The 115,343-nt window shown below is 49.9% G+C and carries 79 protein-coding genes and 2 pseudogenes (2 of these 81 cut by a window edge); 24 read left to right on the forward strand and 57 right to left on the reverse strand.

From position 1 onward, the window contains the following. From MHH78_RS28765 to MHH78_RS28815, 11 genes and pseudogenes are all read right to left on the reverse strand, one after another. A protein-coding gene (locus MHH78_RS28765) for an ABC transporter substrate-binding protein (RefSeq protein ID WP_076076497.1) crosses the window boundary here: on the reverse strand, positions 1–1,107 show its 5' portion. 243 nt of this gene lie to the left of the window's left edge; only the first 1,107 of its 1,350 coding nucleotides appear in the window; it begins with the start codon at positions 1,105–1,107; its stop codon lies off the left edge, out of view. 201 nt (positions 1,108–1,308) lie between these two features. Continuing rightward, a complete protein-coding gene (locus MHH78_RS28770; protein WP_341169662.1) occupies positions 1,309–2,493 on the reverse strand; it encodes a DUF4367 domain-containing protein in 1,185 nt (394 codons plus the stop codon). Further along, positions 2,475–3,032: an RNA polymerase sigma factor gene (locus MHH78_RS28775; RefSeq protein WP_341169663.1), complete on the reverse strand. Its 558-nt coding sequence runs from the start codon at positions 3,030–3,032 to the stop codon at positions 2,475–2,477. The genes MHH78_RS28770 and MHH78_RS28775 overlap by 19 nt, the downstream gene beginning before the upstream one ends. Positions 3,033–3,205: 173 nt before the next feature. Next, positions 3,206–3,697: a pyridoxamine 5'-phosphate oxidase family protein gene (locus MHH78_RS28780; RefSeq protein ID WP_341169664.1), complete on the reverse strand. Its 492-nt coding sequence runs from the start codon at positions 3,695–3,697 to the stop codon at positions 3,206–3,208. Between the two features lie 107 nt (positions 3,698–3,804). After that, positions 3,805–4,512, reverse strand: a complete 708-nt coding sequence (locus MHH78_RS28785) for a DNA alkylation repair protein (protein ID WP_341169665.1) — start codon at positions 4,510–4,512, stop codon at positions 3,805–3,807. Positions 4,513–4,531: 19 nt separating this feature from the next. Further along, on the reverse strand, positions 4,532–5,017 hold the full coding sequence (locus MHH78_RS28790; protein ID WP_076076524.1) for a molybdenum cofactor biosynthesis protein MoaE: 486 nt from the start codon (positions 5,015–5,017) through the stop codon (positions 4,532–4,534). A gap of 111 nt (positions 5,018–5,128) precedes the next feature. After that, positions 5,129–5,782 (reverse strand): annotated as a pseudogene (locus MHH78_RS28795) (Rpn family recombination-promoting nuclease/putative transposase); the annotation flags it as partial. 218 nt (positions 5,783–6,000) lie between these two features. Further along, positions 6,001–7,284, reverse strand: a complete 1,284-nt coding sequence (locus tag MHH78_RS28800; RefSeq protein WP_341169666.1) for a cellulase-like family protein — start codon at positions 7,282–7,284, stop codon at positions 6,001–6,003. A gap of 40 nt (positions 7,285–7,324) precedes the next feature. Next, on the reverse strand, positions 7,325–7,498 hold the full coding sequence (locus tag MHH78_RS28805; RefSeq protein ID WP_341169667.1) for a hypothetical protein: 174 nt from the start codon (positions 7,496–7,498) through the stop codon (positions 7,325–7,327). A gap of 50 nt (positions 7,499–7,548) precedes the next feature. Beyond that, positions 7,549–9,285, reverse strand: coding sequence for a glycoside hydrolase family 2 protein (locus MHH78_RS28810; protein ID WP_341169668.1), 1,737 nt, complete (start codon positions 9,283–9,285; stop codon positions 7,549–7,551). Next, positions 9,258–12,836, reverse strand: a complete 3,579-nt coding sequence (locus MHH78_RS28815) for a DUF5107 domain-containing protein (RefSeq protein WP_341169669.1) — start codon at positions 12,834–12,836, stop codon at positions 9,258–9,260. Before MHH78_RS28815 ends, MHH78_RS28810 begins: the two co-directional genes overlap by 28 nt. A gap of 142 nt (positions 12,837–12,978) precedes the next feature. Between MHH78_RS28815 and MHH78_RS28820 the strand changes: the two genes are divergently transcribed. Continuing rightward, the gene (locus MHH78_RS28820; RefSeq protein ID WP_341169670.1) at positions 12,979–13,875 is read left to right on the forward strand and encodes a helix-turn-helix domain-containing protein; all 897 of its coding nucleotides are present in this window, start codon (positions 12,979–12,981) and stop codon (positions 13,873–13,875) included. 105 nt (positions 13,876–13,980) lie between these two features. Here the strand turns inward: MHH78_RS28820 and MHH78_RS28825 are convergent, their stop codons facing one another. Beyond that, positions 13,981–15,696, reverse strand: a complete 1,716-nt coding sequence (locus MHH78_RS28825; protein ID WP_341169671.1) for an ABC transporter substrate-binding protein — start codon at positions 15,694–15,696, stop codon at positions 13,981–13,983. Between the two features lie 129 nt (positions 15,697–15,825). Here MHH78_RS28825 and MHH78_RS28830 point away from each other — a divergent pair, with 129 nt between their 5' ends. Continuing rightward, positions 15,826–16,686, forward strand: a complete 861-nt coding sequence (locus MHH78_RS28830; protein WP_341169672.1) for a helix-turn-helix domain-containing protein — start codon at positions 15,826–15,828, stop codon at positions 16,684–16,686. Between the two features lie 75 nt (positions 16,687–16,761). Here MHH78_RS28830 and MHH78_RS28835 read toward each other — a convergent pair whose 3' ends face one another. From MHH78_RS28835 to MHH78_RS28850, 4 genes are all read right to left on the reverse strand, one after another. Next, complete coding sequence (locus tag MHH78_RS28835; protein WP_341169673.1) at positions 16,762–18,285, reverse strand: glycoside hydrolase family 43 protein; 1,524 nt, start codon at positions 18,283–18,285, stop codon at positions 16,762–16,764. Between the two features lie 147 nt (positions 18,286–18,432). Then, a complete protein-coding gene (locus tag MHH78_RS28840) occupies positions 18,433–19,098 on the reverse strand; it encodes a serine/threonine protein kinase (RefSeq protein ID WP_341169674.1) in 666 nt (221 codons plus the stop codon). Positions 19,099–19,277: 179 nt separating this feature from the next. After that, positions 19,278–20,315 (reverse strand): Gfo/Idh/MocA family protein, encoded by a 1,038-nt coding sequence (locus tag MHH78_RS28845; protein ID WP_341169675.1) that lies wholly within the window; start codon positions 20,313–20,315, stop codon positions 19,278–19,280. Position 20,316: 1 nt separating this feature from the next. Beyond that, positions 20,317–21,849 (reverse strand): DUF5605 domain-containing protein, encoded by a 1,533-nt coding sequence (locus MHH78_RS28850; protein WP_341169676.1) that lies wholly within the window; start codon positions 21,847–21,849, stop codon positions 20,317–20,319. A 320-nt stretch (positions 21,850–22,169) separates the two neighbouring features. On the opposite strand from MHH78_RS28850, the gene MHH78_RS28855 reads away from it, so the two are divergent. Beyond that, positions 22,170–23,207 (forward strand): LacI family DNA-binding transcriptional regulator, encoded by a 1,038-nt coding sequence (locus MHH78_RS28855; protein ID WP_341170401.1) that lies wholly within the window; start codon positions 22,170–22,172, stop codon positions 23,205–23,207. 117 nt (positions 23,208–23,324) lie between these two features. On the opposite strand, the gene MHH78_RS28860 is transcribed toward MHH78_RS28855, so the two are convergent. The 4 genes from MHH78_RS28860 to MHH78_RS28875 all read right to left on the reverse strand — a co-directional run bounded on the left by MHH78_RS28860 (position 23,325) and on the right by MHH78_RS28875 (position 33,249). Further along, positions 23,325–29,033 carry a HAMP domain-containing protein gene (locus tag MHH78_RS28860; protein WP_341169677.1) on the reverse strand — a complete coding sequence of 1,903 codons (5,709 nt, stop codon included), beginning with the start codon at positions 29,031–29,033 and terminating at the stop codon, positions 23,325–23,327. A gap of 4 nt (positions 29,034–29,037) precedes the next feature. Beyond that, complete coding sequence (locus MHH78_RS28865; RefSeq protein WP_341169678.1) at positions 29,038–30,267, reverse strand: ATP-binding protein; 1,230 nt, start codon at positions 30,265–30,267, stop codon at positions 29,038–29,040. A gap of 180 nt (positions 30,268–30,447) precedes the next feature. After that, entirely contained in the window at positions 30,448–31,881 is a 1,434-nt protein-coding gene (locus tag MHH78_RS28870; RefSeq protein WP_341169679.1) for a PAS domain S-box protein, read from the reverse strand. A gap of 78 nt (positions 31,882–31,959) precedes the next feature. After that, on the reverse strand, positions 31,960–33,249 hold the full coding sequence (locus tag MHH78_RS28875) for a DUF1963 domain-containing protein (protein ID WP_341169680.1): 1,290 nt from the start codon (positions 33,247–33,249) through the stop codon (positions 31,960–31,962). 170 nt (positions 33,250–33,419) lie between these two features. On the opposite strand from MHH78_RS28875, the gene MHH78_RS28880 reads away from it, so the two are divergent. After that, a complete protein-coding gene (locus MHH78_RS28880; RefSeq protein ID WP_341169681.1) occupies positions 33,420–35,453 on the forward strand; it encodes an ATP-dependent DNA helicase in 2,034 nt (677 codons plus the stop codon). 302 nt (positions 35,454–35,755) lie between these two features. Here MHH78_RS28880 and MHH78_RS28885 read toward each other — a convergent pair whose 3' ends face one another. Continuing rightward, positions 35,756–36,823 (reverse strand): SGNH/GDSL hydrolase family protein, encoded by a 1,068-nt coding sequence (locus tag MHH78_RS28885; RefSeq protein ID WP_341169682.1) that lies wholly within the window; start codon positions 36,821–36,823, stop codon positions 35,756–35,758. A 109-nt stretch (positions 36,824–36,932) separates the two neighbouring features. Between MHH78_RS28885 and MHH78_RS28890 the strand changes: the two genes are divergently transcribed. Beyond that, a complete protein-coding gene (locus tag MHH78_RS28890; protein ID WP_341169683.1) occupies positions 36,933–37,814 on the forward strand; it encodes an AraC family transcriptional regulator in 882 nt (293 codons plus the stop codon). Between the two features lie 109 nt (positions 37,815–37,923). After that, the gene (locus tag MHH78_RS28895) at positions 37,924–39,204 is read left to right on the forward strand and encodes a glycoside hydrolase family 27 protein (protein ID WP_341169684.1); all 1,281 of its coding nucleotides are present in this window, start codon (positions 37,924–37,926) and stop codon (positions 39,202–39,204) included. Between the two features lie 106 nt (positions 39,205–39,310). Here the strand turns inward: MHH78_RS28895 and MHH78_RS28900 are convergent, their stop codons facing one another. Then, entirely contained in the window at positions 39,311–40,360 is a 1,050-nt protein-coding gene (locus tag MHH78_RS28900; RefSeq protein WP_036723869.1) for an NAD(P)-dependent alcohol dehydrogenase, read from the reverse strand. Between the two features lie 118 nt (positions 40,361–40,478). On the opposite strand from MHH78_RS28900, the gene MHH78_RS28905 reads away from it, so the two are divergent. Both MHH78_RS28905 and MHH78_RS28910 read left to right on the forward strand, forming a co-directional pair. Further along, entirely contained in the window at positions 40,479–40,868 is a 390-nt protein-coding gene (locus MHH78_RS28905; protein ID WP_341170402.1) for a MerR family transcriptional regulator, read from the forward strand. A gap of 104 nt (positions 40,869–40,972) precedes the next feature. Beyond that, positions 40,973–41,179, forward strand: coding sequence for a hypothetical protein (locus MHH78_RS28910; RefSeq protein WP_076076609.1), 207 nt, complete (start codon positions 40,973–40,975; stop codon positions 41,177–41,179). 83 nt (positions 41,180–41,262) lie between these two features. Here MHH78_RS28910 and MHH78_RS28915 read toward each other — a convergent pair whose 3' ends face one another. The 11 genes from MHH78_RS28915 to sbnA are packed head-to-tail and all read right to left on the reverse strand — an operon-like array spanning position 41,263 to position 51,680. Continuing rightward, positions 41,263–42,237: a 2,3-diaminopropionate biosynthesis protein SbnB gene (locus tag MHH78_RS28915; protein WP_341169685.1), complete on the reverse strand. Its 975-nt coding sequence runs from the start codon at positions 42,235–42,237 to the stop codon at positions 41,263–41,265. A gap of 13 nt (positions 42,238–42,250) precedes the next feature. After that, positions 42,251–43,492 (reverse strand): ATP-grasp domain-containing protein, encoded by a 1,242-nt coding sequence (locus MHH78_RS28920; RefSeq protein WP_341169686.1) that lies wholly within the window; start codon positions 43,490–43,492, stop codon positions 42,251–42,253. Beyond that, positions 43,470–44,696, reverse strand: a complete 1,227-nt coding sequence (locus MHH78_RS28925; protein ID WP_341169687.1) for a hypothetical protein — start codon at positions 44,694–44,696, stop codon at positions 43,470–43,472. The genes MHH78_RS28920 and MHH78_RS28925 overlap by 23 nt, the downstream gene beginning before the upstream one ends. Then, the gene (locus tag MHH78_RS28930; protein ID WP_341169688.1) at positions 44,684–45,922 is read right to left on the reverse strand and encodes an MFS transporter; all 1,239 of its coding nucleotides are present in this window, start codon (positions 45,920–45,922) and stop codon (positions 44,684–44,686) included. The genes MHH78_RS28925 and MHH78_RS28930 overlap by 13 nt, the downstream gene beginning before the upstream one ends. Beyond that, positions 45,919–46,437: a citrate lyase holo-[acyl-carrier protein] synthase gene (gene citX, locus MHH78_RS28935; RefSeq protein WP_341169689.1), complete on the reverse strand. Its 519-nt coding sequence runs from the start codon at positions 46,435–46,437 to the stop codon at positions 45,919–45,921. Before citX ends, MHH78_RS28930 begins: the two co-directional genes overlap by 4 nt. Then, positions 46,377–47,333, reverse strand: coding sequence for a triphosphoribosyl-dephospho-CoA synthase (locus tag MHH78_RS28940; protein ID WP_341169690.1), 957 nt, complete (start codon positions 47,331–47,333; stop codon positions 46,377–46,379). The genes citX and MHH78_RS28940 overlap by 61 nt, the downstream gene beginning before the upstream one ends. After that, positions 47,330–48,571: a hypothetical protein gene (locus tag MHH78_RS28945; RefSeq protein ID WP_341169691.1), complete on the reverse strand. Its 1,242-nt coding sequence runs from the start codon at positions 48,569–48,571 to the stop codon at positions 47,330–47,332. Before MHH78_RS28945 ends, MHH78_RS28940 begins: the two co-directional genes overlap by 4 nt. 9 nt (positions 48,572–48,580) lie before the next feature. Beyond that, on the reverse strand, positions 48,581–49,309 hold the full coding sequence (locus MHH78_RS28950) for an HpcH/HpaI aldolase/citrate lyase family protein (protein WP_341169692.1): 729 nt from the start codon (positions 49,307–49,309) through the stop codon (positions 48,581–48,583). Further along, positions 49,306–49,578, reverse strand: coding sequence for a hypothetical protein (locus tag MHH78_RS28955; RefSeq protein WP_076076633.1), 273 nt, complete (start codon positions 49,576–49,578; stop codon positions 49,306–49,308). The genes MHH78_RS28950 and MHH78_RS28955 overlap by 4 nt, the downstream gene beginning before the upstream one ends. After that, complete coding sequence (locus tag MHH78_RS28960; RefSeq protein WP_341169693.1) at positions 49,578–50,702, reverse strand: glycoside hydrolase family 88 protein; 1,125 nt, start codon at positions 50,700–50,702, stop codon at positions 49,578–49,580. Before MHH78_RS28960 ends, MHH78_RS28955 begins: the two co-directional genes overlap by 1 nt. Positions 50,703–50,708: 6 nt before the next feature. After that, positions 50,709–51,680 (reverse strand): 2,3-diaminopropionate biosynthesis protein SbnA, encoded by a 972-nt coding sequence (sbnA, locus tag MHH78_RS28965; RefSeq protein ID WP_341169694.1) that lies wholly within the window; start codon positions 51,678–51,680, stop codon positions 50,709–50,711. A gap of 257 nt (positions 51,681–51,937) precedes the next feature. On the opposite strand from sbnA, the gene MHH78_RS28970 reads away from it, so the two are divergent. From MHH78_RS28970 to MHH78_RS28990, 5 genes are all read left to right on the forward strand, one after another. Beyond that, the gene (locus MHH78_RS28970; protein WP_445668071.1) at positions 51,938–54,676 is read left to right on the forward strand and encodes a cation-transporting P-type ATPase; all 2,739 of its coding nucleotides are present in this window, start codon (positions 51,938–51,940) and stop codon (positions 54,674–54,676) included. A gap of 308 nt (positions 54,677–54,984) precedes the next feature. Beyond that, positions 54,985–55,680 (forward strand): response regulator transcription factor, encoded by a 696-nt coding sequence (locus MHH78_RS28975; protein WP_076076644.1) that lies wholly within the window; start codon positions 54,985–54,987, stop codon positions 55,678–55,680. A gap of 1 nt (position 55,681) precedes the next feature. Further along, positions 55,682–56,725 carry a HAMP domain-containing sensor histidine kinase gene (locus MHH78_RS28980; RefSeq protein WP_341169695.1) on the forward strand — a complete coding sequence of 348 codons (1,044 nt, stop codon included), beginning with the start codon at positions 55,682–55,684 and terminating at the stop codon, positions 56,723–56,725. A 121-nt stretch (positions 56,726–56,846) separates the two neighbouring features. Continuing rightward, positions 56,847–57,797 carry an ABC transporter ATP-binding protein gene (locus tag MHH78_RS28985; protein WP_341169696.1) on the forward strand — a complete coding sequence of 317 codons (951 nt, stop codon included), beginning with the start codon at positions 56,847–56,849 and terminating at the stop codon, positions 57,795–57,797. After that, a complete protein-coding gene (locus MHH78_RS28990) occupies positions 57,797–58,513 on the forward strand; it encodes an ABC transporter permease (RefSeq protein ID WP_341169697.1) in 717 nt (238 codons plus the stop codon). The genes MHH78_RS28985 and MHH78_RS28990 overlap by 1 nt, the downstream gene beginning before the upstream one ends. Before the next feature lie 261 nt (positions 58,514–58,774). On the opposite strand, the gene MHH78_RS28995 is transcribed toward MHH78_RS28990, so the two are convergent. Then, on the reverse strand, positions 58,775–61,099 hold the full coding sequence (locus tag MHH78_RS28995) for a helix-turn-helix domain-containing protein (protein WP_341169698.1): 2,325 nt from the start codon (positions 61,097–61,099) through the stop codon (positions 58,775–58,777). A gap of 227 nt (positions 61,100–61,326) precedes the next feature. Here MHH78_RS28995 and MHH78_RS29000 point away from each other — a divergent pair, with 227 nt between their 5' ends. The 5 genes from MHH78_RS29000 (at position 61,327) to MHH78_RS29020 (ending at position 66,837) form a co-directional block, all read left to right on the forward strand. Continuing rightward, entirely contained in the window at positions 61,327–62,262 is a 936-nt protein-coding gene (locus MHH78_RS29000; protein ID WP_341169699.1) for an ABC transporter permease, read from the forward strand. Between the two features lie 21 nt (positions 62,263–62,283). Beyond that, positions 62,284–63,156, forward strand: coding sequence for a carbohydrate ABC transporter permease (locus tag MHH78_RS29005; protein WP_341169700.1), 873 nt, complete (start codon positions 62,284–62,286; stop codon positions 63,154–63,156). Between the two features lie 58 nt (positions 63,157–63,214). After that, complete coding sequence (locus MHH78_RS29010) at positions 63,215–64,777, forward strand: extracellular solute-binding protein (protein ID WP_341169701.1); 1,563 nt, start codon at positions 63,215–63,217, stop codon at positions 64,775–64,777. 33 nt (positions 64,778–64,810) lie between these two features. Further along, positions 64,811–65,761, forward strand: a complete 951-nt coding sequence (locus tag MHH78_RS29015) for an MTP-1 family protein (protein WP_341169702.1) — start codon at positions 64,811–64,813, stop codon at positions 65,759–65,761. A 65-nt stretch (positions 65,762–65,826) separates the two neighbouring features. Continuing rightward, positions 65,827–66,837, forward strand: coding sequence for a glycoside hydrolase family 130 protein (locus MHH78_RS29020; protein WP_341169703.1), 1,011 nt, complete (start codon positions 65,827–65,829; stop codon positions 66,835–66,837). 66 nt (positions 66,838–66,903) lie between these two features. Here the strand turns inward: MHH78_RS29020 and MHH78_RS29025 are convergent, their stop codons facing one another. Next, positions 66,904–67,551, reverse strand: a complete 648-nt coding sequence (locus MHH78_RS29025) for a hypothetical protein (RefSeq protein WP_341169704.1) — start codon at positions 67,549–67,551, stop codon at positions 66,904–66,906. A 315-nt stretch (positions 67,552–67,866) separates the two neighbouring features. Between MHH78_RS29025 and MHH78_RS29030 the strand changes: the two genes are divergently transcribed. After that, positions 67,867–70,986: an amidase family protein gene (locus MHH78_RS29030; RefSeq protein ID WP_341169705.1), complete on the forward strand. Its 3,120-nt coding sequence runs from the start codon at positions 67,867–67,869 to the stop codon at positions 70,984–70,986. Positions 70,987–71,626: 640 nt separating this feature from the next. On the opposite strand, the gene MHH78_RS29035 is transcribed toward MHH78_RS29030, so the two are convergent. From MHH78_RS29035 to MHH78_RS29100, 14 genes are all read right to left on the reverse strand, one after another. Beyond that, positions 71,627–74,593 (reverse strand): chromosome segregation protein SMC, encoded by a 2,967-nt coding sequence (locus MHH78_RS29035; RefSeq protein WP_341169706.1) that lies wholly within the window; start codon positions 74,591–74,593, stop codon positions 71,627–71,629. A gap of 254 nt (positions 74,594–74,847) precedes the next feature. Then, positions 74,848–75,522, reverse strand: coding sequence for a hypothetical protein (locus tag MHH78_RS29040; protein WP_076076691.1), 675 nt, complete (start codon positions 75,520–75,522; stop codon positions 74,848–74,850). Further along, positions 75,506–76,960, reverse strand: coding sequence for a hypothetical protein (locus MHH78_RS29045; RefSeq protein WP_341169707.1), 1,455 nt, complete (start codon positions 76,958–76,960; stop codon positions 75,506–75,508). Before MHH78_RS29045 ends, MHH78_RS29040 begins: the two co-directional genes overlap by 17 nt. Beyond that, positions 76,936–78,243: a DUF2399 domain-containing protein gene (locus MHH78_RS29050; RefSeq protein ID WP_341169708.1), complete on the reverse strand. Its 1,308-nt coding sequence runs from the start codon at positions 78,241–78,243 to the stop codon at positions 76,936–76,938. The genes MHH78_RS29045 and MHH78_RS29050 overlap by 25 nt, the downstream gene beginning before the upstream one ends. A 218-nt stretch (positions 78,244–78,461) precedes the next feature. Next, positions 78,462–79,766, reverse strand: coding sequence for a glycoside hydrolase family 1 protein (locus MHH78_RS29055; RefSeq protein WP_341169709.1), 1,305 nt, complete (start codon positions 79,764–79,766; stop codon positions 78,462–78,464). 107 nt (positions 79,767–79,873) lie between these two features. Beyond that, a complete protein-coding gene (locus MHH78_RS29060; RefSeq protein WP_341169710.1) occupies positions 79,874–82,291 on the reverse strand; it encodes a glycoside hydrolase family 2 TIM barrel-domain containing protein in 2,418 nt (805 codons plus the stop codon). Between the two features lie 165 nt (positions 82,292–82,456). Continuing rightward, positions 82,457–84,745, reverse strand: a complete 2,289-nt coding sequence (locus MHH78_RS29065; RefSeq protein ID WP_341169711.1) for a glycoside hydrolase family 3 C-terminal domain-containing protein — start codon at positions 84,743–84,745, stop codon at positions 82,457–82,459. 63 nt (positions 84,746–84,808) lie between these two features. Then, positions 84,809–87,319: a beta-glucosidase BglX gene (bglX, locus tag MHH78_RS29070; protein ID WP_083684643.1), complete on the reverse strand. Its 2,511-nt coding sequence runs from the start codon at positions 87,317–87,319 to the stop codon at positions 84,809–84,811. Positions 87,320–87,357: 38 nt separating this feature from the next. Then, complete coding sequence (locus tag MHH78_RS29075) at positions 87,358–89,613, reverse strand: glycoside hydrolase family 3 C-terminal domain-containing protein (protein ID WP_341169712.1); 2,256 nt, start codon at positions 89,611–89,613, stop codon at positions 87,358–87,360. Positions 89,614–89,642: 29 nt separating this feature from the next. Beyond that, positions 89,643–91,466, reverse strand: a complete 1,824-nt coding sequence (locus tag MHH78_RS29080; protein WP_341169713.1) for a family 43 glycosylhydrolase — start codon at positions 91,464–91,466, stop codon at positions 89,643–89,645. After that, positions 91,447–92,334, reverse strand: a complete 888-nt coding sequence (locus MHH78_RS29085) for a carbohydrate ABC transporter permease (protein WP_340955234.1) — start codon at positions 92,332–92,334, stop codon at positions 91,447–91,449. Before MHH78_RS29085 ends, MHH78_RS29080 begins: the two co-directional genes overlap by 20 nt. Before the next feature lie 17 nt (positions 92,335–92,351). After that, positions 92,352–93,302 carry an ABC transporter permease gene (locus MHH78_RS29090; protein ID WP_340826585.1) on the reverse strand — a complete coding sequence of 317 codons (951 nt, stop codon included), beginning with the start codon at positions 93,300–93,302 and terminating at the stop codon, positions 92,352–92,354. A gap of 206 nt (positions 93,303–93,508) precedes the next feature. Next, a complete protein-coding gene (locus MHH78_RS29095; RefSeq protein ID WP_341169714.1) occupies positions 93,509–95,044 on the reverse strand; it encodes an ABC transporter substrate-binding protein in 1,536 nt (511 codons plus the stop codon). A gap of 126 nt (positions 95,045–95,170) precedes the next feature. Then, positions 95,171–96,763, reverse strand: coding sequence for a response regulator transcription factor (locus tag MHH78_RS29100; RefSeq protein WP_341169715.1), 1,593 nt, complete (start codon positions 96,761–96,763; stop codon positions 95,171–95,173). Positions 96,764–96,861: 98 nt separating this feature from the next. Between MHH78_RS29100 and MHH78_RS29105 the strand changes: the two genes are divergently transcribed. Then, on the forward strand, positions 96,862–98,517 hold the full coding sequence (locus MHH78_RS29105) for a sensor histidine kinase (RefSeq protein WP_341169716.1): 1,656 nt from the start codon (positions 96,862–96,864) through the stop codon (positions 98,515–98,517). A gap of 191 nt (positions 98,518–98,708) precedes the next feature. On the opposite strand, the gene MHH78_RS29110 is transcribed toward MHH78_RS29105, so the two are convergent. From MHH78_RS29110 to MHH78_RS29125, 4 genes are all read right to left on the reverse strand, one after another. Continuing rightward, on the reverse strand, positions 98,709–100,205 hold the full coding sequence (locus tag MHH78_RS29110) for an alpha-L-fucosidase (protein WP_341169717.1): 1,497 nt from the start codon (positions 100,203–100,205) through the stop codon (positions 98,709–98,711). A 53-nt stretch (positions 100,206–100,258) separates the two neighbouring features. Then, positions 100,259–101,167 (reverse strand): carbohydrate ABC transporter permease, encoded by a 909-nt coding sequence (locus tag MHH78_RS29115; protein ID WP_341169718.1) that lies wholly within the window; start codon positions 101,165–101,167, stop codon positions 100,259–100,261. A 16-nt stretch (positions 101,168–101,183) separates the two neighbouring features. Beyond that, positions 101,184–102,101 (reverse strand): ABC transporter permease, encoded by a 918-nt coding sequence (locus tag MHH78_RS29120; protein WP_076076734.1) that lies wholly within the window; start codon positions 102,099–102,101, stop codon positions 101,184–101,186. 75 nt (positions 102,102–102,176) lie between these two features. Next, complete coding sequence (locus MHH78_RS29125; RefSeq protein ID WP_341169719.1) at positions 102,177–103,874, reverse strand: hypothetical protein; 1,698 nt, start codon at positions 103,872–103,874, stop codon at positions 102,177–102,179. Positions 103,875–104,210: 336 nt separating this feature from the next. Here MHH78_RS29125 and MHH78_RS29130 point away from each other — a divergent pair, with 336 nt between their 5' ends. Beyond that, complete coding sequence (locus MHH78_RS29130) at positions 104,211–105,038, forward strand: AraC family transcriptional regulator (protein ID WP_341169720.1); 828 nt, start codon at positions 104,211–104,213, stop codon at positions 105,036–105,038. Between the two features lie 118 nt (positions 105,039–105,156). Here MHH78_RS29130 and MHH78_RS29135 read toward each other — a convergent pair. Beyond that, positions 105,157–105,264, reverse strand: a pseudogene (locus MHH78_RS29135) (sigma factor-like helix-turn-helix DNA-binding protein); the annotation flags it as partial. A gap of 998 nt (positions 105,265–106,262) precedes the next feature. Here MHH78_RS29135 and MHH78_RS29140 point away from each other — a divergent pair. Continuing rightward, on the forward strand, positions 106,263–107,576 hold the full coding sequence (locus MHH78_RS29140; RefSeq protein ID WP_341169721.1) for a beta strand repeat-containing protein: 1,314 nt from the start codon (positions 106,263–106,265) through the stop codon (positions 107,574–107,576). Positions 107,577–107,643: 67 nt separating this feature from the next. Beyond that, positions 107,644–109,212 (forward strand): hypothetical protein, encoded by a 1,569-nt coding sequence (locus tag MHH78_RS29145; RefSeq protein WP_341169722.1) that lies wholly within the window; start codon positions 107,644–107,646, stop codon positions 109,210–109,212. A gap of 252 nt (positions 109,213–109,464) precedes the next feature. Here the strand turns inward: MHH78_RS29145 and MHH78_RS29150 are convergent, their stop codons facing one another. Then, positions 109,465–112,548 (reverse strand): glycoside hydrolase family 2 TIM barrel-domain containing protein, encoded by a 3,084-nt coding sequence (locus MHH78_RS29150; RefSeq protein ID WP_341169723.1) that lies wholly within the window; start codon positions 112,546–112,548, stop codon positions 109,465–109,467. 139 nt (positions 112,549–112,687) lie between these two features. Here MHH78_RS29150 and MHH78_RS29155 point away from each other — a divergent pair, with 139 nt between their 5' ends. Continuing rightward, on the forward strand, positions 112,688–113,551 hold the full coding sequence (locus MHH78_RS29155; protein ID WP_341169724.1) for a helix-turn-helix domain-containing protein: 864 nt from the start codon (positions 112,688–112,690) through the stop codon (positions 113,549–113,551). 15 nt (positions 113,552–113,566) lie between these two features. Here the strand turns inward: MHH78_RS29155 and sigK are convergent, their stop codons facing one another. Next, a complete protein-coding gene (sigK, locus tag MHH78_RS29160; protein WP_036691086.1) occupies positions 113,567–114,268 on the reverse strand; it encodes an RNA polymerase sporulation sigma factor SigK in 702 nt (233 codons plus the stop codon). 128 nt (positions 114,269–114,396) lie between these two features. After that, positions 114,397–115,343: the final stretch of a DEAD/DEAH box helicase gene (locus tag MHH78_RS29165; RefSeq protein WP_341169725.1), read on the reverse strand. 2,326 nt of this gene lie beyond the right edge of the window; the window shows 947 of its 3,273 coding nt (coding positions 2,327–3,273); its start codon lies off the right edge, out of view — the gene reads right to left on this strand; the stop codon is at positions 114,397–114,399.

Genomic DNA, 115,343 nt, shown 5'->3' on the forward strand with positions numbered 1-115,343 from the left:
CAGACCGCGGAAGGTTTGGGTAATATTGGCCGCTTCAGCATCATTCACGAACCAGTTGATGAATTTCTTGGCTTCTTCAGCATGCTTGGAGTTCTTGGAGACCGCCATGTACATCGACGGCTTCAGCCAGCCTCCGGCCTCTTCGGCACGCGGCATGGTTACAAGTGCGTAGGCTCCTGGCTTAATGCTGTCCCAGGTTCCCAGATTGTTGGAGAAGCTGTAACGGAACAGCACCTTGCCTGCTGCGAGCAGATCCATTTGCGGATCATTTTCCTTATCGGAGGCATTCACATCCGCCGGAGGAACCAGGCCTTCCTTACGCAGCTCTTCGAATTTACGGGTCCAGTCCAGATACGTGGCTTCATCCACGTTGAAATGACCCTCATTCGTGATAACCTGCCCTTTTCCTTTGGCATACTGATACGCCGAGTACATGAAATAGTTACCTGCATAGTCGAGGGTGAAATACTGTCCCTTCGGCAGCTTGGACTTGGATTCCTTCGCTAAAGCGAAGAACTCATCCCAGGTCCAGCCGTTGGCCGGGTTCGCGATGCCCAACTTATCCATAGCCGCTTTATCATATACCATACCGAAGGCTACCGAACCGAGCGGAACAGCGTACTGCTTGCCGTCAAGCTGTCCGCCGGACAGCAGCTTCGTATCGAATTTGCTTACATCCACCTCAGGAGCGAGGTCGGCCAATTGCTGGCGGGCCATCCAGTCCGGCATCCAGCCCGGGTCAAGCTGAACCACATCAGGTGCATTGTTGGCCGCAGCCTGCGTGGATAATTTGTCCAGATAACCATCCATACCGGAATACTCCGGCTCGAAGGTTACGTTCGGATTGTTCTTCGTGTACAATTCCAGGGCCGCCAAAGTGGCTTCGTGACGCGGCTGGGAGCCCCACCACATAATCCGCAGCTTGACCGGCTCATTGGTGCTTGGCGCATCAGTTGCAGCAGCCGTCGCAGCAGCATTCGTGCTGGCAGGTGCTTCTGTAGCCCCTCCTGCATTGTTTACCTTATTCCCTCCGCCGCCGCAGGCAGCCAGTGTACCTAATATCGCTGTCATCGCCAGGACCGAAAGAGAACGCTTCCATTTCAACATCTTTAACCCTCCTGTATACATCTGTATTCTCTTGCTACATTGCTATAGTAACAATATGGAATTGAAGTTCATAGGAGAGCAATGCACGAATTCTTATAAAATCTTACGAATATGCCATCCTGCAGCTAGGCAATAAACGTTCAAAGGCTGCTCCGCTATCCTAAGATAGCGAAACAGCCCTGAGTGTCAACGCAGCATTACTTATTTCATCATACTGGCGGCAATGGCGATAAGCTCATCCTTCGTTAGCTCTGTGTTCTCCTGGCCGGCGATCACAGAATAGATAACCTTTGCACCGGGGTCAGACCAAACCAACTTATACTTATACCCCAAGTCAAGTTCCTTGTTGCCGGAGTCATCCGAAAAAATGGCCTGTCTGCCTTTGATCTCTATATTTTCCATCTTTGTATGTTCACTCCACGAGAGCGGATCAGCCGGGTTTTGGTTGTCATCCACACGCGACACACCTATTCTCACCCGAACCTCTCCCTTCTTGTATACCAGTGAGGAATACGGGTAGTCAATATTCTCCGCCTTCTCCACTCTCCAGGACAACTGGAAGTTATCTCCCAGGTCTCTCTCGTCTCCGCCTTCCAGCTCCTGCACATCCGGAACTTTTAAGAAAGAAGGCTTGATGATTGCCTCGTCCAGGGCATACCCTTCCGGCAGATACGCCGGCTGCTCCAGGACAGGAGCGTTGTGCTCCTCTACACTAGTCTTATACGCGGTATAGTCATTGAACGTGAGGGGCGGGCGATACATGTTCATACTCCCCTCTCCCTCCTCGTCTTCACGCGTAATTACATAGGTGGCATACTCTCCAGGGAGCAACAGTTCCTTCATAAGCTCTGCCCCTTTTGAATACTTCTGGTTATAGAGAATACTTAGCTTCTGGTTGGCTTCATACTCTATACCCGGCTGTGCTTCTGGAATATAAGGCTTCAAGGGTTCTTTCGCCTTCTCAATCAGCGTTCCGCCGGAAGCCGTCGCCGGAAGCGGCTGATAAGGAAGCACCTTATACTGGGCTCCGGCCCCTTGCCGGACTTCACCCGAACTCTGGGCTTCAGCTCCTTGCTGGAGTTTGCCGGAGAACTGGGTATAGCCGCCGCCCAGCAAAACCAGTGCCAGGACCGCAGCCGCCCAGCCCTTCACCGGAATCCGTTTCTGTCTCCGCCCGGTTCTGGTTTCCATTCTGCGCATTACTTTAGGTGCCTCTCCGATTGGCGGAAGGGTCTGAAGCAGGTTCTCGTCTTCTTCAGCAGACAAGGCCCCCTCAAGCCCGAGCGCCTTCATGACTGGTTCATGAACATCAACGGTGTTCCAATGTGCTGAACGGTCTCCATCCTTCAGAAACTGCTCCTCTGGAGTTAATTCACGCTTGCCCATAATTGTTTCTCCTTTCTCTCAATCGCTTTTTTAAGTTTTTCCCTGGTCCGTTCATATCTTTTGCGTACGGTAGCCGTACTCACACCCAGAATTTCACTGATTTCCGCAAATGATTTATCTTCAAAAATCCGCAGGATCAACAAGTTCCGGTCCTCCACATCCAGCTTCCTCAGAGCAGCCGAGACCGGCTCGCTGAACAGGCGGTTCTGGGCCATTTCTTCGGCGCTCTTCTCCGTAATCTTCTGCCCGAGCAGCTTCCGCAACTGCTGCTGGTATTTCTGCCGCCGCAGCTGATTCAGGCAATGATGATAAGCAATCTTGTAGAGCCATGAGGTAAAATCTGCCTGAGGCTTGTACTGCCCGATATTCTGGTAGGCCTTGATCAGGATGTCCTGTACCGCGTCTTCCGCCTCTTCCTTGTTATTCAGCAAGCGATAGCAATAGAGGTAAATCCGCTGCTGGTATAGCCTGATCACGTCCGAGTACAAGCCTCCTTCCCCGCCCTGAATCCTTCTAATCTTCTCTTCGATAGGGTCCACGATAATCTCCTTTCTGCAAATCATATAGATATAACACATGAGCCGTATGTAATGTGACAATTATCTTTTTCCGGCTCCACACCAAAAAAAGAGACCCCCAGATGAATTCTGTTGATCTCTCCGTTGCAGAACCTATGAACCTGTAAGCTTCCAAAACCGTCTGTCTGTCTACTTTATTCCAGCTCGACAGTCTGATTCAGATTCAGCCCGTCAGTGTCCTGTCCCGTCATCCGTTTGAACATGTATACTGCCTTCTCGGCCAGGTTGCCGCTCTTCCAGTATTCGGCGGCTTCGGCATGGACCTTGATCAGAATCACATCCGGGTCATCATAGCTTGTCTTCAGGAACGTATCGTACCCTGCACTCCAGAGCTCTTTCTTCTTGTTCACATCGGTTACAATCTCGGCCGTTCCACGGATGGAGACATAGGACTTATCTGCATAGACCACGTTCACCCGCGGATCATACAGAATCTCTCCGAACTTGCTCGTATCCTTCTTCGTCAGGAACCACAAGTCTCCGTCGAATTCGACCTCCTGGGTCTTCATAGGCCGGGAGACCAGCCCTTCCTCCGAGATCGTGGTAAGCATAGCCATATCAATACCTTTGATCAACTTGCGGACCGTCTCAACGGCTTCCTCGTGACTATGGTGTGTAGTTGACATCTTTACCGCCTCTTTTCTTCCAGGATAGGGAATAGGTTGTCCAAATGCATAGCATTTATTAACCAGAAGCAGCAAAGCATTACCGGATGCCGGTGAAATCCGCGAGATCAGCAGCGTACATGCTTGCGCTTGAACCCGGTCCGACCTTTGTCGACAGCCTTCATAATATTATCGTATGCGCTAATACGCTTGCTCTTCGGCTTGTCCTTGTCCACCTCGACCGGACCCACCCGCTCCGCCGTCTCGCGTGCCAGATCATGCAGCGGTGAATAGGACACGGCTACGGTATACATAAAATTGTTCATAGAGTACCGGGTACGCTCCGGGGAGTCGTGAATGATCTTACCCACAAGCTCCAGCATCCCGGCCAGCTTGTCCCGCTGGAACTCCTGATCCGGGCGGCTTCCCAGCAGCCAGCAGTAACAGCTCCAGCCTGCCGACATTCTAAGATCCTCTCCGCTCCTGATCCATTCATCGGCCACCTGCTGGGCAATATCTGCTTCAGCCAAGGTGACAGCCACCACGAAATCGGACAGCATATAGAAATAAGCCCCGTCCATCCAGCGGTTATAGTCCGCCTCTGTCATCCCGTTCGGGTCGGCAATGATCCCGGCAAAATACATCGCATCATAATTACCTGTGGCATACAGCTCCTCAGCCAGCGCCTGATTGATTCCGGTTTGCTTGAAGATCGGTTTCATGGCACCGGTAGCCACACCAAATAGCGGTTCCCGTGCGCCGTTTGCGGTATATATCTTCTTGGTCCGTTCCTTGCCAAGCGCTTCAAGCTCCTGCATGACCTGTTCTGCATTCATTGAACGTTCCTCCTTTTAGCTACCTCTCGTCCTCCGCCGGAATATCCGGCAGCAGCGGACGGCCCGCGGGGTAGGCGTTCTGATTCAGCTGGTCGCCAATCCACGCTTTGCCGTCCTCGCCGGTTTCTTTTTTCCAGATCGGGACGATTTGCTTGATCCGCTCAATCACGTATTCATTCGCTTCATAGGCAGCCTTACGGTGGGGCGAGGAGACTGCGATGACCACGGCAATATCGGTAATCTCCAGCCTGCCGATCCGGTGGGTGACTGCAACCTTCGTATCCGGCCAGCGCTCCAGCACTTCCTGCCCGATGCGCTTCAGCTGCGTTACAGCCATGGACGGGTATGCTTCATATTCAAGATACAAGGTTTTCTTCCCCTGTGTGAACTCACGCACCGTCCCAATGAATAGGGTAATCGCCCCGGCTTCTCTGCGCAGAACTTTATCGGATACCTCAGCGGGTATAATCGCGGACTCTGTGATTTCAAATAACGAATGGCCCATTCGCTCACTTCCTTTCGAGTGAAACATATAAATTTCATATTTCAAAAAAACTGCCCCAAATTGGAGCAGTCTTTTGAAAAATATAAGTTTCACCGGTTTATCCAGGGAATGTTAATTCTTCCGCAGGTTCTGAACTTCCTGTTCTGAAAGCTCGGTGAGTTTAACTATAAAATCAAAATCATGTCCCATCGCCAAGAGCCTTCGAGCAGTTTCTCTTTTTTCTCGAATTGCACCCTGAGCAATCCCCTCCGCAATCCCTTCAGCCTTAGCACCATTCATTCGTGACGCCTCATCACGCAAATACTTCATCCGGGCATCATATTCCATACGTGTAGCGGCATCTTGACTCAGGAACTCCAGCGTATCCATTGCTTTTTTCAACATCGGTTCATTCATGGTCAGCACCTCCCAGTTTGGTTGTTCAACACCCTTCAGGAATAATAACCAGTTGATCAGACCACCAGTTAATGGAACGGCCTGCTCCTCGAGCTTCGTTAATTCCATCACATGAATCTCAAGATCGTTATTAAGAGAAATTCCAGTGTGATCTTCCCGAAGATGAAACACATTATGATGACGGTCATTCGGCAGACAGGAGTAGTTCAGTATATTGATCGTCACACACTTCTTCAATTGACTGTAATCGTCGCCTTTTTGAATTTGGTGGTAATACATCTCGCTCCAGTAGAACAGCGTCCGCTTCTCCATATTGTATGGATTGAACAGCTGCATTTCGATGTTGATCCGTTTGCCCTCAGCCGTTCTTATACATTTATTATATCATGGCAGAACTACTCATTGTAGACAAAGCCAGCCCTTTTGGGCCCCATATACTGCTATTCTGTCCCCAAAGCTCTATAAAACATACAGTCAAGACAATACGCTCTCTCGTGTTACTTCGGAACGGCTGTCCGCCCCGGAGGGACGCGGCATGACAAGCTGCCGGTCTGCCGCGCTGACTACGCCGCTTCACTGCTCCGCTACTATGCTTCAAGAATGTACCGGTTCCACCGCTGCTGCCAGGCCACATCCTGCCAGAACGGATGATGCGGCGCACAGTTGGAGCATAGCGTCATGCCCCAGAAGCCCAGTGCCATCCCCTTACGCAGCGCATACTCGGCAATGAATTTCCCGACCGGGCCTTCCTCGAAGCCTGCAAGCAGCGGGGTATAGCCGACATAGCCTTCGCCGATCACCACCGGCAGGCCCGAATGTACCGCCCATTCCTGCGCTTCTTCCAGGCGCATGTCCGCTTTTTGCAGCATCGCCAGCTTGTGGGCTCCATAGCGGTCATACAGGTAGAGATCCCATAGATCAGGGTCGGCCCAATCATGCAGATAGATCAGCTTCATCCCGACCGGATTACCCTCCATCCGCCACTCCTGCCCTGCGGGCAGGGTCCATTCCCCGAAGGGCGGGGCATCTTCCCTCAGCATAGACCGGACAAAGGTATTCGGAAAAGGCACCCCCTCATCATTCAACCCCGCTGCGTCCATAAGCTCATTCAGCACGCCTTTGATATAGAGATGATAGTGAGCCACCTGTAAATTACGGGCTACATATGCCTTCGGATAAGCTTCGTTCAGCGTATAGCTGGCCGTGATCAGAACATCGGGATGCTGCCCCCGGAGATAGCCCACCGCTTCCTCGATATAAGGCTGCATGGCCGCCACCAGCCTTGGCGTATCCGCTGCGCCGATTCCCTGCACGGTACCCACGGCGGTAAGCTGCCCGAATTCTACTTCATTATGCAGCTCGGCATAAACAATTCGATCAGCGAAGCCTTCCGCCTTGATATACCGGATGAGCTGGTCCATCGACCGGGCCAGGGTCATGAACCGCTCTGCGGGAGCAATTGCAGCCAGCTCATCACGCAGTGCGGGATAGGCCAGGAAGCTGGGGCTCTGCTGATATTCCCAGGAAGACAGCATAATATAGAGTCCGTGCGCCTTGGCCTGCCTGAACAGCTCCAGCAGATGCGCATGCCCGTCCAGCTCGGCACCGCCGCGGCAGTTGTACCAGCGGGTACGCTGGCCCACTTCCCCCAGACTGCCGAAGTGCAGCGGTCCGGGGCGTTTGCCTTCCGCTGTGAATAACAGGAACGGCATGGCGCAGATCCGGATGGTGTTGTATCCTCTGTCGGCTGCCTCCCTGCATCTTGCCGCCAGATCATGATAAGGCTCGCCCGGCAAGGTCATTGTGTACCAGGAGAAATCCCACATGGTGAGAGTAAGCTTGCGGGGCAATCTGCTCAGCACTGCATCCATTCTTTTCACTCCTTAGGATTAGGTTGTATTACCGGGTCAACTACTGGCCCATTTCCAGCTCCAGCACGCTGAAGCCGTTCGGACGGCAGACGGTTAGGGTCAGCTCCGATCCAGGAGCAGCAGGCAACTTGAGGCTCAGCGTACGAACCTCTCCGGGCTGCATATCAGGAATCACCTGTACCTGTGCTGCTTCCTCTGCGCCATCTATTGACACCCTTACATAATAGCCCCGGACGGCATAGCCGGGAATATCCTTCTGGCATTTCAGGGTGACTCAAGCTCCCGTCCGTTCCGCCGCACAGGGGCATCTGCAAGCAGGAGCGGTGAAGCCACCTCACGCAAGGCTGCAAACGAAGGCTTCACCCGGTTATGTACATCCACCGAACCGTGCACCCGCTGCTTCCATCTCCCCTGCCCGTCTTCTCCCATTTGCGTGCGGTAATCATTCAGACTGAAAAAGATCAGCGCAGCAAACTGGGGATACTTGCGGTAGAGCTCTGTTTTGTGCAGAAAAATCGCTGTTCTTCTGGGATCTCCACCTTCGTACACCGGCTCGCAGAGGCCATATTCAGCCACCACCACCGGCTTATCCGGGTAATCGGCCAGCATCTGCCGGATGACCTCATCCTCATCCAGCTCGCCATGCCAGGTTCCGATATAGTCATTCCACATCAGCAGGTCCCCGGCTCCCGTAGCATCACTACGCGGATTAAGGTGGACCGTGTTGCTCACATAGTTAATCAATCGCTGTGAATCCAGCGCGTGGATTTCCTGCTTCAGCTGCTTCATGTACCGGAGGGTGGTCTCCGACTGCCCGTTCAGCTCATTCCCCATCCCCCAAGCGAAGATACACGGATGATGGGAATGATCGCGGATCATCTCCTTCGCCTGGGACAAGGCTACCGCGAAGGTGTGCTGATCCGGCTCCGCCGGCTGCTGCCAATGCGGAATTTCCTCCTGGACAAGAATGCCGTTGCGGTCACACCAGTCCAGCAGCTCATTCCCCTGTTGCCAGTGAAAACGGGTGATCACAGCGTTCGCCTCCTTGAGCCGTTCCAGCATCGCGCCAAGATCCTCCCGCTTCTCGGCCATGCCAACCGCCGGATTCGAACCCGGCATCCATTCGACACCCATCAGGCGGACCGGCTCACGGTTCAGCCATAGCTCCTGCCCTCTGACCACAATCTCACGGAACCCGAAATTGACGGTTACCTCATCATGAAGCTGTCCGCCCTCACGGATGGTGATCTGAAGCTGATAGAGATGCGGATGATCGAAATGCCATAAGTCCACCGGGAGCCACTCCATCCCTGCAAGCTGCCAGGTCCCGGATTGCGGGGGCAGGGGGCGGTGATCCTCCCATATTTGTGTACCATTCTTGAAAATAGAGGCCCCTATCGTTGCTGAAGCAGAGGGTCCGCATAGCTGTACGTCTGCCAGTAACCGGCCGGACGCCTGCTGGCCCGCTGGTCCGAACCGGACCTCCGGGGAGACGCAGATATGCTTGACGGCCGTTTGCCCGGTTACTATAAGCTGTACGGGCCGGATGATCCCCCCATCGTCCGCCCAGTCGAAGCTGCGGCCTTGCGGGAGCGCCTGAGCAGCCGGGGAATTATCCGCTTTTACCGTAATCCGGTTCTCCTTGCCATGCAGAATATGCGCGGTCACCTCCAGCTCAAAGGCAGTATACCCTGAGTTGACATGCGAACCGGCCTCGCGGCCGTTGACCCAGACCACCGCATCACGATAGACGGCTTCAAAATGCAGACGGAACCGGCTGCCGCTCCACTCCTCAGGAATGCTGAGATTATACTCATACCACCCGGCCCCCCGGTGTTCCTCCAGACCTTCCTCCACATTCCAGGTATGCAAAACCGCAACCTCCCTTGGAGCAGGCAAGCCTGTAATCTGCCATTCCTCTCGCTCTCCTATGCCTGCTGTATCTGCCTGAAAACACCAGCCTTCGTCCAGGCTTATATCATGCCGTCCTGTTGTATGCATACTCTGTTGTCCTCCCTCTGCTTAGAGATGTCCCGGTTCAAGGCATGATCGGCCATCCGTCTGTGAACTCCGGCTCCCTGATGATTGGGGTCCAGGGCAAGAGCGGAATCAAGCTCCGCTACCGCTGCTTCATGCCGGCCCAGCCCGAGAAGCCCGAGCCCCCGCATGTAGCGGCAATGTATGACATTTCGCCGGTTGAGGTCATCCTCAAACACCAGGAAATCCGGCAGCGATACGGCGAAATAGTCCAGCTTGATATCATCGAAAAGATGACGCTCGGCATAATCGATCAATATATTGAAGCGGCGCTTGGCCTCCTTCCCGTTACGGAGCTTCAACCAGGCCAGCCCCTGGTAGTAGATCATCTCCGGCGGCTGGTCATTGTAGAACATCGCACTTGCCGGCTCGGCCAGTCCTTGTGAAGCTATGGTGTAGCTGGCGACGGCTTCTTGTTCCCGCTGAAGACCTTCATAGGCTACGCCCAAATAATAATAGATATTATTCTCCTGGGCGCCTTCCAGCCTGCCTTCGCCCAGATTCAGCGGATAGACCAGCGCTTGCTCCAAGTGCTCAGCTGCTGACTTATAGTTGCCCTCTTGCAGTGCCTGCTTGCCGAGCTCGGTATGAGCGAATTTATATTGTCCGGTCACCTTACCCTCTCCTCCTTCCCAAGGATGGAAATTACGCTGAGACAGTGAAGCAATAGCATCCTGATAGCGTCCAAGATTGTTAAGAAGGGTCACATATTCCACATACAGATCATCCCGCTTCCCGACCAGCTCCCGCCGCTCTTGCAGAATCTGAAGGCGTTCCTCCGTGGACCAGGCCAGCTTCTTGCGCAGCTGATCCAGCTCATACAGAATCCGCGCATCCTGCGGCGCACAGGCAAATGCCTGCTCCAGCGAAGCTAATGCTGCCTGCGGATTACTCTGCTTATTGTAATAGGTCAGAGCCAGATTGCGGTGAACGATGGCGAAATCCCCTCTCAGATCACGTGAACGTTCCCAGCTTGCCGCCGCTTCCTCCGGCCGCTTCTTGTCATAATAGAGATTGCCGAGATAGTAATAGGCCTTATCATCCAGGGGATTCGCCCGGATAGCGCTTAACAGCCATTCAAGCTCGGACAGGGTGTTCGGAAAGCAGTGCAGCGGGGAGGCTGCTTGCCCCTGGCGGCGGGCCTCCCGTGCCTGCTCATCTTGTCCCGTACGCTCATAACATTCGCCAAGGGCATAATGCAGCATCGGGTAGACGGAGTCGGAGTCGGTGTCGGTGTCGATTTCAGATTCGGGTGTTCCGCATTTGACTGCCCTCCGCCCTACAGCAAGAGCTTCCGCATACAGCCCGCAGTCCATATAATCCGCCATAAGATTAAGGTAGTTGTGTGCGTCACCACGCATAAGACGTTCTAATTCTGTCAGCGCCTCTTCTGCCGCAGCAGGGTCCTCCAGTGCTGCAAGGGCCAGGGCCAGTTCGTTGTATGCGCCAAAATCAGCAGGATCAAGCTGCACAGTCTCACTGGCGAATCTCCTCCCCTGCTGCAGCCGGCCAAGCCTGCGCAGCAGAGCAGACTGGAGATTCCTTGCCTTATAATTACGCGTATTGCGGGTCAGCGAACGCTCCGCCAGCTCCAGCGCTTCGGCATAACGGCCTTGCTGGCAGGCTATCTGAGCGAGCGAGAAATACCCCGCAGCCTGCCAGGCTGCCGACCATACCGCTTTGTAATAAGCGGCAAAAGCCTCATCCAAGCGGTTCTGGCCGCGCAGAGCAACCCCCAGCTGATAATAGGCTTCGCTGTCATACGGGTTAGGATTACGCGAGGTTAGACGTTCAATGGCGCGGCGGAACAACGGCTCACTCTGCGCGTATTGCCCGCGGCGGAGCAGCAGCGTTCCATATGCTACATTCAGCCGGATATCCCCGCTGTCCCGCTTAAGCCCTTCCATATAATAGGCCTCCGGCTCAAAGGTGGCATGCCGGTACTGCTCCAGATGCAGGCCTGCCAGGTACAGCTCCTCTGCTGAGCGCAGCTCTTCCGGCACTGCCAGCGGCTTCGCCGCTCCAGGGATGCGCTCAATCTCCGGCCGCTTCGGCTGATAGGCGACCAGCAGCCTGCCCTCCCCGCTATGAACCGTCAGCTTGAGGTCATGCTCCTGCTCTCCATGGTTCAGCATAACCGTACGCTCTATAGCCTCTGCGGGAGACAGATCTGCAGTCTCCCGCAGATATTCGCCTGCGGCTCCGCTTAAGCTGATCACGGCCTGCTCCTGCCGTGAGGTCACGTATACCTTCACCACCGCCTGAGCCGATACTGCATCCGCCTCCAGATTGACCGCAGCGTCTACCGAGGCATTTTTCACCAGACCGATGCCCTTATACGGCATGAAATACTGGGTGAAGCTCTTCTCCTCATACGGCTGCAGCCAGGTGAAGTCAGGCTGATTATCGGTGTACACGCCTGTCATGAGTTCAATATAAGGTCCGTCTTCATCGGTCAGCTGGCGGTCCCAGGCCTGCCCGAACTCCCCGTTCCCCCAGGTCCATTGCTTCTTCCCTGGTGAGATATGATGATCAGCCACATGCAGCAGTCCCGCCTGGACGCCGTGATCATATCCGCCGACGAAATTATAATCCGACTTATAGGCCATATAGGAGGTCGGAACCGGAATATTCTTATAGCGGGAGATGTCCACGCCTTCCGAATAATCCTGTTTGTAGTAGGTACCGGTAGCAATAGGGAACCGCGATACATCCCTTTTGCCATGATCGAAGACGGCTGTGACATCAGGGGGAAAAACAGACTGCGTCTGATCATTCACCGCAACCGCCGGGTTGGCCCACCAGAGGAAGGTCTGCGCCTGCGGCGTCCGGTTATAACACTGCGCATGGACCTCCAGATAGGCTCTCCCGGGATAGAGTCTGAACGCAGCCGTAACCTTCGTCCCGTACATCCGGTCAATCTCGCTCACCCATACGGCAGCGCTTCCATCCGCAGCAGCCTCAAGCTTATAGTCAACAGGGCCGAACGTATTCGGGCGGTGATGCTGCGGCCAGTTGAACTCAATGCCCCCGGAGATCCAGGGACCTGCAAGACCGACCAGCGCAGGCTTGATGACGCGGTTATAATAGACAAAATCATAATGATTCGTCTTGTCGAGCGCCCGGTAGATCCGTCCTCCAAGCTCCGGCAGGATCTCTATCCGCAGATATTCGTTCTCCAGAGTAATCAGCTTGTACGGTCTATCCTGCTTCACATCCGAGATGCTCTCAATCACGGGATGCGGGTATACACGCCCTGAGCTTCCCTGATAGACTCTTTTCTCCAGAAACATGGGGTTCGGATCAGCGGCGCCCGCCTCATAGGTTGGTATGATCACACTGGTCTCCCGTACCTGTACCCGGTCCGCGCTGTCCGGATTGTCCCTGTTGTCTGCGTTGCCCGCATTGTACGTATTGTCCACATTGTCCACATTATCCGCATTGTCCCCATTGCCACCGTAGTCAGCGTTACCCCCGGCTGCCTCCGGCATCTTACTGCTACCTGCCTGCTTCATGCCTTCACTGCCTCCCTTAACTTGATAGTTCTACTCTAGCCGCTGGCCGGGGAGTTTCCAATTGACGAAATGCGGGAAGTGATGGATTATATTCTTATTCTGTGTAAGCTTGTTAACCTACTATCTGTTAGGGGGAAGCGGCATGAATGATGGCAATATCCGCAAGCCGGAAGGGTTTGTGGAGGAGAAGCTGTATGTGCTGCCGGAGTACTGGATGAAGGAATTGGAGCAGGAGGAGCTGACCGCCTCCTTGTTCATCACGGACATTGGTTATTTCCCGAATGCCCGTTATCATTTCAGGGAACGCCTGGAAGGCAGCCCGTCCCATATCTTGATCTTGTGTGAAGCGGGGGAGGGCTGGGTGGAGATGAATCATGGAGAGCAGATGACCATGCAGCCGGGGGACATGGTGATTATTCCTCCACACACCCCGCACCGGTACGGGGCCATGCAGGAAGAGCCATGGAGCATATACTGGTTCCATTTCAAAGGAAATCATGCGGACCGGCTGGTGAAGCTGTTCGGATTGTCGGGTGCTCCCCTCGCACTGGCCCCGAGCGGCAAGGCCCGGCTCATCGAATGGTTCGTTCCTGCCTATGAGCTGCTGGCTGAGCGGACCTACGCCCTGGCTACCCATGTGCACATCGCCCAGACGGCCAGACAGCTGCTCTCCGGCATCGGCATTACGGCAGGCCCGTCCGCGCAGGAGAAGAAACGCGGGACGTATCTGGAACAGGCGATCCAGTATATGAACGGACGGCTGGGCAGCAACCTCACCCTGCCTGAGCTGGCTAAGCAGGTCGGCGTGTCGAAGCAGCATCTGATCTATATCTTCAACGCCGAGACCGGAGTCTCCCCGATCGGGTATTTCCTGCGGCTCAAAATCCAGCGGGCAGGCCATCTGCTCGATCTTACCGAACTCAGCATTAAGGAGATCGGCTCCGCTATAGGGATCAACGACCCTTATTACTTCTCCAGGCTGTTCAAGAAGATTTCGGGGTTCTCTCCTTCAAGCTACCGGAAGATCCCGAAGGGCTGAATCTGTACTGGAACGAAAAGGGCCTTCCGGGCTAATTTCTCAGCTGCAGGAAGGCCCTTTTTGAATATCTCTGAATATCTCTGCCGCGTAAGCTAAGCGGCTCTGCTACTCAATCTCCTTCCCGGTAAACAGCGAGACTCTCGCTTTAACCAGCTCTGTATATTCCTTCTCCATTTTCTCTGCACCCGCTTTATTCAGCTCCGCAATGAATTCGTCGTAGATTTTATCGAAATCGGCTGTGCTGGAGAGGATGGCTTCGGGAATCCGTTTGTGGACGATATCCTGCGTCTTTTGATAGATTACCTGATAATCCCCATCTGTCGGCACCGGCATATTGTACAGCGCGCCCCATTCCTTGACCGGGAATTCATCCTCCGCCGGGAACAGGTCTTTCCAGGTTGTTGCGTTATACGCAGCCAGGCTCGCTTTCTCCGCACCCGAATATTCGGCCAGAATCTGTTCCGGGAAGTTCGTTGTATAGTAATTGCCTGTAGAATCCTTCACACCATCCCCGTAGCGGACTCCCAGCGTGGAATACAACCCCACCCCTGTCGCTTTGGTGAAACTTGCTGCATCGTTGACCTTCTGATCCAGAATGTCGGCAGGGATGACGCGCTTCCCGTTCTCCACATTATAATGCTTGCCTTCGATCCCCCAGTTTCTCAGCACCTGGCCTTCTTCCGAGGAGAGCCAGTCCAGGAATTTAATCGCTCGGACCGGATCTTTACAAGCCGTGGTGATACTGATCCCGTAGCCGTCCACTCCGACAGACTGCATGGCGTGATCCTTGTACTCCTCACTCAGCGTAACCGGGAAGTGGGCGTACGTATATTCGTCTTTGCCCGCAGCCTTCAGGGCGTTCTCCGCATCCTGATACTCCCATTCCACTGAGGTAAGCCCCAGCACCCGGCCGCTGGAGATTTTGGATTTGTACTGGTCATCCTTTTGGACAAAGGATTCCTTGTCGAGCAGCCCTTCATTGTACATATGGTTCAGCCAGCGGAAGTACTCCTTCTCTTCAGGCTTCTTATAATGCAGCATCGTCTCGTACGTCTCAGGGTTCACATAATATTCGCCGTCATTGGTTCCTCCGGTGGTGATATCGCCCTGGTTGGTCACCGTAATCATGATCTTCCAGCCGTCAGCATTGACGGTCAGCGGTATGGTCGGCTGCCCGTCCGTCGTTGGATGCTTAGCCACATACGCCTTGAGGACATTCTCGAAATCCTTCACCGTCCGGACTTCGGGATATCCAAGCTCTTTCAATACGCGGTGCTGAATCTGAAATCCGTTCGTCGCATCGAAGCTCTGTTGATCAATGCCGACATTCGTCGGGATCGAATAGATCGCCTGATTATCCTTGCTGTATTTCATCCGGTTCATGTTCCCATCCATGACTTTCTTTATATTCGGAGCATATTTATCAATCAGCTCGGTCAGGTCGATAATGGCTTCGGCATCCACCAGCTTGCCCAGCTCTCCCTTGGCATAGATCATATCAGGATACTCTCCGCTGGCTGCCATCATTGAGATTTTGTCCTGTCCCCCTCCGCTGCCCACATCATATTCCGCGTTCAGGGTAACACCTGTTTTGGCAACAATCTCCTTGCCGATATCATCCTCCATCCTGTTCCAATTCGGACTGGCATCGGCGCCAAAGAAGGTAAACGTTACGGGAGCTGTATCATTTGCGCTGTTATTTCCGTTCGTTGTATTCTTTGTGTTATTTCCGGCACTGCCGCTGTTGCTGCAGCCTGCCGAAATGAGCAGCATACTTGCCAGCAGACCCATCCCTAATCTTCTTGGCATTTGTTTTTCCATCCGTCTCATCCCCTTTGGTTGAATGCGTTTACAGTTATATTTTAGCGTCACCTTTGGCGGATAACCTTGATTTTCAAGTCGCAGACTAGCATTATATAGACAAATACGTATTTCTGAGGTGGGAGCTTTGTGAGCAATGTATATTTGAACTGGTTCACGACTGACGAGCATTTTCCTTTCTTTATCCAATATGGCGGGCACGAAGAAGACACCTCCCTCCATCAGCATGCAGACTTCTCCGAGCTTGTCATTGTGCTGAACGGACATGCTGCGCATATCGTCAACGACGAAGAGGCTTTTATCAAGAAAGGCAATGTATTCGTGATTAACGGCGGCACTCCCCATGCCTATAAGGACCCTTATGATTTCAGAATTTGCAACATTATGTACAAATCAGGCATGCTTAAGCTGGCCGGACCGGACTTAAGAACGCTGAACGGCTATCAGGCGCTGTTTGTCTTAGAACCCTTTTACCGCAGCATTAACGCCTATAAAAGCAAAATGAACCTCCCCATCGTCAGCCTGGAGGCTGTCTCATCGCTTGTGGCCGGCATGATTACCGAATATGAACAGAAGCAGCACGGCTATCAGACCATGCTCGCCTCCAAATTCATGGAGCTGGTCGTGTATTTGTCCAGACATTATGACATTCAGGAGAAGGGCGTGGACAACAGCCTGATGCACCTCGCCAGTGCGATCTCCTATATTGAGGATCACTATCATGAACCGGTTACTCTTGATGCCATTGCCGCCAAATCGGATATTTCCGCCCGTCATTTGAACAGGATATTCCAGGCGTATTATCTGACTACACCGATTGCTTATATTCAGCGTCTCCGGCTGGAACATGCATGCTCACTGCTCAAGCAAACCAGACACCCTATTACAGACATCTCCTATAGGTGCGGATTTAATGACAGTAATTACTTCGCCCGTCTCTTCAAAAAAACGTACGGCAAGTCCCCGAAGGCCTACCGCAATCAGCAGTAGTTGTGCAGCAGCCAGGTCCATACGCCTCTTAACGCAAAAAAGAGCAGCATGTCCCAAGGAACTGCTGCTCACACCTTATACCGCCGGCTGATCCAGCGGCTCATAATCGAACCAGTCATACGCTGCCGGAGCGCCCTGTCCCGTCACGGACGTTGCATACATAGCAACGAATACCCCGGTGAACCCTCCTGAGATTTCGGTGCTGAGATAATGTGTCTCTCCAGCCCCCAGCTCGATCACCCCGGAATCCGGTGCCTCAACCGAGGCTTCTATGCTGCCGGGCAGCGCCTTGATTCTCAGGATGACCGGCCCGTCAGGACACTCCTCCACCTGCTCCACCCGGAGTGAACCGACCGTCCGCCGGAACACGGCGGCTCTCCGCCCGCTGACAGAGCGGATCACCAGCTCATAATGATGCTTCTCGTTCTTGTACACTGCAATTCCGGCTTCTTCCCCTTCATGCTGCGGCTCATAATCCAGCTCTGCTGCTATATTGGCCGTGAAGTGGCTGAGGCGGCGGCCCGCAAAGGCAGGTGCGGCGGTTTCATTCAGCGTAGCCTCGTGGCCATGCAGAACGAGATGGCCCGGCCGTTCTTCAAGCGACCAGCTTCCTTCTGCCGGATTACGCAGAAAAGTCCAGTCCAGCCCCAGCCGGGTATCATCGAAATGGTCTCTTACGGGCTTCGCCGGCCAGCGGACTTCCGGCAGCAGCGGCGAGTCCATAACCGGCTCGATGTGGCCGCCGTTCCCGATAACCGGCCAACCCTCGGATGTCCAGGTTACGGGAGCCAGGAAGCTCTCTCTGCCCAGATGATGGCCCATCGGATAGGAGACCGGACGGATGCCTAAGCACACCGCCCACCAGCTCCCGTCCTGCGCCTCAACCAGATCGGCATGGCCTGTAGCTTGTATGCTGATTGCCGTACTGCGGTTGGACAGAATCGGATTATGGGGACAAGCAGCATACGGACCATAAGGCTGACGGCTTCTGGCGATGGTCTCCATGTGTCCATACTCCGTTCCGCCTTCGGCGATCATCAGATAATACCAGCCGTTCTTCCGGTACAGATGCGGAGCCTCGGGATGAGCGCCGCCCGTTCCTGTCCAGATCAGCACGCTCCCGGTCAGCATTTCCCCGGTCCCGATATCAATCTCGCACTGGTAGATTCCGTTCCCTTGCCCGCCGTCCATGGCGGACTGGAAATATACGCGCCCGTCCTCATCGAAGTACAGGGAAGGATCAATGCCGCCCTGTGCAATCAGGTAAGGCTCCGACCAGGTGCCTTCAGGATGCTGTGTTTTGACGAAGAAATTGCCCATCCCGCTTACATTCGTGGTCACCATATAGAACCAGCCGTTATGGTAACGGAGGGTCGGCGCGAATATTCCGCCTGAGCTCCACGAATTCTCCAGCGGCAACTGGCTGGGTGTGGTAAGGCAATGGCCGATCTGACGCCAGTGGACAAGATCCCTGCTGTGAAAGACAGGGACGCCCGGATAATATTCAAATGTGCTGGTCACCAGATAATAATCATCCCCTACCCTGCAGATGCTGGGATCGGGATGGAAACCGGATATGATGGGATTGGTATAGTGCATGAAGCCGCGCTCCTGTCCATTTTCAATTGAATTCTAGGTTCTATATCGATTATAAATGGAATCGCTCTGCCAAACCTTCACTTTCAAGTCACGGGAATAGCAAAATCCAGACATGGCCGCGCTTAGTTCCGTGCAGATGTTATATAGTTACCTTTTCAAATGATTGAAGCCGCTCCGCCTCTGCTTCCGCCGACGCCATAACCGGTACCCTCTGCGGACCGTCTCCAGAATCAGGCGGGGAACCGGAAATAAACGGCGGGAAGCCACGGGCCGGTACAACCTGTAATACAGCCGCTTGTAATCCTCCCACATGCTGCAGTCGTCATCCTTCAGGAAATCCGAGACATCTACAATCAGTCCCCGCCCGTCCCGGAGCATCACATTCTTGGCATGGATATCATGCGGGCGCAGCCCGCGGGACCTTGCATACTGAAGCGCGTTGTCAACGTCTTCAATAGCCTGTCCGGTAATGAGAATGCCGCGTTGCATGGAATCGTAGAAGGTGACTCCGCCCAGCCTTTTGAGAACCAGGAAATCCGCTCCGGCATAATAGCACTCCGAGAAGGCCGGATGCTGCCCGAGGCGGCGGTATACCTCTGCTTCTTCCTCAATGCCCGGCCTGCCCGGCGCGTAGATCTTCACTGCGAATTCCTCAGCTCCCTGCCGGCAGAAGACAGCTGCATAATTTCCGGTTCCGAGCACACTCCAGGGCTTTGGTACACCGCTGACCTTCACCGGCTCCAGCGGATTCACGCTCTCAATACTAACCTGTCCCAGCAGCTCGCCCATGATCTGCTCCAGCAGCTTGTCCATCCTTCTCACCCCGCAGCTTAAGTTCAGTAATGACTCTATCCACCCAGTGTACGCTATTCCCCGGCGATCAGCCAATCTTGCCGGCAAGCATGGCGAAGAACCGGACAACAGCTCTCCGGCTCTTCGTATATTTGAACGTACCTGTACACTCGCCCGTCATCCACGCCGCCCCCTGGGAGCTATGCCAAATGAATGACCTCATGCTCCTCCGCACTTCGGTAGGTCCCGAATACAAGCTCCAGCGTCTTCAGATTATCTTCGCCGCTCGTCTGGAATTGCCTTCCAGTGTCCAGGCATTCAATGAAATGCGACTGCAGCCGGTAATGACTCTCTTCAAAATCAAGGCCGTTATCCTCTGAAATCGCCGTCTCCAGCCCGTTATTATCAATCAGGCTGAGCCTGCCGCTGCTGTACAGCTTGATCGTTGCCTGATCACCTTCGATAATCAACTGCTCCTTATGGTCCGGCAGCACCGGCAGGGTTAGCGGGCCGGGCAGATTCTGCCGGGTGGCCCAGCTCATATCCATAAGGCCCATATAATCCTCATAGCCAAGGGTGATCAGCCCGGCGTCCTCTCCGGCAATATACGGACTGACCTTCCGGGTCTCTGCATACAGCCGTTTCGGCTCCCCGAACAGAAAGCGCCACGTATCGTACCAGTGAACCCCCATCTCATAGAACAGCAGCTTCGGCATCTCCCGGAAGAACGGCTGCGGAAGCTCATGCTCCGGGGCAAACCGCGGTGAATAATAATCCGTGTGGATATAACGGATCGTCTGGAGCCGTCCTGCCGTTCCCTGATCCAGCAGCTTGCGGATGGCCTGAATCGGCTGCAGCCAGCGCCAGTTCTCTGTAACCATCAGCCGGACGCCCGCAGCACGGGCCGTTTCCACCATCTCACAGGCTTCCTCCATGGAGCGGGCAAACGGCTTCTGGCACAGGATATGCTTCCCTGCCCGGGCGGCCAGTCCGACCAGCTCAGGGTGAGTATCCGGCGCGGTAATGATATCGACGATATCGATGTCTGCGGATGTCAGCATGTCTTCCAGCGTGGAGTACAGCATGTCCCCGGGAATCCCGTATGCTTCCGCTTTCCTGCGCAGCTTGTCCGAATCCAGGTCACACAGGCCATGAAGCTGAACGCCGGGGATACGCTGCCATGCCTGCAAATGCTTATCCGACCAATACCCGGCACCTACTATACCAACCTTCCACATCCTACTTCGCCTCCAGGTCATGCTCATCGCGCAGGCGCGTCATTCTCAACGCCATATAGGTCCGTCCCGGCAGAGCGACCCTGAAGGTTCCCTGATAGCTGCCCGCAAGCTCCTCCACCGTCATGTTCCAGGTATCCAGCAGCTCCACCTTATAGCGGATCTCCGGGTTCATCGTGAACTGGCGGAACATCGGCCGGTTAAAACCGAAATAATAGAGAACATATTCATCCTCTACCCCGGCTCTGGGCAGATCCCACTCCGAAGGGAGCGGGTTCAATCCCTCTGAAGGCCCTTCCTCCAGCACACGGCGCAGAAAAGCAATCCGCTCAGGACTCGTGCCATACAGCCGGCCGCCCTTGGCCCACCAGAGCTTATCTTCCGGGTGCAGATAGGTTTCCCCATGTCCGACATACCCTCCACGGACCGCGCCTTCCCAGAAACGGCGGACCATCTCTTCCCCGGTAATATTTCCCCAGCCATGCTCGACATTGCCCTCGTAGGCACATTCATCGATCACGACAGGCTTATTCCAGCGCCGTCTCCATTCATCCGTATGCTCAGAGGTCTTGTAAGCATCCACACGCTGAATGCTACAATGCGTAACCCAGGGCTGGTTGAAATCATAGAAGGCAATGCCATTATGATTAGAGATCAGGTGCCCGTAAGGATCATACGACGTTACAATGTGGGCATACCGCTCCCAATCAGCCGGCATCTTGTTTCTCATGAAGTCATATTCATTGGCCAGCGACCACCAGACATGACGGTACGCGGAGAGCCTGGCTACAAGGTACCGGAGATAGCGGTCATCTGCCTCCTTGCCCATATCCGCGAAGCCCCAACGGTCATACGGGTGGAACAGAATCAGGTCTGCCTCGATGCCCAGCTCCCCAAGGTCTGCAATCCGCTCCTCCAAATGCCGGAAGAATGCCGGGTTGAACCGGCTGTAATCCCAGCCTGCTTGGGCCGAGCCTTCATAGGGATAATACTCCGGTTCATTCTCGTTATAGGAGTAGGATTTCGGGAACACGCACATTCTTATTTTGTTAAAAGAAGACGCTTTCAGCGTATCCAGTGTCTGGCGCTCCATCCCGTCCCCCTGATGGGTCCAGGCGTAGCAGGTCGTGCCGACAGGAAGATAGGGCGTTCCGTCCGCATAGGCAAAATGAAAGGTATTCCGCACCCGGACCGGACCGTGATTCCCGCCCGCCGCAGCCGTGCATTCCAGTTCCCCTTCAAGCTCATGCAGCACAGGCTCATTACTGCTGGTCCGGAACGCCCATTTCCCCTGATGTTCCGGCATGAAGCGGATGCGGTATACCCCTTCCCCATCATAGAAGCCCAGAACAAGAACCGAACGTTCTCCCATCGAAAATTCCGCCTGCAGCGCTACCTCCGTAAACGGATTGCCCCCGGCAGGACCTCCTTGCAGTACAATTTCACATACGCCCCACTGTGAAGTCTGGTCAGGCACCGATACGGAGACCTTCCCCTGAAATGCAGCAGCCTGCCCTGCTTCCTCCCGATTAGCCATTAGTCCTGCTCCCTTCTGTATGAATCCTGAGATATACCCTTAGCAAATCCGAACTAAACAATAACTAAACAAAACTAATATCATTAACTATAAATTCATTATTATAAAGCAATCCTACAACACCTTCATGCCATCGTCAATGTTCTTATCCAAGCTAAAAACCAGCTTATTCAACTATTATATTAACCTCGATTATATGCCAAATTCACTAAACATAAGTAAACAAAAATACAAATTACGCTTCATTGCTAAAATTAGCGCCTTCCCTTACACTAAACATACTTAAGCTACGATGCTGAATGGAGGTCTTGTCATTGAATATGGAGGAGCTTGCCCGGCTGGCCGGGGTCTCCAAAGGGGCCGTCTCGCTGGCGCTGAACGGGAAGCCGGGGGTCGGACCGGAGACACGCGGGCGAATCCTGCGCCTGGCGGAGACCTACGGATATACCGGCAGGGGAAAAGCGGCGGCCGCTGAGGCGAACCCCACCACCCTGCGGTTCCTGGTGTTCACCAATGCCGGACTGGTCCATCAGGAGTACTATCAGCAGCCCTTCTTCCGGGAGCTGATTCATCATATCGAGGAGCGCTGCCGGATGGGGGGCTACAGTCTGATGTTCTCCGCGATTGAAGAAAAGCACTATGAGCAGGGCATTCAATCCGTGATGGAGGAGCCCACCAGCGGCGTGATTCTGCTCGGGACCAGCCTGGATGCGGCCAGAATAGCCGATATTGCGGACAAGCTGCCCGGCTTGATCGTGCTGGACACCTGCTTCGATGCGCTGCCTGTCCATTTTGTCGAGATCAATAATTATATGGGGGCTTATCAGGCAGGCACCTATCTGACCGGCCACGGGCACCGGAGAATCGGTTATATCGCATCCGAGGAGCGGATTCATAACTTCGGGGAACGGCAGCGCGGGTTCATGGACGCCATGGCGGAGGCGCGGGTGGAGATTCCCCGGAGCAGCCTGCTGGCGGTGCCGCCGACTTTATTTTCCTCCCAGGGACCGTTACGGGACAAGCTGCAGCAGCTCAGGGACAGCGGCCAGCCTTTTCCCACCGCCTTCTTCTGTGAATGTGACTACATCGCCATCAGCGCGATTAAGGCGCTTGGCGAGCTGGGCTTCTCCGTCCCGGAGGATGTATCCGTCATCGGCTTCGATAATATCAATGAATCGCAGATTGTAGCCCCGGAGCTGACCACGGTTCATGTAGAGAAAGAACGGATGGCCGCATGGGCAGTGGATCTGTTCACCGCTTCTCTTCACCGGCAGCCCGCAGTCAGCACCAAGGTCAAAGTCGACACCCTCTTGATCGAGAGAGCTTCCTGCCGGCGGCTCGAACCCTCTGCGGATTAATAAGCTACACTCACAGCCTATTTGTAAAAAAACAGGAGCCAGCCCTAACCGCATCATCGCGGCTAAGGGGTTGGCTCCTGTTCCTGTCTGTATAGCATGGGTCCTAATCTTCTTGCTCTATTCGTCCAGCCAGGTACGCATCATCGATAACAGCTGTCCGCTGTTCACCGGCTTGGTAATATAATCCGAGCAGCCTGCTTCCAGGCACAGCTCCCGGTCTCCCTTCATCGCCTTGGCTGTAAGCGCAAGTATCGGGAGGTCCCTCCATTTCGGCTTCTCCCGGATCGCCCGGGTTGTCTCATAGCCGTCCATTCCCGGCATCATGATGTCCATCAGGACAATTCCGATATCCGGCGTCTGCTCCAGCAGCGTGATCGCATCCTGGCCGTTCTCCGCAGGGATCACCTTCATCTGATGGCGCTCCAGAATGGAGGTAAGCGCAAAGATGTTGCGGATATCATCATCCACGACAAGCACCTTTTTATACTCGATCATCTCATCCGATTGATACAGCTTCACCAGCTTGTCTCTGGAGAGCGGCGGCAGATCCTCTGCCTTGCGGTGCAGGGCGAGGGTGGATTCATCAATCAGCTGGGCATCCGATTTCACCTCTTTGAGCACCGCCATCTTGGCCAGCTCATCCCATTCGGTTTCTTCCTCCGGCGTCAGCTTCCGGTTCATCTGCACCAGCACGGGGATTCTTTTGTTCCTGGCGTTCTTGTACATCTCCCGGAGGAAGCGGATCAGATTCATGTCTGCCAGGCTGCTGTCCAGCACGATCGCATCGAACGTCTTGCTGTTCAACTGGTTCAAGGCTTTGCGCCCGGTCTCTACGGCGGTGAGTGTAAGATCAGGATTGTCCAGCAGCTCGGCTATATGCTTGCGCTCCTGTTCATCCTGGACGGCGACCAGCAGATTAGCCGTGGTGTGATCCGCGAACCGGTTCAGCCGGTCCAGCGCATTCTCCAGCTCCTCATTGGTCACGGGCTTGCGGAAGTAGTCGTAAGCCCCCTTCTGCAGCAGCTGCACCTCGTCTTCATCCACGGTCATTACGCAGACCGGAATATGCCGCACTCCGATATCGTTCTTGAGCTGCTGAAGCACCAGCCAGCCGTCCGTATCTCCGCCAAGATGCAGATCCAGCGTGATGGCCGACGGCTGGTACTTCTGAACCAGCTCCAGCACATCCCAGCCGCTGGTGGCGATAACCGCTTTGATTCCTTTTTTGTGGAGCATCCCCAGAATGATCTCGTTGAACTTCTGGTCATCCTCAACGATCAGGAACACCCGGTCTCCCGGTTCAATCCCATCGCGGTCATCCGCGAAGGGCTCCTCTTCCGGCTTGACAAGGCTGCTTCTGCGTTTGGCCGGGGTAATGTCTATGACCTCCGGAACATGAGCCTTCGGAGGCTCCGGTTCAGTGAATTCCGCATCTGTCGGCAGGTACAGGTTAAATACGCTTCCCTTGCCCACTTCGCTGTACAGGCTAATCTCTCCGCCGAGCATCTCGGCGATCTCGCGGGAGATGGCCAGCCCGAGACCCGTTCCGCCGTATTCCCGGTTCGTACTGCCGTCCGCCTGCTGGAACGCTTCAAAGATAATCTGCTGCTTCTCCGCCGGAATGCCGATTCCCGTATCACTTACCGAGAAGCAGATGACCGTTGCCGCCCGCTCAAGCGATTCCTTATCCGGGTGCCACCCGTCAGCCGCTTTGCGGATCTGCAGCATAATCTGCCCCTGCTCGGTGAATTTGAAGGCGTTCGACAGCAGGTTCTTCAGGATTTGCAGCAGACGCTTGGAATCCGTAGCGATGCTGGCCGGTACACCGGGATCAATCTTGATCCGGTAGTCGAGCTTCTTGGCATCCACCATATGGCGGAAAGAACGGTCCAGCCCGTCCGTCAGCTCCGCCAGCGAGACTTCGCTGAAATCCGGCGTGATCGTACCGGATTCGATTTTGGACAGATCGAGGATATCATTAATCAGGTTCAGCAGTTCAAGCCCGGAATCCTGAATGGTCTTCGCGAACTTCACCTGCAGCTCATGCAGATTCTCATCCGGATTCTCGGCCAGCTGTTCTGCCAGGAGCAGCAAGGAATTCAGCGGCGTGCGCAGCTCATGGGACATGTTGGCCAGGAATTCGGATTTGTACTTGGAGGTCAGGGCAAGCTGCTCCGCCTTCTCCTCCAGGTAACGCTTGGCCACCTCCACCTCATGGTTCTTGCTCTCCACCTCCGCCTTCTGGAGTACGAGCAGCTTCGCCTTATCCTCCAGCTCGTCATTCGTGCTCCGCAGCTCCAGCTGCTGCTTCTGCAGCTCCTCGGTGAGCGACTGGGACTGGATCAGCAGCTCCTCCGTACGCTGGTTCGCCTGCATCGTGTTAATTACACTGCCGATGGATTCCGTAAGCTGATCCAGGAAGGCGATGTCGATATCGCTATAAGGCCGGAAGGTCGCCAGCTCCAGAATCGCCAGCACCTGATCCTCGAAGATGATCGGCAGCAGAATGATATTAAGCGGCGTCGCTTCTCCCAGTGCCGAGGAGATCATCACATAGTCACCCGGTACGTTGGTCAGCAGAATCCGCTGCTTCTCAATCAGGCACTGGCCGACCAGCCCCTGCCCCGCCCGGAATTCATTCGCCAGATGCTTGCGGTTCTGATAGGCATAGCTGGCGAACAGCTTCAGCACCGCTTCCCCGCCGGAGGGTTCATTAATGTAGAAGACGCCATGCTGCATCGATACCAGCGGAGCCAGCTCGGACAGGATCATCCGGCTGACTGCATACAGATCGCGCTGCCCCTGGAGCATCCGCGAGAACTTGGCCAGATTGGTCTTCAGCCAGTCCTGCTCGGTGTTGATGCGGGTCGTCTCCTTCAGATTACGGATCATCTCGTTGATGTTATCCTTGAGCGTGGCAACCTCTCCGGAGGCGGACACATCAATCGCCCGTGACAGATCGCCGTTAGTCACTGCGGTAGCCACATTGGTGATGGCCCGCACCTGTGTGGTCAGCGTACTCGCCATGTAATTGACGTTGTCCGTCAGATCACGCCAGGTACCCGCGGCCCCCGGCACACTGGCCTGACCGCCCAGCTTCCCTTCGGCTCCAACCTCGCGGGCCACGGTAGTGACCTGATCAGCGAAGGTGGCCAGCGTCTCGATCATGTTATTGATCGTATCCGTCAGCTCGGCAATTTCGCCCTTGGCCTCCACCGTCAGCTTCTGCTTCAGGTTCCCGTTCGCCACCGCCGTCACGACCTTGGCGATGCCGCGCACCTGATCGGTCAGATTGGTGGCCATAATATTCACGTTGTCGGTCAGATCCTTCCAGATGCCCCCGACACCGCGCACCTGGGCCTGTCCGCCCAGCTTCCCGTCCGTGCCGACCTCGCTCGCTACACGCGTTACCTCGGAGGCGAACGAATTCAGCTGATCCACCATCGTATTGATCGTGTTCTTCAGCTCAAGCAATTCGCCTTTGACATCCACCGTAATCTTCTTGGACAGATCCCCGTTCGCTACCGCCGTGGTTACACCGGCAATGTTGCGCATCTGAATCGTCAGGTTGCTCGCCATGAAGTTCACCGTATCGGTCAGATCCTTCCAGGTGCCGGACACATCCTTCACCTCGGCCTGCGCGCCCAGCTTGCCGTCCGTGCCCACCTCGCGCGCTACACGCGTCACCTCGGAGGCGAAGATGGAGAGCTGGTCCACCATCGTGTTAATCGTATTTTTCAGCTCCAGAATCTCGCCCTTGACGTCTACGGTGATCTTCTTGGACAGGTCGCCCTTGGCTACCGCCGTGGTCACATCTGCAATATTGCGCACCTGGTCCGTCAGATTGCGGGCCATGTTATTTACGCCTTCGGTCAAGTCCTTCCAGGTGCCGCCGACTCCCTTCACCTGCGCCTGGCCGCCGAGCTTGCCGTCTGTACCGACCTCGCGCGCTACACGCGTTACCTCGGAGGAGAACATGGAGAGCTGGTCCACCATCGTATTGATCGTGTTCTTCAGCTCCAGAATTTCGCCTTGCACATCCGCAGTGATTTTCTTGGACAGGTCCCCGTTCGCCACCGCTGTCGTTACGACCGCGATGTTGCGCACCTGATTCGTCAGGTTGGACGCCATATAGTTCACGCTCTCGGTCAAATCGCGCCAGGTCCCGGCTACGCCCTTCACCTGCGCCTGTCCGCCCAGCATCCCTTCAGTGCCGACCTCGCGCGCCACGCGCGTCACCTCAGAGGCGAAGATCGACAGCTGCTCCACCATGGTGTTAATGGTGTTCTTCAGCTCCAGAATCTCGCCGGTCGCATTCACCGTAATCTGCTTCGACAGATCCCCCTTCGCCACAGCAGTCGTCACTTCAGCGATATTTCGCACCTGATCCGTCAGCGTCCCCGCCATGAAGTTCACGCTGTCGGTCAGATCCTTCCAGGTCCCGGAGACTCCCTTCACATCGGCCTGTCCGCCGAGAATTCCTTCCGTAGATACCTCGCGCGCCACACGCGTGACCTCGGAGGCGAAGTTGCTGAGCTGATCCACCATGATGTTAATGGTGCTTTTCAGCTCCAGAATCTCACCCTTCGCGTCGACGGTAATCGTCTTCGACAAGTCGCCCTTGGCTACCGCCGTGGTCACTTCCGCGATATTGCGCACCTGGTTCGTTAAGTTGGACGCCATATAGTTGACACTTTCGGTCAAATCCCGCCAGGTCCCGGACACGCCCTTAACATCGGCCTGCCCGCCAAGAATGCCTTCCGTACCGACCTCGCGCGCCATCCGGGTCACCTCGGAAGCAAAGGTCGATAACTGATCCACCATGATATTGATCGTGTTCTTCAGCTCCAGAATTTCACCCTGCACATCAGCGGTAATCTTCTTCGACAGATCGCCGTTGGCAACCGCCGTGGTCACCACCGCGATGTTCCGCACCTGGTTCGTCAGGTTGGACGCCATATAGTTGACGCTCTCGGTCAAATCCCGCCAGGTGCCGGAGACATCCTTCACATCGGCCTGTCCGCCGAGCTTGCCTTCGGTCCCGACCTCACGCGCCACCCGGGTCACCTCAGAGGCGAACATGGAGAGCTGGTCCACCATCGTGTTGATCGTATTCTTCAGCTCCATGATTTCGCCCCGTGCATTGACTGTAATCTGCTTCGACAGATCGCCGTTCGCTACGGCCGTGGTCACCGCCGCGATATTGCGCACCTGATCCGTAAGATTCGTCGCCATATAATTGACGCTGTCGGTCAGATCCTTCCAGGTCCCGGAGACCCCCTTCACATCAGCCTGTCCGCCCAAAATACCTTCGGTACCCACCTCACGCGCTACGCGTGTAACTTCGGAGGCGAACGTGCTGAGCTGATTCACCATCCTATTGATATTGCTTGCCGTTCGCTGGAACTCGCCGGTAAGCGGCCGTCCTTCAATCGCCAGCTCCACCTGCTGGGACAGATCGCCCTTGGCTACGGCGTTAATGACCCGGACCATCTCGCTGGTCGGCTGAATCAGGTCAATCACCAGTCCGTTCAAGGAATCGGTCACCGTCTCCCAGGACCCGCCCAGATTCTTCTGCACGAACCGTCTGGACAGGTTCCCTTCCTTGCCGACCACTCTGGCCACCGTCTGAACCTCGTTCACCAGGCTCTCCTGAATATCCATAATCTCGTTGAACGTATCCGCTACCTTACCGGCGATTCCCGTCCGGTCATACGGCATCCGGTGGGAGAAATTGCCCTTCTTCATCGCCATCAAGGCGCTCAGCAGTTCACCCGCGTCTATTCCATCGCCCTGGTTTTCTTTGATTTGGTTGTCATCGCTCATAGTATCAACCCTGCCCCTTATTCAGCACGTATTTTTGCTCCAATCCAAGATGCTCACGAACGACAATTGTAAAAACAAACGTAGCCCCGGGCTCCTCCGATGGCTCGACCCGGATGCTTCCGCCCATCAGCTCAACCAGTGCTTTGCTGATCGATAAGCCAAGCCCCGTGCCTTCGAACCTGCGTGTGGTAGAGGCATCGAGCTGGGAGAAGGGCTGGAACAGCTCGCCGATTTTATCCGGGGGAATCCCGATTCCTGTGTCTCTGATTGTGAATTCAAGTGTAAGCTTCTCCGCCGGTCCCTCCAGCTTGTTAACCATTATGTATACACTGCCTGCATGGGTGAACTTCACGGCATTGCCTACGAGATTATTCAGCACCTGGCGGAGGCGGTTCACATCTCCCACCAGATCAGGCGGCACAGCAGGATCAATCTCCACTACCATGTCAAGCTTCCGCTCACGGATCTTAGCAGTGAACAGAGCAACCGTCTCGCTCAGGCAGTCTTGCAGGGAGAACGGCGCCTCTTCCACCACCAGCTTCCCGGATTCCAGCTTGGAATAATCGAGAATGGGATTAATCACCGACAATAGGGCATTGCTGCTCGTGTGGATAATCCCCGCCATCTCACTATATTCCTCCGGCAGATCAGAGGCCAGCAGCAGATCAGACATCCCGATGATCCCGTTCAGCGGCGTGCGGATTTCATGACTCATCATCGCCAGGAATTCCGATTTCACCTTGGAGGCAACTTCTGCCGCTTCCTTCGCTTCCCGAAGCTCCTGATTCGTCTTCTCCAGCTGCCGCGCCTGCTGCTTCAGCATTTCGCTCTGGAGCTGCAGCGTCTTATTCGCTTCATACATGCTGACATAGCCCTCAATCTTGGACTTGAACAGCTGCGGGACGAAGGGCTTCGTCATGTAATCCATCGCACCCACAGAGTAACCTGCGAAGATATCCTCCATCGTCGTACTGTTAGCGGACATGAAAATAATCGGCACCACATGATTCTTCTCCCGGGTACGGATTAGGCGCGCCGTCTCCAGCCCGTCCATATCCGGCATTTGCACATCCATCACAATGACGGCGAATTCCTCCTCCAGCAGACAGCGTAAAGCTTCAATCCCGGAATAGGCCCGAAACAACCGGTAAGGCTCTCCGCGGAGAACGGCCTCAAGGGCAAGCAGATTCTCGGGATGATCGTCTACGAGCAGGATGTTGACCGGAAAATCCATGAGAACCCTCACTTTCCAGCTTGTAGCATGCCTTGCGTTTATATTTCGAAAATATAGCTTATATACCCAAAATTTCAAATAACGAAACCCCATTATTCTTAGTGTGAACTTTCCCTGAGCGCAGATAATCAAAAGAGCAGCGGGGTCTGGTCTGACCTCACTGCTCCGTTTGGATACCGCTTATGTATGTTGTAATTCATGAAGCAAAGGCAGCGTAATCTCAACTATTGTTCCCGTCGGCTGGTTGGTTTTGAACTGTAGAGTCCCCTTATGATTATGGATAATTTTCTTACTGATCATAACACCTAATCCATTCCCTCCGGATTTGGTCGTGAAGAACGGAGCACCGATCTGCTGCAGAAGCTCTGCCGGTATGCCCGGCCCGGTGTCGATGATGCGAATAATGGCTGTATGCTCCTCTTGTTTCAGCTCCAGCGTAATTTCTGCTCCGTGCGGGCTTGCTTCTATCGCATTTTTCAGCACATTGATGAACACCTGCTTCAGCTTGTTAACCGCGCACCGGACAGGCAGGCTGTCGAGATCCGTGTGCATGACAATTTCGTTATCTGTCATATGCGCCTGCGCATTCAGCAGGACAATCACCTGTCCGAGCAGCCGGACCAGGTTACAGTCTGCCAGCTCGGACGGCATTTCCTTGCCCAGCAGCAGCAGCTCGCTGATGATTGAATTAATCCGGTCCACCTCTGACAGGATGATCTCGTGCAGCTCCCTGTTCATCTTGGAGCGGGAATACAGCAGCTGGACGAACCCGCGGATGCTGGTCAATGGATTGCGGATTTCATGGGCAATGCCTGCGGACAGCTCACCGATCATGGACAGGCTCTCGCTATACCTCAGGAACTCTTCCGTTTTTTTTCGTTCGGTCATATCGCGGGTAATCGAGATTACCAGTTGGCGGCCATTCAGCCTGAACGGCTTCGCACTGATCTCCACCGGAATTTCCCTTCCATCCTTCGTAACCTCAACCCATTCGACGAACATTCCTTCTCCGCTAAGAATGGACCCGAACATCTTATTCACCTCCGGCACCAGAGCTTCTGCGGCAATAGAGCGCGGGGTCTTGTCCAGCAGCTCATGGCGTGTGTAGCCCAGCATCCGGCAGCCCGCTTCGTTCACATCCAGGAACTTCGAAGGCTTGCCCTCCTCATCCTGCTCATAAATGAAAATGGGATCGTTCGCTTCATTAAACAGCTTGTAATATTTCAGCTCTGAGAACTTGATCTCCGTTACATCCCGTAGTACACATACATATGCTGTAATGCGTCCTTCCGGATCTTTTACAGGGGATATGGTTATCTTGACACTGATCAGCTCTCCGTTCCGCTTAATCCGGAAGGTATCGAGGGCAAACAGAGGCATCCCCCGATCGATGAAATTATACATCTGGTTAAGCTCGCCCCTGAGCTCCGGGGGAACATGGGGGAAATCATGGAGGTTCAATTCCTCTGTTGACCAGCCGTACAGCTCCACGAATTTGGAATTGGCGTAACTCACTTTTTTGTCCATACCCAGAATGTAAATCGGGTCCGGGCTGTGCTCGGCAAAAGAATACAGTGAATAATGCATCATCTGATGAACTGAGAAACGACTCATATATCAGCTCCCGCAGCCAGTTTATTTTTCATTCCATGGTAGCACTTTACCCGTAACTTATCTGTGACAAAAGCAGGCTCATGTCTGCTGGTAATTCACCGCTGTAATCAGGCACTCCCGGCACAGAAAAGCATAATAAATTCCCTCGTCCTCCGCCACCTGGCCCATATCCGCCTGCGCCGCAAAAGTCATCGTCTGTGCGCAGCAGGGACAGGCCGGATAGTCCGCATCCTGAATCCAGGCCGGATGACCTCCGATCTGCGAGGCCGGTGCCTCCAGAACCCAGTATGCACTCTCATAAGTACCTGCCGGCTGTTCCGACAGCTGCATGACATGCCACGTGTTGAACGCCAATGCTCCTCCAGTATTGTCAGGCAGATATCCAGGAACAACATTATATTCACTCCATGCATACCCGCCCTCAAGATCAGCCTTCATATATACAGTGCCATAACAGTTGCAGTGCATACAGGCTGCAATTCTTAGTCGCTTGCCGGGAAGCTCCATGAACCTAACCTGCGGATGCTGCAAATCGTAATCAAATAAAACGGTTAGCGCACCTCCGCACCAAGGACAGGCGTGCGTTCCTGTCTGGAGCATTTGAACAGCCGCCGGAGCACCGGGCGCTTCCAGAGTGTCTTCCCTGCTTACCAGGAAGGGGTAACATTCAGGATGATACAGCTGCCTTTTGCCGCCTCCGGCATCCAGCTCCCAGCCCGCTTCACGGGCATACATCTCGGGAGCTATATATAACGCTGACGCCCACTCCGGCAGGGACTGCCGCCATGCCGCGAACAGCCTGACCACCTCTTCATCGCCAATCCAGGCCAGCGCCAGCAGCAGCAGATTACGTTTAGCCGGATCGGACTCCACCTGAGCTATGAGCCGGTTCCTGACCTGCGCGTCAGCACCCTTGAAGAGGATCGCGGGCGCATAATTCCCTGTGCCGAGCAGCATTTCCAGACCCGGCCCAAGCCGTGTATCCGTGAAGCAGAGGAGGGACACCAGAACCATCTCCGCCTGGTCTATATCCTCTTCTTCCAATAAATGAACGGCATAGCTCTCCATCCGTTCTCTCTCTTCCTCTGTCAGATCATGATACAGCTCCTGTGCAGTCCGGGGGTAAGGAACTTCCTTGATCAGCGGGTCAGGCTTCCGAGGGCTGTGCATAATGGTGAGAATTTCAACCGGATCATGGATACCCGCATACCTGTTCACCTCTTTGCGGTTCTGTTCAATGTAAGCCTGTCTCTCCTCTACAAGCTTCCGCTGGTAGCAGGGCATACAGATTCCTCCGGTCTTCAGTGCGGTTGCAGGAAGAATGCTTCCCGTGCAGCCCGGGGTCTGACAAGGCAGACGTTCGCTCATATGTTCTCTCTCCCTTCGTGATCAGTACGCAGACTATGATTTTATTAACATTATAAGATAGCGGACTTCCGGGATGCCAGCAGACGGATTCCGCCCTGGCCCTTGACTGTTCGCCCGCCATCTAAGATAATAACAACCTCTGCCGTATATCATGCAGGACAAGACTAACATTGACAGGAAAAGGGGCGGTCGTTATCAACTGGTTAAATGATCTCTACAAATTACAGAAGCAGGAGCCGGCCAAAAACGCCGAGCCTGCCCTGGTCAATGCCATCTTCCGCATGTATGACCGGTTCAAACGGCTCGGTCTCACCGAACGGCTCGGCCAGCAGGATATGTCGCTGGATATTGCCGACGCTTATATCCATGGCCGAAATGCCATGATTGAAGCCGGAGTCGGTATCGGCAAATCCTTCGCCTACCTGATTCCCGGCCTGCTCATCAACCAGCTCTCCCGGCAGCCGGTCATTATCGCCACCTCGTCCATCCAGCTCTCCGAACAGATCCATAAGGATCTGCGGTTCATCGGCAGCAGGCTCGGCTTCTCCATGGTCCGCTCTGTAGTCGGCAAGGGCATGGGGCAATATGCCTGCCGGTACCGGGCAGCGGACCTGTTCCCATCCGGGGAGTCCGGCTCCCCGCTCACTGTACTCGCAGAGGGTATCCTGAATGCAGAAATCAACGAGCGGGCAGATCTGAAGGGCGGGGTCAGTGACGCCTTGTGGTCTAACGTGTGTGTGACGGATTGCAAGTTCGAGCACTGCCACTACAAGCATACCTGCACCTTCTACGACATGCGGGCCAAGATCAACGCCGGCCCGGGCGAGATGGATATCATCATCGTGAACCAGGACCTGCTGATCCGAGACCTGATCAAGAAAAAGGAAGGGACCAAAGGCCTGATCACCGAGCGGCCTGCGCTGATCATTATAGATGAAGCGCATAATCTGGAAGCCAAGGTCAGGGATGCCCAGACGCTCGAATTCACCTTCCGGCAGATCTCCCGGGTGCTGGAGGATGCCATGCAGCTTCTGTTCAAGCAGTCGGCGGAAAGCAGCCTGATGAAGTCCTGCCAATTCGTCCGTCGCTGTGCCAAAGAGCTGTTCAGACAGATAGAAGCAGACCTGCTGCACACGGCCAAGCAGGACACTGACCGGATTAAAGTATCGGCGATTACCGGAGTCCCGCTGCAGCAGGCAGTGCAGATTCTGCAGGAGTTCCGCCTCAGTCTCTCGGTCCTGACCTCCCGGCATGAGCGGGAGATCGACAATACCTTCGAAGCGGTTAACGGAATGATCGGCCTCTTCCAGGCGCTTGCCGGGACGGAGGACAACTATCTGCTCTGGGCCAGCCAGCCCCGGGGAGAAGCTACCGTCAGCATCTGCCCCAAGGGGATCAGCCAATTCCTGAAATACAGTCTATTTAGCGGCAAGACCTCTGTCATCCTGACCTCCGCAACCCTCAGCCAGTCCGGCGGTACGCTGGAGGAACAATACGCTTATCTCTCCCGTTCGCTGGGCTACAGAGGGGAGTATATGGAGCGTCAGGCTTCACCGTTCGATTACGACAACCATACGATGATGTATATTGCCAAAGACGTTCCTTACTATAACCACCATAACCGGGAAGCTTATCTGGAAGCGGCGTATAAGGAGCTGCTGCGGCTGTGCAATGTAACGGACGGGCGGACGCTGGTGCTTTTTTCGGCCAAAGAGGATATGAAGTACATTCACAAGAAGCTGAGTGCGGAGAAGCTGAACTGGGCGCTGCATATGCAACGGGAAGGTTCGTCGCAGGACGGGGTGATCGCTGAGTTCCGGGCGAGTAAGGGCGTGCTGCTGAGTACCGGTGTATTCTGGGAAGGGGTGAATATCGAGGGTGCAGATCTTTCGCATCTGATCGTCTTCCGGCTGCCGTTCCCGGTTCCGGCTGATCCTGTCTACGAATACAAGGCCGCGCAGGCGAAGAATCCGCTCATGGAGGTCTACGTGCCGGACATGCTGCTGCGCTTAAGACAAGGTACCGGGCGCCTGATCCGCAGCGAGACAGACCTCGGTGTACTCAGCATCCTGGATTCCCGCCTGGCGGCCGGAGCCCGCAACCCTTACCGGGAACAGGTCCTTGCCGCCCTGCCGTTCACCAAGGTGACGGAGGAGTTCGGGGTGCTGGAGAAGTTTGTGCGTGAGAAGGGAATTCATCGGTGATGAGGGACGGAATGGCAGGTTGGAGTGCTGAGACGTATGTGCCTATTGCACTTTGTACATTAGATCGAGCTATAAAACTACCCTTCTAGCCTTTCTACTGTATTATGTACAGCAGAATTTAGAGATTTTGCCCATATTGGGCCTCTCTCCAGTATTCTACTGTACTAAATACAATAGGGACTATTTTTAGAGGTGTTTTATGAATTTCTATTGCACATAGTGCAATCACCACTGGACTACCCGCTCCATTTTCTTCACCAGCCAGCCCGCTTCCCCAACTCGCCAGCCTTAATCCGCTCAGATCACCACTTCATCAGCTTCCTGATCTCTAACGCCAATCTATCCGCCGCTTTGCGATGTGTCACCTGCGAAGGATGATAATCGACAGCGTGGCCGTCCGCCTCTAGCTGCACCTCGAATTTCATCACCGAGATTCTGCTGTCGCCGGTTTCCCGGGCATAGCGGTCCACCGCCTGCTCCAGGACAGGATACAGCCTGTCCCCCATGATCCCGAGCGTACACAGAATGGTCGAATCGGGATTATTCCGTCTGACCATTTGTAGAAAAGCGACATAGTTCTCTGCATAATCCGCCTGCTTGGCAGGGTCATCCTTCGTGTACGAATCGTCGTTGGTCCCCAGATTAATGACGATCAGCTCCGGCGTGAATCTGCTGAAATCCCAAGCTATCTCCTGAGGCAGCAGACTGCCGCCGAACCTCCCTTCAGACTTGCCTACCTTCTCGTAGTAATCGGGCAGAAGATGCGTGGTGAGCTTCTGATCATTTTCTGTATAGCCGGTAATAATGCCATATCCGCTGTAACACACCATACTGTAATCCGCACCAAGCTGCTCTGCGCTCAGGTAGGCATAAGCCTTCGTTACATTTTCTGTAGCCGTAGAAAAGGTATGCAGCGCTTCTTCATCATCCACACCATACCCGCAGGTAATGGAATCGCCGATGAATTCGATCGTATGCTGCGGAGATGGAGTCGGCTTAATCCCTTCCTCAGCCTGCACCGCGATCTCCGCAATGCCAACCGTTGACATGGCTGCTTCAGACAGCTTCGTAATTCTTACAGTAACCTCTTGCTCGGTTTCGCTTTCGAACACTGTATACGTTTTGCGTAGCTGATCCACCTGATCGTCTATCACCTGCTGGCCGTTAACACTGATTCCAATCCGGGCCAGATTGTTGCCGGTTGCAGCGATATCATCGCCTTGCAGAGTGATCCGGGCCGCCCGGCCGTAGAATGAGAATTCCACCCCGCTCCCCGAAAGAGCCAGCCACAGCACCTCCCCTATCCAGTGGGTACGTCCGATGAGTCTGACATGATTAGCTGCCGGTTGGTACGTTTGCATCTGGGACATTCCATAACCTTCCTTCTCTCGTTTCTATTCGTAACAGTAGCAAAGGCACTTTATATTAGCAATGATATGTTAAGATATTAAGTACTTGTCAAGAAAAAGGAGGCTATCCATGGACATCCCCAGAGGGACCTATGGCTTTCGCTTTGCCGAAGATAAGGAGCTGCAGCTGTGCGTATTGTTCGCAGCCGGTTATGATTCCGTCTCCGATCCCACATACCGCTGGGACGGGATGGAGCGTAGCGACGGCCCGCTGCTGCTGTTCCAGTACACGCTCTCCGGTGAGGGCGTGTTCGAGTCAGAGAACCGGACTTACCGGGTCCGGGCCGGACAGGCTCTGCTGGCGGAAATCCCGGGACCTCACCGGTATTACTATCCGCCGGATGCGGCAGAGCCCTGGGAGTTCCTGTTCCTCCTGCTGCGCCCAAGCCTGGTCCTGCCCCACTGGCGCAGATTCCTGCGCGAAGCGGGCGAGGTGCCCCGGCTGCCCGCAGATTGTGCCCCTGCCCGGCTCGCGCGGATGATTGTAATGGATGCCGGAGCGGGCAGAATCTCCGATCCGCTGATCGCCTCATCCAGTGTCTATCAATTCATGACCGAATTGACCCGAATGCAGACAGCTACGCTGCGCGACAGGGACAAATGGTCAGAGAATATTAAGCGCGCCGTTGCATTCATCGAGCAGCATTACCCGCAGATGATCAGCATCGACCAATTGTCGGAGCATGTCTCCCTGTCCAAATATCATCTCATCCGCCGTTTCTCGGCCAGCACCGGCCTGACACCCGGCGCTTATCTGACCCGGGTCCGAACGGAGAAGGCGATGGAGCTGCTCCGGGGGACGAGCCTAAGCATTGAAGCTATTGCGCAGCAGATCGGCTACTCCAGCGGAAGCTACTTTATCAAGGCGTTCCGCAGCCTGACCGGACTGACACCAGGCGATTTCCGCAGCGGGGGCGAGAGCCTGATCTACCGCCAGCTCTTTTTCGATTAAGCGCAATATAGTGCTATTCCACTTGCAACATTACTATAGATATTGGGTTTCTTCTTGATTATGATGGATTTATGAGGAGCAATAATCCATCTGATAAGGAGATTACACAATGAATCATAAGCTTGCAGCACCTGTCCCCCCGCTGGGCTGGAATAGCTGGGACTGCTACGGCGCAGCCGTAACCGAAGCGGAAATCCGCGGTAATGCGGAATATATGGCCGAGCATCTCAAAGACTACGGCTGGAGCTATATCACCGTTGATATCCAGTGGTATGAGCCTGGTGCCGTGTCCTCCCTGTACCGCCCCTTCGTCTCTCTAATCATGGATGAATACTCCCGGCTGATGCCTGCCGAGAACCGCTTCCCTTCCGCAGCAGGCGGTCAGGGCTTCAAACCGCTGGCTGACTATGTCCATAGCCTGGGACTGAAATTCGGCATTCATATTATGCGCGGTATCCCGCGCCAGGCCGCTCATGCAGGCACCGCTATTCTGGGTACGGAAGCAACTGCCCGCGAGATCGCGCACACGAACTCCATCTGTCCGTGGAATACAGATATGTACGGTGTCGATGCTTCCAAGGAAGGCGCTCAGGTCTACTATAATTCACTCTTTGAACTGTACGCCCAGTGGGGCGTCGATCTGGTCAAGGTGGATGACATCGCCGCCTCCAGACTGTACGATACCCATCAGCCGGAGATTACCCTGATCTCCCGGGCAATCGTGAACTGCGGCCGCCCCATGGTCCTGAGTCTCTCCCCCGGCCCTGCTCCGGTAGAATATGCACAACATTTCACCGAACACGCCAACATGTGGCGCATCACGGATGATTTCTGGGACCGCTGGGAGCTGCTGCTGGACATGTTCAGCCGCTGCCGCAGCTGGCAGGGCGTCCCGCAGGCCGGCTCCTGGCCGGATTGCGACATGCTGCCGCTCGGCCACATCGGCGTCCGCTCCGTTGACGGCGGCGGGGATGACCGCTGGACCCGCTTCACCCGGGACGAGCAGCTGACGATGATGTCGCTGTGGAGCATCTTCCGTTCGCCGCTGATCTTCGGCGGCGAGCTGCGGGACAATGACGACTGGACCCTGTCACTGCTTACCAACCGCGAGGTGCTGCGCATGCAGCGCGAGAGCCATGGCGCCAGGGAAGCCCTTCACCACGATGAGCTGATCGTCTGGACCGCAGCTCATGACGACGGCACCCGGTATGCGGCCGTCTTCAACACCAGCAACAGTCCGCTGCCGGTTGAGCTAAGCCTCGAAGAGATCGGTCTCGGCGGCGTGGCCGCAGGTACTGAGCTGTGGAGCCAGACGCCTGCTGAGCTTAGCGGCGGCGTGCTGCAGACCACTGTGGCTCCGCACGGGGTACGGTTGTATAGCTTCTCGTAGGAGAAGCTAGGCAGAAATACCAACAGCCTGCGGGAATGGAGTAGTTCCATTCCTGCAGGCTGTTTTTCTTAACAATATAGATTAAGAATCTTGCTCCTCTAAAAACTTAGGCCTTCCCCATCGTGCTGATATCAATCACAAACCGGTAACGCACATCCGAGGCCAGCACACGCTCCCAGGCTTCGTCAATCTGGTCAGCCGAAATCACTTCGATCTCGGAAGCAATCTGATGTTCAGCGCAGAAATCAAGCATCTCCTGTGTCTCGCGGATTCCCCCGATCATCGAACCGGCAAAGGAACGGCGGTGTCCGATCAGCGAGAAGGCATTAACAGCCAAAGGATCAGCAGGCGCACCGACATTCACCAACGTCCCGTCCAGCGCCAGGAGTGACAGGAAAGCATTGATATTCACCTGCGCACTGACCGTATTAATGATCAGGTCGAAGGAACCGGCCAGCTGCTTGAATGTCTCCGGATCAGTGGTGGCATAATAATGATCTGCGCCCAATTGCAGGCCGTCTTCCTTCTTCTTCAGGGATTGGGATAACACCGTAACCTCAGCCCCCATGGCATGAGCAATTTTTACTGCCATATGCCCCAGCCCGCCGAGACCCACTACAGCCACCTTTTTGCCGGGAGCAGCTCCCCAGTGGCGCAGTGGTGAGTAAGTAGTGATTCCGGCACACAACAGCGGTGCAGCAGCGTCAAGCGGAAGGCTGTCGGGAATCCGCACCACGAAGTCTTCAGTGACAACGATATGCGTGGAATATCCGCCTTGCGTATAGTGCCCGTGGCGGTCAGTCGCTCCATAGGTTCCCGTGTTCCCCTCCAGGCAATATTGCTCCTCGCCTTGCCGGCAGCTGCTGCACTCTCCGCAGGAATCGACCATACAGCCTACCCCGACACGGTCGCCAACTGCATATTTCGTCACTCCAGAACCGATCTGGCTGACAATACCTGCTATTTCATGCCCCGGAACCAGCGGATATTTCACCGGTCCCCACTCCCCGCGGACGGTATGAATATCGGAATGGCAAATACCGGCGTATTTAATCTCGATCAGAACATCCTGCGGCAGCAGCTCCCGGCGTTCGATCGTAGTCAGCTTGAACGGGCCTTCCTGGCTGAATGCAGCGCGTGCGTTAACTTGTATCATAGTGAGACCTCTTTTCAATAGAATAGTAGACATCATTCCTTAAGCTTTACAAAGCCTATGATATTCCTTAAAGTTAACTCTAAGTCAAGCCCGAAATATCCAGGACAGGAGAACGATGATGAAGACCTATTCCATAAGCGAAGCGGCAGCGCATTTCAACATGACCCCGCATACCCTGCGTTATTATGACAAAGAGGGCCTGCTCCCTTCTATAGAGAGAACTCCCAGCGGCAAACGCGTATTCAAGCCCTCCGATATGGAGGCCCTGCGGATCATTGAATGCCTGAAGGCCTCCGGGATGCCCATCAAAGAGATTAAGCATTTCATTGAATGGTGCTCCGAAGGAGATTCCACCCTGCAGCGCCGATACGACATGTTCCTGGAGCGGAAGGCTTCCGTAGAAGCGCAGATGGAGGAGTTACGAAGAACAATGGAAGTCATAGACCATAAATGCCACTATTATAAGACCGCCCTGGAAAAGAGTACGGAAATGGTCCACCATTCCTAACCAGCCATATGGTTCATCAGCCTCCGCTGCGGTTATCGATACATAGAACGGTTATCGCAGACACATCCTAAGACAGAACCTGCACTTAGAAGGGAGACTGACAGATGAAGGATGATACAAAAGCTCCGCTTGACGGACGCACCGCAGGTGTCCATCCGATTCCGGAGGGCGAATCCAGTCCGGCGGACGGTCAATCGGAAACAGACAAGCTGGATGAGATCGTAGGCGCCGTGCTGGGGAATGACCCGGAAGTAGCAGCTCCCGGCCTTGCACCAGATCCGGAAGAGAAGAAGAACCGCAAGAATCCGTAGCCTTGTGACGAGGCAGTACACAGCCGGGCCGGATAAGAGTATCTCTTATCCGGCCCGGCTATTTTATATGCTGATTTTGCCCCCTACTCCTCTAACTCCTTACCATACCCGCGATTCAGCGCTTCACGATAATATAGTGATCCAATGGCAATATCAAAGGCAGCCATTCCCATCGGATTGAACATGACCGCTTCCTCCTTCGGGAATTTCGCCAGCGCGTTGCCGCAGACCACCTCGACGATGGACGCCGTGTCTTCCTTCCGCAGCCCTCTTTGATTATGCATATGTTCAATATCCGTATTCGCACGGCACACTTCATCCCAGTCATCGACAATAATGGCCGAGGTGTAGCTTAAGATAGCCGGGGTGAAATCGCGCAGAGACACGTTCAGCAGCAGACTCTGTTCTTTGGGCTTGCGGTCAATATAACCGGAGCTGGAAATTGTACAGGTGATGAACAGATCAGCCCCTTCGTAGGCTTCCTCCCAGGAATCCACAGGCCGCACCCTTGTCCCAAGGTCCTCCGGGATATGATCCAGAGCACCCGGATTCTGATCAAAGATCCGAACCTCCTCCAGCCGGTCCCCGAGCAGCTGATTCAGCATCGACAGATGGAGCTGACCGATCGGTCCGAACCCGACAATACCGGCAATCATTTTATCGGCAAAAGGGTGTACCTTCTCGTATTCCTGGATCATCAGCCCACTGACTGAAGCTGTACGAATCCCGGAGATAAGCGGACTGTTGATGATAGCCACAGGCTTCCCGCTGCCGGAATCATTCAGTATCGTAACCGAGTGGGCACGGGGAAGCTGCCTGCCATGGTTACCGGGAAAACTGGCGATCCACTTGATGCCTGCCATCCCGATCTCTCCGCCCACATAAGCGGGCATGGCAATAATCCGGCTGCTTGGATCTTTATCAAAGAGCAGATAGGGTTTAATCGGCTGGGAGAATTCGTGCGCTGCCATCACTTGGACAGCACTCCGTATCGTATCCATGCACAGTGCCCAGGGAAGATTCATCTGCTCCAGGTTTGCGGTATTCAGATATAACATGCTCAAGGCCTCCTCAGCTTATAGGTCTGGCTGCAATGTGCAAGCCGATCGTATTCTGGATTTCACTGCACTTCTGCTCAGCCTGCTCTGCATCGTCCGCGCCGACCATCACTCTGCCAATCCAGTCAAAATTAGATCTCGGAAACGACACCTCGCGCCCGGCAGCAATGAAATGCGATCGCAGAATGTCCGCACGCCCCTCTAATTCCTTAAGCCCCGTAACCTCGATCAGCCTGCCGTCAACCGGCGAACAGAATTCCCGTGAAGCAGCACCACGCGTGACGCTCGGCGTCAACTCCGGGGCCTCCCCCATATGCATACGAAGCACTTCACGCGGCAAGTCAATGCCGGTTGCGTATTTAATCATCTCCGGAACAGGCCCGCCTACCATCCGCGGATTGAATTCAATAATCTTGGGACCTTCAGGAGTGAGAGCAACCTCTGTATGGGTGGGACCAAAGTCAACCCCAAGCGCACGCAGTCCCCGGCGGACCACCTCCACGATCTCCGCCTCATGGCTTAACCGAACCGGAAAGCTCGCGCCAGTCTCTACAAAATAGGGAAATCCAACCAGACGGCGGTCCGTAATCCCGATCAGGTGATCCTGTCCTTGATAAGTGACCATCTCCACACTGACCAGAGGTCCGGCTGCATATTCCTCAATAAGCACATCCGTACTTCCATAGAGATTACGCCCAAAATTCCGGTTGTTCACATAGCTGTCGTAAGCCTGGCGCAGCTCTCGCTCATTGTTGACAAAGACCACCCCAATACTCATAGCCCCGTCACACGGCTTAACGATACAGGGATAACCCATGGAATGGGCGTGCCGGCAAGCTTCCTCCACACTGCCTGCGAGCAGTGAACGGGGAACCGGAACGCCGCTCTGAACGCAGATTTCTCTGGATTTATATTTATTCCGGGCATTCTTGGCCGCCAGCGGCTGCATGGTCGGCACACCAATCGCATGCGCAGCAGCCGTTGCCTGAACCACGTAGAATTCCGCAAAAGACATCACTCCGGTCAAAGGGTTCGCTTGATGGTACGCTTTGACAAAGTCAACCACTGCTTCTTCATTAAAGGTGTCCGCTTCATGAATGTAATCTACCAACCGGAGCGGGTGGGACTCCAGCGGCTGGCCCTTCAGGTAATGCTGAATATTCTGGGTCAGCAACGTTACGGTGTACCCCATCTCCTTGCAGGCCTGGATACCTGCGATAGACTCATTGCTTTCAACTAGTAACAGGTGCTTCATTGGTTGTATCCTCCTTATAGGCGGGCAGAATTTGCACTTCTTGCTCCAGATACCGCAGCAGCTGTGACAGCCTGGCTTGCAGCGATGCCGAATTCTCGCCTGTGATGATTACGGTCATCACGGCATCCACGCTGGAATGAGCCGCTTCCAGCTGTTCGCCTTCTCTGACGCGGGGAACATATTCCTCCACCCATTCAAAGGGCAGCGTCTGCGGAATGGTCTCTACCGTTCCCGGACGTTTGGGCATTAGATATACCCCCGCTACCTGTGACGGCCTTGGCACCGGCAGCTTCAGCGGCAGTCCGCATTGTCCCCGGACCCACTCCCGGTTCAGATCAACGTCATACATGGCGCTGATCGACTCACTGATTCGCCCGCCTGCGGTCCGGCTGGCAATTTCACAGAATACCCATTCATCCTCCGGGGTATGGAACATTTCACAATGAAAGGTCGAGACTCCCGGTGAGGGCAAGGCTTCAATGACCTGCTGAACTTCATGAACCAGCCGCTCATACACCGCGCAGCCGGGGCTGAGCAATTCCACGAAGCAATCCTGCCGGAGAATCTCCAGCGGCTTGCAGGAATATTTGCCCACAGAAGCGAAACGGATCTCCTGGCCCATCATGAGCCCATCGATCTCATACATTTCTCCCTCTACGTAGGCTTCAACCATTAAGCCGCTGCCGAGGCCGCGTTCCCATACATCGTTCAATTGCTCCCGGGTCCGTATAATGTCCGTATTCATGGAGCCCATGCCGTCCACCGGTTTAACTACAACCGGCAAGCCGTGCTCCAGCACAAAATCATACAAGTGAAGCGGTGAAGCCAGTCTGCGGAATGCCGGGCAGGATACCTGCGGGCTGACTAAGCTTTTCATCACGGCCTTATCCCTGTAAGCCACTGCACTCTCCAGCTGTTGACCAGGCAGGTGCAGCCGTTCACGCAGCCGGGCTGCACGAATCAGATCACTCTCATCGAGAGCTATGATCAGACGGTAAGGATGTTCCTCATACAATCGTAACGCATCGATCTCTACCCGGTCATTGCTCACCCAGTTGTCGAACACCTGCACAAGGGCAAAGGGTTCCGTTATCTCACCATATGCCGGCGAAGTATACAGGTATACTTCTTCATCCAGATCCTCCAGCCAGGTCAGATAAGGAGCGAAGGCCCGCCTCCTCTGATTCAGAATTAATACCGCCATAGCTTCTCCTCCTCCTTGTGATGAACAGGTGAACGGTTTAGCATTACGTATAGTACAAGAGACAGTCCAGACAGAAGAGCCAGGGACAACCAGAAATAGGACAGCTTTCCGTAGATGCTCCACATATGTATGAATTGCAGCCCGGTATATACACCGATTCCTTCTCCAAGGGCTGTGGACAATCCGATGACACTGAAATATGTGATACGCAGATCCGGGCGGGCAGCGTTAGAGACATACGCATCTATCGTGGGGATGAATAACATTTCTGCAAGGGTGAACAGCGCGACGAATACGTAGTAGCCCCAGATCGAACCGATGATCGCATTCATTGAGAAAGAAATGCCGAATAACAGAAACGCCAGCATCAGCCGGTATCCCTCACGCTGGCCTGACAACGCGGTATTCATCCAGCGCCCGACCGGAATCTGCAGGAGCACCACAAGGATTCCGTTCAGCATCAGCAGACTCCCCAGCCTTTCCGGTGCGTTATAATAAGTGCCGATTAAATAAGGAAAGGAATTGAACAATTGGGTGAAGAAAAAGCAGCCGATCATATTGAACAGCAGCACCTTACGGAAGCTTTTATCGAGCAGAACGGTCTGATATCCTTTCCAGAAGCTTACCGGCTTCCGTTCCCGGTCCTGCAGATTGCACCCAGGCGGGAAGATACTGAGCAGGATGGCACCCACAATATAAAACCCTCCAACGAAGGACAACGTGAAGCTCTTCAAGGAGCTTGTCAGCAGAAAGGAGCCGATTAAGGGCCCGGCAATGGCTGCACCGTTCGTATACATATTGGAATTCGCAAAATAAAACAGGGCATTGCCATCCTTACTCCCCACGAACGATAAAGAGGCCTTAGAGGATAAACCTCTGACAGAGTAGCCGATCCCTGCAATGATAAGCTGGATAGTGATCAACACCGGAGACTGCCAGAAATCTACCAATGCGATGGAGACCCCTGTTAGCAGGCAGCCGAACCACATGCATTTGAACGGGTCCATGTTGTCCAGCAGGGGTCCGGTAAGGAATCTCGCACTGCGGTAAGACACCGTGAAGATCATGGTAACTACAGCGGTAACCGACAGCGGCAATCCTTTGACCTGAGACAGATAGACCGTTAATATCGCCGTCATGGCGTAGAACCCAAGATGGGTAATCAGTGTGTTCAGACAAATGGCAAACACCGGCCGGGGCACCTTTAAGTTTCGGAAAAGATTCATGTGACTGCCTTCCTTGCCGCCAGATCAGCAGCCATACGTCCGATTAATTCCTCTGGCGAATGACGCTGCAGGAATCCGCACACTTTAGCAGGCTGCCCGCACAGATAACAGCGGCGTGAAGGAGCCCCCAGCTCATGCCTGCCCACTGCTTTTCCCGAAGAATCATAAATATCCATGTCCCAATAGGCGCTAAGCGGATGCTCCCCTTCAAAGGACAGACAGAATAGCTTCAATGCCGCCGCATCCGCAGATACCTGAAGATAAGCAACCGGACCAAGCGCCAGCCCGATCCGCTCCAGCGCAAGAATCTTATAAGCTGCAACCGCCAGAGCTTCCTGTAAAGCCTCCATACAGAGCTCGAATAGTTCATAGGCAACAGCCAGCTTCTTATCCGGCCCCGGAATATTCATCATAATCTGGATCAGCGAGCCTGCTGCCGGATACCTGGCCTCTCTTAGCTCATGGAGGCGCTCCCGGTCGCGAAGGATGGCTGATACAGCGGAATCGTTCGCCACACTCTTTCCTCCCCCTGATTCTCAGTCCACAAATGCAAAGCAAGCGTCATGGCCAGCAGATCGGCTGATCCGCCGGGAGATAAGGAACGGAGACGAAAATCCTCCTCCATGGTGCGGATATAGGCTCTGCCTTCAGAGGTGAACAGACTCCCCCGGTCCAACGCCGCTAATGCACTCGCCTGAGTATAGTCAATCCTTGTCCTGTCGAACTTGCGGTTCAGCAGCGTGGTATCCTGTACCACAGCCATCAATGATAGCAAGCAGTGGATCAGCGCCGTCCGCAAATCTGCTCCTTGTTGAAGCGCCTCCCGCAAAGCAGGCAAGCCCTGCTGAAGAATGGACGGAAATCCGTCTATAACCTCGCCCCGTATGCCTCTAATCCCCCACTCCCTGTAGGCGCGTCCGCCCGTGCTTGCACTGTGCGTCTCCTCCAGAATGTCCGCCAATTGTGCCCGCAGCGGATACTCAGCCAGCCTTCCAGCCAAGCGGCATATCTCCTGCGGTTCTACTGCACTGGATGGACTTTGACTCGTCATTCCGGCAGCCGCGCATAGAATCAGTCCCAGGAAGATCGTTCCTTTATGGGTATTCACTCCCCCGGTAGCTCCTAGCATGTCAGCCTCGGCCCGCCGCCCGGTCTTCTGGAGCCTCCTGAACAAATCCTCCCTGCCGGTTCGGCCCCCGGATTGTTCTATGCCCAGGCGCGCAGCTTCCTGGTAATACGGCTGAATGCGGAGTGCGCTTCTCAGAAAAGTGTAAATATCCATATCCCCGTGACATCCGTTGCTGACCGCCGACACCAATCCGGGGGAAGGCCAGCTCACAGCCTCGGCCAGAACACTATAGACCATCGTTTCGGCAATCCAGGCCGCTGTATCTTGGCCGGAAGCAGTCACTTTACGCTCTCCGGGATAGCCGCAGGCCAGTGTTCACTCTGTAGACCGTACTGCTGAAGGAAGCTCCATACTACCCGTTCCAGGCCAAGTCCGATGCAGCCCGACCATGTCTCATCGTTGTCCCTCAGTCTAAAGTTAAAGGTCTTTGCAAAAAAATCGCCGTGCGTGTCATAGGAAGCAATCGAAATCGTGTCGTTCTTATACGGGATATCCGCACGAACCTCGTATTTGACATGTTTGGGCACTTTGAAATTCTGCTTCACCTTACCCGGCAGGAAGAATGGATCATTGGCTAAGGCACACCCGCCTTTCAGCCCTACCGCTTCCATCCACTCCACGGTCCACTCTAATGTCAAGTCACGCATCCGGGTGACGTATTCGGGAGTACCCAGAAATACGAATTCCCGCATGGTGAAATTCAACAACCGTTCCAGCAGATATACACGTTTGCCCTCATTGCGGAAAGACTGGCCTTTGAGTACAAAAGCGGTATTGTCCTCAAACACCTGATCCTCCATTTCCATATAGACTTTATAGCAGGGTGCAGATTGCAGGATATAGGGAGGCGTCTCCAGATAAGGACCACAGTCCTGCGGCAGCTTCCCGTTATTCGCGGATACATCTGCAGCGAAGGATTTCATTGTCTCCTGATCATGGCTTAAATGCGTAGCCAGCAGCAAATGCATCGGGGCACTATGGAAGTAATTCATCTTCTCGGCGAACGAAGCAGGCAACAAGACCGAATACTGCCGCTGCTGACAATCCCCGATTCTCCGGCCGACATAATCCACATAACTCTGGTCAAAATACTCCAGCAGAGTGATGATCGGACGATGGTACGCCAGCTCCTGATTCTTCAATAAAGTCAGCCATCTCTGCTCCAGCAGGTCATCCGAGATATTCCGCTGATTGCCCGGCGTGCAGCAGGAGCACAGCTTCTCCAGCGGCGGCTCATGCAGTTCCACCATATTCAGCTCAGGCTCCAGTATTTCAGCGGATGATGCGGATGCCTCATCATGCTCCGGGGTGAAACGCTCCAGGAAAATAGCAACCTCCCGCTCGATCTGCTCCCTGGGATAAGACGATAGATAGGTGACGCTGATGCGCTTCCCTTGAATCGGATCGACCTGCACCTTATGAGCGGATACATGTTGCAGGAACATATGGGTGAACACAGGGATTTGCAGCTTATTCAGAGTCACAGGCTCAGGCAATTCCAATCGGTATGTTGTGAACATAACAGCCTCCTACGCTATTGAAATTCCGTATATGTCTTGGACGACGGCCACCTGGTCCGGATGGATTACGGAACGCCCCGTGAAGCCGTATTCCCTGGAGAGCAGACAATCCTCGCGGAACCCCTCCAGATCACGATAAGCCATGTAAGTGGTGTCAAAGCATTGAAGGCCCACACTGCGGCAGTATTCCCCCAGCTTCTGCTTGGCCTTCCGGACCTCCAGGGCCGGGTCCACAAGCCCCTTAGCCACACAGTCATTGAAATAATCTGTTCCTCCAAAGGTAAACGCATAAATATTCCGGCTGGCCTGATGAATCTCTCCGAGATTGAATATAGCCTCACAGCATTCAATCATGACTTCATAGCTGGGAGAATAGTTCAAGCTGCGCTTGTGTATAATATCCTGCACCTTGCGTTCCACTTGCCGTAAATCCTCCGCCGTCCGGACCATGGGCAGCCGGATTCGGGCAGGGCGCTCTGGCACAAGCTCCTCCAGATCTTGCTCCCAGTGAGAGGTATGAACACTATTCACGCGGACAATAAGTGTATGCTCCGAGTCACTGAATTCCTGAAGGGCATTCTTGACTACGTATCTTGCTTCCAGCTTCTTATCCTCCGGTGTACCGTCTTCGAGGCAGAAGATAATATTCATAGGATAGAAGGTCATAGCGTACTCTATGTAATTCGGTTTGTATCCCGGAACATAGAAATAGACTAAGGGTTCGGCAGCCTGATTCATCCTGTAACCTCCTCCCGCTCTAAGGCAGCGTTCAGCATGCATGTCAAGGCTTCGCAGCGGCTGCGGATGACCCACTCGTTGGCCCCATTGAACCAGATCTGCGGAGACAGGTCCGCCAAGCCATACTGCTTCAGAATGGGAACAACATATTCATAGACTTGGCGGTCCGTAAGCTCCGGCACCATATTCATGCATTGCATTGCAGCATGACCTTCTTCGATGACAATTTTAATATCGCTAGATTCTATCGATCCGACACTGACATTCATTAAGAACCGACCTCCAATGAGTAATATAGAGCCTCCAGCAGAAAATAATCGCCCCAGATCTGGGATTCGCCTGCGGCTTGAACGACATGCAGCGGCGTGCTGGCGTGCACCAGCAGTCCTTCATGCTCCGGACCCGGGGGCGCATACTCCGCAGAGATCAGAATATCGAGCACCCTTTCTGCTTCTTGCCGGAACTGCTGATGTAAGGGATCATTAGGACTTAAGGCTGCGGCAAACTGGTAGAATGCAGAGCAAGCGATCGCCGCAGCGGAAGCATCCCTCATAGCCGTCTCCTGATGGGACAGCATCAGATCCCAGGCCGGAACACCATCCGAACAGACATGGGCTAAGTAGAAGGCAGAGAGTTGCCCAACCTTTGTCCTCCACTCCTCTTCATGGCCCAGCACATACATTTGAACTGCTCCATAGAGTGCCCAGGTGTGGCCTCTGGCCCATACCGATGCTGAGCTGAACTTGGCATTCTTGTTGTAGGGCTGCTCCGGGGCTCCCGTAAGTGTGTCCATTCTCATATATTCGTAAGTGAAGCCGTCTTCCCTCATCAGCGCAGCACTTGTAATCCGCGCTGATTCGATGGCAGCGGCGCGGTAGCGCTCCTCACCGGTTATCCGATAGGCCCATAGCCACAACCGTATGTTCATCATACTGTCGACGCCTGCATAGCGCTTCCCCTCGGGCAGCCAATTGCATTCCAGATAACCGCCCGGGAGACGCGAATCAAAGAGGCTGTCAGCAGCTTCAAGCGCAATCGTTCTGTATGCTTCCTTACCGGTCAGATCGTACCCGAGCGCATAAGAATAATAGAACAGGAAGCCAATATCCTGATAATCCCCCTGATTCTTATAAGACTCAATCCCGCCCATCCAGCGGTCAGCTTCCTCAATATAAAGAGTATCGCCGGTCAACTGATAGAGCTGGTAGAGGAGTCCAATGAAGAATCCGGAGGACCACTTATCCTCCAGCATATATCTTCCGTTGTTCGTAACATAAGGAAGCCTAATCTCACCGGAGGATGGCATAGAAGCAAGCTTGTCAAGCTGCCTGCGCGTCTGTCTGACTGCACGGTCAATCACCTCATTACGTAAGGAAACGGTAATCTCCAGCACCCCCGATCATATTTTCACAGCGCTTTTACCCAGTTCAATTCCAATCTGCTCCAGCCATTCATCCGAAAAAATAGTATTGTAGTACCGGTCTCCGCGATCTGGAAGAATCGCAAGCACTTTGTCCCCGCCAGGCAGGCGGCGGGCAAGCTTCAGGGCCGCAAACACCGCTGCACCTGCGGAGCCGCCGACCAGCAGCCCTTCTTCCTTAACCAGCCTGCGGGTGGTGGAGAAGGCCTCTGCATCCGAGACATGCGTAATCTCGTCATACAGCTCTCTTCGCAAATTGCCCGGTACTATAGCTGAACCAATGCCAATCTGATGTCTGACACCCGGCGGCTTCCCGAAGGTAACCGAGCCGGCAGCATCAACAGCCATAATTTTTATGTGCGGGATATGTTCTTTCAGGCCCAGGCTACACCCGGTAATGAGACCGCAGGTGCCTGCCGGTATCACTGCCCACTGAAGCTCATTACCGAACGCCTCATAGATTTCAAGCGCGGTCGTTTGTCTGTGTGCCTCAGGATTACTCGGGTTATTATACTGATTAGGCCAGAATGCTCCCAGTTGCTTGACGAGATCCTGTACCTTGTCCAGGCGGGCTCTAAGATAGTTGCCATACTCATCAGCCTGATCAACCATTACCGTCTCCGCACCATAGGCCTGGATAATACTGAGATTGACCAGACTGATCTTGGGATCGACCACACAGATCAGCTTGTACCCCTTTTGCCGTGCCACAAGCGCCAGCCCGATGGCCAGATTCCCGGAGGAGGATTCAACAATCGTGCCGCCGGGCTTCAGTTGTCCCGCTGCCTCCGCTTGGCTGATAATGTAGAGCGCCGTGCGGTCCTTCATGCTGCCGCCGGGATTAAGCCCCTCCAGCTTGATGAATACCTGCGCCCCATACGGGTCCGGAAGATAATTCAGTTTAACAATAGGCGTGTTCCCAATTAATTGCAGCACATTGTCGTAGATCAAACCTATCACCTCCCAAGGCATATTCTCATAGATTTTTCTATAAAAAGTAAAATAAATACATTTGCATCATACACTTCTATCCTAATAAATGTAAATATATTAAAAATTTTTATCACTTTGATTCAATTTTTCTATAAAAATCCATCACCTTGAATTTCTATTAGTGAACATTTCGCAACGACTTCCCTCTAAAGCGTTTGCCCGGACGGGTTCCCGTGTAATGAATGGGAAGATTTGAACCAGAGGAGGCGACTGACTTGGCGAAGAAGCAGGACAAGCTGTGGCATGCCATGGACAGCCAGCGTACGCTGGAAGCATTGGAGACAAGCAGGGAACAGGGATTGAGCGGCAGCGAGGCAACCGCGCGGCTGAACCGCCATGGAAGGAATGAGCTGCCGGAAGGTAAGAAATCGCCGGCGGCCCTTAAATTTGTGAAGCATTTCAATGATGTGCTGATCTACATTCTGCTGGTTGCCGCCGTTATTATGGCCCTGCTCGGCCATTGGACCGATACCATCGTCATCATTATTGTAGCCATCGTCAACGCGGCCATCGGTTTCGTGCAGGAGCACCGGGCCGAGCAAGCGCTGGAGGGCATCAAGAATATGCTGTCCCCGGAAGCTCAGGTGCTACGGGACAGCAGGCCGGCGGCCATCGAAGCGGCAGAGCTGTTGCCGGGCGATATCGTGCTGCTCAATACGGGCGACCGAATCCCGGCAGATCTCAGGCTGCTCAGCAGCAGTAATCTGAAGGTTGAGGAATCGGCGCTGACCGGCGAATCCACCTCGGTGGAGAAGCAGACGGAAGCGCTGGAGGAGGACGCCCCGCTTGGTGACCGGACCAACATGGTTTTTTCAGGCACAACCGTTGCTTCCGGGACAGGAATTGGAGTAGCGGTGGCAACCGGCGGCAAGACAGAGCTCGGGAAAATTAACCAGTCCATCGCCTCCGTAGAGGAGATCCGCACCCCGCTTTTGCAACAGACCGCCCGTTTCGGCAAAATGGTGTCGGTTGTTATCGTAGCCGTGGCCGCCTTGATGTTCGGATTCGGCTACTGGCTGCGCGACTATGAGACCGGAGAGCTGCTGCTGTCGGTCATCGGACTGGCTGTAGCTGCCATCCCCGAAGGCTTACCGGCCATTCTGTCCATTATATTAGCGATCGGTGTGCAGAATATGGCACGGAGAAAGGCCATCGTCCGCAATCTCCCCTCGGTAGAGACGCTGGGCGCGGTCTCCGTCATCTGCTCCGATAAAACGGGAACGCTGACCAAAAACGAAATGACCGTCACCTCTGTAGTAACGTCCATGCATGAATACGGGGTTACGGGAACCGGATACGCGCCTGAAGGTGAAATTTTACGGGATGAAGACCAGGAGGCCGATCCAGAGCAGGACCGGACGCTGAAGCATCTGCTGATATGCGGGGTGACCTGCAACGATTCTGTGCTGACGGAAGAACAGGGGGAGTGGAAGCTTCAAGGCGATCCTACAGAAGGCTGCCTGCTGACGCTTGCGGGCAAGGCCCAATCTGAAGTTACTGAACTGAAGACGCGCTCCAAGCTCCCGTTCGACTCCGAATACAAATACATGGCGGTCCTGAGCGAATACGAAGGACGTTCAATCATTTATGTCAAAGGTGCGCCGGACCGTCTGTTTGAAATGGCGGACCGGCAGGCGGACGACGAAGCCGAGGCTCCGTTCGATGCTGATTTCTGGAACGGCCAGATGCAAGCCCATGCCCGCAAGGGACAAAGGGTCATCGGACTGGCGATGAAGGAGCTGCCGGAAGGCTCCTCCCCGGAGCAGATAGACCATGATGATCTGAAGGAAGGACTGGTGCTGCTGGGGCTGGCAGGGATCGTCGATCCGCCGCGTGATGAAGTCATGGATGCGATCCGCGAGTGCCAGAACGCCGGGATCGAGGTCAAGATGATTACAGGCGACCACAAAGAGACAGCGATGGCCATCGGTGAACAGCTCGGCATCGGCGATGGCAAGCATTCGATTGAAGGCCGGGAGCTGGACAACCTGTCTGCGGAAGAGCTGAAGGAAGCTGCACAGAAGTATTCCATCTTCGCCCGCACCAGTCCGCAGAACAAGCTCCAGCTGGTCGAAGCGCTTCAGAGCAGCGGCAATATCTGTGCCATGACCGGTGACGGAGTGAATGATGCCCCGGCGCTCAAGCGGGCGGATGTAGGCGTAGCCATGGGCATCAAGGGCACCAAAGTGTCCAAGGACGCCTCGGAAATGGTTCTGGCCGACGATAATTTCAGCACCATTGTTAAGGCCATCAAGGAAGGCCGGCGTGTGTACGACAATCTGAAGAAAACCATTCTGTTCATTCTGCCGACAAACGGTGCAGAAAGCTTCCTGATCATGGCGAGCATCCTGCTGGGCACAATAATTCCGCTGACGCCGATCCAGATTCTATGGGTCAATATGGTCAGCTCGGTCACCGTCTCCCTGGCACTGGCGTTTGAACGGATCGAGCCCGGAGCGATGAAGCGGCCTCCGCGCAATCCGGCGGCCCCCCTGCTCAGCGGCTATTATATCTTCCGCATTCTGTTCGTATCCGTATTGCTCGGCGGGGGAACCCTGGCCATGAACATGTCCATGCTCAGCAATGAATATGAACAGGCTGTCGTCAATACAGTGACCATGCAGACCATCGTCCTGGCGCAAATGTTCCATCTCTTCAACTGCCGCACCGAGCTGGGACCGGCAATCCGCAAGGGATTTTTCGACAATAAAGCGGTCTTCGTCGTATCCGGCCTGCTGGTCGTACTCCAGCTGTCAATCACCTATCTGCCGTTCATGAACCGGGTGTTCGGCACAGTGCCGATCGGCCTGTCCTACTGGTCCTTCCCGCTCCTCATGGGAGCTGCGCTGTTCGTAATTATTGAGCTTGAAAAGGCGGTTACGCGCGGAATTATCCGCCGCCGTCATGAGAGTGTAGCCGCCAGCGGGAATGGTGACCGTTCGGCTGCTGCTTGAGTGGAATAGATAAGAGCTTATCCAGTAAAAACAAACCAATTCCGAGCGATCACAACTCGAATTGGTTTGTTTTAATGTGTAATATTTAATAACGTCTAGTATTTAATATTGATCAGCGTCCCAGAGCTTCTTCATCAGTTCATAGCGTGAGACGACCTTTCATGATTCGCAGCCCTTTCTGTCAGTATACTTAGCAGGCAATCCATTACGCCCGTCAGCTATTGGTACCATTTCGCCAAGGATTGCAACAACACCATCAAGCATTTATGATTAACCTCAGAATGGTTAGTGCCCCGGGAGGTAGTAATATGTCCAAAACAATACTAGTGGTAGACGATGATGAAGAAATCGTGAAGCTCATCAGCAAGACGCTAAGGTATGAGCAATTCGCTGTAATTACGGCAAGCTCCGGGAGAGAAGCCCTATCTGCGGTGGAGGATCACCCTATTGATTTCATTGTACTGGATATCGTCATGCCTGACATGAACGGACTGGATGTCTGCAGAACGATCCGGTCGTCTTATAATGTCCCGATTATGCTGTTAAGCGCACGGGATCAGGACATTGATAAAATTGTCGGTCTGGAAATCGGCGCAGATGATTACATGACCAAGCCGTTCAGTATTCAGGAGCTAGCCTCCAGGATCAAGGCTCATTTCCGCAAAGTGGACAGGCTGCACAAAGAGTGGGGCGAGCTTAGTCCTGCCAAAGACAAGGCCGATGCTCCACTCATTTTGAATGACAAAACGTATGAAGCCTTCCTCTACAGCCGGAAGCTCGACTTATCCGCGAAGGAATTTCAAATTCTGTCTGTCCTGATGCGTCACCCTAACCAGGTACTGAGCCGGGAGCAGATCTATGAGAACGTCTGGGGAGACGAATACGGCGAGATCAACACCGTAACGGTTCATATCAAGAATATCCGCAAGAAGCTGGGTCCTGAGCAACACTTCATCAAAACCATCTGGGGCATAGGCTATAAATACACAGAAAGAGAGCACTAGGATGAAACTAAAAATCAAGCTTCCCCTGTTATTCCTGCTAATGCTGCTGATTCTGATGTTCTCGATTGGTTTGTATTTAAAGTTTATCTTTGCCGTATATTCCCCAATACGTACCACTTTGCTGGACTCACCATATGTAGTATTACTGCTGCCCATCTTCGTCATCGCCGGCTGCATATTTTCCATTCTGATCATCTATATTCACTTCCGCATTGAGCAGCCCATCCGGCGTCTGAATGCCCGGCTGGAGGAAGTCAATGTGGTCCGTCCCCTGCCTCCGCTGGCTTTGAAGCGTAAGGACGAGATTGGAGAGCTATATAACCATTTCAATAAAATGGAGCACAGGCTTCAGCTCGCCCACAGAGAACAGACCGATATGCTTGCCGCCATCGCCCACGATTTGAAGACACCCCTGACCTCGATTAACGGCTTCACTGAACTGCTGGCTACACACCAGAACTTACCCGAAGCTGAAAAGCAGGAATATTATGAATTAATTCAGCGGAAGTCCGCCTATATGGTGGAGCTCCTCAATGATTTCTCCAGCTTCACCAAAGAAAAAATGGAGCTCGAGTCCATGACCGCTACACCAGTAAAAGCGACAGAGTTGTTTGCAGACATTGCTTTTGAATATGAGTATGAGCTGGCGGGACTTGATATTGAACTGGTTTGCCGCCATTCCTTCACGGACAGCATATGGCTGACGGTTAATGAACCGATGCTCCGCCGGGTGTTCGGCAACCTGTTCAGCAATGCCGTTAGATATGGCGGGAAGCCGGATCTGAAGGTGTATATGACCGGATATCTGCGGGAGCATCATGCCTATTTTCAAATAGAAGATAATGGAATTGGCGTACCGGATCAGGACATGTCTTCACTGTTCCTCAAATTCTTCACGGTGGACCCGTCGCGGCAAATCCGGAAGGGCGGACTCGGGCTGGGGCTGGCCAGCTGTAAATCGATTATTGAGCATCACGGGGGCGAGATTACGGCCTCCTCCTCCGAATATGGCGGTCTCGGGATCAGATTCAGCCTGCCTTTATAGTTTTTTATATTCTCTTCAGATTTGTTTATTTTTCCTTTAATGAAGCTTCATGTTTGGATGTGACAATAAGTTGTAGCAGGATACAACAATCACTGGAACCAAGCAGGAGGTCTGAGGAAGAATGAGTATTTTATCCAAGAAAAGAATCGGCAGCACGCCCGCGATACAAATTGACGGAGTGTACAAAAAATTTGGCGACTATTCCGTATTAAACAATCTTTCGCTGGAGGTCAGCCGGGGCGAGATCTTCGGATTCCTGGGACTGAACGGCGCCGGGAAGACAACAACGATCAAGATGCTGCTGGCGATGATCAAGCCTACTTCCGGCAAGCTCTATATGTTAGGTGAAAAGGTCGATGCCGGAAACTCTAAATTATGGAGCAACGTCGGATATTTGGAAGAGGCTACCTTTTATCCAGATCTGACTGTAACAGAGAATCTTGAGATCGCAAGACGCATGCAAGGGGTGCCGGACAAGGATGCCGTATCTCAGGTGATCTACAAGCTGGGGCTGGAGCCGCACAAAAAGAAAAAAGCAAAACATCTCTCCCTCGGGAACAAGCAGCGCCTGGGACTGGCCAAAGCGATGATTCACAATCCGGAAATTCTAATCCTGGACGAGCCGATCAACGGCCTTGATCCAGCAGGCGTAGCCGAGATACGAAATATGTTATATAATCTGGCGCACAATTTCGGCATCACGGTGTTCATATCCAGCCATCTGTTAGAGGAGCTCTCGAAGGTGTCCACACGGATTGGAATTATCCACGGCGGTCAGCTGGTGCAAGAAGTCGCAATGGACAAGCTGGAGCAGTCCTTAGAGAAAAGTCTGGTCGTTAACGGCCGGAACAAGCCTGCCTTAAAGAAGGTGCTGGAAGAGCATGGCTATGCCTTTGTGGATACCTCGGACGGCTATATCAGACTCACCAATGAACATGCGGCAGATCATCCTGAACGGCTGGCCGAACTGCTGGTTCAATCCAATCAGCCGCCCACATCGCTCCGGGTAGTTACAGAGGATCTGGAAGGCTATTTTCTCCGCACTATCGGGGTTAACAGGGGGATTAAATAATGAATATTCTATCGGTGTTACATTGTGAGCTTCGCAAGATTATCCGCTCGAATGTGTTCTGGATCATGTTTCTGGTTCTGGGCTTCGGGCCCATCATGATGGGCGTCGGAAATGCATTATCCAGTGAAGCCGGCGGTGTTACCTGGGAAGCGTATTTAAACGGATTGCTGGAGACGCTAGCCCCGCTGGGACTGATCGGATACACCTTTGTGGCGGCATGGGTATTCGGGCGTGAATTTTCAGATCGGACGATCAAAGATTTACTGGCCAAGCCCATTTCCCGAGCAAAAATTGTATTGTCCAAATTTCTGGTCATTTTAGCATGGTGTTTATTACTTTCCATCTATATGTTCGCAGTAGGTTTTGCCGTAGGAGCCATTCTGGGCGTTGCAGGCGGGTCGGCCGCTTTCATTTGGAGCTTGTTCCTTAAATTTCTGATTACCTCGCTGCTGTTCATTTTGGTGACCGCACCAAGCATTCTTTTGGCTAATGTGACGAGGGGCTACCTTGCACCCCTGGGACTTATCCTGATCATCGTCATTCTATCCAATGTGCTCAGCTCCTTCGGATTCGCGCCTTATTTCCCATGGACGATTCCGTCGGTATTCCAAAGCAGCGGTTCGCTGCAGCTACGCAGTATCATCATCATTGCCTATACCGGGATTGTCGGAATCGCCGGAACCTTCGCCTGGTGGAGATATGCGGAGCAGCCATAACCGGACCTGATCGTCTCAAATCATACGAAGAAAAGAGCTGTTCCCAAAGCCATGAAATGGCTGCTTGGGACAGCTTTTTTATTGCGGAGCAGGATCAACGTAAGCACTTAGATGGACGCTACGCAAACGGACCGTTGTTACAATCGCTGTTGTGTCCAGATTTTTTTCATTTCCCTTAGCGGTGAAAATCCGGACACAAAGGCGACCGCTGCCGCTTTTTCACAATCGTTCCGTCCGCTCCGCTGTTTAAGCGGGAAATAATCACTCATCATCACCTGCAGCGCTCTTCATCGCCTCCTGCTCACGGAAGGCCGAAGGGGTTAGCCCGTACTTTTTCTTGAACAAGGTGGAGAAGTAAGTGATGTTGTAGATCCCGACCGCTTCACTGATCTTAGCCGCCGTGTCAGGAGTTGCAGCAAGCAGCTCCTTCGCTTTGTCCAGCCGGGTGTTGTTCAGGTATTCACTGAAGGATTGCCCGGTCGCTCCTTTGAATAGCTTGCCCAGATAGCTGGGGGACAGTCCGGCGATTTTGGACACCAGATCGAGGGAGATGTTAGGCTCGGCATAATGCTCATGGACATAATTCTGTACTTTTTCAATGAGACTATTATGCTTCTTGGCATTCATCCAGTGATTCTTGTCTTCAATTAACTTGCAGATGGTGGAGCAATAGCGGTTAAACAGGTTACGGATCTCCGTCAGATCCTCAGCACCTTCAATTTCGTTTACCGCCTGCAGGTAGTCATTGAAATTAGAATCCGGCACATGCTGCAAATAATCAAAAGCTTTAAGCAAAGACAACATGAGCTGCGTGCTGAAGGTGATGATCTGATGAACAGATCCGCCGGATATAGTATCGATAAATTCTTCGATGGCGCCAGCGATAGGCTCCTGCTTGCCCTGCTGCACAGCATCAATCAGCTTCTTCTCGCTGGCGGCGGGATAACTTAAGGCCGTTAACACATGGTGCCGTGTCGCTGCCGCGTCCAGAATCGCTTCCTTCCCATAGATTAAGCGGTATTTCACATACTGCTGGGCTGATGTATACGAGGACGGAATATTCCCCTTGCCAAAGGAGATATCTCCTACACCTATCGATACAGTGACCTTGAAGTAACGGCTCAGGAAGCTTTGAATCGTACGCAAGGAAGGCACCAGCTCCTCCGGAAGCTGATTTTTCGTGTATTGAAGGATGGCGGCAGCTTCGTTTCCTCCCATAATAAGAACATCACAGGGGCCGATATGCTCCAGAAGCTCTTTGGCAATATTCCCTAGTGCGAAGCGCAGCAAAGACTGCTGTTTCCCCTCTACCCTCTCCCCTGCAGGCTCAAGCTCATTAATCTTGAACACCAGCACGCCGAAGAACGGTCCCGCAACCTCCTCGCCGATCTCCTTAATCATTTCGCTTGAGACCGAGTCCTCCAGGGAATGACCACGCAGCAAGGCATGAAGATAATGCTCACGGACCGTCCGGGAGGAATGGCTGATGACGAACTGCATCGATTTCTCACGTTCATGATAGGAGTGGAACACCTCGGTCACCATCTTGTATTCATCAATCAGCGCCAGGCCGGATGCGGGTTTGACTGGGCTCGGCATGACCTTCTCCAGCAGCGCCGATAAGGGCTTATTCATGTTCGAGGTTAACAGGATAGAGATCAACAGACCTGCAAGTACAATACCGGCTGTGACCAGCAGCGTAATCCCCCGGAGCTGGTCAATGTCAGTGATGAGCTCAGAATACGGTGAAACGCTTACAAAATACCAGTCCAGTTCCTCTGATTTCACATAAGTGACCAGATTCTTTTCGTTTGCAATCGTTGTGGTGAAGCTGTTCTCCGGTTGGTTCTCTATTAATATGGTCCGTACATACTCCTCCCCGGATAAGTCATCCAGGAACAGATTGGAATCGGTATGAGACAGCACTTTACCTTCATTATTGATCACGAAGACATTATTGGCCGCGTCCGCTTTGCCGATCTTGCGGATCGTCGTCAGAATCGACTGTTCCTCCACATTGATATAGATCAGCGGACTGCCTGTGGTCTGGTATGCGAAATTCGGATACAGCAAGAAGGTCAGGAACTGTAACGGCCTGCCGTTATTCCGGCCCGCAACCTTCAGGCTGCGCGGATTGAACTCCATATATTGCTTCGCACTGAGCGCGGTGAGCGATGCGTCGAACGGAAGCCCGGCTGTATCGATGGTCGTGCCTGTAGAAGGCCGGTGGATTCCGATACTGTGGATATACGGGTTCAGATTGGCAATCTGTTCGATCTGCTGATGAATATGATAATTGCTCACCTTATTCTCCACCGTCTCATCCAGAAAGGACAGGATCTGCGGTTGAATCAGCAGTGTGTTTCCGATCGTCATGACTTGGTTATAGACGACATCCGAAGCGTATGTGATCTGGGATAGCATGGCCCGGGAATTGCGTTCGATCTCCTTGATGGCGCTTCGGGAGAACAGGGAGAAGAGTACACTGGACAGCAGGCTTACGGTTAGAAGCACGAGAAGGAAATATGAAATTGTGAGTTTTTGAAATGCCTTGTATCGAACAAGCCGCTTGATGGTTGCCCGCACGCTGTATTCCTCCCCATGCTGCTCGGTATCATTTCTAAATATAGTACATTTCCGTCTGGAACGGTACTGAATCAGGCGAAAATGAAAGCCATTCCTTTTTTTTGAAAGCCTTATGAGCAAATTTGAAAGCGTTTACCTGGTTTTAAAATAGACTCTTACTGCGGCTATAGCTAAGCTGAAATCAAGGCAACAGTCATCTATAACAAACAAATAGGGGGGAACAGGAATTGAAGAAAAAACGGCGTCCAGGGCTCAGCATACTGTCAGACATCCGCAGGAATGGCACATCCTATTTGTTGGTTTTGCCGGCCATGGCATACACGTTTATTTTCGGCTATATGACCTATCCTTATATGGTTATTGCTTTCCAGCGCTTCAATTATACAAAGGGAATTTTCCATAGCGAATGGGTAGGCTTCAAAAACTTTGAGTTTTTCTTCCGTTCCAATAAAGCGCTTACAGTCACCTTTAATACCATTTACCTTAATTTACTGTTTATTATTTTCGGCACGCTGATGGCGCTTACTATTTCACTGGTGCTGAACGAGCTGCGCAAGAAGCTGTTTGTGAAGATCACCCAGTCGCTGATGTTATTCCCGAATTTCATCTCATGGATCGTCATCAGCTATGTGCTGTATGCGCTGTTCTCCATGGATATGGGCGTGATTAACAGAATGCTGAACCAATTCGGCATGGCCTCCGTGAACTGGTATACCGAAGCCCAGTCCTGGCCGGCGATTCTGACCATTATGCATGTGTGGAAGGGCGCGGGCATGAGCGCGATCATCTATCTGGCGACCATTACCGGCATCGATGAGACGTTGTATGAAGCAGCAGAAATTGACGGGGCGGGCCGCCTGCAGATGTGTTTTCGGATCACACTTCCGCTAATGATGCCAACGGTTATTATTCTGACAATGCTCTCGGTCGGCAAAATTATGTACGGTGATTTCGGGATGATCTACGCGCTCATCGGGGACAACGGCACCCTGTATTCGACCACCGATATTATTGATACGTATGTATTCCGTTCCTTGCGCCAGATCGGCGACCCTTCCGAAGCCATGGCCGTGGGACTGTTCCAGTCCGTTATCGGATTTATCCTTGTCTTTGGTACCAATGCCATTACCCGCAAGTACTTCAAAGATGGCGCTTTATATTAAATCCAGGAAGGAGGAGTATGAATGAAAAGAATTTCAATCAGCAGGACGGTCATGTACACGCTGACTGCGGTTTATTCGACGCTGTGCCTGCTTCCGATGCTGCTCGTACTAATGATCTCCATCACGGATGAGGATGCCATTCTTAAGAACGGCTACAGCCTGTTTCCGGAGAAATTCTCTCTGTATGCCTATAAGCTGATCTTTACAAGCGGCTCCCAGGTCATTCAGAGCTACGGCATTTCGATCTTTGTCACACTCGCCGGCACCACGCTGGCCCTGCTGATTACTTCTATGGCAGGCTATACCCTGGCGAACAAAAATGTGAGGCACCGCAATCTGCTGGCCCTTTACTTTTTTATCACCATGATTTTCTCCGCCGGCATTGTGCCCTGGTATCTGATGAACCGTGCGCTCGGATTAACCGATAATATTCTCGCTCTGATTATTCCGTCACTGCTGTTCAGCCCGTTCAATCTCTTCCTGGTGCGCAATTTCATGAACGGCATTCCTGACTCGCTGCGGGAATCCGCCACCATAGACGGAGCCAGTGATATTGTCATTGCTTTTAAGATTTATCTTCCGTTATGTAAACCGGTATTGGCGACGATTGCCCTCTTCTATGGACTGGATTATTGGAACAACTGGTGGAATGCGATCATGCTGATTGACACGAAAGACCTGTACCCGCTGCAATTCATGCTGCTGCAGATGCAATCGGAGATCAGTATGCTGAACGATATGGCCATGCTGGCGGGAACAAGCGATGTTACGCTTCCCTCGGAGTCGGTCAAGATGGCGACAGCCATCGTAACCATCGGGCCGATTGTTTTCCTCTATCCTTACTTACAGAAGTACTTCGTGAAAGGGCTCGTGATCGGTTCAGTGAAAGGCTGATGTCATCCCTTAGGGGTTAACATATAGAAGACAACATAAGAGGAGGTCCGTATTATTCATGAGAAAATCCTATGCAACCCTGTTAGCTGTGGTGCTTGCCCTGTCCACCCTGGTTGGGTGCGGCAAGGCCGATAATGCCAGCCCTGCCACAAATGGAGCAAGCAATGCTTCATCCCCGAATGCAGAGAATGCCAATGCCTCTGAGGTCGTCAAGATCAAATACGTGGTTCCCGGCACCGAGCCTAAGGATTACCAAAAGGTGTTCGAGAAGGTCAATGAGAAGCTGGCCGCAGACGGTGTCGGTGTTGCCGTAGAGAAAGTCTTTATCCCCTGGGATGCTTGGGACCAGAAGCTGAACCTGATGCTGTCCACCGGTGAAGAGTTCGATCTGTTTCATGTCATGCAGGACCGCACTCCTTTTTCCAACTATTATACCCGGGGTGCACTGGCCGATATCTCAGAGGAAATTGAGAAGTATGGAGCTAACCTGAAAAAGAATATCCCGGAGGACATCTTCAACGGGGCGACCATCGGCGGGAAATATTATATCGTGCCCTCCTATTGGGTTGAAATGGCTAGCGAGGGCCAATTCAATATCCGCCGCGACATTCTCCGCGAGAACCATTTGCAGGAGCCGACAACTCCAGCTGAGCTGATCAGCGCCTGGGAGACGGTGATGAAGAACTGGAAGGGAAAGAACAAGCCTTACTTAGGCACCCGGGCCGATTTTGACCCGATCAATCTGCATACCTCCATCCTGCACCGGACCTATGACACCTTCCCGTTCACGGTTAAGGATAAGTTCTTCTATGTCAACCAGAACGGAGAGGTCAAATCCTGGATTGAAACCGACGAATTCAAGCAGGATGCCGCCTTCATGCACGAGCTGTACAGCAAGGGAATTACGAATCCTGACATCCTGGTTATGAAGCAGGAACAGGTAGATGCCCAGCTCGACAGCGGGGAGTGGTTCGTGCGCCTGGGAACCGGCGGAAGCTTGAACGGACTCCAGAAATACAACCCGGATGCTACAGTGGACGATATCGGCGTAGTGTGGTTTAACCCGGAGAAAGAGTATCTGCGCCCCCTCTCCTTCAAGAACGGAAATGCCGTACCGGCTAACAGCAAACACCCTGAGGCGGCCGTTAAATTTATGGATTGGATGCTGGCCAGCCAGGATAACTACGACCTGGTTCAATATGGCATCGAGGGTGAGCACTACACCAAAGATGGCGACAAAGGCTTAAAGCCGATCAGAGACCCGAACAACAATAATAATCCGCGGTACAGAGGCTCAGATTCGCAGAACGGCAATGTGAACTTTATGCGCTTTGACCCGGAGAGCAGTATTCCTGAGAATAACAAGGTCTTATTTGAGCCTAATCCGAGTGCGGTCAACAGTATTGCAGCCAACTTTATTTTCGACCCGACCAATGTAAGAACCGAATATACCAATATTCTCTCGGAAGCTTCAGCCAGCATTACTCCAATCTATATGGGTGTGCTGGACTATGACAAGGCCTTCACCGAAGCGCTGGATAAGATGAAGAAGGCAGGTCTGGACAAGGTCGTTGCCGAATACCAAAAGCAGTTCAAGGAATATCAAGCTTCTCAGCAATAAAACGAGCTGCAACACCAAAGGAGCGGAGAAATCGTGAGCCTGCATCAGCAAAAACAAGAATTTGAAGCAACCAAAACCATCTATGAGAGCGCAACCCTGGTATTTAAAAACGTGGACGGATTCGATGTCTATAATATTTCAATTCCTTTTGAACGGGATGGTATACGTTACTTGTTCGGCCGGGTAGAACGCCGCGAAGAATGGGCCCGCTCCTGGGTTCGTCTGTTCGAGGAAACAGGCCAGGATGAGTGGACATTGGTGGAGAATAGCATGATCTATACGCTGGAAGACCCGTATATCAGCGAAATAGGTGATGAGCTTGTACTGGGCGGGACCCATGTGCAATATCAGAGCGGCAAATACAGCACGTTTTTCGGTTATTTTTACCGGGGGACGGACCTCCACGATTTGTACTACTTCACTACCGGTCCGAACAAAATGAAGGATATCCGCCTGGTTGCTCTGGCAGACGGCAGAATTGGCGTCTTCTCGCGTCCGCGCAATCATGAAATGAAAGGCCAATACGGCAGCGAGTCCATGATCGGATTCACTGTGATTGACAAGCTGGAGGATTTGACTGCTGAAGTCATTGAGAACGCACCTTACATTGACGGTATCTTCGGAGCAGGCGAATGGGGAGGCGTCAATCAGGCTTACCTGTTGAGCAGCAGCAAAATCGGAATCATCGGCCATATCTGTTATTCGCATAAGGATGAGAATGGGCAGGAAATCAAGGTATATTTGAACATGGCCTTCGTCTTCGATCCCGTGACCCGGGAATCCCATGACCTGCATCTGATCGGAAGCCGCTCCTGCTACCCGCCCGGACCTGCAAAGACACCGTATTTGACGGACTGCGTCTTCTCTTCGGGGATCGTGATGCGGGGCGACGGCAAGGCCGATCTGTACAGCGGCGTTGGCGACTGCCAGGCCGGGCGCATTACGATTGACTATCCGTTCGCATCCTATGGAAGCATTGTCTAAATAGATTGAACTAAAAATTCAAGTTAAAGCAAAAGCAGTTCCACATTCAAGGAGGATATTCAACGATGAATTTTAACAATACACCCATCATAGGAGCATTGGCCTCCAGTCCGCTCATCCGCCGCCATCCGGCCAACCCTGTGCTGGATGCAGCGCGGGTTCCTTACCCCACCGCACTTGTATTCAACGCGGGAGTGGTGAAGTTCGGCGGCCGGTATGTAATGGTATTCCGCAATGACTACGGCTCCCTTGAGCAGCAGACTCTTAAACCGTCTCATACAACGGATCTCGGGATCGCATTCAGTGAAGACGGGATTCACTGGACGGCCGGGCCGAAGCCGGTGTTCAAGCTGAACGACGAAGAGTTTGTGCGCGGATATGATCCACGTCTGTCGGTAATTGATGACCGCTGCTATATGTGCTTCGCTGTAGATACGCGGCATGGCATCCGGGGCGGGATCGCAGTCACGGATGATTTTGAATCCTTTGAAATCTTAAGCTTGTCTACGCCGGACCTGCGGAATATGGTGCTGTTCCCGGAGAAAATCAACGGCAACTACGTGCGGCTGGAACGGCCGTTCACCGTATACAGCCGCGGAGGCAAGGACCGGTTCGACACCTGGATCGCGGAGTCACCGGATCTGATCTACTGGGGACGTTCGGAGCTGTTGCTGGCGGTGGAGCAGGTCCCGTTCGCCAATGACAAGATCGGTCCGGCAGCACCGCCCGTGAAGACAGATAAGGGCTGGCTGACCACCTTCCATGCGGTGGATGTTGATCCCGCCAGAGGGAAGAACGGCTGGGAGCCGTCCTGGAAGAAGCGGTATACGGCAGGTATTATGCTGCTTGACCTGGATAATCCGAAGAAAATTCTCGGGATGAGCGCCTCGCCGCTGCTTGCCCCGGAAGCCCCCTACGAAATGGACGGAGGTTTCCGCAACGACGTCATCTTCCCCGGCGGCATGATCCTGGAGGACGATGGCGAAGTCAAAATCTATTACGGTGCTGCTGACACTGTGGAATGTTTGGCGACCGCGCATGTCGATGATCTGATCAGGGTTTGTTTAGGGCAGTAAGACTGGCATCCTAACTAACAGAAGCGGGTATCATCCTTGAATGAGGATGATACCCGGTTTTTCAAACTATGCTTCAACCGCTTGCGGTAACGTTCTTTCGTACTCCTTATATAACACATAACGCTGGACGCCCCTCGAAGCCTCTACCGCTTCCCTGGCATACTTAATCGCAAGCTCCCTGTTGTCAGCTTTGCGTTCTATTTCTGCGAGCAGAGCTGATCTCATCCATTGCTTCCTAATGGACTCAAGATGTTCCCGCGCCTGTGCACTTTTCCCTTCCTCCAACAGCAGAACCACTTCATAGTACGCCCGGTAATCAGCATGGCGGATATACGGCACGGCTTCCTGAACAGCAGCCATGTCTTTGCGGTACAGTCCGTAACCCGCCTTGAATGTTGCCTGTACTGCTACCCTTTTATGCTTGCTCATCAGCTGCTCCATAACCGTTCCCGCTTCATCCTCAAGCCTGTTCGCAAGAACATACTGAATATAAAGGGCTGGATTACTTTTTTGGCTGCGTAAAAAAGACTCCACGCGGTCCACACGCTTTTCCAAAACTGCCGGGTAATAGAATTGGATTGTAAAAACAATGAGACAAGCCGCCACAGCCCCCATAACGATCAGGATGGGTGAATATTCGTTGAATAATGCGAATAAGACAAACCCGAACAACATGAAATAAACAGCAATGCTCCAGCGAAAGCGTTTCATCATAAATCTCCTTTGAGTGTCATCCTATACAAGCAAAAATTTCATTTAAAATATTGTAGCACATTCCATAATCTATCAGCATAAAAGTAGGCTTATGAAAAAACTAACCAGTATATCTACCATATACATAACACAAAACGTTATATAAAACACCTTTATATTATTTTTCATGCAATTTTTAATAAATAAAGTACTCTCCCTTTGTTAAAATCTCTAAAAATAGTTCAATTTCATATTATTCATTGACTGAATTAATATACAATGTTATATTTCTTAACACAATTAATAATATACATAGAGGAAAGGGAGATTGCCTACATGAGTAAGTTAAAACGTCTGCGTAGAACGAAGAGGCAAGTTATAGCTACTTCCATTGCGTTATCTGTTATTGCTTCAGGAGTCATTCCGTTTCAAACGGCCGATGCTTTAACGAGGGTTACTTCATCTAGTGGCACCGTATGGGAGATTCACGATGCTTTTGCACCCAGCTTGGACACAGGGAGCTTGCGTACCGTCGGTACTACACAAGTACAAGGCTTCGGTAATATTTTTGTTAAAGTATCTTCGCCTTCCGCCTCCCTAATGAATGGACAAATGATGCGCGGGTTCGACCTCAAATACGATGGCGTTAATAGATTCACTTCGTCTCAATCTGTCAATCTGGGAAATGTCACCGTCACCCGTGATGTGTATGTGGACACTATCAATAACCGGACTAGATTCTTTGATACTTTTACCAATAAGAATGATATGGCTGTAAAGGTTGATGTATCCTTCGGCGGCTCCTTAGGCTATGGCACAGCGGCCAATGCTTCAGTGGTCAAGGCAACCTACTCCAATGATCTGGAGGTGACTACAGACGATTCATGGATTGTGGTCGATAGCAGCGCCAGAAACAATAAACCTCTAGGTGTTGCGGTCGGGTCTCCACATCCATTTAATAATGGATTAACCGCTCTAGGGAATCAGCAGCAGAATCCATTCACCACACCTCTGGCCAAGTCCGGTAATGAGGCGAATTTCTATGGCTTCATTAATACCTTGAATCTTGAACCGGGCCAGTCGAAATCCCTGGTGAATTTTGTACAAGTTGGAGAAGCTGGTGAAGCCGGGCTGAACAATCTGGTTGCCACGCTTAATGGACTCCATCAGCAGTTGGATGTATCCGGATTAACCCCTGCACAGATCCGCTCTATCAGCAACTGGGATATCTCAGGCATAGAGGGACTTAATACTGGAGATAACCTGTTCATTCCAGAGGCTCCGGCAGCGCAAAGCTTCATCACTTCCTCCCCTTACGATGTTGTGAATAAATCCATTGCACAGATGCAGCAGGATCTGATTAGCGGTACAACGACTTCTGTACAAATTACTCAAGCGTATCTGGATCGAATCAAGGCATACGATATGGGGCAACTCGGCTTCCATGCCTTCCTGCATGTATCCGAAACGGCGCTGGCTCAGGCCAAAGCGGCTGACGAAGCCCGTGCACAAGGCGCCAAGGGCGATCTGCTGGGAATTCCGATTGCGATCAAAGACATCTATGACACCAAGGACATGCCTACAACAGGCGGCAGTAAAGCACTTGAAGGGTGGCGCCCTGAATCGGATGCCTTCCAGGTGAATAAGCTGCGGGAAGCCGGCGCGGTCATTATTGGTAAAGTGAATACTTCGGAGTTCGCGAACAGCGGAAGCTTCAGTGAAAGCGGCTGGATGCAGACATGGAACGCACTCTATCCTTCCAAAACCTCTTTCGGCTCCAGCGGAGGATCGGCAGTATCGGTTGCAGCTGATTTCGCAGCGGCAGCTATGGGATCGCAGACCGGGGTATCTCTCTATGCACCTACAACAGGTGCCAGTCTAAAAAGCTTCCGTGGTACAGACGGCATGGCGAGTACGACAGGTGTGCTCCCGCTCACTTGGGGACAGGATTATGCGGGACCCATTGCCAAAACCGTAACGGACCTGGCTATTATGCTGAATGCTACAACGGGTACGGACCCGCAGGATATTTTCACCGTAACTGCTGATGCAGATCATAAACGTCCGGAGAACTGGAAGGAGTCGCTGGATACCGGCGCATTGAAAGGAAAGAAAATCGGATACATCCCCGAATCCTTTGTCTCCAGCTACGCAGATGATGATACCGGAGTGGCCGTAAAGAATAAGTTCTCTGAGCTGCAAGCTGCGGGAGCGGAAATGGTTGAAATGTCAAAAATGCCAGCAGCCCCTACCCGTCCTCAAGGCATTAACGGTTCTACGGAAGGCTGGGCGCGCTACATTGAGCTTCATAAGGCCTTCCCTTACGCGGATGGAGCAAGTGTGCTCGCTTCAGATAAGGTGCTTATCTATAATCAGAGAGGATATACTGCACCTACGCGGATGACGGAACAGGCTGTACAAGATTACATCAAGTATAGAACGGACTATAAAGAAGTGATCAAAGGCTGGATGGATGAGAATGGCGTGGATGCTATTGTGTATGCAGGCTTCATCAGTGACGTATATAACAATGACGCATCCGCCTCTCAGTTAAGCTCGGACCGTAACACAGGCGTATTAACGTCTAATGTCGGCCTCCCTACCGTAGTGGTTCCTGTAGGAACGAACGACAGCGGTTATTCGATCTCGATGCAGCTTGTAGGCAGAGCGTGGGACGATGCCAAAGTTCTGGGTATGGGCTATGCGCTTGAGCAGCAAAGTCAAGCCAGACTGCTTACCGCTTTTGCTCCAGCACTCCCATATGTTCCAAACCCTACTACTCCTGATCCAACAGATAATGGACCAAGCAATCCAAGTCCTGGAGGAGGTACCGGAACTCCACCGGTAACAGCAACGCCTACGCCTACACCAACACCGGCTCCTACAGCAACACCAGCACCAGCAGAAACAACAGCACCAACACCTAAGCCGGAAGTGGTCAGCTTCACAGATACACTGAATCATTGGGCAAAGGCTAGCATCGACCTGCTGATTTCCAAAGGATTACTAACAGGTTATGAAGATGGAACCTTCCGTCCGAATGCAGGCTTGACCCGTGCCGAAGCCATTAAGGTCATTACAACGCACATGGGACTTGAAGGACAAGCAAGTACATTCACAGATGTGTCTGGGGCGCATTGGGCGAACAAGTATATCGGCGCAGCTGCCGGTGCCGGCCTGATGAACGGATACAGCGATGGCACCTTCCGCCCGAACGCGAAGATTAGCCGCAGTGAACTAGCAACACTAATCACCAGAGCCTTTAAGCTGACTGGTACCGGAACCACCTCATTCAAGGATGTTAACAAAGAGGCCTGGTACTATAACTCCATTGATGCACTGGCATCGAATAAAATTATTACCGGATACGAGGACAGTACCTTTAAGCCTGCTAAAGACATTACCCGGGCAGAGTTCGCTACTATGGTGGCGAGATTGCTGGAGAGTGGGAAGTAAGGGGAGTAATTATTAAAAGTATAGAATTCACAGGAAAGGCCATCCCGAAAGGGATGGCCTTTAACTTGCTGTAACAAATTCTTGATTTGTACTGCTGCTTGTGGTTAAAGTTTCATTTAGTGAATGCAAAAATAATGAGAATTATAAACATAACAAAAAAAATTATGAATATTATCAAGCTGATTTTTACATGATTATAAATCCTCATCAATTCCGGTTTTCTTTCTATCAACTTTAAGGAGGATAGGGATAGTAATGGGATGCTCAGTAGTGCTATAAAAGCTGGTATTATAGTAATCATGCTTGATGGATCAACATAATTGTACTTTTTCAAAATAGTAACAGTGCCTATTCCCATCATTGCTATCCCAAATAAAATTAATGCAAAACCCATCATTTTATTTAATCTGCTTGCATAATACGATATGGCTAGCAAGCATGTACCACATCCAAAAGTGAATATTAGTACACCATTGTAAGAAAATGAATTAAAAATGTTAACACTTTAATACCTCTAATAATTATATATTTTTTCTTGGTCACTATATCTTTAACCCAATCAGTTACTAACAGAACAAATCAGCCCGTTAGACCCAATAATGTTCAGCTCACTCTAACGGGCCAATCTACTCTCAAGCTCTCATTCACGCTTTAAAATCAACCCCGTCACCTTACTCCAAGGTACGGTAGGATCATGTTGCACAATGTAAGCTTTGGAGAACCGGTCCAGATAGGAGTTCTCATGCGACTTCGGAGATAGGATAATTAATTTGCGCTTTAGCTCGCTCGCATAGAGATCAAATACTTTTAACTTCCGCTGCTCATCTAACGCACTATCGAATTCATCCATCACAATAAACCCCGGTGCCGTTTGCAGATTCTGTAACAAAGCGAGTGCAAACAGTAGTGAACTAAGCGACTCCTCCCCGCCAGAGACACCCTTGCCAACTCTTCCTCCCCGCGCCTTCACACTGACATCCTCTAACGTTCCCCGGTGCCCTTCCTTACGGGCTCTTATGAATAAATGGAACAGCACCCGTCCCTTGCGGTCCTCTTGCTGCTTCCAATCAATCTGCCCCTCGAACTGAAAACCGCTCATGTAGTTTTTGAATCGCTGCTGAATTTCCAGCACTCTCATATTAATGGTTGTCTCCAATTGATCCCTGAGCGTCTCAGCCCGTTCTTGATTCTCTTCATACAATAAGCTTGTCCGCTTATACTCATCCTGCAGCCGGTGAACCTCTTCTTCAATGACTTTGTAATTCTCAGGTGCAGCAGGGTCTAGACCCGATTCATACCTGGCATTATCAAATGTAACCTTCCCGGACTCATATTCTTGACGGAGCTTGGTAACCGACTGCGTTTTTTTCACATTACTAAGTTCTGGTCCAGGCTCGTTAACCAGCTCATCATAAATAAACCGGGCTGTTCCTTTGAAATTCTCAATTTCTTCGATGGCCGTAAGCAGATTTATTTGTGATGTCTCAAGCGCCTCATGGGTATCTTTTAATTGGATATTCATTTGCTGCAACGTACGCGTTACCTGTTCAACATCGTCTTGATTCTTGGCAAAATTCCGGTTTTGCCGGCGTTCATTACCCTCTATACGATCAAGCTGTTCTTCAAGAGTGTCAGATTGCTGCTTCATCATATCCTGTTGCGCGGCTAAGCTCTGGCGGTGCTTTGTCTTCTGCTGCAACGTTTCATACTTTTCCTTCTGCTGTCCCAAGCGTACATAAAAATCCGCTTCCTGCTGCAAAATTTCCTGTGTATGCTCCAGCTTGACCTGTTTCTCGAGGATTTTTTTGTGCACAACCTTTATTTCCTGAAGCTGCTGCTTCTGCTCGTCAAGACGTAGCACTTCAAGTGCATATTTCGCAGCCCGTCCTTCACGTTCATGCTTCTTGGTGAGGAAAGCTTCGGATTCACGAACAGCTTGAATAATCGCATGCAATTCCTGCATAGTCTGTGTATCATTCTTAATGGAGTCTTCGATATCCGCAAGCGCTGTATTTAATTGGCTGGTATTCTTCTGAATTTCCTCTTTGCGTTTCTGCAGAGCCTTCTGGCTTAGGATATAGTTCTTCTTCTCCTGTGGCCCGCGTATCCCCCTCGGATCAATCAGCAGACCCTTCTCTACACGTATTTCTCCTGCCTGATAGAATTGCTCTACCCACCATAGAGCTTTAACTGCATGCGGGAATACATCATCACTGATGCCTTTTTTCACATGAATCTGAAGCTCCTGAATGTCAGTAACCGATCGATCCGGCACAATACTCCGCAGAGGAACATGATACAAATCATTCGGAGCCTTTACATGCATACCATCAAAAAATACTGTATATTTAATAGCTTCGAATTGCTCCTCTGCTGCGGGCCGGGCGGACTCGTGTAATTCAACCAGCTCATTTAAGGTATAAGCACGCACCCCATTCGCTTTAAATAGCGCAAGTGATTCTCTTTGGCGGTCCGACCATAATTGATTATGCTCAAGCTGAAATCCCTCTTCCGTTAATGCCTGAAGCAGCTTCGCCTTCTTATCTCGTTCATGCTTAAAGTCTCGAATTCTTTGCTCTAATGCTGCAATATTCTTATCCACATCATAACTGCTGTGATATTGCCATAACCGTCCTTGATGTTCGTACTCCAGTGCCTTATCCTGCTGAATCTGCGCATGCAGAATATAGCTTGAATTCATTAATTCTTCTATAACAGCCTCGGATTCCTGGATGTCTGCTTCAGCCTTCGCCAAGTCACGATTCACTTCTTGAAGCTGTAAAGTGATCGCCTCGAGCTGCGCCTGTACCTCTTCTTCCGTGCGCGTAATTCCAGACTTTTCTTGATTCAGCTCCTTCAGCTGGTGGTTCAATTCATTAATAACGTTCGTGGTTTCATTTATTTCATTATTCACAAGAGATAGCTTCTCCTGTAATAAAGTGATTTCCTCGTTAATCTGCTCTTTTTCCGCTTGGACCTGCGTTAGCTCATAAGTAATCCGCTCGGCTTGCTCCTGCAATAGGTCAAGGTTGTCCTTCATTGCTTCCTGGTCCACGAGCAATTGTTCTTGCTTGGCTAATAAATGCTGTTGTTCCTGCTTATAAAAGGTTTCTAATTTCAGCAGTGCTCCAGCGTACATCCGGCCTCCTTCTACAAGGCGCTTGCGATTATCCTCATACCGTTCCAGCGCTGCCTTAGCAATTCCCAGCCATTGCTTTTTATTGGAAACGTTAATGTCAGCTGTTCTTAGACTCTCCTGCACTTCCTTCAACTTTTCCATACTTTCTTCCCAGTTGTGCTGTACCTGATTAATGCCATGCATTTCAGCAAAAATACGAAACCGCTCCTGCGGGTCCATGACCGCAAATTGATTAACCTCCTGCTGATACCAAATCAGATAGAACAGGTCGGGATCAATTTTGTATTTGTACTGGAGGTCCTTCTTGTACGTAGTGAAATTGTATTGCCGGTCACCTGAAGTATACTTAATAGTCTCCTCCCATTGCTCCGGATCATCCCCCGATTGAATGATAAATTCCTTCTTGGCCGGCTGTCCCGGTTCCTGCACAATATAAATCGAGAATTCGATAAAAGCAGGGGCATCCATGCGCACGCTTCCCTCATTCTTAAACAATAGCCGAATATGAGCTTTCCACGTATCATCCGGAAGGAGATTGCGGGATTTCAGACCCTCTAAGTCTACCTTGGAAGAATACAAAACAACCCCCATGCAGTACGTTATGGTAGATTTCCCTGCTCCATTCGGACCGGTGATCAAGATATGTGATTCTTGTCCTGACAAGTCCATCATCGTTGGCTGATAATCCCGAATGCCAGTAAACCACATTTTCCAAGGTATCATTATGCTTCGTCAGTTCCTTCCTGATACAGATTATATCGTTTGAAAAACTTCAGAACTTCCTCTTTGTTTAATTGATTGGATTGACTGAATTCAACCGTACGGCGCAGAAAGGAATCCGAGAACATATTAGCCCCAATTCCAGTGATGGTATACGCCTTCTCATTTGAATTGGTATCATATTCTTCGAGTGCCCCGATTTTTTTCAATTGGTCAATATTTAGAATCAAACGCTGATTTGCCTTCGTCGTCTCATGTCCAAGAGCATTTAGCAACTGATCGAATAGCGTGAACTCATGCTGCAACACTTCTTGCTGATAAAAGATAAACAAGAGAATGGCCAGACTTTCTTTGGACAATGTACTGCGTGCCGATCGGGCAGGAACCCGCATCATCACGATCACCTGATCTCTTTTCACATCATAGATTACTTTGAAATACCGGCTTACCGCCTGATTAACCCGCATTAAAAATGAATTGAACTGCTCATCATCATTAGATATCTTTAACTGCTTCTCTACCTCGCGCCGGGATAAGCCGAAATTGCCCACACGTATTGTTGCAGAGGATGAGAATAAAAGATTCATAAACACGATTTCTTCCGCCTCGGTTAACATGCCTTTGATTGCCTGCATGACATTAAGCGGATTTACATTACATTCATCCGTCAAGCTCATCGTCACTCCTCTTCTGCCTGTTCATTGAAGCTTTGTTATGCTTAACGACTTGATTAATATCCTTCGGATTCATCCAGTCCCATTCCTTGTCATATCGGGGGGCTTGGGATTCTGATTCCGCCGCCGCTTCCTCCATTGTCAGCTTCTTGCTGCCTACTAACGCAGATAACGCTGTAAGTGCGTTAATCGCATCGCCCCACTCCGCAGATGTTGCTTCAATGATTACCGTCTCTAGCGGAGCTTGCTCCACTTCCTGCATGAATCCTTCAATGGCGTCCGTCTCAATCATAGATTTCGTCAGCAACCACGCTGAATCTCCCATCATATCCTCTAATTGTGTAATATCAATCTCCTCATGGATATATTGGGTCTCCTGGATATCTTCCTGCATCCGGTCCACTAGCGGCTCATAGTCCTCAAGATAATGAATAGCTTCACTAATAGCTGCACCGGACAGCGGCGCGGCGAATTTCACAGGCATCCACAGACCATCCATGGACTCCCCCTCGTATTCATTCTGCTCCATAAAGCTCATAATCTGATGAGCATTAGGAATGTCCGATTCTGGAGGCGGGTCATACATTTGAGTAATGAACATCCGAACTTTTTCGGGATTGATCGAGGACAAGAGCATCGTTTGCTTCATCATCGTAAATTTGAGATATTTATTAATCATCCCCATGCTCAGATTCGTGCCATCGGCAAGTGCAGATGTTCCTGCCTGCATTAAATCACTGAGCACCAGACTGTCCTCTAATGTATGATACTTACGGAGACGCTCTGTCAGCTTCATCTCCAGCTCCTGCATCAACTGATGGATAATCTCTAACTGAGGCAGTGCATTACGGTCCGCCAGCATTTCTAATTCACGTTCCTTCATCAATTGTATAGCATTTTCCACGTTGCGAATCATACTGGCAATTTTGTTGCCGCCGGAAATGCCATGATCATCATAGGCTTCGCTAAGCTCGGCATCCCGTCTGGCCTGGAATAACGATCGTCCTATATCATCATGCATATAATAGGCTAAAGAATCATTGGCAAGCCGTATGAGCGTATCCATCATCCGCTTCCCTACATCACGCATTTTTAGCTGCCTGGTTTGTTTGGATATCCAGTTATACTTCACCAGGACATTTACAATCTGTTCAACCTTTTTCTTGCTTGGCGGGTCAAGGTCCTCATAGCGGTTCCGGTAACGAAAATACAGGGTATCTACGTTCTCAATCGGTTCATCCAGTCCCAGGGCCTCCTCATTGAGCAGTTGAATAATACGTAAGAACCGTAAAATTTCGATAGGCGTCTGCAGAAAGTTCTGGGAGCCCAGATCATTCAATACCCCTGACAACAGAGCAATATCCCTTAAGGCCTGGTGCATTTCCGGCCCGGATTCGTCAGTCTGAAAAATTGAAATTAATGGTTGATCCAGCTTCTCCAATCCTCTGCCTCCCCTAACACAATCTCTTGTTCCAACTTCGTATACTGCAGCAAATCCTCCATGCGCTTTTGATACTCCGGCCAACTGGTTAGTATGGAGTGATCCGGGCAGATCCATTTATGCCGCACATCATGTCCGGTAAGCGACTGGTACATTTCTCGTGCAATTTGCAGCCCCGCCTCATCATAATCACTCCACATGATTACTTGATCAATGGAGCTGTTATTCAATAATTGTCTGATAAAATACCGGTGCACACTCCGGATATGTCCGTCCACACATATAATCACAGAATTAGTCTCCTGCAAGAAATGGGGTTCTGCTGACATCCGCGTCAAAACAGCCCGGTTCTCGACTAACCATAGCGTAGTTGCTGCGGTTGAATACTGGTCTTGGGATACTGAAATATTGGTTAAAGCATGAACAGGTCCTGCCTGGAAATTGGACCATTTCCCTTCAAGGGTACCGGCAAAATAGATCGGCGTAATCTGCCCTCCGCTTATCATTCCTAATGCTTCCGCTGGCTGACCGCTTAGCGTCTCTAGCATGTTAAGAAACTCTATTTTAGACAGATCAAATGCCTTAGAGCCTCCAATACCCGGGTAATACTGCGCGCCAATTTCTTTCCAGTCAAATATTTCTTTGGTACAAGAAATCATGCCAAAAGCCAGTAAAAAGTGTAATGAATGGATTCGTTTTGATACACTCCAATTCGCAGGGAAAACAGCCTGATCCTTCAACGTACCAATACTCCACGCTAAACTATCCGTTAAGAATACTGTCAAACCCTTTAACTGAAGCATCCGTTCGCCCGGTACACACATTATTTCTTCCATTCTCCGGGCAGCTTCTGACTGATAAAACGTAAATTGATCTATTATATCCCCTTCTGCATCTTTTTGCTTATTTATCAGTTGAACATATAATAAATACCCCATACGGTAATAAATCCGGTCTACGGATTTCCCATCTTGCTTGAACCGGACCTCCTTCACAATCCATCCCTTACTCAGCCAGTCAAACGTTTGTTGATTGTCCTCTAATAAGGCGCGCTTCCCCACTGTCCAGCGTAACAGCTGCTGCTCCGGAGGCTCCTCAGCACTTAAGCCATCCTGCCATGCAACGGTAATGATCCCTACTCTTCGTAGCGTACGGGCAGTCCTTTTTACAATATTTATATCAACAAGAGAATCATCACTTATTAATGTTGGCATCTCCAGTTGCTCATCTTTTTTCAAATAATTTCGGCTTATAAACGAAAGGATATCATCTGAAGTATTCACTTTTGCCTCCTACCCTAAGCTCTTTAATTACATATTCAAGCTGCTTAGATAAGTATAGCGGAAAGTAGAATGCTCTACGATGATACCCAAAATTTGTTCATGATATAGAAACATAAAATAGCCTGTAGGAATGAGACGTTATTCTCTCATCTCTACAGGCTATTATCCTCAGCGGATGCTTCTATGTCGTCCGCTAGTAAGGTTATAGAATATCCACACTAATAAATAATATTAGCTCGGGCAATCTTTCCAAGATGATAAGCGCTAGGCTTAGGAGTGCGCTCCTGTGTCTGCCGGTCTACTTCAATTAACCCGAAACGCTTGGAGAATCCAAGCTGCCATTCAAAATTATCAAGTAGTGACCAATGCAAATACCCCTTAACTGGAATCCCGTCAGCAATACATGCAGCCACACCCTTTAAAGCCCGATCAATAAAAGCAACACGGCGTGTATCATCATCCGTAGCAACACCATTCTCCGTTACGATAATCGGCTTGTTCAGATGCTTCGAAGCACAACGAATAACATTCTCTAGAGCTTCGGGATAAAATTCGTAACCCATCTGGGTACGCTCTCTATCAGCCGGTACAGGGATGAGACCATCCGGTCCGTAGATCTCACGTGAATAGTTCTGTAAGGCCAGGAAATCATCGTCCTCCATATAAGGAAGGAATTGTAGAAATTCCTCATGTAATTCATAAGCAGCCTGTTCTTCTCCACCAGGGACGGACTGAAAATCAAAGAGCGACATGCTTAATCCGATTTTAGTGTTCGGACTAACCTGCCGGATAGCCGCCCTTGCCTCCACATGTGATTGGAAGATGATGTGCAGGCCTTTTTCGGAACGTGGTGACAGGAAGGTATGCACCTCCATGGGTGGTATACCAAATGCTTTAGACAATTCAGCATAGTAGTCCCGCATTTGTTCTTGAAAATCCATGTTCATGCCAAGTTGTCCTGCTGCAGATTCCCCCTGCTGATACTGCTTCATAACTTTTGCAATTCCAATAGGAATATTTGCCTCATTGATTGTACATACATAAGGAATTTGATCTCCTAATTGGCTCATGACATGAGCACAATAACGTGCAAACCTTGCTGGCGTACCTTCAGCTTCCCAGCCTCCAGCGCTAATAAGCCACTGCGGGGAGGTGAAATGATGAAGCGTTACGACCGGGGTTACATTCAAGCTGCTGCAAGTTCTTAATACATCCCGGTAATGTTCCATGGCTGCTTCATCGAATTGGCCTTCCTCCGGTTCAATCCGGGCCCACTCGATGGAAAAGCGATACGAATTGAGGCCAAGTGCGGCTAAACGTTCAATATCCTCTCTGTAGAGTCGATAATGATTTACTGCAATTCCTGATGGCTCCTTGTAGCTCGTGCCTTTCAGGTTTTCCATCACCCAGCTATCACTATTTGTGTTATTTCCTTCTACTTGGTGGGCGGCTGTTGAAGCCCCCCATAAAAATTTGTCTGGGAATTGATATTGCATGGTTAACTTTTTACTATTATCGTTCATAATATACCTCCTCGTGAATCTATTTGAGATGACTCTTCCCGCGACAAGCGGCTCCCGCCCATTGCTATGATCGTCCTTAGTGGGTAATGTCTCATATCAAACCCTCCCTATTTACAAACTTCAATTTTCACAGTTTTTGTCGCACAGCCCTCAGCCTCAACCCTCATCTCAATACTTCCGGCCTCAGTAGGACGAATGACAGCCAAGACTCTTCCATCGTAGGTAAAGTGCGTAGAATTTACATAGCTTTCTTCATTTTTGGGATTCGCGCTTCCCAGACCCTGAAGGATTCCCGCACCCTTTACGGTGACGGATACTTTCCGGTCGGCAAGGGGTTTCACCACTCCTTTATCATCCACGAGCGAAATCGTAACAAAGGCCAGGTCAGTATCATCTGCCTTAATTTGCATGCGGTCAATCTCAAGCTGGACGTTCACTTCGCTCTCAGCCGAAACCAGGGTCATACGTCCGGTTTCCTTTCCATCCGAATAGGCGATTGCCACCACTTCACCGTGTTGGTATACGGTATCAAACAATGCTTTAAAGTCATGCGCTTCACCGGCGTCTGCCTTGCCAACTGATTTTCCATTGATCAACAATTCAACTTCCATCGCGTCAGAGTATACCTCTACCTTAACAGGCTTACCCTCAAAGCCCTCCCAGCTCCAACTGGAAACGGCGTCACTCCAGCTCCAAGGCATCATTGTAGGCTGCTCACCGTAATGTGCAGGACGCTGAACGGCAATATACGGCTCTTTGCGCAATCCGAAGACAATTTCACGATAATAAGAAACAGGAAGACGATGACCCGTAATGTCGATATCGCCACAATGTGCTGTCAGCCATGGATATGCTCCGGACGCCCCAAGCCCTCGGCTGACTTCTCCATATTCAACCCTGCCAAGACCTGATTCCCCTAGATAATCCCATCCTGTCCAAGTGAAATCACCAATGACGTGTCCATTTTCTTGTACCAGCTTCCAATTATTAGCGATATCTTTAGGGAAGGTTTCACTTCCGCAGATCACCCGGTTCGGAAAAAATTCTTTATCAGGTACATAGCAATTGTCCGCATAGTTATATCCCGCGATATCCACCGCCGCAAAGGATTCAGCTGTTGCATTCTTAACAAATTCCAAACCTTGCACGTATTTAATCATATCGCCGGCAGAGGCCATGGCCGTATTGACATCACCTGAGGGTTGGCTGCTCATGACATCCTTCAATTTATCCATGATAGAAACAAAGCCGTTAATCGAGTTAATTACATATCTTGTGCTATCCATACGGCGAATCTTCTCTGCAAGCTTTCTGCCCCATGCCGCACCATTGGCACTCCCTGTCTCTTTGATCTCATTTCCAATGGAATACATGATCACACTCGGATGGTTAAAATCCTTATTCACCATAGCTTCGATATCCCGTTCCCACCATACAGGGAAATTCAAGGCATAATCGAAATCTGATTTCGTGTTCGTCCATATATCGAAGCTTTCATCCATGACCAGCATACCCAGACGGTCACATGCATTCAGCATGGCCTTACTCAAAGGCTGATGCGAGCTACGAATGGCATTGAATCCGGCTTCTTTCAAAATCTCAATGCGGCGTTCCTCAGCACGGCCGATCGTGGCTGCTCCAATCACACCATTGTCATGATGGATACAAGCTCCGCGGAGCTTTACAATTTCTCCATTGATAGATAGACCTTGTTCAGCATTTAAAGAGAGAGAACGGATTCCAAATGTACTCATCTCCTCATCCAGAATGTTGTCCCCATCCATTACTCTGCTGTTGCAGGTGTATAGATACGACGTCTCTACACTCCACAGCTTTGGCAGCTTTACCACCAGGCGCTGGCGCATTGTTGTAACTTCTCCCGCAAAAACAGTTAATGGGGAATGGTCAAAAGCTACTACGTTGCCCTCAGCATCCAGGATTTCCGTGGATATCCGGGTCGTTTGCGGATTCACGCCCTCATTCTCTACAAACGTTGCCACGTTCACAATAGCATACCCGTTAGAAATTTCAGGTGTTGTAATTTGAAGGCCATCCACTTGGAAATGCACCAGATTCGCTACCATCATTTTTGTATCACGGTAAATCCCTGTTCCTGTATACCATCGTGAATCGTCACTGCTCTTGGTAACCACTTTAATCTCATTGTCTTCCCCATATTTCAGGAATCGATCTGCTTTGATATAGAAACTGGAATACCCGTAAGGATGCTGTCCTGCGAAGTCCCCGTTGATGTATACCATGGCGTTCATATATACACCTTCGAATTCAAAAGTGATTCTCTTCTCCTTATAGGTCTCGGGTACATGAAATTTCTTTACATAATCGTAAGTTCCATCAGGAAAATATCCCTTTTTGCCTCCACTCACGGCATTCTCACTTCTTAACTTAGAGATCATAGCATCATGGGGCAAAGTAACCTGCTGCGGCATTTGATCTGGAGCCATGTTAAAGAATCCACTATTTGGACCAACGGTCCAGCCCTCATTGAAAGAAACTCGAATCATATTTCACAACACCTTTCGTGATTAGTTAGAAAGCAGCACAAAAAATAAGCCCATCAGGAGAAATGAGCTGCTATAGCAAATTCTCCCTGCCGGGACGTTATAATATCAATCCTATTCGTTCTTTGCGAATTGCGAGAAGTTGTACCATTGCGTTATACATACGAGTCACTTCTCCTTCTGAGCTAAGTATTTGATGTTCATTTGCTCTAATATTTCTTTGATAGGTTGGCCATCAAGCTCTGGAACAAAGGCCGTCATGATCGATATAGGCTGGATCATTAATGCTGAGTCGTTATTTCCAAGCTGCATACCCGCTGCAAGCGCCTCTTCCTGGACTAAGCCGGTTCGCACCATTCCTTCTGCCATCTTGCCAAAGTTCGCTTCCCAAAAGGTTTTACCAATCGGATGACGTATAAAGTCCTTTATAGGTGTGAACATTGTGTATTCCATTCCTTCGGGGTTCTCTTTCCCTTCGATATGCAATGTGGTTTCTTGTGCAATCGAATAAGAGGAATACCCAATTTGCACAGTGTATTCACCTGTTTCTACTGCCCAGTCTTGCGCAGCCATGTTCCAATAAGCAAAATCCCGCTTACCCAGTGTAAAGGTCACCGTTTTCATTTCCCGTGGGTTCAGTTCAATTTTCTCAAAGCCCTTTAATTCACGTACCGGGCGGATGATCTCCCCTTTATGAGGTGCGATATATAACTGTACTACTTCTTTCCCTGTCATACTTCCAGTGTTAGTTACGTCAACCGAGACAGTTACCGTATCATCTTCCGTCATGTTTGTTGCACTAACCCTTAGGTTACTGTACGAAAAAGTCGTATAGGACAACCCATGACCGAATGGAAACAGCACGTCCATCTTTTTGCTCTCATAATAACGGTATCCAACAAAGATCCGTTCACTGTAATCCACTACCCCATTTTCCCCCGGAAAAAATAGATAGGAAGGGTTGTCCTCCAGACGAACCGGGAACGATTCCGGTATCCGTCCAGAGGGATTCTCCTCACCAAACAACACCTGTACTGTTGCTTCGCCAACCGCCTGCCCCCCGAGGTATACTTCGAGAATGGCTTTCGGTGCTTTAACCCATGGCATTTCCACAGGCGAGCCGTTATGCAGCACAACAACAGTATTGGGCTGGGCAGCACTTACAGCAGCAATCAGTTCATTATGATTGTGTGGCATCCGCATGTCACCACGGTCGAAACCTTCCGATTCCATCGAATCCGGCAATCCGGCAAAGATTACAGCAACGTCTGCATCCTTGGCTGCAGCAACTGCTTCCTGGATTAAATCAGCATCCGGCTCCAAACTGTCCAAGTGATAACCTTGAGCATAGGTTAAGTTACCAGACATGAGTTGAGCAGCAGCATCGAAAGCATTTGTAACTTTATAACTGTTAATATGACTGGAACCGCCGCCTTGATAGCGGGGCGCCTTGGCAAACGCACCTATAAATGCAATTTTTGCATTCTTCCTTAGCGGTAATACATTATTGTCGTTTTTCAAAAGCACCATTGATTCAGCTGAGATCTTACGCGCCAATGCATGGTCGCTGTCGTAATCAAAGGTAACATCTTCTTTACGGTTATCCATTGATTTAAAGACAAGCTTCAATAAATGAATGCAGGCTCTGTCCAGTTCACTTTCGGATAGCTCACCTTCCTGCACAGCCTTTACAATCTCCTGATCTGTTTTGGTAGCTGAAGGCATTGTAAGATCGGTTCCTGCGGCCACGGCTTTGACCCGGTTGTGCGTCGCTCCCCAATCACTGACAACAAGACCCTCAAACCCCCATTCCTCACGTAACAAATCGGTGAGGTATTGTTTGTTTTCTGTAGAGTACGTGCCGCCAATTTTATTATAAGAAGCCATAATGGTCCACGGCTGGGATTGCTTGACTACCCGTTCAAATGCCGGCAAATAGATCTCACGCATGGTACGCTCATCCATTTCAGAAGAAGCGTCCATGCGGCGGTACTCCTGATTGTTGGCGAAGAAATGCTTAAGGCTTGTGCCTACACCCTGGCTTTGAACACCATTTACAAATGCAGCACCAAGTTCTCCGGACAGCATAGGGTCTTCGCTGAAGTACTCGAAGTTACGGCCACAAAGCGGACTGCGTTTAATATTGATACCAGGTCCAAGCAGCACCTGCACATCCATCGCCTGAGCCTCTCTCCCTAAAGCCTCCCCCATGCTACTCAGCAACGCTCGGTCAAAGCTGGCTGCGGTGGCACACCCTGCCGGGAAGCAGACTGCTGGCTTACTATTATTTGCACCAGGCTGATCATCAAACGTCCGTAGACCATGAGGTCCGTCACTTGTACGGATGGAAGGGATGTTTAACCGCTCTACCGCTTTTGTCAACCAATCGTCTTTTCCGGAACACAGTCCCGCTTTTTCTTCAAGCGTCAATGTACCGACCAGTGTTTCGATATTCATTCTTCTACCTCCTGATTTATACTTTTACTCTTGTTGATCATTTTCCGTATTGTTTCCCGATACCTACACCAGTTCGAAAGCAACTTCCATTACATCAACTGAATTTGAGCCAATATATAGTTTGAACTCTCCGAGCTCTGCTTCGTATCTATGATTGCCTGTGTAGTAGATCAAATCTTGCTCCGAAATTTGGAATTCTACCATTTGACTTTGACCCGGCTCCAGCCATATAGAGCGGAAGTTTTTAAGTTCTTTGACCGGACGAACAGTGCTGCCGTATAGATCTTGAATATAAAGCTGTACAATTTCTTCACCGGCATAATGTCCCGTATTGGTTACTGTCACGCTCGCATGAAGTACTTCTTTCCGGGTCATCTTTGGTGAGTCTAAATGGAGATTCGAGTATTCAAATTTGGAATAACTAAGTCCGTATCCGAACGGGTATAACGGATCATTAGGACAATCAATATATTTTGAGATATATTTCTGATCCCGAGTTGCATTCGTCACTGGACGTCCAGTTTTAAAATGATTGTAATACACCGGCACTTGTCCTACGTTCTGTGGAAAGCTCATTGTGAGTTTACCAGATGGATTGTAGTCACCAAATAAAACGTCGGCTATGGCATGACCTGCCTGGGAACCCAAAAACCAAGTTTCAACAATCGCATCCGTATGCTGTTCAAACCAATTAAGCGCAAGAGGCCTGCCGTTAGTTAATACCAGAACAACTGGCTTTCCTGTTGCTACAACCGCTTCAGCCAATTTCATCTGAACCGCTGGGAGTGTAATATCTGTCCGCGAAGCTGCTTCTCCACTCATATCGCTGTGTTCACCTAATGCGAGAACAATGACATCTGACTCCTTGGCAGCCATAATGGCTTCCTCGATACCGTTCTCAATATCTGTCTCTACACCGCATCCCTGCACGTATTTCAGCTGGCTCTTGTCCAACCCTTTAGCCGATATCCCTTGTAATAAGGATATGGTCTCGTAAGCATATTGGGAGAATTGCCAAGGTCCAAGCAAATCTCTGCTCGCACCAAAAGGCCCAATTACTGCAACCTTTTGTTCTCTTTCCAGAGGGAGTACTCCGTTATTTTTGAGCATTACAACCGATTTACGAGCTAATTCTCTACTCTTCTCCAAATGATCTGGATGAAGATGGAGTTGAGCTTCTTTCTCTGGCTGGATATAACGATAGGGATCATCCATAATTCCTATTTTATATTTGTAAGTTAGAATCCGGCGAACAGCGTCATTAAGTTGTTCCTCTTTAATAGTACCTGCTTCCACTAAGCGAGGGAGCTCCTCAGCATACACTCTTGTGACCATCTCAATATCCATCGTAGCATTCATGGCCATAGCCGCCGCTTCTCTTTTATCCCGGGCTGCTCCATGAATCTGTATCTCTTCCACAGAACCATAATCCGAGATTAACATTCCCTCAAATCCAAGCTCTTCACGCAGCAACTCACGAAGCAAGAATGAATTACCGGCTACAGGCACACCTTGATAAATATTGAAGGCATTCATCACTGAACCCGCCCCTGCCTCTATACCCGCTTGGAATGCCGGCAAATGGAAATTCCGGAGTGTTCCCTCGGAGATATCCACAGTATTGTAGTCGCGTCCTCCTTCAGTCCCTCCGTAGCCAATAAAATGCTTCAGGCAAGCAATCAAGGTTTCGTCGCTAAACAAACTATCTCCTTGAAATCCCTCTACTTGAGCCTTAGCGATTTGAGCTCCAAGGTAAGGATCTTCTCCCGCTCCTTCTACGACACGTCCCCAACGTGGATCCCTGGTCAAATCAACCATAGGTCCGTGATTATAGGTATTGCCGGAAGCTGTCGCTTCCTTTGCTGCAATGGAACAAGCATCTTTAATTAATTCCATGTCCCAACTGCATGACCATGCCAGCGGAACAGGAAAAATAGTCTGAAATCCATGGATAATATCCGCGTTGAAGAATAACGGAATTTTATGAGGAGACTGTTCTACCGCAATCTTCTGCAGCTCATATATACGCTTTAGATCAAATGCCCCAAGAATAGAGCCTGCTTTTCCTTCCGCAACTAATACTTCAGGTGGTGCAGATTCCACTTCACCGCCAAAAGAGTGATTGGACGATAAACACTGGCTCATTTGCCCAATTTTATCTTCTAGAGACATCTTACTTAGCAGCTTATCAACTTCTTCTTTTATCTCCGCATCTGTTCGGGGACTTAGATCCGTTTTACGGACCTTTTCCGCTAGAGCTGCGAACTCTTCGGACAGAGCGGTTCCTCTACCTTTTTCTCCAATCAGCTCAATTTCTTGACCCATCATATCTAATTTTCCGGTAAAAGAGTTTTCTTCAAAATATAAATCGAACGTAAGGATACCAGGCACATATTTATTATGTCCCTTAGCAAAAAGATGATTTCCCTCTATCACCGTCTCTTCGATCTCAACCATAGGGACGGGCTCAGACCAGACGCGGAGCTGCAATCCGTTCAGTTCCTCAATTTGAAAGATAAATTTAATACTAGCAAGTTCTGTTTCAATTTTACTGTTCCAAATTCCAATTATCATAATAACCCTCCCTGGGCTTATCTGATTTGTCTAGCCTTCTAGCCCTCATTTAAATATGCAAGAAATTGCTCCAGCTGTTCCTGCGGCATTGCTCTTTGGTTCTCAATAATTCTGAGCTTAATACTGTTCAGTAAAGATTCCATGTCCATTCCAAATGGCCCCTCAGATCCTGAGCTTCCGAAGCCCATCCCTGTCAATAACGATGAAATAAATGAAGCAGCAGCTGGTTCAGACTTAATATCGCCTAAGGTAGAATCTAAGGTATATTTCTTGCGCAATCTAACTGATGAATGGACCTTAATTGTATCTTGCAGAACGATCTCTTTAGAGGATTTACCAATAAGAAGTTCAAAGTCACCGCTTTCCACATGCCAATCCTTTAATTCAACGTTATAATAAGCAAACGCACGTTTCCCCAGTTTAAAAATAACCCGCTTTTCCTCTCCTGGAGCCAACTCAATTTTTTCAAAGGCCTTTAATTCTTTGACAGGTCTGATAACACTAGACACAATATCCTGCACGTAGAGTTGTACAATTTCTTTCCCTGCTCTGCCTCCTGTATTCTTCACCTTTACCGAGACTATGACTTCTTCGGAATCTGTAATTTCTTTCTTATTCAATTGAAGCTCGGAATATTCAAACGTGGTATAGGAGAGACCGTGCCCGAACGGGAATAAAGGTTCAATCTCAACTTTATCGTAATAACGATAACCTACGAATAGGCCCTCTCTATACTCTACCTTGTCACCTTCACCCGGGAAGTTAATGTAAGATGGGGTTTGGCTCAGTTGAACCGGGAAGGTTTCCGCGAGTTTTCCGGATGGATTCTTATCACCGAAAAGAATATCAGCTACAGCACCGGCCATCCCTTGTCCACCCAAATATGCTTCAAGCACCCCCTTCACCTTGTGAATCCATGGCATTTCAACAGCAGAACCATTGAATAGAACAATGACAGTGTTGCTCTGAATCTCGGTAACTGCTTCTATCAAAGCATTCTGATTATCTGGAAGCTTTAAGTGCTCTCTGTCCACACCTTCAGCATCATATTTCTCTGGCAGTCCAACGAACAAAATCGCTACTTCCGATTCCCCGGCAACCTTTTTAGCTTCCTGAATCAATTGAGCATTAATCTCCCCTGAGTCCAATGAATAACCTTCAGCATATTGTACTCGTGCCTGCGACGCTGTTTTAGCTATTTCGTCCATTGGGACTTCTAACTGTGTAGGATTTACCCGTGAACTTCCTGCGCCTTGGTATCTTGGATGCTTGGCAAAGGCGCCGATTACTGCGAGTTTTCCTTGTTTTTGAAGCGGAAGAAGCTGATCGTCATTTTTCAATAACACCATGCTCTCTGCTGCTACGGATCTAGCGAATTGGTGATGAGCTTTTTGATTATAGGTTACGTGATCCTTTTTATTGTCTATCGTTTTATATATAGTTGAAAGAATTCTTTCAACAGCAACATCCAAGATTTCTTCAGACATAGTACCACTGCGCACGGCGTTAATAATCTTCTCGCTGCCTACACCATTGCTGTCGGGCATTTCCAGATCCATACCTGCTGAGAGTGCAACATCCCTCTCACTAACAGCCCCCCAATCAGAGACAACTATTCCTTCGAACTCCCATTCCTCTCTTAAAATATCATTTAATAATTTCTCGTTTTGTGAGCAATATTCACCATTAATCTTGTTATAAGCAGCCATTACACTCCACGGCTGTGCTTGTTTTATTACATTTTCGAAGCTCGCAAGATAAATCTCACGTAACGTTCGCTCATCAAGAATGACATTGATATTAAACCGTTTCGTTTCCTGGTTATTTACTGCAAAATGTTTAAGTGACGTTCCTACCCCTTGACTTTGAACGCCTTGAACATAACTGGTCGTTAATTCAGATGATAAGTAGGGGTCCTCAGAGAAGTACTCAAAGTTTCTTCCGCACAGCGGCGATCGTTTGATATTTGTCCCGGGTCCAAGGAGAATATGAACATCTTCTGCCTGACATTCTTCGCCAAGTGCAGCTCCAACTTGTTCTAGTAAAGTCTTATTCCACGAACTGGCTAGTCCTGCTGCTGTAGGAAAACAAGTTGCTGGCACACTGTCGTTGAGCCCCATATGATCTTGGGCTCCCGATTGTTTTCTTAGACCATGCGGCCCGTCTGTGAGCATTAGCGCTGGTATATCGTGTTCAGGAAGAGCAGCTGTATTCCAAGCGCCTACTCCTGAGCATAATCTTACTTTCTCTTCCAAGGTCATCCGTGAGATGATTTTTTTAAGATCTCTATTCATATTAAGCATCTCCTTTCGGGCTGGACGTATTAGATCGCCTTGTAAACTTCGCCTTCAGTTATCCCGACCTCATTAAAACTATCTACCCGGACATATAACGGCTGACCTTTGATTAATGCCTTAATTACCATCTGATTTCTTTCGAATATCATGTGACTATGGTACAGTTTATCCGGAGCAAATCCCCAGAGCACATTGCAACCAACCGCTTCAACACTGTTCCATGAAACCGAAAGATCCAGATCACCTAGAAGTTCGAGTTGGATTTCGCTCGTTTTATCAGGGAGTGTTCCAACGCCAATCCCGAACACGCGAAGACCCGAAATACATGCATCTTGGTTAAAAGGAAGCCCCTTTACAATGCACCGTAGATACCTTGCCTTTATTCCGTCTTCTTTCACTATGAGATCATGTGACAAATCAGTAGTTGCATCCGACTTATCCTCAATTACAAAATATTCTTTTCCATCCACTGATCCTTCGAGAATCCATCTGGTATAATGCTGACGTTCGTCGATGAATCGCCCTTCTATCATAGCCGCTCCCTCTGGAAGCGAAAGATCCAATTGATCATCGGCAAAATTGATTTGTATGGCATGTACATCGCATGGATGCTTCAAATCTACTTCGATCCATTCTCCAGAAGCATTAGAGCCTGCTTGCCACCATGTTTGAACATTCTCATCCGTCGCTTTTGAAGCTTCTTTTCCTTCTGTACAGGAAGATGCCTTAGCGGGTTTATTGTAAGACAACAGCATCCATTCCGGATTGTCCCATGGATTCATCTGTGCCTGTTCGATCCTGAAGGGCCAGTCCCCAAATCGCTGATTGCAGAATAATTCCCCGTCCTTATCGAAGCCTGCAGGCCATAATCCCAATCTTCTTTCAAAAATATAATTGATGCTGATTCTCATAGTTGAAGAATGCCAAAGATTCCCGTATTTATCTTCCATTGTCGATCCGTGCCCAGCACCAGGGATGAACCCCCCCGGCTTGTAGGAGAAAGGATTATTATTCGCCAGCGTAAACGGTCCTAATGGTTTATCGGATACGTAGACCCCATCCGAATAAATGTTACACTCCGTCCCGGGGCTAGAATATTGAAGATAGTATTTTCCGTTATGCTTATCCATCCATGCGCCTTCAATGTATGGATCACCCCCTACCGCCTGCCTAATCATATTCAGATGCTCATCAGTAATACCCGGATTTGCATTTGCATAGCCTTGCACTATCTCCTCAATTTGCTCAAGCGTTTTTGGGATATGATTTTCGCCATTTCTCTCATAACCAATAACCGTAGTATTGCTATAGATCAGTTCTAGCGGCTCCCCCTTGGGTTTCATGTCCCTTGGATCCAGCTCGACCCCATAAATAGGCGTTTGACTGGAACATCCCCAGTAAAAATAAACCTTACCATCATCATCTACAAATAGATTGGGATCCCAGAATGGAAATGTCCCTTCTATTTCCTCAAACTCACCGCGAATCGGGTCTTTTGTTCTGTAGAAAGAGCAATTCTTCGATCGGCTGGATGCAGAAAAATACATATACTCCCCGATAACCCGCACATCCGGAGCATAATCATGAATAGGCAAACCCTTCAAAGGATAAAATTCCCAGTCATGCAGATTATCGCTTACAAGAAATCCCGCTGTCATTGAGGGAAACATAAAGTATTGTCCATGAAATAGAATCATAGAAGGATCAGCAGCTTCCCTAAAAGTAAGCATTTTTCCTGCTCCTTCGATAAACTGATATTTGTATTCCATGTTAATAGGATTGCAAACGTACATCTTATATCCACTCCCTTGAATCGCCATATTTTTGTTCCTACCCTTTAACTGCCCCATCAGTTGCCCCTTTAACGAACCATTTCTGGAAGATTGGGAACAACGCCAGCATCGGCAAGACACCGACAACAGCAATAGCCATACGTATGGTAACTGAAGGTAAATCTGCTGTTGTTACCGCTGTCCCTACATTATTTTGCTGTAGGAATTTGATATTCTCATTAATATTATTAAGAATGGTTTGAATACTTTGAAGTTTACTGTTCGTTGAGAGGAAATACATCCCGTTCGTCCAGTCGTTCCAATAGGTCAATGCTGAAGTCATCCCGACCGTCACGATCATTGGCATAGACAGCGGTATTGCAATTTTGTAAAAGACCTTAAACTCTGTTGCCCCATCTATTCTTGCAGATTCTACAAGTGCTCCCGGAAGAGTGTGCTCAAAATAATTTTTGAACATGATAACGAAATAGGCATTCATCAACAAATTTGGCATCATCAAACCAAAGATTGTGTCTTTGACATGCAAGATCTGTGTATACACAATATAAGTTGAAGTCAATCCACCATTAAAAAGCATCGTAAAGGTTAGCAGAAACATTAGTAGCCGGCGTCCAGGCAGATCATGTTTACTAAGCGTATATGCAAGCATAGCCGATATACTTACGCCAAGGATTGTTCCAACTACGGTAATGAAAATGGATACCAAGTACCCTCTCCCAATAAGCTCCCATTGCCCCAGAATATAAGAATATGCATCCAGAGAAAATTTTTGCGGAAAGAAGCTGTAGCCGTCCTGTAATGCCGTTGCTTCGTCCGTTATAGAAGACATAAACAGCAAAATAAAAGGTGCAACCGCGAGAACGCTTAAAATTATCATGAGAACATGTCCAGCAATGGACCATCTTTTATCTTTGTTTTCTATCATCGTTAATCGCTCCGTGTTCAGAATAGGGAATCTTCTTTGCTAGCCTTTTTAATCACTGCATTTGCAATTAAAATCAATATGAACCCGACTGCTGACTGGTATACACCTGTTGCAGTTGACATTGTAATGTCACCAAGCTTCATGAGCGCCCGGAACGAATACGTATCGATTGTCGTCGTAACGTCATACAGTGCACCTGAGTTCATTGGCACCTGATAAAACAATCCGAAATCCGAATAAAACATTCTTCCAATGGATAGAATTGTCGTCAATATAATTACTGGTTTGAGAAGCGGCAGCGTAATGTTCATGATTTGCTGAAACTTTGTTGCACCGTCTATTTTTGCAGCTTCATAATAATCAGTACTGATCGTAATAATTCTCGCTGTATAAAACATTAGATTGTATCCCAAACTTTTCCATATGTTTATAAATAACAGAATGAATGGCCAGTACTTCGATTCGGAGTACCAGGATATAGGCTCGATCCCTAATGGCTTCAAGATGGAATGATTAATGAAGCCATTATCACTGCTAAGGAATGCGAAGACTAAATACCCTACAATAACCATTGAGATAAAATAAGGAATCAATACAGCAGATTGATAAGCCTTGGATATCTTCTTACTAATGATTTCATTAAAAAGAATCGTTACAACGATAGAAAATAGGGTTCCTACAACGATAAACAGAAGATTGTATAAAACTGTATTTCGTGTCATGATCCAGGCATCATCAGTTGCAAATAAAAACTTGAAGTTCTTGAACCATACGAACTTTCCGCTGAAAATACTTCCCGAGAAATCAAGCTCCCGAAAAGCAATCTGCATTCCGTATAATGGCATGTAATTGTTAATAAACAGATAAATTAATGCGGGCAGAGCCATAAGATATAAAGGAATATAGGACTTCCACTTAATCTTTTTTCCACCTCTGTTCTGTAATCTTAAATCTGATATTGCTTTCACCGCTTCCGCCTCCCCATTCAAGTTACTCTCTTCATTTATCTTACACAAAGAATAAAGGCTAACGTTATACTTTGAACGACGTATAATATATCCTTTTCCGACTTGTTCCTTGCTGTTTCATCTCATTCGGAGATAAAAAAAGAGCCGCTTCACCTGCAAAAAATGCTACAGGAAAACAGCTCCAATTATGATCATTATCGTTTGACTTATTTCCCGTTTTGTGCCAGCCAAGCATCTAATTGACGCTGTTTTTCATCTATTACCTTTTGCAGGCCTGCTGCATATAAACTTTCATTAAATGTCTTAGCCATTTCATCCGTATCCACAGCACCGTTGCCTATCACCTTCACATATTGTTCACTAGCAGCGTCCAATGCCGAGATTTCCGTTTTTACGGGTGTCGGATCGAATATAAATCCATACCCAGGAGATTTCGCCGTTTTGTCATTCCACTCTTTCAGTTTCGTTTTATATTCCTCGACGGAAAGACCGGTTGGTTCAACAAATTTAGCAGCTAACGGTAATTGATCATAATCCCCGAACATCAGCCAGCTGTTTTGATTGTAATTTGTATTTTTGGACTCATCAATGGTCCCGTCTTCGTTGATCTCGTAATGTTCGCCTTTAATACCAAAACGAAGCAAGGTCGACAACTCAACATTGGAGTTCATCAGGTTCAGGAATTGAACTGCCTTGTCGGGACGTTTACTAGAAGAGGCTACCGCCCAAACGAATAACTGCGAATCTACAGTTGAGAGAACAGGCGGATGCAATGCCACTGTTTTCTGCTCAATGGGCTGCGAGAACCCGCCAGCAAATCCGACAGAATTAGCTGCTGTTGCAAAAACTTTTCCACTCTCAAGTAGCGCAGCGCCATCATCTTGCGAAGTGCTTACATCTTTGGAGATATACCCTTTTTTGTACCATTCCCGAACTTTTTTCGCTGTGTTCATCCACTGCTCGGATTCATACATGTTCACCAGCTTCGTACCGCTGCCATCCATGAGCACACCATATGAATTCCCGAGCCCATCTCCATATACCAGGGAGTTTGTAATATTGGACGAACTTACTTCAGGAGCAAACGTGATCATTTTGGGTTCCCCCTCGTGAACCTTGGCCAACACGGAGTCCATGTCAGCGATCGATTGAATAGAAGTAAGATCAATATTGTACTTATCCAAGACTGCTTTGCTCATATTAAAGCCAAATGTAAGTTTTTGATCCATCTTTTGCGGAATCCCGAATTGCTTCCCGTTGAATTGGCCAGTTTTGATTATATCCCCCAACGTTTCTTTAAGCGCGGGTCCCCACTTCGCAAGTTCATCGTCAATGGGACGAATCATTTTGTTGTTCGCAAACGGAGCGAGATAAGCACTTCCGGGCATAAGGAGCATTAGGTCTGTTTTCTCGCCGCTGGAAGCTTTTAGCGCATATGCATTGGCCATATTATATAGACTAACACCTTCAAGATCGACTTTTGCATTAATTTCTTTTAGAGTGATTTCATTTACCTTTTCCTCGATTTTAGGCAGATCCACTTGTTCTTGCCCCAGTACCGCATAGTTGACTTTTATCGTGTACGGTTCTTCCTTGAAATCAATTCCCCCAGGCTCCACACCTTCACTTAGTGAACCATTCCCGTTGTTTGTAGCTGATGAATTCGAATTGTTACCGTTTCCACATCCTGCTAAGGCTAGCGTTAGACTGGCTGCCAGTAATATAGTTGTTATTTTTTTCAATGTTATTTCCCCCTTATAGTAAATGCATTTTTTTCTGTCTTGTCTTCATTATAATAAGCGGGGGAACGCCTACGTTATACTTGTTCCGACTATATAGATTACAAAAACCGACTTTTAATATATCGTTTAATTTCTGTTCCTGATTTTGAATTCTTGAGGAGACATTCCCGTCTCTTTGGTAAAGATGCGATTAAAGCTCGAGTAATTGTAGTATCCGACAAGTGAAGCAATCTCCCCAATACTCCTGTCAGTATGGATTAGAAGTTCTTTTGCAACTTCCATTTTTTTGTTGATAATGTATTTACTAATCGATATGCCTACCTCTTTTTTAAAAATTCTCGTCAGGTAATCGGCATTTAGATGCACATTCTGTGCAATTAATTCCATCGATAATTCCTCAGAAAGATGAATATCGATATACTTTTTTGTCTGTTCAACCGGTAGATCTCTATTTGCATTTTCCTTATCAAAATTCCGCATGAGAATTATGGCATGGTTCACCCATTTCAGCATACCTTCTAATGATTCCGAAGCGTTCTCAAATAATTGATTAGATTCCTCGTCGCCTAACAGCTCATTAATAAAGATACTTCGATCATGGGTAAATCCAAAGATCAAATAATAGAAATCTCTAATGAATTTATTCAAAAATTCCCGGTTAATCTTGAGTCTTTGTTCTTTAGAGGTTAACCTGGTCGTAATATCATCCTCAACTTGGTTATATCTTCCTTGCCTTAACCATTCTCTCCACTGGGCAATAGGGAATTCTGATTGTACTGAACTATGCGTACGGCGTTCTTGTTTCAGATAGAATACTTCGGATTCATGAATTACGTTATTAAAATCCCTCTCTTGCAGCGCTTCAATAACGGAGGGCATTTCATAAATAGTATCTTTATCGCCAATATAACAACAGATAATCTCCTTAATGTACTTCGCAGCTGTATCACTTAATTGGCGGCAACAATCATTAATTTGATTATATAGACGATGTTCATCTTGGCTTGCATCCATCTCTAGCATAACTAATAGGGTCGTTTCCGAAAAAGGGATCACCTCTTCAGCAACTCCAGGAATGACAAAAATCTCCTCCGTTATATTCCTCAAAGCGTAATGCAGCAGTTTTTGGTCTTCTTTGGTTACAGACTCCGTGAATTTCTTCGTCACAATCAGAATAGGAAGATAGGCGTTCTCCAGATTAATTTCCAATCGTTTCTGTCGAAAGTAGTTCGTCAGGCTATCTTTATTCGGCGATATCTCACCAAGGAAAAAGTCTTTCCAAAATTGTTTTACTACAGATTTTTTATTCTGGATCCAAGAGTTACTATTTTCATTCAGAATCCGGTCCGCCAGGATATTGTCCTTCGTCTCCTTTAGAACAAGCTCCATTTTATCAAAATTCAAAGGTTTCAGGATATAGTTAACACTCCCCAATTGCATTGCTTCTTGTAAGAAGCGGAAATCTGCATGACAAGTCATAAAGATGCATTTCACATGGGGATGATGCGTATTCAGCCATCTCAACAATTCTAGGCCTGTACCCATCGGCATTTCGATATCGCTAAGCAGAATGTCTATTGGAACATTATCGAATTGGCGAGTAGCCTCCTGCACATTCATTGCGGTGAATACATTTTCAATTCCGATCATTCCCCACTGTATACCGTTACGCACAGCTTCTATGGCACTCAGCTCGTCATCAACTATCAGCACATTCATGATTATGAACCTCCTGTTGCATTTTTTTCTTGATTTAATCCTACAATATGATGTACTGTAGCACGGTAGTTTAATCACAAACAATAAGGGGCCGAGCGATGAAGCGATTTTATCATAAGGAGTTCTATAACTCTATTTTTTTCAAACTCATATCCATCTTCACGCTCCTTATACCGGTAATCGGGATGTTTATTTACAACAATTATGAATCCCGGTCTACACTGCTGGGGCAAGTGCACAGCACTCATGAAAATATGTTAGAGTCCTATTGGTTTCAGGTTGACAATCAGCTTAATAATGCAACCACCTTTATAACTACTACAGCGTTGTTTGATAATGATCCCCAGTTGGCAATGAGCAATAATGAAACAGACTCCATGTTAGCTAAGCAAAGAATTAGCCTGACTCTCTCTGAGAAAATTATAAATATAGGCAGCAGCATCGATATGTTATTTGTCTATACTGATGATAGTTTTATATCGGGAAGCCAGGCCACCTTAGAATTGAAAGAACGAAGTGACATCCAAAACTATGTTTTAAATACCGCCCATGCTGAAGATGCAGATAATCTGAAATCAAATTGGCAACTTATGAATATCAACAATCACTTCAGTATGCTAAAAATCATTAAAAATGGCAATGGCGTTTTAACCGGGGCTTATGTTAATCTGGACAGGCTTTTAAGTCACTTTGTACCTAATCAGGAAAGCAAATCCCTAATACTGGTAGCGGAGGGGGATGTTGTAAACCCCAAACTTTCACAACATGATAATGCTTTGGTTGTTACAGCTTCTTCCTCTGCTGCACCCATCACCTTCATTGAAATCATACCATTCAATGAGTTATTGAGAACCCTTCCATTCATGCAGAAGTATGTAGTGGCAATATCAGTAATCGTTGCCTTGATGCTTCCCTTTGTTTTTTATATTTTGAGAATTACGGTTGTTCAACCGCTACAGAAATTGAATAAAGCCATGAAACATATTCAACGAGGAGATTTGCAATACCGGATTCCCCATTACCGCGCGTCCAATGAAATTGCCATTGTCAATAAGACATTTAACCAGATGATCGATGAGGTTCAGCATTTGAAAATAAGTGTCTACGAAGAAGAAATCAAGGCTCAAAAGTCACAACTTCGGAATCTTCAACTTCAAATCCAACCTCATTTCATTATTAATTCGTTAAATATGGTTTATAATCTCCTGGAGAATGGAGATTCTCAGACCGCTCAGAAATTGATTGTTCATTCTGTCGACTTCTATCGGTACATGATCAAAATAGAGGTCGATTTGCTCCCACTTTATGAAGAAATCAAACATGTTAACACTTATCTTCAGATTCAGTCAATCCGCTATAAAGACAGGTTTACCTATTCCATTGAAACCGATAAGATGATCGAGGATATGCTTGTTCCACCTATGCTTATTCAAAATTTTGTGGAGAACTCCATTAAATATGCTATACAACCCGATAAATCAACACATATTTCAGTCAAAATTGTCGCGATCGAACTCGATTTCTACCCATTTGCTAAAATAATGATTTCCGACACAGGAAACGGATATCCTGCAGCTCAACTAGAGCAATTGAATCAAGGGAAAGCTATAGTTGATAGCAAGGCTGAGCATATTGGAGTCAGTAATACCCTGCAGCGTCTCTCCTTGTTATTTGAGGGAAAAGCAAAATGGCGCTTTTATAATCAAAACGGCGCCGTAAGTGAACTCATCTTGCCTGCGCTCTTCCAAGAATAAGTAAAGTCACAGTTAGCAGCTCGGACGTCATGAGTTGAGTGCGGCGTATTACGATCGACTATCCGTTCGCACCCTATGGAAGTATTGGCCTAGAACACTTTTCATACTCCAAGAGGATCTGATCAGACTTTGTTTGGGACAGTGAAGCAAAAGCGGGTATCATCCTTGAATGAGGATGATACCCGCTTTCTCTATCCTTCCAGTTCGACCGCAAGACAATGCACGTACGGCGTCGGCAGATGTTCCGGCAAAGATACAACCAGCGGGCCTAATGCCTGGCTGAATTCTACCGGTCCTGCACCGAGCAGATGCACGTGTCTAACCCGTTCTTCCGGCCCGAATGACCGTATGACAGCCATCCGGTCACCGGGTGCCTTCATCTGGAAGGCGTAGACCGTATTCCCTTTCTGCGTGAACCGGAAATCCGTCGCATCCCACTCCACCCTGTCCTCTTTGTATTGCTCGATAACCACGCGCGAATTCCCTTCGCCAGACACGCGGAACGGCCTCGTCCCGTAGACTCCTTCCGAAGATACAGCCATCCACTGAGCCATCTCCTGAAGAATATACCGGCATTCATCATCAATTGTTCCATCCGGCCTCTGGGGTATATTGAGCAGTAGATTGCCGTTCTTGGAGATGATATCGATCAGGATTTCAATCACGTGATCCGGTCTCTTGTATACGGCCTTGGCATTATAGAACCAGTCACCGACACAGGTGTCCGTCTGCCAGGGCTCTTCCTTGATACCCGGCTCCTGGCTGCGTTCAATATCCAGGACGCCAATCGTGTACACTGCTTTCCTGCGGTCTTTCTGATTATAGACCGCCTTATTCACGCCTCCGTTACGGGCGGCGCTGCTGTTATAGAGATGGGCAACTGCCTGAAGCCCTGCCGCCATAACCGCCTCATCCGGCGCAGTGGCCGCATCCTGAAAGATGTCAGTGAACGGAAGTGCTCCGTCGGAATACAGCAGATCCGGCTGGTACAGATCGATGAGCTCCATCATCACATCCAGCCAGCGCTGATGCCACTCCGGCTCGGTGGCATACCACGGATCCAGATCGTACATCTTTTTATCTGCGTGATAATACATCTGGTTGGGCAGGTACAGGTCTTCGTATTGCGGATCATTGCCATCGTATGGGACACCCTTGTACAGGCCTTCCTTATCCTGTCCCTTATTGCTCTGGAACCAGCTGAACGTTGCCCCAAGATGCTCGGTCAGGCCGAATGGCAAGCCCCGCTTGTCTGCTGCTGCTTTCCACAAGGCCACGATATCCTTCTTGGGTCCCATCTGAACGGAATTCCAGCGGTGCAGCCTGGAATCGTAATTGAAGAAGTTGTCATGGTGCATCGCCTGCGCCACGAAATATTTGGCACCCGCAGCCTGATACAGATCCATCAGCTCTTCGGGATCGAACTTCTCTGCCTTCCAGAGCTGGACAATGTCCTTGTAGCCAAAGACCGACGGATGGCCGTAATGACGGATATGATAGCGGTATTGAGCCGAACCTTCAAAGTACATGTTACGGGCGTACCAGTCACCGAACATCGGCACGGACTGCGCTCCCCAGTGTGACCAGATTCCCAGCTTCGCATCCCGGAACCAGGCTGGACATTCGAAGGTTTGCAGGGAAGCAAGCTTCGGCTCAAACGGTCCTTTGACCCTAGCAGATGTCTTCATTGAACGTTCCTCCAATACGCTTTGTGTTTTAGAGAGGGGTAGTACGCTTGTCACTATTCTTTAACTGAGCCGATCATGACCCCTTGCACAAAATACTTCTGCACAAAAGGATAAATGATCAGAATCGGAATGGTTGTAATGACGATCAGTGAATATTTCAAAAGCGTCTCCATGTTCTTCATCATGGTCAACCGCTGAGGGTCGAGCGATGCGGACATGCTGGTGTAGTCGATTTTGTTCTCGACCAGAATCTGGCGAAGCACCAATTGCAGCGGATACAGAGACTGTGAATTCAGAAAGATCATTGCATTAAAATACGAATTCCATAATCCCACCGCCGACCATAACATCAAAACAGCAAGAATCGGCTTCGATAACGGCAAGACGATACGGGTCAGGAACTTGAAGTCCCCGCAGCCATCCAGTTGGGCAGCCTCGTACATTTCCTTCGGCATCGAATTCTGGAAGAACGTCTTCGCAATGATAATTGAGTAAATATTGAGTGCCGACGGCACGATAATCGCCCATGGCGTATTGAGCATCCCCATATTCTTGACGACAAGATAGAATGGAATGAGTCCTCCGTTGAACAGCATAGCGAACAGAATCGCCCAGATCCAGATGTTGCGGCCCACCATCTCTTTTCTGGACAAGGGATACGCCATCATGACGGTGAGCGATACGCTCAGCAGGGTACCGCCTACCGTGTAGAACAGCGAGTTGAAGAATCCCGTCCACACTGCATTGTATTGAAAAACACCGATATAGCCGTCCAGCGTGAAATCAACCGGCAGCAGCCAGACCTTGCCTCCCTGTACCGCCGCTGCCGAGCTGAAAGAGGAGCTGACGATAAAGATCAGCGGGTACAACACCAAAAGCAGAACTATTGTTAATCCGGTGTACACGCAAAATAAAAAGATGCGGTCTGAGCCGGACTCCCGAATTGCAGATATGCGACGCATCAAATTTCCTCCTAACCTAGAACAGACTGCTGTCTGAAACTTTACGGGCGCTATAGTTGACCGCGGTAATCAGGATCAGGCCGATGACAGAGTTGAATAAGCTGATCGCTGTCGCAAAGCTGAAGTCGGCGTTAACCAGTCCGATCTTGTACACATACGTGGATATAACCTCCGAACTGCTTAGATTAAGATTGTTCTGGAGCAGGAATACTTTCTCGAAGCCGATACTGAGCAGCCCGCCCACGCTGAGAATCAGCAGGATAATAATGGTGGAGCTAATGCCTGGCAGATCAATATAGCGGATCTTTTGCAGCCGGCTGGCTCCGTCAATTCTTGCCGCCTCGTACAATTCAGGATTGACGCTGGCCAAAGCCGCAAGATAGATAATTGCCGCATACCCGGTTTCCTGCCAGATGCCTGACCATACATAGACTGACGAGAAGCTGTCGGCGCTTGCCAAGACATTGGGCGGATTGTTGTTGCCGAGCAGACTGGAGAACAGCGCTAGAGGGCCGCTCGTCGGAGACAGCATGATCTGGACCATACCGACCAGGATAACCGTCGAGATAAAATACGGCGCGTAAGTAAACATTTGCACGGTTTTTTTGAAGCGGACGTGTTTTACTTCATTCAGCGCCAGCGCCAGAATAAGCGAGCACGGGATCGACACGATCAGATAGTACAGGCTCAGGACCAGCGTATTCTTGACCAGCGGCCAGAAATACGGTGATGAGAGAAACAGCTCGAACTGCTGAAGGCCGACCCAGGGACTTCCCCAGATCCCTTGAACCGGATTAAAGTTGCGAAAGGCAATCTGAACGCCAATCATCGGCCAATAGCTGAACACGAGCAGAAAAGCTGTCGGCAGCGCGATGATCGCGTACAGCGGCCAGTGCCGGACTATGCGTTGCCGGATATCAGAATTCGGTTTCATCGTCGATCATTCCTCGCTTAAAAAGTTGCATCATCCGCTCCGGAATACCGCGGAGCGGATGATGCCCATGCCGCTTTATTGCAGCGATTCGAGATTCTTCACCACTGCATCATCGCGCTGGTAGCTGCTCGTATCAAACGGGCTCACGATTGCTTCTTCGGTGATACTCAGGAAGTCTGCCAGACCCAGCTTCTTCACGCCCTCCACATATGCATCCCAGTCCTTGTCGATCGATTTATTGCCGACGATGAACTCGGCGGTCCATTGATTGACGTACGAAGTAATGTTCGTCTTCAGCTGGGAATATTGCTGCGACTTGGCGGGATCGATCCAGATTGAGGCTGGCACAACTTGCGCCGGCTGCTTGCCTTTGTAATCCTTCTCCGTATAGTAGTGCAGCAGCGCTTCCGAGCCGGAGCCATCCGGTGTGAACGGAGATTTGGCGACGATGCTGTTGCGCCATTCCTCCGACTGGTAGATCGGCCCCAGCTGATTCCAGCCCCGGGTGAACGGTGTCGGCGGCTGAAAATCAATATCGAACAGCGCCCGTGTCCCGACTAGTCCGGTTTCACCTTCCTTAGCTCTAGTCCAGTATTCGCCTTCCGGCCCCATGTTCGCCATGGTCGCGCCTTCCGGCGTCCAGATGAAATTCAGCAGCTTCATGATGGCAATTTTCTCTTCTTCTGATGCTTTATTCGTAATGGTGAAGACAGCTCCACTGACACCATTGCCGCTGAATGCCGCGTATTGGGCGCCCCCCGGACCTTTGAGCGGCGGGATGGTGACCCAGTCAATGATTTCACTCATGTTCTCGGCCCCGACGACGCAGTTGATGCAGCCCCAAGGCACTACGCCAACTTCATGATTGACCGCTTGCTTGCTGAGTACGTCATTGGTCTGGGTAAATGCCGCACTGCTGATCAGACCTTTGCTGTACAAGCGGTTAATATAGGAGAGCCCGTCTTTCCATTCATCCTTGATTGCGGCAAATTCAAGCTTTCCGTTATTCATCTCCAGGCGGTTCCCGCCGTCGTTATACACGAAGGCATTCATCAGGAACGTCGTCGGATCGGAGTTCCAGCCGTCCGTGGACCCTGTAAGCGGCAGGATGCCGTTCGACTTAAATACCTCCAGCATATGCTCGAATTCATCCGTAGTCGCCGGAATACTAAGACCGTACTTTTCCAGGAGCGGCTCATATACCCACAGCTTGCTGGAGTAGTAGCAATGCAGGCAGTAGTTATAGAACGGCAGGCCGTAAATGTTGCCGTCCGGAGCGTATACCCCTTGCTTGAGCGCCGGCGTGTTCTCGATTTCCTTCCAGACATTAGGCGCATACTCTTTCAGGAGATCGTTTAAGGGGACAAATACGCCTTGCTTGCCGTATTTCAGCAGGTCCTCATTGGTGAACTGCCCCGCCCAGAAGATCGAAGGATAATCTCCGCTGGCCAGCAGCAGCGGCTGCTTGGTCGTAACATCCGTGTTAGGTACAGTTGACCATTTGATATCTATATTAAATTTCTCTTCGGCATACGTTGTGAACCAGTTGGTATCCATATTCCCGTTGGTGCTCGATGTGCCGGCGAACAGATTGACAGTGATAGGCTTGCCTTGTCCGGATGAGTCCGTCGGATCCGTTGCGTTTGTACCCGATACACCAGCCGACTTGGTAGCGCTTTCTTTTTTACCGTTATTACTTTGCGAACATCCGGCTAACAGTATAATGACCATGATCGTTAACATTAAAATTACGGTTTTGCGTTTCCCGTCCATCCTTGAAGCCCCCTCTATTTTATTCATGCTGTACAACGATACTGCGAATCACCCCCTTAAACTGAATAATCCATTCTTAAAATTATATAAGATTATCACTGCTGCTTCAGACAAGCAATAACTGTAGCGGAATGAAAATGAATACCCTTTCAAAACTGTTGATGAAGGATAAACAGACCTCTAGCCATTATTCCAATCCAATAAACAGAAGGTTAGGTGCTGCATTTCGTTCAAACTTTGTCTTGATTATAAGGGATGGCAGTTCAGAGTAAAATCAGGTAAAATTAAAGTATCATATAAAAAAATGAAAGTTGTTGATGGTCCATGGAGCGTTATATGAAGCATTACATGAAGCAATTTCTCGTCACCACTTTGGATCGGACGCTGCCGATTTATATAGAACTGACGGGCTATAATGAATGGCAAGAGGAATTTGACCGGCCAGAGGGCTATCACTGCTATCACTGGCTGCATACGGTAAGCGGGGAAGGCCAATTCGAATGTTCGGGAACCACGGTTACGCTTGGACCGAACCAGGGAATCCTGCTTCCTCCGCATGTCCCGCATCGTTATGTCACCTTATCACACCCGTGGTCCACCTGGTACGTTACCTTCAATGGTAATTTAGCTCCGACCATTATCTCCTCATTGGGATTGGCTACATCTACGGTCATTAGCTGGGAGCCCGGCTCCAGGCTGTCCAAGATTCATTACAGAACGCGCCATCTGGAGCAACGGCCATCCGAATTCAGCGGAATGGACAGCTCGGCTTTCGTCTATCGCTTCCTGATCGATCTAAAGCGCTTTGGACAAGTGGATAACCAGCGCTCCTATTCCCAGCATTCGAAACGTCTGCTACCCATGATTCAGTTTTTGGAGAAGAATTTTCATGATTCCGGCATCGGTCTGGCCAATCTTTCCGAGTTCACCGGCCTCAGTTCGCAGCGGCTAAATTATTTATTCCGCATAACCACCGGGATGAGCCCTTATCAATATTTGATTCATTTACGCATTCAAAAGGCCAAGGAGCACCTGATCCTGGACAAACACCTGACCATCAAAGCCATTGCCACACTTGTCGGTTTTTTGGACGCGAGCCATTTCATCTCTACCTTCCGAAAGTTCGAGTCCGTTACGCCCCAGCGCTTCCGGGAGCTTAATTGAAGATGCTGTAAATATCCATAAACCGGAACCTCTTCTTGGTTTATTACTCGTTATTTAAATGTGACATTGTTTATAAACCAACAAAGCAGACCCGCCTATGGCAGGTCTGCTTCATCTCTCACCGCTTCGCCTTATAAAACTCATGATACAGCTTCATCAGCGCCCTCTTCTGTATCCGCGATACATAACTCCGCAAGATTCCTAAGTCCTTCGCAATCTCCTTTCTCCATGTTTACGATAAGGCTTCAACAGCTTGCGGTAACGTTCTCTCATATTCCTTATATAACACATAACGTTGGACGTCTCGCGAAGCATCTACTGCTTCCCTGACATACTTGATAGCAGTTTCGCTGTTACCTGCTTTGAGTTCAATTTCTGCGAGCAGCGCTGATCTCATCCATTGCTTCTTAATTGACTCAAGATGTTCCCGCGCCTGAACACTTTTCCCTTCCTCCAACAGTAGAGCCGTTTCATAGTACATCCGGTAATCAGAATAGCGGATATATCATAATTAACTAGTTCAATTTCAATTTAAAATATTGATCACAATCCATAATATATCAGAAGAAACTATCAGATAATTCTGCTGCGAACAAATTATTTAGAAACATCACTCAAAACAAGTCCTCCATGTCTTAGCTGGTGTTGAACGAATTTCTTGAGGTTGTGGTTAAAGCTTCCTTATACTACATCCGTTTTTTAAGTCGGCTGCTTTCGAAGTACTAGTCAGAAAATAAAAAATTGTACTCGAACTTAGTGTCCAAACTTTGAGATAGTATTTGAATATTCTAGTAGAACATCAACTCTACAAACATTAGTGAAGGAGGAATCAAGTAAATGGCTACTTTATCAACTGGACCGATAGAAAATAATCCGGTCAGTGGTGTAAGGCCAACACAACAGTTGACCATAAAAGCTGATAATACTGACTCCGTTAATATTGCAAGTATTTTGATTCAAGGATATAACCTAAACGGGACGAGAGCTTTATATGTACTTGAATTAATTAGTGTAAATCCCAATGAAGTAATATCGATGGATTATTTCGCAAACCTAGATGCTTTTGAGTTTTTATTTACAATTAATGGTTTAGCCGAAAAACAAATAGAAATTTCAGTTTGGGGAAAAAATGCTGCGGGACAACTTGTAACTCCTCACCGTATCGTATCTTCAGAATTGTTAGGAGCAAGCACAGGAGTAACCGGGGCAACTGGGGCAACTGGAGTGACTGGAACGACAGGGGCCACCGGAGCCACAGGGGCGACAGGTGCTACCGGTGTCACCGGGGCGACGGGGGCTACCGGTGTCACCGGAGCGACAGGTGCCACCGGTGTCACCGGGGCGACAGGTGCTACCGGAGTCACCGGAGAGACGGGGGTGACAGGGGCTACCGGAGTCACTGGAGCGACGGGGGTGACAGGGGCTACCGGAGTCACTGGAGCGACGGGGGTGACAGGGGCTACCGGAATCACTGGAGCGACGGGGGAGACGGGGGCTACCGGAATCACTGGAGCGACAGGGGTGACAGGGGCTACCGGTGTCACCGGGGAGACGGGGGCTACCGGAATCACTGGAGCGACAGGGGTGACAGGGGCTACCGGTGTCACCGGGGAGACGGGGGCTACCGGAATCACTGGAGCGACAGGGGTGACAGGTGCTACCGGAATCACTGGAGCGACAGGGGTGACAGGGGCTACCGGAGTCACCGGAGAGACGGGGGCTACCGGAATCACTGGAGCGACGGGGGTGACAGGGGCTACCGGTGTCACCGGGGAGACGGGGGCTACCGGAATCACTGGAGCGACAGGGGTGACAGGGGCTACCGGTGTCACCGGGGAGACGGGGGCTACCGGAATCACTGGAGCGACGGGGGTGACAGGGGCTACCGGAGTTACCGGGGAGACGGGGGCTACCGGAATCACTGGAGCGACGGGGGTGACAGGGGCTACCGGAGTTACCGGGGAGACGGGGGCTACCGGTGTCACCGGAGCGACAGGTGCCACCGGAGCGACAGGTGCCACCGGAGCGACAGGTGCCACCGGAGCGACAGGTGCTACCGGAGCCACGGGGGCGACAGGTGTAACAGGTGCCACTGGAGTTACAGGATCAACCGGAGTTACAGGTGCCACCGGAACAGGAGCCACATTACAAAACGGATTATTTACTGTTAATGCAGCATCTGTAGTAAATGGGACAGCGATTTCGTATACGACTTCATTCATTAATGGCGCTAACATTTTGCATCCGTCAAATACAACCTTTGTACTGGCCATAGGACACATTTATTTAGTTTCTTTTACTTTCAGGGCAACTAGTTCTGTAAATGGAAATGTTACTGTTACACCAAGATTAAATCTAGTATTCCAAAGTCGATTTTCAGGCAGATCAGTTACTGGAACTGTAGATGCTAATGTAAGCGTATCTGGTACGTTCTTAGTAGACACTACTTCAACTGCTATCACAATGGATTTTCTATATAATGGGTCAGCAACGACTACGTTTACGGATGGTTCTGTTTCGATTATTCAGGTTCAGTAAAATATTAAAATGGATTGGGATATTGATTTTCTGTATCTAAATTTCGAAATAAGGGAGAATCAAAGATATGGCTATTTTATCAACCGGACCAATAGAAAATAATCAGGTCAGTGGTGAAAGCCCAACACAACAGCTGACCATTAAAATCGAAAATCGTGACACAGTCAATATTGCGACCGTCATGATTCAAGGATACTACCTAAACGGGATCAGAACGTTATATATACTCGAAACAATTAATGTAAGTCCAGACACGGTAATAACGAAGAATTATTATGCGAACTTCACTGCCTTTGAGTTTATCTTTACAACAAGCGGTGTAGCAGAAGATCAAACAGAAATCTCCGTTTGGGGTAAAAATACTTCAGGGCAACTTGTAACTCCTCACCGTATTGTATCTTCAGAATTGTTAGAAGCAACAGGTACTATTGATCCTAATACAACCATAGTGGGAGTTGGACCAAATGTTAGCTCTCAATTTAACGAGTTAAGAACAAGTGAAAAAACGACAATTATTGAACTGACCTCGGTATATGGCTTATCTAACCTAAGAGACGTTGTTGCCACGCTGGGCGGTGGTACAGTTGGAAGTACTAACACGGAGTTCCAATTAGCTACGACTGCATCGGGAGGAGATATTGCCATCCTCCAAAGTTCGGAGAGAGGAAGATATGAATCAGGATTAGCTGCAGAAGCAGGCATAGGCATCCGTTTACCATTTGCACCAACAGGAGAACAAGTGGTGAGATGGGGTGCTTTTGACGATCAAAATGGCTTATTCTTTGGTCAGAGTGTAGCGAATGGAATATTCGTAGCGATTAGAAGAGCAAGTGTTGACACTGTAATTCCTCAAACTTCCTGGAACGTAGATAAATTAGATGGAGCGGGGCCAAGTGGGACAACGCTTAATTTATCAGAAGGTAATATATTTCAAATTGTATTTACCTGGTATGGATATGGAGTCATAGAATTTAGAGTAGTGCTTCCCAATCCTACGTCTTTAGCACAAGAAGTAATTACGGTTCACCGGTTCTCCCCTAGCGGGCAGACGAGTCTTGCTGATCCTAATCTTCCACTGCGTGCAGAAATATTCAATAATGGCACGGCAGCAGGACTCGATTTATTTGTTGGAGGAAGACAATATAGCATTTTGGGCAAATATAATCCAGTTTTCAGGGTTACTTCCGAAAGAAGAACAGTAACGGCATCAGGAACGCTTACACCTGTCTTGTCCTTCCAAAGAAAGGAGATCTTCCCGCCAGGTTCAGGTAGAGCAAATTCAGTAAGTGTAAAACTGGAAGCTATTGATCTTGTAACCTCAGAAGATATTTACTATCAGCTCATACTTGGTGGAACGATTGATGGAGCTTTTACAAATTTTCCAACCGTGACCACAAATATCCCCTCTTCAGAGACAGCTCTTCTAGTAAATAATACGCTAACGACAATTTCAGGCGGTCAGGTACTATTGCAAGGCTTAGCAGCCGGAGCTGGAGGAATTGCCAGAATTTCAGCCTCAGCTTCATTATTGGATTTCCAATTACCGGATAATGAATTTGTCTCACTGGCTGTAGCAAATATAAGTGGCGGTACTAATTCGGTTACTGCAACCCTTAGTCTTACAGAAGAATGGTGAGAATAGCTTTAACAATTCACTATGGAAACTTCCCTCTTCTTCATCCCATACTATAGATTTAAAGTACGAAATAATAACACTCCGTCCACAATGACAGAGTGTTATTATTTGACCTTGAATTACCGCTAAATTATTATGCGTAAGCTCTTTGTAGTTATCTCGTTTCACCCCCAGTTCCTTCGCAATCTCCCGTTGCGTCCGGGAGATTGCGAAGGATCCATCCCTTACTCAGCCAGTCAAAAATTAGTTTTCTTAAGAAATAATTTCTATAGTTACCCTATAAACATAAATACCTTTCTTAATTTGATAGGGATCGTGAATATTTTTGGTCCAGCCGGTATCTCCGCCAAGACCTGCATGTTTGTGATCAATATGAAGATAAACAGAATCTGAATGTCCCAGCTCGTCTTCATAGGCGGCGTTGTCATATTGCTCAATACTGTGCCCATGAATATCAAAATGGAAATGTCCCGCTGCCGTTACTTTTACTTCTTGTTCTTTGGATGACAAATATAAATACCGGACATCCTCCTTACCACCGCATTCTACCGGTAAGATATAGGGTACGTGCTGCTGTTCAACAGTGCTCTCATATACTCCAACGAATGCGGCAGATTTACGATCCGCGTAGTTCTCCCATGGCCCGCGACCATACCATTTCATCTTCTTCCAGGCATCAGAGAACTTAAAGCTTAGCCCAATTCTCGGGAGAGTGTCGACCTTGGCATTGTTCACAACTGTATTGGTGATTTCTATACCTTTGCCGCCAACGGTATAATTGGTTTTTGTTTCAATGCATCCATGATATAGACAATGAACTTGAATGATAACAGCAGCTGGTGCTGCAAATACCCGGATATTCTTGATTTCTTTTTGATGGGAATGGAGCCCGAGCGCTTTCCATTCATCTGCATAATTGGACGATTCGAGATGAATACCTGCATCAATGCCTGTCGGAGGGCGATAGAAGTTATTTGTTCCTCCCGTGAAATAATTCTTGTTATTGTATTTTACAGAGATGAACTCTGCGGTTTCTTTCGAGAAAAGAACCGTTGTATTTTCATTATAGATATGAATTTCATTTGCCGTTTCATCATACTGCAAACTATCCTTTTCTATATCTCCGGTATGCACTTTATTAACAGAATCTTTAATCTCTATCTGGCAGGCATAAATACAGGCTCCCTTCTTAGAATAAAAGGTGTCCTCGTCCAAATAAGCATAGAAATTAAGAAAAGCTTCCCCGGAGACTTTAGACGAATCGTATGGCGCTTGAAGCTTATCAACGGATCCTGGTGCTGTGTGGTATTTAGGCAAGCTACCGCTTTCAATCACCTTTCCATCGCAAACCAGCTCCCAGGCCATATTCAAATGGCTTAAATCCCGATGCGTGTAATGATTATAAATTCGATAGCCATCATTCCCAGGCATGTAATCCATTTGGATAGGAGATTGTACATTTTTTATTTCATGCGCAGCCGGCTTGAGCGTTAGATTAGGGAAAACAATGCCATTCAGGCACATATCAGGTGCAGGATCAGTAACCTCTTCCTGGAATGCCCCGCCATAGACATACTTTTTATTTCCGTCTTTATCCTGCTTAACCAGCGCTTTATCCTGAAAATCCCAAATAAATCCTCCTTGAAACCGCGGGAATTTATGAATGAGCTCCCAAAATTCCTTAAAGTTTCCGTTACTGTTACTTTTCGCGTACGCATATTCACACATAATAAAAGGACGTAAATCCTCGCTTTCAGCCATGACATCCAGGATCCAATCTTTCTGAGGATACATAGGCGCCATAATATCGGAGATGTTTGCCGGAGGATTCAGAGACTCATACTGAACGTACCTTGTTTTGTCATACTCCTTAATCCAGCCGTACATCGCAGCATGATTCGCTCCATAACCGGATTCATTACCCAGAGACCAGAGAATAATGGATGGATGATTTTTATCTCTCAGAACCATCCGTGTAGCCCGTTCCATATACGCATTTGTCCATTCGGGGGATGCGCTTAACTGGCCGCCAAGACCGTGTGTTTCAATATTGGCTTCATCCACCAGGTAAATGCCCAGTTCATCACACAAGTCATACCATTCGATTGCGTGCGGATAGTGACTTGTTCTTACCGCATTGATATTCAGCGATTTCATGACCTTGATTTGCTCGCGCATATATTCTGTTGTTACGACTCGTCCTGTTTCAGGACAAAAGGCGTGAAGATTGGTTCCCCGTATAATGAGACGCTTCCCATTAATTCTCAGGACCCCTTTTCGATCGATCTTCACTTCACGGAAGCCGACATTCGCGCTCTCAATATCAACTACATTTCCAGACAAATCAATCATTTCTAACACCAATTTATAGAGATAAGGGCTCTCGTCGCTCCACAAGTGAGGATTTGAAATGGTTTTCGTAACCTTTGCTACATATTTTTCTCGCAGGTAGGAATCACAATCCGCAAACTTTGGCGTTTCAAACTCAGTAACCAATTTCTGTTCGCTATCATACAGGGACAACCGCACATGAGCCTCACCATAACCATTCACTTGATTATTAGGTGCAACCGTCACAGATAATTCGGCATTGTTGTAATTACCGGAAAAGAGGGTTTCGATCTTATAATCATGGATGCGCATACGTGGTTTTGCATAAATGAGAACATCCCGGTAGATCCCCGAGAGATGCCAGTAATCCTGATCCTCCAGATAAGTACCGGCTCCAAACCGCATAACCTGAACCGCTATACGGTTTTGTCCCTTTTGAATGTAATCCGTGATATCAAAAGAAGCGTTAAGCTTGCTGTCCTGAGAATAACCAACCAGCTTGCCGTTTAACCAAAGATAAAAACACGATTCTACACCTCCAAAATCAATAAATATATCCCTTTCGTAAAAATGTTCGTCAACTTCAAACGTTAGGACGTAACAACCGGTAAGATTACTCTCCGGCACATGAGGCGGATTCAAAATGTATTCATTAGGCTTGAGTTGAATCTCATGATGTGAACCCTCCCCTTTTTGAACAAAGGGATACAGCATATTGGTGTATACAGGTTTTCCATACCCCGAAAGCTCCCAATGGGAAGGAACCGGAATATGATCCCAATGGGAAACATCATGTTCAGGACTATAGAATTCATCCGTTACTTCATCGGGAGATCCAAAGCATTTAAACTTCCACATTCCATTCAGACTTTTTACGTATTTAGACTTTCTCCGGTCTCCGCTTAAAGCCTGTTCAACGGTTTCGTATACTCCGTAGGGCTCATGCATGGGATAACGGTTTTTTTGAGTAACATATTGATTTTCCCAATCTCTGCTTAGCTTCATAGGCTTAAATAACACTCCCATCGATTGTTCTAATTGGTTGATCTTTTAATGTAGATACCCCTATAATATAAGGAAATTCCCTTATATTAAATGTTGAGTATGGTATTTCATTTATCCATTTTGGTAGGAGTGTGAATACATGAATTTTGAAGACATTAATGAAAATGATGTAATCTACCGATGTATCGGCAAAGATTTTAATCAGGGTATTTTATCTTGCGGCTTTATGCGGAAAAGATCAGCAGAGCGTTCTCAATATGATTTTAAGATAGGATATTACAGCTGTTTTGTAGTATTGCAAGGCAGTGGAACATTTATTTCTGCGGACGGTACCGTTACTCCTATGCAAGCAGGTGATCTTGTTCAACGTTTACCTGAACGTTTGCACTCTACTGCAATTGAACCAGATGGGAATTGGATCGAGTTTTATATCAGTGTCGGGTATCCTGTCTATTCATACTTACAGACACTTGGAATTATTAATTCCGATAAGGAAGTCCAATCGACACAGCATACGAATGATTTTTTCTTTGATTTTGTTTCCTTGCTGAAAGCCTTGAAAAGTGCAACAGATGAAAGTCTTCCCTCCCTGCTAATGAAGTCTCAGGATTTGATTATCAGATTACACAGTAGCATTCATAATGCTCATAGCAATGAAATTGAAAGTAAAATAACAAAAGCCTGCGAGCTGATTAGTGCCTCCAATGATATTCACTTTGATATTCAGGAAGTGGTATCTGCCGTGAATATGGGCTACGAGAACTTTCGGAAATTGTTTAAAGAGACTACAGGAATTTCCCCTAAGCGATACCACACTGAACATTTAATGAGACAGGCAAAAATGATGCTGCTATCCGGACTTCCCATCAAACACGTAGCCGTTAGCCTGGGTTACGGGGATATATATTCATTCACCAAACAATTTACGAAGTCAGAAGGGGTATCTCCAGGACGATATATTCGTAAAACAAAAAGCAACTCATCCGCAGACAAGTTGCTTTAGAAATTGATTATGAGCTCACCGCTTCACCTTATAAAACTCATGATACAGCTTCATCAGCGCCCGCTTCTCAATCCGCGACACATAACTCCGCGAGATCCCCAGCTCCTTCGCAATCTCACGCTGCGTCCGCTCTTCCCCGCCGGTGTCCAGGCCGAAGCGGCCGACAACGACTTCCTTCTCCCGATCGTCTAATATATCCAGATTCCGGTAGATCTTGCTCTTCTCAATCTTCAGATCCACTTCCTTAATCACATCGTCCGCTTCCGAGCCGAGGATATCGATCAGCGTGATCTCGTTACCCTCTTTATCCGTTCCGATCGGATCGTGGAGAGATACGTCCTTGCGGGTCTTTTTCAGCGACCGAAGGTGCATCAGGATCTCATTCTCTATACATCTAGCCGCAAAAGTAGCCAGCTTTGTGCCCTTGTTCGGGCGGTAGCTCTCAATGGCCTTGATCAGCCCAATGGTGCCAATGGAAATCAGGTCCTCCATGTCTTCGCCGGTGTTGTCGAATTTCTTCACTATATGGGCAACCAGCCGCAGGTTATGCTCAATCAGCAGGTTCCGTGCCTTGGCATCTCCTTCGGCCATCATGCCTAAGTATTTGCTCTCATCCTGCTCCGATAGAGGCTGGGGAAAAGCGTTGTTCCTTACGTAAGATACCAGCAGCGTCAATTCTTTGATCAGCAGCGCAATCGTGCTTATGATTCCAGGCAACTTGGCGACACCTCCCGCACATGTACAATGAAACCGGTCAGCAAGGAGAACTAAGGGTTCATGGTCCTTTTATTGTATGTGGGTAGGTGCCTAGAAGTGCATGTACGGGGAAAATAGGTACGGGCCTCCTACACCCGGAGCAGCTCGCGGATATCCTCTTCCGACAGCTGGGTCGTCTTGTTCTCGCCAGCTTCGATGACTTCTTCGATGAGATCTTTCTTGCGTTGCTGCAGCTCCAGCATCTTCTCCTCGATGGAACCTTCGGTAATCAACCGGATCACCTGGACCACATTCCGTTGCCCCATCCGGTGTGCCCGGCCGATGGCTTGCTCCTCGACTGCCGGATTCCACCACAGATCGTATAGAATCACCGTGTCCGCTCCAGTCAGATTCAGCCCCGTTCCACCCGCCTTAAGCGAGATCAGGAACACTTCCCCTTCACCTTCGTTGAAAAGCCTGCACAACTCCACCCGCTCCTTGCCCGGAGTAGAGCCATCCAGATACAAGGGCTGAACTCCAGCTTCGTCCAGGCGTTGCCGGATCAGCCCTAACATACTGGAGAATTGCGAGAACACCAGCATTCTGCGGCCGGAATCACGGCATTCCTGCACAATCTCCAGCAATTGCTCCAGCTTGCCGGAGCCGCCTGTATAATTCTCAAGGAACAGCGACGGATGGCAGCAGATTTGCCGTAAGCGGGTGATACCCGCCAGAATCTTCATCCGGCTCTTGTGAAATCCGTCCGCAAGCAGATCCTGTTCGGTATCGTCACGGAGCCTCGCTAAGTATGCGAGATATACCTGTTTCTGCTCGTCCAGCAGCTCTGTGTGCTGTACAGTATCAATGCGGTCTGGCAGCTCCTCCAGAACCTCTTTTTTGAGCCGCCGCAGAATAAAGGGGGACACGATGCTGGCGATACGTCCGGCGGGCAGCTCCTTGAAGGTCAATCGTCCGGTGAACAGCGCCGGGAAGACGGTGCTGAAAATAGCTTCCAGCTCATCCACCGAATTCTCAATCGGTGTGCCCGTCAGAGCGAATTTCCGTGCAGCCTTAAGCGATTTAACCGCTTGGGCCG

The sequence above is a fragment of the Paenibacillus sp. FSL H3-0333 genome (genome assembly GCF_038002805.1).
In the GTDB taxonomy this organism is placed as follows: Bacteria; Bacillota; Bacilli; order Paenibacillales; family Paenibacillaceae; genus Paenibacillus_AQ; species Paenibacillus_AQ silagei.

Coding starts and splice junctions, on each gene's coding strand:
- MHH78_RS29025 (WP_341169704.1), bottom strand. CDS start 67,551: ATGATGAAACGCTTTCGCTGGAGCATTGCTGTTTATTTCATGTTGTTC.
- MHH78_RS29075 (WP_341169712.1), bottom strand. CDS start 89,613: ATGAATAGAGATCTTAAAAAAATCATCTCACGGATGACCTTGGAAGAG.
- MHH78_RS29145 (WP_341169722.1), top strand. CDS start 107,644: ATGGCTATTTTATCAACCGGACCAATAGAAAATAATCAGGTCAGTGGT.
- MHH78_RS28840 (WP_341169674.1), bottom strand. CDS start 19,098: ATGGACAAGCTGCTGGAGCAGATCATGGGCGAGCTGCTGGGACAGGTT.
- MHH78_RS28785 (WP_341169665.1), bottom strand. CDS start 4,512: ATGAATGCAGAACAGGTCATGCAGGAGCTTGAAGCGCTTGGCAAGGAA.
- MHH78_RS29085 (WP_340955234.1), bottom strand. CDS start 92,334: ATGATAGAAAACAAAGATAAAAGATGGTCCATTGCTGGACATGTTCTC.
- MHH78_RS29005 (WP_341169700.1), top strand. CDS start 62,284: ATGAAAAGAATTTCAATCAGCAGGACGGTCATGTACACGCTGACTGCG.
- MHH78_RS29125 (WP_341169719.1), bottom strand. CDS start 103,874: ATGGACGGGAAACGCAAAACCGTAATTTTAATGTTAACGATCATGGTC.
- MHH78_RS28915 (WP_341169685.1), bottom strand. CDS start 42,237: ATGTTATATCTGAATACCGCAAACCTGGAGCAGATGAATCTTCCCTGG.
- MHH78_RS28955 (WP_076076633.1), bottom strand. CDS start 49,578: ATGAATGTCAGTGTCGGATCGATAGAATCTAGCGATATTAAAATTGTC.
- MHH78_RS28845 (WP_341169675.1), bottom strand. CDS start 20,315: ATGTGGAAGGTTGGTATAGTAGGTGCCGGGTATTGGTCGGATAAGCAT.
- MHH78_RS29020 (WP_341169703.1), top strand. CDS start 65,827: ATGAATTTTAACAATACACCCATCATAGGAGCATTGGCCTCCAGTCCG.
- MHH78_RS28835 (WP_341169673.1), bottom strand. CDS start 18,285: ATGCACTATACCAATCCCATCATATCCGGTTTCCATCCCGATCCCAGC.
- MHH78_RS28925 (WP_341169687.1), bottom strand. CDS start 44,696: ATGGCGGTATTAATTCTGAATCAGAGGAGGCGGGCCTTCGCTCCTTAT.
- MHH78_RS28975 (WP_076076644.1), top strand. CDS start 54,985: ATGTCCAAAACAATACTAGTGGTAGACGATGATGAAGAAATCGTGAAG.
- MHH78_RS29035 (WP_341169706.1), bottom strand. CDS start 74,593: ATGGATGCCCCTGCTTTTATCGAATTCTCGATTTATATTGTGCAGGAA.
- MHH78_RS28895 (WP_341169684.1), top strand. CDS start 37,924: ATGAATCATAAGCTTGCAGCACCTGTCCCCCCGCTGGGCTGGAATAGC.
- MHH78_RS29010 (WP_341169701.1), top strand. CDS start 63,215: ATGAGAAAATCCTATGCAACCCTGTTAGCTGTGGTGCTTGCCCTGTCC.
- MHH78_RS28820 (WP_341169670.1), top strand. CDS start 12,979: ATGAATGATGGCAATATCCGCAAGCCGGAAGGGTTTGTGGAGGAGAAG.
- MHH78_RS28900 (WP_036723869.1), bottom strand. CDS start 40,360: ATGATACAAGTTAACGCACGCGCTGCATTCAGCCAGGAAGGCCCGTTC.
- MHH78_RS28825 (WP_341169671.1), bottom strand. CDS start 15,696: ATGGAAAAACAAATGCCAAGAAGATTAGGGATGGGTCTGCTGGCAAGT.
- MHH78_RS29105 (WP_341169716.1), top strand. CDS start 96,862: ATGAAGCGATTTTATCATAAGGAGTTCTATAACTCTATTTTTTTCAAA.
- MHH78_RS28905 (WP_341170402.1), top strand. CDS start 40,479: ATGAAGACCTATTCCATAAGCGAAGCGGCAGCGCATTTCAACATGACC.
- MHH78_RS28910 (WP_076076609.1), top strand. CDS start 40,973: ATGAAGGATGATACAAAAGCTCCGCTTGACGGACGCACCGCAGGTGTC.
- MHH78_RS29060 (WP_341169710.1), bottom strand. CDS start 82,291: ATGATTCGAGTTTCTTTCAATGAGGGCTGGACCGTTGGTCCAAATAGT.
- MHH78_RS29120 (WP_076076734.1), bottom strand. CDS start 102,101: ATGAAACCGAATTCTGATATCCGGCAACGCATAGTCCGGCACTGGCCG.
- MHH78_RS28985 (WP_341169696.1), top strand. CDS start 56,847: ATGAGTATTTTATCCAAGAAAAGAATCGGCAGCACGCCCGCGATACAA.
- MHH78_RS28930 (WP_341169688.1), bottom strand. CDS start 45,922: ATGAATCTTTTCCGAAACTTAAAGGTGCCCCGGCCGGTGTTTGCCATT.
- MHH78_RS28980 (WP_341169695.1), top strand. CDS start 55,682: ATGAAACTAAAAATCAAGCTTCCCCTGTTATTCCTGCTAATGCTGCTG.
- MHH78_RS29030 (WP_341169705.1), top strand. CDS start 67,867: ATGAGTAAGTTAAAACGTCTGCGTAGAACGAAGAGGCAAGTTATAGCT.
- MHH78_RS28810 (WP_341169668.1), bottom strand. CDS start 9,285: ATGCATACAACAGGACGGCATGATATAAGCCTGGACGAAGGCTGGTGT.
- MHH78_RS28990 (WP_341169697.1), top strand. CDS start 57,797: ATGAATATTCTATCGGTGTTACATTGTGAGCTTCGCAAGATTATCCGC.
- MHH78_RS28790 (WP_076076524.1), bottom strand. CDS start 5,017: ATGGGCCATTCGTTATTTGAAATCACAGAGTCCGCGATTATACCCGCT.
- MHH78_RS28855 (WP_341170401.1), top strand. CDS start 22,170: ATGGAGGAGCTTGCCCGGCTGGCCGGGGTCTCCAAAGGGGCCGTCTCG.
- MHH78_RS28770 (WP_341169662.1), bottom strand. CDS start 2,493: ATGGGCAAGCGTGAATTAACTCCAGAGGAGCAGTTTCTGAAGGATGGA.
- MHH78_RS28870 (WP_341169679.1), bottom strand. CDS start 31,881: ATGAGTCGTTTCTCAGTTCATCAGATGATGCATTATTCACTGTATTCT.
- MHH78_RS28815 (WP_341169669.1), bottom strand. CDS start 12,836: ATGAAGCAGGCAGGTAGCAGTAAGATGCCGGAGGCAGCCGGGGGTAAC.
- MHH78_RS28875 (WP_341169680.1), bottom strand. CDS start 33,249: ATGAGCGAACGTCTGCCTTGTCAGACCCCGGGCTGCACGGGAAGCATT.
- MHH78_RS28865 (WP_341169678.1), bottom strand. CDS start 30,267: ATGGATTTTCCGGTCAACATCCTGCTCGTAGACGATCATCCCGAGAAT.
- bglX (WP_083684643.1), bottom strand. CDS start 87,319: ATGATAATTGGAATTTGGAACAGTAAAATTGAAACAGAACTTGCTAGT.
- MHH78_RS29055 (WP_341169709.1), bottom strand. CDS start 79,766: ATGAACGATAATAGTAAAAAGTTAACCATGCAATATCAATTCCCAGAC.
- MHH78_RS28800 (WP_341169666.1), bottom strand. CDS start 7,284: ATGGATGCAGTGCTGAGCAGATTGCCCCGCAAGCTTACTCTCACCATG.
- MHH78_RS29065 (WP_341169711.1), bottom strand. CDS start 84,745: ATGAATATCGAAACACTGGTCGGTACATTGACGCTTGAAGAAAAAGCG.
- MHH78_RS29155 (WP_341169724.1), top strand. CDS start 112,688: ATGAATTTTGAAGACATTAATGAAAATGATGTAATCTACCGATGTATC.
- MHH78_RS28950 (WP_341169692.1), bottom strand. CDS start 49,309: ATGAATCAGGCTGCCGAACCCTTAGTCTATTTCTATGTTCCGGGATAC.
- MHH78_RS28945 (WP_341169691.1), bottom strand. CDS start 48,571: ATGTTCACAACATACCGATTGGAATTGCCTGAGCCTGTGACTCTGAAT.
- MHH78_RS28860 (WP_341169677.1), bottom strand. CDS start 29,033: ATGAGCGATGACAACCAAATCAAAGAAAACCAGGGCGATGGAATAGAC.
- MHH78_RS29115 (WP_341169718.1), bottom strand. CDS start 101,167: ATGCGTCGCATATCTGCAATTCGGGAGTCCGGCTCAGACCGCATCTTT.
- MHH78_RS29110 (WP_341169717.1), bottom strand. CDS start 100,205: ATGAAGACATCTGCTAGGGTCAAAGGACCGTTTGAGCCGAAGCTTGCT.
- MHH78_RS29080 (WP_341169713.1), bottom strand. CDS start 91,466: ATGGGGCAGTTAAAGGGTAGGAACAAAAATATGGCGATTCAAGGGAGT.
- MHH78_RS28850 (WP_341169676.1), bottom strand. CDS start 21,849: ATGGCTAATCGGGAGGAAGCAGGGCAGGCTGCTGCATTTCAGGGGAAG.
- MHH78_RS28920 (WP_341169686.1), bottom strand. CDS start 43,492: ATGAAGCACCTGTTACTAGTTGAAAGCAATGAGTCTATCGCAGGTATC.
- MHH78_RS28780 (WP_341169664.1), bottom strand. CDS start 3,697: ATGTCAACTACACACCATAGTCACGAGGAAGCCGTTGAGACGGTCCGC.
- MHH78_RS29150 (WP_341169723.1), bottom strand. CDS start 112,548: ATGAAGCTAAGCAGAGATTGGGAAAATCAATATGTTACTCAAAAAAAC.
- MHH78_RS29130 (WP_341169720.1), top strand. CDS start 104,211: ATGAAGCATTACATGAAGCAATTTCTCGTCACCACTTTGGATCGGACG.
- MHH78_RS28890 (WP_341169683.1), top strand. CDS start 36,933: ATGGACATCCCCAGAGGGACCTATGGCTTTCGCTTTGCCGAAGATAAG.
- MHH78_RS28885 (WP_341169682.1), bottom strand. CDS start 36,823: ATGTCCCAGATGCAAACGTACCAACCGGCAGCTAATCATGTCAGACTC.
- MHH78_RS29100 (WP_341169715.1), bottom strand. CDS start 96,763: ATGAATGTGCTGATAGTTGATGACGAGCTGAGTGCCATAGAAGCTGTG.
- MHH78_RS29040 (WP_076076691.1), bottom strand. CDS start 75,522: ATGAGCTTGACGGATGAATGTAATGTAAATCCGCTTAATGTCATGCAG.